This is a genomic window from Spongiibacter sp. (assembly GCF_984394615.1).
Genome location: NZ_CFHTQA010000005.1, coordinates 21,854 through 118,883, shown reverse-complemented (window position 1 = coordinate 118,883; position 97,030 = coordinate 21,854). Strand labels below are relative to the sequence as shown.

General features: G+C 56.2%; 90 protein-coding genes, 1 tRNA gene and 1 other RNA gene. 40 read left to right on the top strand and 52 right to left on the bottom strand.

What is annotated here, in order from left to right:
• The 3 genes from topA to AC5DB9_RS03830 all read right to left on the bottom strand — a co-directional run.
• On the bottom strand, positions 1-1,651 hold a 1,651-nt coding region (topA, locus tag AC5DB9_RS03840), incomplete at its 3' end, for a type I DNA topoisomerase (RefSeq protein WP_491732028.1).
• A gap of 102 nt (positions 1,652-1,753) precedes the next feature.
• Positions 1,754-2,008: a DUF1653 domain-containing protein gene (locus tag AC5DB9_RS03835; protein WP_022960092.1), complete on the bottom strand. Its 255-nt coding sequence runs from the start codon at positions 2,006-2,008 to the stop codon at positions 1,754-1,756.
• On the bottom strand, positions 1,998-2,474 hold the full coding sequence (locus AC5DB9_RS03830; RefSeq protein ID WP_272990165.1) for a hypothetical protein: 477 nt from the start codon (positions 2,472-2,474) through the stop codon (positions 1,998-2,000). The genes AC5DB9_RS03835 and AC5DB9_RS03830 overlap by 11 nt, the downstream gene beginning before the upstream one ends.
• Positions 2,475-2,566: 92 nt before the next feature.
• On the opposite strand from AC5DB9_RS03830, the gene AC5DB9_RS03825 reads away from it, so the two are divergent.
• On the top strand, positions 2,567-3,010 hold the full coding sequence (locus tag AC5DB9_RS03825; protein ID WP_022960090.1) for a universal stress protein: 444 nt from the start codon (positions 2,567-2,569) through the stop codon (positions 3,008-3,010).
• A 4-nt stretch (positions 3,011-3,014) separates the two neighbouring features.
• Here AC5DB9_RS03825 and AC5DB9_RS03820 read toward each other — a convergent pair whose 3' ends face one another.
• Positions 3,015-4,916 (bottom strand): ATP-binding cassette domain-containing protein, encoded by a 1,902-nt coding sequence (locus tag AC5DB9_RS03820; RefSeq protein WP_272990161.1) that lies wholly within the window; start codon positions 4,914-4,916, stop codon positions 3,015-3,017.
• A 75-nt stretch (positions 4,917-4,991) separates the two neighbouring features.
• Here AC5DB9_RS03820 and AC5DB9_RS03815 point away from each other — a divergent pair, with 75 nt between their 5' ends.
• Positions 4,992-6,935 carry a transglycosylase SLT domain-containing protein gene (locus AC5DB9_RS03815; RefSeq protein ID WP_272990158.1) on the top strand — a complete coding sequence of 648 codons (1,944 nt, stop codon included), beginning with the start codon at positions 4,992-4,994 and terminating at the stop codon, positions 6,933-6,935.
• A gap of 8 nt (positions 6,936-6,943) precedes the next feature.
• Here AC5DB9_RS03815 and AC5DB9_RS03810 read toward each other — a convergent pair whose 3' ends face one another.
• From AC5DB9_RS03810 to AC5DB9_RS03800, 3 genes are all read right to left on the bottom strand, one after another.
• Positions 6,944-7,735: an MOSC domain-containing protein gene (locus tag AC5DB9_RS03810; protein ID WP_272990157.1), complete on the bottom strand. Its 792-nt coding sequence runs from the start codon at positions 7,733-7,735 to the stop codon at positions 6,944-6,946.
• Positions 7,732-7,974, bottom strand: coding sequence for a glutaredoxin family protein (locus AC5DB9_RS03805; RefSeq protein WP_022960086.1), 243 nt, complete (start codon positions 7,972-7,974; stop codon positions 7,732-7,734). The genes AC5DB9_RS03810 and AC5DB9_RS03805 overlap by 4 nt, the downstream gene beginning before the upstream one ends.
• Positions 7,975-8,036: 62 nt before the next feature.
• Positions 8,037-9,338 carry an ammonium transporter gene (locus AC5DB9_RS03800; protein WP_272990156.1) on the bottom strand — a complete coding sequence of 434 codons (1,302 nt, stop codon included), beginning with the start codon at positions 9,336-9,338 and terminating at the stop codon, positions 8,037-8,039.
• 386 nt (positions 9,339-9,724) lie between these two features.
• Between AC5DB9_RS03800 and AC5DB9_RS03795 the strand changes: the two genes are divergently transcribed.
• Together AC5DB9_RS03795 and AC5DB9_RS03790 are read left to right on the top strand one after the other, a co-directional pair.
• Complete coding sequence (locus tag AC5DB9_RS03795; protein ID WP_157581358.1) at positions 9,725-10,639, top strand: helix-turn-helix domain-containing protein; 915 nt, start codon at positions 9,725-9,727, stop codon at positions 10,637-10,639.
• Positions 10,636-11,436: a TrmH family RNA methyltransferase gene (locus AC5DB9_RS03790; protein ID WP_272990155.1), complete on the top strand. Its 801-nt coding sequence runs from the start codon at positions 10,636-10,638 to the stop codon at positions 11,434-11,436. The genes AC5DB9_RS03795 and AC5DB9_RS03790 overlap by 4 nt, the downstream gene beginning before the upstream one ends.
• A gap of 4 nt (positions 11,437-11,440) precedes the next feature.
• Here AC5DB9_RS03790 and AC5DB9_RS03785 read toward each other — a convergent pair whose 3' ends face one another.
• From AC5DB9_RS03785 to gltX, 15 genes are all read right to left on the bottom strand, one after another.
• The gene (locus tag AC5DB9_RS03785; RefSeq protein ID WP_022960082.1) at positions 11,441-12,616 is read right to left on the bottom strand and encodes a vWA domain-containing protein; all 1,176 of its coding nucleotides are present in this window, start codon (positions 12,614-12,616) and stop codon (positions 11,441-11,443) included.
• Between the two features lie 3 nt (positions 12,617-12,619).
• Positions 12,620-13,465, bottom strand: coding sequence for an AAA family ATPase (locus AC5DB9_RS03780; protein ID WP_273009231.1), 846 nt, complete (start codon positions 13,463-13,465; stop codon positions 12,620-12,622).
• A 184-nt stretch (positions 13,466-13,649) separates the two neighbouring features.
• Positions 13,650-14,039: a hypothetical protein gene (locus tag AC5DB9_RS03775; protein ID WP_022960080.1), complete on the bottom strand. Its 390-nt coding sequence runs from the start codon at positions 14,037-14,039 to the stop codon at positions 13,650-13,652.
• An 8-nt stretch (positions 14,040-14,047) separates the two neighbouring features.
• Entirely contained in the window at positions 14,048-14,500 is a 453-nt protein-coding gene (locus tag AC5DB9_RS03770; protein WP_272993993.1) for a YcgN family cysteine cluster protein, read from the bottom strand.
• Positions 14,497-14,766 (bottom strand): YcgL domain-containing protein, encoded by a 270-nt coding sequence (locus AC5DB9_RS03765; protein ID WP_272993994.1) that lies wholly within the window; start codon positions 14,764-14,766, stop codon positions 14,497-14,499. Before AC5DB9_RS03765 ends, AC5DB9_RS03770 begins: the two co-directional genes overlap by 4 nt.
• Complete coding sequence (gene rnd, locus AC5DB9_RS03760; protein ID WP_272993995.1) at positions 14,766-15,872, bottom strand: ribonuclease D; 1,107 nt, start codon at positions 15,870-15,872, stop codon at positions 14,766-14,768. The genes AC5DB9_RS03765 and rnd overlap by 1 nt, the downstream gene beginning before the upstream one ends.
• Positions 15,865-16,467: a recombination mediator RecR gene (gene recR, locus AC5DB9_RS03755; RefSeq protein WP_272993996.1), complete on the bottom strand. Its 603-nt coding sequence runs from the start codon at positions 16,465-16,467 to the stop codon at positions 15,865-15,867. The genes rnd and recR overlap by 8 nt, the downstream gene beginning before the upstream one ends.
• Positions 16,467-16,790 (bottom strand): YbaB/EbfC family nucleoid-associated protein, encoded by a 324-nt coding sequence (locus AC5DB9_RS03750; RefSeq protein ID WP_022960075.1) that lies wholly within the window; start codon positions 16,788-16,790, stop codon positions 16,467-16,469. Before AC5DB9_RS03750 ends, recR begins: the two co-directional genes overlap by 1 nt.
• Positions 16,790-18,883, bottom strand: a complete 2,094-nt coding sequence (gene dnaX, locus AC5DB9_RS03745; RefSeq protein WP_272993997.1) for a DNA polymerase III subunit gamma/tau — start codon at positions 18,881-18,883, stop codon at positions 16,790-16,792. Before dnaX ends, AC5DB9_RS03750 begins: the two co-directional genes overlap by 1 nt.
• Before the next feature lie 116 nt (positions 18,884-18,999).
• An RNA gene (ffs, locus tag AC5DB9_RS03740) (signal recognition particle sRNA small type) lies at positions 19,000-19,096 on the bottom strand.
• Between the two features lie 91 nt (positions 19,097-19,187).
• Positions 19,188-19,802: a DUF4136 domain-containing protein gene (locus AC5DB9_RS03735; RefSeq protein WP_272993998.1), complete on the bottom strand. Its 615-nt coding sequence runs from the start codon at positions 19,800-19,802 to the stop codon at positions 19,188-19,190.
• A 45-nt stretch (positions 19,803-19,847) separates the two neighbouring features.
• Positions 19,848-21,206 (bottom strand): DegQ family serine endoprotease, encoded by a 1,359-nt coding sequence (locus AC5DB9_RS03730; protein ID WP_286855468.1) that lies wholly within the window; start codon positions 21,204-21,206, stop codon positions 19,848-19,850.
• A 126-nt stretch (positions 21,207-21,332) separates the two neighbouring features.
• Positions 21,333-21,611, bottom strand: a complete 279-nt coding sequence (locus AC5DB9_RS03725) for a polyhydroxyalkanoic acid system family protein (RefSeq protein ID WP_272994000.1) — start codon at positions 21,609-21,611, stop codon at positions 21,333-21,335.
• A 168-nt stretch (positions 21,612-21,779) separates the two neighbouring features.
• Positions 21,780-21,855: transfer RNA gene (locus AC5DB9_RS03720), tRNA-Ala, on the bottom strand.
• A gap of 117 nt (positions 21,856-21,972) precedes the next feature.
• Positions 21,973-23,469, bottom strand: coding sequence for a glutamate--tRNA ligase (gltX, locus tag AC5DB9_RS03715; RefSeq protein WP_272994001.1), 1,497 nt, complete (start codon positions 23,467-23,469; stop codon positions 21,973-21,975).
• Between the two features lie 262 nt (positions 23,470-23,731).
• Between gltX and dusA the strand changes: the two genes are divergently transcribed.
• The 3 genes from dusA to AC5DB9_RS03700 are packed head-to-tail and all read left to right on the top strand — an operon-like array spanning position 23,732 to position 26,206.
• Positions 23,732-24,808, top strand: coding sequence for a tRNA dihydrouridine(20/20a) synthase DusA (gene dusA / locus AC5DB9_RS03710; protein WP_272994002.1), 1,077 nt, complete (start codon positions 23,732-23,734; stop codon positions 24,806-24,808).
• Positions 24,793-25,749 (top strand): transaldolase, encoded by a 957-nt coding sequence (tal, locus tag AC5DB9_RS03705; protein ID WP_272994003.1) that lies wholly within the window; start codon positions 24,793-24,795, stop codon positions 25,747-25,749. Before dusA ends, tal begins: the two co-directional genes overlap by 16 nt.
• Positions 25,742-26,206: a tellurite resistance TerB family protein gene (locus AC5DB9_RS03700; protein WP_272994004.1), complete on the top strand. Its 465-nt coding sequence runs from the start codon at positions 25,742-25,744 to the stop codon at positions 26,204-26,206. Before tal ends, AC5DB9_RS03700 begins: the two co-directional genes overlap by 8 nt.
• 16 nt (positions 26,207-26,222) lie before the next feature.
• Here AC5DB9_RS03700 and AC5DB9_RS03695 read toward each other — a convergent pair whose 3' ends face one another.
• The 11 genes from AC5DB9_RS03695 to AC5DB9_RS03645 form a co-directional block, all read right to left on the bottom strand.
• Positions 26,223-26,711, bottom strand: coding sequence for an STAS domain-containing protein (locus tag AC5DB9_RS03695; RefSeq protein WP_022960066.1), 489 nt, complete (start codon positions 26,709-26,711; stop codon positions 26,223-26,225).
• 4 nt (positions 26,712-26,715) lie between these two features.
• A complete protein-coding gene (locus tag AC5DB9_RS03690) occupies positions 26,716-27,897 on the bottom strand; it encodes a PP2C family protein-serine/threonine phosphatase (RefSeq protein ID WP_022960065.1) in 1,182 nt (393 codons plus the stop codon).
• A 74-nt stretch (positions 27,898-27,971) separates the two neighbouring features.
• A complete protein-coding gene (locus AC5DB9_RS03685; RefSeq protein WP_037509746.1) occupies positions 27,972-28,694 on the bottom strand; it encodes an MlaA family lipoprotein in 723 nt (240 codons plus the stop codon).
• A gap of 94 nt (positions 28,695-28,788) precedes the next feature.
• Complete coding sequence (gene hrpA, locus AC5DB9_RS03680; RefSeq protein WP_272994005.1) at positions 28,789-32,685, bottom strand: ATP-dependent RNA helicase HrpA; 3,897 nt, start codon at positions 32,683-32,685, stop codon at positions 28,789-28,791.
• Between the two features lie 58 nt (positions 32,686-32,743).
• Positions 32,744-34,498, bottom strand: a complete 1,755-nt coding sequence (locus tag AC5DB9_RS03675) for an AMP-binding protein (RefSeq protein ID WP_286845613.1) — start codon at positions 34,496-34,498, stop codon at positions 32,744-32,746.
• A gap of 80 nt (positions 34,499-34,578) precedes the next feature.
• On the bottom strand, positions 34,579-35,043 hold the full coding sequence (locus tag AC5DB9_RS03670; protein ID WP_272994006.1) for a hypothetical protein: 465 nt from the start codon (positions 35,041-35,043) through the stop codon (positions 34,579-34,581).
• Between the two features lie 39 nt (positions 35,044-35,082).
• Positions 35,083-36,063: an oligopeptide/dipeptide ABC transporter ATP-binding protein gene (locus tag AC5DB9_RS03665; protein ID WP_272994007.1), complete on the bottom strand. Its 981-nt coding sequence runs from the start codon at positions 36,061-36,063 to the stop codon at positions 35,083-35,085.
• Positions 36,060-37,034, bottom strand: a complete 975-nt coding sequence (locus AC5DB9_RS03660; RefSeq protein ID WP_272994008.1) for an ABC transporter ATP-binding protein — start codon at positions 37,032-37,034, stop codon at positions 36,060-36,062. The genes AC5DB9_RS03665 and AC5DB9_RS03660 overlap by 4 nt, the downstream gene beginning before the upstream one ends.
• Positions 37,031-38,326, bottom strand: a complete 1,296-nt coding sequence (locus AC5DB9_RS03655) for an ABC transporter permease (protein WP_272994009.1) — start codon at positions 38,324-38,326, stop codon at positions 37,031-37,033. The genes AC5DB9_RS03660 and AC5DB9_RS03655 overlap by 4 nt, the downstream gene beginning before the upstream one ends.
• Complete coding sequence (locus AC5DB9_RS03650; protein WP_272994010.1) at positions 38,323-39,267, bottom strand: ABC transporter permease; 945 nt, start codon at positions 39,265-39,267, stop codon at positions 38,323-38,325. Before AC5DB9_RS03650 ends, AC5DB9_RS03655 begins: the two co-directional genes overlap by 4 nt.
• On the bottom strand, positions 39,267-40,880 hold the full coding sequence (locus AC5DB9_RS03645) for a peptide ABC transporter substrate-binding protein (protein ID WP_272994011.1): 1,614 nt from the start codon (positions 40,878-40,880) through the stop codon (positions 39,267-39,269). The genes AC5DB9_RS03650 and AC5DB9_RS03645 overlap by 1 nt, the downstream gene beginning before the upstream one ends.
• 50 nt (positions 40,881-40,930) lie before the next feature.
• Between AC5DB9_RS03645 and mnmC the strand changes: the two genes are divergently transcribed.
• The 4 genes from mnmC to AC5DB9_RS03625 all read left to right on the top strand — a co-directional run bounded on the left by mnmC (position 40,931) and on the right by AC5DB9_RS03625 (position 47,369).
• Positions 40,931-42,982 (top strand): bifunctional tRNA (5-methylaminomethyl-2-thiouridine)(34)-methyltransferase MnmC2/FAD-dependent 5-carboxymethylaminomethyl-2-thiouridine(34) oxidoreductase MnmC1, encoded by a 2,052-nt coding sequence (mnmC, locus tag AC5DB9_RS03640; protein ID WP_272994012.1) that lies wholly within the window; start codon positions 40,931-40,933, stop codon positions 42,980-42,982.
• A 46-nt stretch (positions 42,983-43,028) separates the two neighbouring features.
• A complete protein-coding gene (locus AC5DB9_RS03635; protein ID WP_272994013.1) occupies positions 43,029-43,535 on the top strand; it encodes a nuclear transport factor 2 family protein in 507 nt (168 codons plus the stop codon).
• 70 nt (positions 43,536-43,605) lie between these two features.
• Positions 43,606-44,418 carry a glutaminyl-peptide cyclotransferase gene (locus tag AC5DB9_RS03630; RefSeq protein WP_272994014.1) on the top strand — a complete coding sequence of 271 codons (813 nt, stop codon included), beginning with the start codon at positions 43,606-43,608 and terminating at the stop codon, positions 44,416-44,418.
• Positions 44,419-44,429: 11 nt separating this feature from the next.
• Positions 44,430-47,369 carry an insulinase family protein gene (locus tag AC5DB9_RS03625; RefSeq protein ID WP_273009847.1) on the top strand — a complete coding sequence of 980 codons (2,940 nt, stop codon included), beginning with the start codon at positions 44,430-44,432 and terminating at the stop codon, positions 47,367-47,369.
• A 37-nt stretch (positions 47,370-47,406) separates the two neighbouring features.
• On the opposite strand, the gene AC5DB9_RS03620 is transcribed toward AC5DB9_RS03625, so the two are convergent.
• Both AC5DB9_RS03620 and AC5DB9_RS03615 read right to left on the bottom strand, forming a co-directional pair.
• Positions 47,407-47,871 (bottom strand): Spy/CpxP family protein refolding chaperone, encoded by a 465-nt coding sequence (locus AC5DB9_RS03620; RefSeq protein WP_022960051.1) that lies wholly within the window; start codon positions 47,869-47,871, stop codon positions 47,407-47,409.
• A complete protein-coding gene (locus tag AC5DB9_RS03615; protein ID WP_022960050.1) occupies positions 47,868-48,305 on the bottom strand; it encodes a regulatory protein RecX in 438 nt (145 codons plus the stop codon). Before AC5DB9_RS03615 ends, AC5DB9_RS03620 begins: the two co-directional genes overlap by 4 nt.
• 175 nt (positions 48,306-48,480) lie before the next feature.
• On the opposite strand from AC5DB9_RS03615, the gene AC5DB9_RS03610 reads away from it, so the two are divergent.
• From AC5DB9_RS03610 to AC5DB9_RS03555, 12 genes are all read left to right on the top strand, one after another.
• Positions 48,481-48,669: a Flp family type IVb pilin gene (locus tag AC5DB9_RS03610; protein ID WP_286845625.1), complete on the top strand. Its 189-nt coding sequence runs from the start codon at positions 48,481-48,483 to the stop codon at positions 48,667-48,669.
• A gap of 25 nt (positions 48,670-48,694) precedes the next feature.
• Complete coding sequence (locus tag AC5DB9_RS03605; RefSeq protein ID WP_353744106.1) at positions 48,695-49,132, top strand: A24 family peptidase; 438 nt, start codon at positions 48,695-48,697, stop codon at positions 49,130-49,132.
• 50 nt (positions 49,133-49,182) lie between these two features.
• Entirely contained in the window at positions 49,183-49,629 is a 447-nt protein-coding gene (locus tag AC5DB9_RS03600) for a TadE/TadG family type IV pilus assembly protein (RefSeq protein WP_272994330.1), read from the top strand.
• 160 nt (positions 49,630-49,789) lie between these two features.
• Complete coding sequence (cpaB, locus tag AC5DB9_RS03595; RefSeq protein WP_272994328.1) at positions 49,790-50,662, top strand: Flp pilus assembly protein CpaB; 873 nt, start codon at positions 49,790-49,792, stop codon at positions 50,660-50,662.
• A gap of 35 nt (positions 50,663-50,697) precedes the next feature.
• Complete coding sequence (locus AC5DB9_RS03590; RefSeq protein ID WP_272994326.1) at positions 50,698-52,008, top strand: type II and III secretion system protein family protein; 1,311 nt, start codon at positions 50,698-50,700, stop codon at positions 52,006-52,008.
• A 17-nt stretch (positions 52,009-52,025) separates the two neighbouring features.
• Positions 52,026-53,285: a TadA family conjugal transfer-associated ATPase gene (locus AC5DB9_RS03585; protein ID WP_273034337.1), complete on the top strand. Its 1,260-nt coding sequence runs from the start codon at positions 52,026-52,028 to the stop codon at positions 53,283-53,285.
• Between the two features lie 11 nt (positions 53,286-53,296).
• Complete coding sequence (locus tag AC5DB9_RS03580; protein WP_022960043.1) at positions 53,297-54,163, top strand: type II secretion system F family protein; 867 nt, start codon at positions 53,297-53,299, stop codon at positions 54,161-54,163.
• 11 nt (positions 54,164-54,174) lie between these two features.
• Positions 54,175-55,047, top strand: a complete 873-nt coding sequence (locus tag AC5DB9_RS03575; RefSeq protein ID WP_022960042.1) for a type II secretion system F family protein — start codon at positions 54,175-54,177, stop codon at positions 55,045-55,047.
• Positions 55,048-55,052: 5 nt separating this feature from the next.
• Positions 55,053-55,751 (top strand): hypothetical protein, encoded by a 699-nt coding sequence (locus AC5DB9_RS03570; RefSeq protein WP_022960041.1) that lies wholly within the window; start codon positions 55,053-55,055, stop codon positions 55,749-55,751.
• A 10-nt stretch (positions 55,752-55,761) separates the two neighbouring features.
• Positions 55,762-56,025, top strand: coding sequence for a DUF3613 domain-containing protein (locus AC5DB9_RS03565; protein ID WP_022960040.1), 264 nt, complete (start codon positions 55,762-55,764; stop codon positions 56,023-56,025).
• Between the two features lie 5 nt (positions 56,026-56,030).
• Positions 56,031-58,121, top strand: coding sequence for a pilus assembly protein TadG-related protein (locus AC5DB9_RS03560; protein ID WP_272994322.1), 2,091 nt, complete (start codon positions 56,031-56,033; stop codon positions 58,119-58,121).
• Between the two features lie 125 nt (positions 58,122-58,246).
• Positions 58,247-59,407 (top strand): PilT/PilU family type 4a pilus ATPase, encoded by a 1,161-nt coding sequence (locus tag AC5DB9_RS03555; RefSeq protein WP_272994321.1) that lies wholly within the window; start codon positions 58,247-58,249, stop codon positions 59,405-59,407.
• Positions 59,408-59,482: 75 nt separating this feature from the next.
• Here the strand turns inward: AC5DB9_RS03555 and recA are convergent, their stop codons facing one another.
• On the bottom strand, positions 59,483-60,511 hold the full coding sequence (recA, locus tag AC5DB9_RS03550; RefSeq protein ID WP_272994320.1) for a recombinase RecA: 1,029 nt from the start codon (positions 60,509-60,511) through the stop codon (positions 59,483-59,485).
• A 199-nt stretch (positions 60,512-60,710) separates the two neighbouring features.
• Between recA and mutS the strand changes: the two genes are divergently transcribed.
• The 4 genes from mutS (at position 60,711) to AC5DB9_RS03530 (ending at position 66,075) form a co-directional block, all read left to right on the top strand.
• Positions 60,711-63,275: a DNA mismatch repair protein MutS gene (mutS, locus tag AC5DB9_RS03545; RefSeq protein ID WP_272994319.1), complete on the top strand. Its 2,565-nt coding sequence runs from the start codon at positions 60,711-60,713 to the stop codon at positions 63,273-63,275.
• Between the two features lie 138 nt (positions 63,276-63,413).
• Positions 63,414-63,737: a ferredoxin FdxA gene (fdxA, locus tag AC5DB9_RS03540; protein WP_022960035.1), complete on the top strand. Its 324-nt coding sequence runs from the start codon at positions 63,414-63,416 to the stop codon at positions 63,735-63,737.
• 278 nt (positions 63,738-64,015) lie between these two features.
• A complete protein-coding gene (locus AC5DB9_RS03535; RefSeq protein ID WP_022960034.1) occupies positions 64,016-64,234 on the top strand; it encodes a hypothetical protein in 219 nt (72 codons plus the stop codon).
• A 113-nt stretch (positions 64,235-64,347) separates the two neighbouring features.
• A complete protein-coding gene (locus AC5DB9_RS03530; protein WP_272994316.1) occupies positions 64,348-66,075 on the top strand; it encodes a potassium/proton antiporter in 1,728 nt (575 codons plus the stop codon).
• A gap of 36 nt (positions 66,076-66,111) precedes the next feature.
• Here AC5DB9_RS03530 and AC5DB9_RS03525 read toward each other — a convergent pair whose 3' ends face one another.
• Positions 66,112-66,903, bottom strand: coding sequence for an SDR family oxidoreductase (locus AC5DB9_RS03525; RefSeq protein ID WP_272994314.1), 792 nt, complete (start codon positions 66,901-66,903; stop codon positions 66,112-66,114).
• A 217-nt stretch (positions 66,904-67,120) separates the two neighbouring features.
• Between AC5DB9_RS03525 and AC5DB9_RS03520 the strand changes: the two genes are divergently transcribed.
• Positions 67,121-67,786, top strand: a complete 666-nt coding sequence (locus tag AC5DB9_RS03520) for a TetR/AcrR family transcriptional regulator (RefSeq protein WP_022960031.1) — start codon at positions 67,121-67,123, stop codon at positions 67,784-67,786.
• A gap of 20 nt (positions 67,787-67,806) precedes the next feature.
• On the opposite strand, the gene AC5DB9_RS03515 is transcribed toward AC5DB9_RS03520, so the two are convergent.
• Positions 67,807-70,290, bottom strand: a complete 2,484-nt coding sequence (locus AC5DB9_RS03515) for an ABC transporter permease (RefSeq protein ID WP_272994337.1) — start codon at positions 70,288-70,290, stop codon at positions 67,807-67,809.
• Complete coding sequence (locus AC5DB9_RS03510; RefSeq protein ID WP_272994312.1) at positions 70,290-70,964, bottom strand: ABC transporter ATP-binding protein; 675 nt, start codon at positions 70,962-70,964, stop codon at positions 70,290-70,292. The genes AC5DB9_RS03515 and AC5DB9_RS03510 overlap by 1 nt, the downstream gene beginning before the upstream one ends.
• On the opposite strand from AC5DB9_RS03510, the gene AC5DB9_RS03505 reads away from it, so the two are divergent.
• Positions 70,963-71,577, top strand: coding sequence for an arylesterase (locus tag AC5DB9_RS03505; protein WP_272994311.1), 615 nt, complete (start codon positions 70,963-70,965; stop codon positions 71,575-71,577). The genes AC5DB9_RS03510 and AC5DB9_RS03505 overlap by 2 nt on opposite strands.
• Positions 71,578-71,582: 5 nt before the next feature.
• Here the strand turns inward: AC5DB9_RS03505 and AC5DB9_RS03500 are convergent, their stop codons facing one another.
• Positions 71,583-72,965 carry a class II fumarate hydratase gene (locus tag AC5DB9_RS03500; RefSeq protein ID WP_272994310.1) on the bottom strand — a complete coding sequence of 461 codons (1,383 nt, stop codon included), beginning with the start codon at positions 72,963-72,965 and terminating at the stop codon, positions 71,583-71,585.
• Between the two features lie 134 nt (positions 72,966-73,099).
• Here AC5DB9_RS03500 and bioA point away from each other — a divergent pair, with 134 nt between their 5' ends.
• Together bioA and AC5DB9_RS03490 are read left to right on the top strand one after the other, a co-directional pair.
• Positions 73,100-74,407, top strand: coding sequence for an adenosylmethionine--8-amino-7-oxononanoate transaminase (gene bioA / locus AC5DB9_RS03495; protein ID WP_272994309.1), 1,308 nt, complete (start codon positions 73,100-73,102; stop codon positions 74,405-74,407).
• On the top strand, positions 74,404-75,222 hold the full coding sequence (locus AC5DB9_RS03490; protein WP_022960025.1) for an ion transporter: 819 nt from the start codon (positions 74,404-74,406) through the stop codon (positions 75,220-75,222). The genes bioA and AC5DB9_RS03490 overlap by 4 nt, the downstream gene beginning before the upstream one ends.
• Before the next feature lie 77 nt (positions 75,223-75,299).
• Here AC5DB9_RS03490 and AC5DB9_RS03485 read toward each other — a convergent pair whose 3' ends face one another.
• The gene (locus tag AC5DB9_RS03485) at positions 75,300-75,890 is read right to left on the bottom strand and encodes a porin family protein (protein WP_084495586.1); all 591 of its coding nucleotides are present in this window, start codon (positions 75,888-75,890) and stop codon (positions 75,300-75,302) included.
• A 273-nt stretch (positions 75,891-76,163) separates the two neighbouring features.
• Positions 76,164-78,377, bottom strand: a complete 2,214-nt coding sequence (locus AC5DB9_RS03480; RefSeq protein ID WP_272994308.1) for a TonB-dependent receptor — start codon at positions 78,375-78,377, stop codon at positions 76,164-76,166.
• Between the two features lie 376 nt (positions 78,378-78,753).
• Between AC5DB9_RS03480 and AC5DB9_RS03475 the strand changes: the two genes are divergently transcribed.
• Both AC5DB9_RS03475 and AC5DB9_RS03470 read left to right on the top strand, forming a co-directional pair.
• On the top strand, positions 78,754-79,695 hold the full coding sequence (locus AC5DB9_RS03475) for an oxygenase MpaB family protein (RefSeq protein ID WP_272994307.1): 942 nt from the start codon (positions 78,754-78,756) through the stop codon (positions 79,693-79,695).
• 158 nt (positions 79,696-79,853) lie between these two features.
• The gene (locus AC5DB9_RS03470) at positions 79,854-80,435 is read left to right on the top strand and encodes a YtfJ family protein (RefSeq protein ID WP_022960021.1); all 582 of its coding nucleotides are present in this window, start codon (positions 79,854-79,856) and stop codon (positions 80,433-80,435) included.
• Between the two features lie 48 nt (positions 80,436-80,483).
• Here AC5DB9_RS03470 and AC5DB9_RS03465 read toward each other — a convergent pair whose 3' ends face one another.
• On the bottom strand, positions 80,484-81,077 hold the full coding sequence (locus AC5DB9_RS03465) for an SRPBCC family protein (protein WP_022960020.1): 594 nt from the start codon (positions 81,075-81,077) through the stop codon (positions 80,484-80,486).
• Between AC5DB9_RS03465 and AC5DB9_RS03460 the strand changes: the two genes are divergently transcribed.
• Positions 81,076-81,897, top strand: a complete 822-nt coding sequence (locus AC5DB9_RS03460; protein WP_272994305.1) for a pseudouridine synthase — start codon at positions 81,076-81,078, stop codon at positions 81,895-81,897. The two genes, AC5DB9_RS03465 and AC5DB9_RS03460, sit on opposite strands and share 2 nt — an antisense overlap.
• A gap of 89 nt (positions 81,898-81,986) precedes the next feature.
• Positions 81,987-83,585 carry a GMC family oxidoreductase gene (locus tag AC5DB9_RS03455; RefSeq protein ID WP_272994304.1) on the top strand — a complete coding sequence of 533 codons (1,599 nt, stop codon included), beginning with the start codon at positions 81,987-81,989 and terminating at the stop codon, positions 83,583-83,585.
• Here AC5DB9_RS03455 and AC5DB9_RS03450 read toward each other — a convergent pair whose 3' ends face one another.
• On the bottom strand, positions 83,586-84,458 hold the full coding sequence (locus AC5DB9_RS03450) for a DUF2971 domain-containing protein (protein WP_272994303.1): 873 nt from the start codon (positions 84,456-84,458) through the stop codon (positions 83,586-83,588). It abuts the gene before it with no gap.
• Positions 84,451-85,245: an alpha/beta fold hydrolase gene (locus tag AC5DB9_RS03445; protein ID WP_272994302.1), complete on the bottom strand. Its 795-nt coding sequence runs from the start codon at positions 85,243-85,245 to the stop codon at positions 84,451-84,453. The genes AC5DB9_RS03450 and AC5DB9_RS03445 overlap by 8 nt, the downstream gene beginning before the upstream one ends.
• 52 nt (positions 85,246-85,297) lie before the next feature.
• On the opposite strand from AC5DB9_RS03445, the gene AC5DB9_RS03440 reads away from it, so the two are divergent.
• Entirely contained in the window at positions 85,298-86,095 is a 798-nt protein-coding gene (locus AC5DB9_RS03440; RefSeq protein WP_022960015.1) for a hypothetical protein, read from the top strand.
• Between the two features lie 12 nt (positions 86,096-86,107).
• Here the strand turns inward: AC5DB9_RS03440 and AC5DB9_RS03435 are convergent, their stop codons facing one another.
• The 3 genes from AC5DB9_RS03435 to AC5DB9_RS03425 are packed head-to-tail and all read right to left on the bottom strand — an operon-like array spanning position 86,108 to position 89,815.
• The gene (locus tag AC5DB9_RS03435) at positions 86,108-87,091 is read right to left on the bottom strand and encodes a HupE/UreJ family protein (protein ID WP_272994301.1); all 984 of its coding nucleotides are present in this window, start codon (positions 87,089-87,091) and stop codon (positions 86,108-86,110) included.
• On the bottom strand, positions 87,081-87,884 hold the full coding sequence (locus AC5DB9_RS03430; protein ID WP_272994299.1) for a peptidylprolyl isomerase: 804 nt from the start codon (positions 87,882-87,884) through the stop codon (positions 87,081-87,083). The genes AC5DB9_RS03435 and AC5DB9_RS03430 overlap by 11 nt, the downstream gene beginning before the upstream one ends.
• On the bottom strand, positions 87,881-89,815 hold the full coding sequence (locus AC5DB9_RS03425; RefSeq protein WP_286855466.1) for a DUF3604 domain-containing protein: 1,935 nt from the start codon (positions 89,813-89,815) through the stop codon (positions 87,881-87,883). Before AC5DB9_RS03425 ends, AC5DB9_RS03430 begins: the two co-directional genes overlap by 4 nt.
• Positions 89,816-90,070: 255 nt before the next feature.
• Between AC5DB9_RS03425 and AC5DB9_RS03420 the strand changes: the two genes are divergently transcribed.
• Positions 90,071-90,241: a hypothetical protein gene (locus tag AC5DB9_RS03420; RefSeq protein ID WP_272992546.1), complete on the top strand. Its 171-nt coding sequence runs from the start codon at positions 90,071-90,073 to the stop codon at positions 90,239-90,241.
• A gap of 38 nt (positions 90,242-90,279) precedes the next feature.
• Here the strand turns inward: AC5DB9_RS03420 and AC5DB9_RS03415 are convergent, their stop codons facing one another.
• Positions 90,280-90,909 (bottom strand): glutathione S-transferase family protein, encoded by a 630-nt coding sequence (locus AC5DB9_RS03415; RefSeq protein ID WP_022960010.1) that lies wholly within the window; start codon positions 90,907-90,909, stop codon positions 90,280-90,282.
• Between the two features lie 179 nt (positions 90,910-91,088).
• On the opposite strand from AC5DB9_RS03415, the gene AC5DB9_RS03410 reads away from it, so the two are divergent.
• The 3 genes from AC5DB9_RS03410 to AC5DB9_RS03400 are packed head-to-tail and all read left to right on the top strand — an operon-like array spanning position 91,089 to position 93,459.
• Positions 91,089-91,415 carry a PepSY domain-containing protein gene (locus tag AC5DB9_RS03410; RefSeq protein WP_286874143.1) on the top strand — a complete coding sequence of 109 codons (327 nt, stop codon included), beginning with the start codon at positions 91,089-91,091 and terminating at the stop codon, positions 91,413-91,415.
• Between the two features lie 9 nt (positions 91,416-91,424).
• Entirely contained in the window at positions 91,425-92,108 is a 684-nt protein-coding gene (locus AC5DB9_RS03405) for a response regulator transcription factor (protein WP_272992543.1), read from the top strand.
• A complete protein-coding gene (locus tag AC5DB9_RS03400; protein ID WP_286855465.1) occupies positions 92,101-93,459 on the top strand; it encodes an ATP-binding protein in 1,359 nt (452 codons plus the stop codon). The genes AC5DB9_RS03405 and AC5DB9_RS03400 overlap by 8 nt, the downstream gene beginning before the upstream one ends.
• A gap of 35 nt (positions 93,460-93,494) precedes the next feature.
• Here the strand turns inward: AC5DB9_RS03400 and AC5DB9_RS03395 are convergent, their stop codons facing one another.
• The 3 genes from AC5DB9_RS03395 to AC5DB9_RS03385 form a co-directional block, all read right to left on the bottom strand.
• On the bottom strand, positions 93,495-95,189 hold the full coding sequence (locus tag AC5DB9_RS03395) for a ShlB/FhaC/HecB family hemolysin secretion/activation protein (protein WP_272992538.1): 1,695 nt from the start codon (positions 95,187-95,189) through the stop codon (positions 93,495-93,497).
• Between the two features lie 23 nt (positions 95,190-95,212).
• A complete protein-coding gene (locus AC5DB9_RS03390) occupies positions 95,213-96,178 on the bottom strand; it encodes an OmpA family protein (RefSeq protein ID WP_272992536.1) in 966 nt (321 codons plus the stop codon).
• A gap of 130 nt (positions 96,179-96,308) precedes the next feature.
• The coding region (locus AC5DB9_RS03385; RefSeq protein ID WP_491732027.1) for a hypothetical protein at positions 96,309-97,030 on the bottom strand (722 nt) is incomplete at its 5' end.

Sequence of the window (97,030 nt, the reverse complement as noted above, 5' to 3'; positions counted from 1 at the left end):
GCAACAGGAAGTTCCGCGCAAAGCCGGGACGGACGGTGACGATATCGCCCATCTTCTCTGCATAGAAGCGACGGTTTTCCACCTTGACGTAACCGCGATCCTGAATCGTGGAAATAATCGCCGCATAGGTTGACGGACGACCTATACCGCGTTTTTCCAGCTCTTTGACAAGGGCCGCTTCGGTATAGCGCGGTGCCGGTTTGGTGAAGTGCTGGCTGGGGTCAACCTTGACCAACTGCAATGCGTCGCCCACCTTCACATCGGGCAACTCCTGATCTTCTTCCTTTTTACTGGCCGCGGGAGGCTGCACTTTCATAAAGCCGTCAAATCGAACGACGCGCCCGCGGGTACGCAATTCAAAGTCGCCCGCCTTAACGATAATCGACGTACTGGTGAATTCCGCAGGCGCCATCTGACAAGCCACAAACTGCCGCCAGATCAGGGTATACAAGCGCTCTGCGTCCCGCTCCATGCCCGAGAGCTGAGTGGGCTCGACGTTGACGTCTGAGGGACGAATCGCCTCGTGAGCTTCCTGAGCCCCCTCTTTACTGGAGTAGCGCTGCGGTTGGTCCGGCAGGTAACGATCGGAAAAATGCTCACTGATATAGTCCCGGCAAGCGGCAACGGCATCGTTGCTCAAATTTGTCGAGTCTGTACGCATGTAAGTGATGTAGCCAGCTTCGTAGAGCCGCTGCGCCAGCATCATGGTTTTCTTCACACCAAAGCCCAGGCGGGTACTGGCGGCCTGTTGCAAGGTGGAGGTAATGAAGGGAGCTCCCGGTTTGCTGCGCGTGGGTTTATCTTCGCGCCCGGTTACCGCGTAATCGGCTTTTTGCAAGGCCTCGACCGCCGCCATGGCACTTTGCTCATTGCCGGGACGGAAGGCATTATCGCCCTGCTTCTTCACCTCCAGGCGCAGACTGCCGGCCTCGGCGCTGTTTTCAGTGTGAATCTGCCAGTATTCCTCGGGAACAAAGGCTCGAATCTCTTTCTCGCGCTCAACAATCAGACGAACGGCCACTGATTGCACCCGTCCCGCGCTCAGCCCTCGAGCGATTTTTGCCCACAGCAGTGGCGAGACCATATACCCGACCACCCGGTCGAGGAAACGGCGCGCCTGCTGGGCGTTCACACGGTTGATATCGAGTTCGGTAGGCTGAGAAAAGGCGTCCTGAATCGCCTTTTTGGTAATTTCGTTAAACACCACTCGCTTGTAGCGAGCCTGATCGCCACCAATGGCTTCACGCAAATGCCAGGCAATGGCCTCTCCTTCGCGGTCAAGGTCCGTCGCGAGGTAGATGGTGTCGGCCTTTTCAGCCAATTTCTTCAGCTCGCTGACCACCTTTTCCTTGCCGGGCAGAATTTCATAGCGCGCCTCCCAGCCATGCTCGGGATCAACGCCCATTCGTGCAACCAGCTGTTCACGCGCCTTCTTCTTTTTATGCTGCGCTTTCTCTTCCGGTGACATTTTACGGGTCAAGGCAGCCGCTTTCGCGCGCTCCTTGGGATCAACCGAGCTGCTGCCGCTACCGCTGGTGGGCAGATCGCGGATATGGCCAACGCTGGATTTCACCACAAAATCCGATCCCAGATACTTATTGATCGTTTTGGCCTTGGCCGGTGACTCCACAATTACCAGTGATTTGCCCATGTTTCCCTTAATCTGCGAAATGCGAATGTGTGACGCGCCAGCGTGCGAGGCGACATATATAAGTGTTCAACCCCTATGGGTCAAGGCCGAGCCCGCTGCCAATCAAGAGATGTTGTGACCAATGTCCGCCGTTTCCGCTTCCAGCAACGCAAATCGAGGCTGCGTATTGCCGGCAATTTCCACGGCTTCCGTAAACATGGACAATGGGCGAACCCACAAGTCACCATCGCCATAAAGTGGGCGGTAAACAACCAACTGCTCTTCAGTTTCACTGTGACGGGCCACACCGTAAACCCGGTACTCCCCTCCTTTATAGTGGCGATAGCGGCCTGGCGCCAGCGTCGATTCACTGTTCATCGGCAAAATCCTCGTCGATCATTCGGTTCATCAAATCCGCCAATGCCTCAACGGTTGCCACCTCGGCATTGGCTTCGCGCCACCAGACCCGCAGCATTCGCCCTCCGGCTTCCACGACCCGGCAATCATTCGGCAGTTCACCAGCCACGCGCTGCATCGCAGCCGCTATGGCGGCAGTTGGTGTAAATTCCTCGCCCTCCCGAGCGGCTGCATCCAGCCAGAATCGCCAACGTTCTGCTGCACGCGCCTTGGGCAAAGCCATGCAGTAAGCCAAGCCCTGATATTCCTCTTCCTTTCTCACTCGCTGGCGCCGGGTTTGCGGGAATGTGGCGATTTGTACGGTAATGCCCAATTCCCGAGCACGCTCGCGCAAACGCATTTGTCGGCGCTGCCGAGGACTGGGCACAATCCAGAGAATTGGGGCCAGCATGAATGCCAAAACCAGCGAAGCGATGATCCAGAACATGGTTATCCTCAAAAAACTGCCTCACACTGGACAGCACGAACTGCATAGTTGTTAATAGCCTTTTTTCGACTGGCTAGATTTAAGGAGGCTGTATGGCCAATTACCAGCGTATTCTCACCGCCGTCGACATTTCCGACGAAGCCATTCCCGTCGTCAAGCGCGCGGCGGCAATGGCTCGGCAACACCAAGCCGAACTTCACCTGATTCACGTTGTAGAACCATTGAGCCTGGCCTATGGCGGCGATATTCCCATGGACTTTTCCGGCATTCAGGAAGAGCTTCAACAACAGGCCGAAGAGACGCTGAAAAAATACGCCGGGCAGTTTGACATCCCCGACGACAAGATTCACCTGCTTACCGGGCGTCCCGAGGCCCAGATTCACGACCTATGCAAAGAGCTGGACTGCGATCTGATTATTGTCGGCAGTCACGGCCGCAAAGGACTGGCACTTCTGCTGGGGTCCACCGCCAATGCGGTGCTACACGGCGCCAAATGCGACGTGCTCGCAGTGCGCGTCAGTAGCGAGCACGACTAGCGGCTTATTCAGAGAGCGCTAACCAGCGCTCCATGCTGCTGTCCAGCTCTTCCTGCAAAGCGGTCATCTTTGCCATGGTATCGGCAATGCTGTCGGCATCCTGCTGGTAAAACTCAGCACTTGCGCTGAGTTCTGCCAGCGACTCCAACTCCGCCTCCAGCGTCTCAATACGCTCTGGTAAGGCATCCAACTCCCGCTGATCTTTATAACTCAACTTCTTACGTGGCGCGGTCTTTACCGGCGCGTCTGCCCTGGGACCAGTACTGCTCTGCTCAGACACCGCGCTCTTTTCAGTGCCCAGTTGCTGTTTGGCCTGCCGGGCCTGATAAGCAGCGACTTCCCGGTAACCGCCGATGTGCTCACTGATCTGGCCATTGCCTTCAAACAACAAACAACTGCTCGCTACGCTGTCGACAAAGGCCCGGTCGTGGCTGACCAGCAAGACGGTGCCAGAAAACTCCACCAGCAGGCTTTCCAGCAGCTCCAGTGTTTCCATATCCAGATCGTTGGTCGGCTCATCCATCACCAGTACGTTAGCCGGCTGAGTAAACAGGCAGGCCAGCTGCACTCGGGCGCGTTCGCCGCCCGACAGCACACCGAAATGACTGCGGGCGCGTTCCGGTGAAAACAGGAAGTCGCCGAGATAAGACATAATGTGGCGATCCCGCCCATTGATCGTGACCGATTCGCGACCCTGGCCGACGATATCCACAACACGCGCATCCGGATCCAGCCGATCCCGCAGCTGATCAAAGTAAGCCACCTGGAGATTACTGCCCTGACGCACACTCCCCTCCTGAGGCGCCAGCTCACCGAGGATCAGCCGAAGCAGGGTCGTTTTTCCAGCGCCGTTAGGCCCAATCAATGCCAGCTTGTCGCCGCGACTAATCAGCAGGTTAAAGTTTTTAACCAGCGTTTTGTCTGCAACCCGATAACTGACATCCGTTAACTCGGCAACCATTTTTCCCGTCTGGTTGCCGACATTCACCGTCAGGCTCGCCTGTCCCTGCTGCTCCCGGCGTTGGGCGCGCTCGCGGCGCATCTGTTCCAGAGCGCGGACTCGACCCTCGTTGCGGGTGCGGCGGGCCTTGATACCCTGCCGAATCCAGGTTTCCTCCTGAGCCAAGCGCTTATCGAACAGCGCGTTTTGCTCAGCCTCCACCGCCAGGTCGTGCTCGCGCTGCTCCAGATAACGCTGATAACTGCCGGGATAGTTTTTCAGTGCTCCGCGATCCAGTTCAATAATACGATTCGCCAGCGATTCGATCAGCGCCCGGTCGTGCGTCACAAACAGAACACAACCGGCAAAACCCCTCACACATTGCTCCAGCCAGAGGATTCCCTCTACATCCAGATGGTTCGTGGGTTCGTCCAACAGCAGAATATCCGGCTCGCCAACCAGGGCACGTGCCAGCGATACTCGCCGCAACCAGCCTCCCGACAGCGAGGAAATGGCCAGTTCAGGCGCCAACTCCAAGCGGCTTAAGGTGGACTCAATACGCTGCTGAAAACGCCAGCCATCGAGCGTCTCAATTTGCTTTTGTAGACTCTCCAGCTCGCGAAGTGCAGCTTCATCCATTTCCTGAAGCGTGAGGTGGTGGTAGCGCTTCAGCAGGCCGCCAATTTCTGCGAGACCGTCCGCGACCACGTCGTAAACACTGTCATCCGCCGAGGCAAAATCCAGATTTTGCTCCATCCGCGCGATGCGAATGCCCGGCTGGCGCCAGAGTTCTCCCGAATCCGGCGCTAAACTGCCATCTATCATTCGCAGCAAGGTGGATTTACCGCTGCCGTTGCGTCCCAGCAGGCAGACCCGGTCACCGGCATCGAGTTGGATTTCTGCGTTGTCGAGCACAATCTGCTGCCCAATGCTGTGCTGCAATTGAGTGCCGCGGAGTAAAGGCATATAGTGAATTCCGTGGATATTAGTCTTGAAAATCGGATCAACCGAACGTTTTTGCACGCCTACAGGGTTAAAAGGATGATCATTCGCGCCTGCTTGTCGACAATCTTCAGCATTGCGCTGTGTTATGTCGCAGTGCCGCTGGCCCATGCCGACGCTGAAAGTCTGGCGAAGGAGCGGCAATTATACCGCGAAGCCATGGAGAATATCAGTCGCGGCCGCAGCGAGCAGGCAGAAGCCCTGCTCCCGGCATTGCACCAATATGCCCTCTACCCTTATCTGGAACTGGAACTGATCAAAGCACAGATCAGCGAGCTCTCCCACGGCACTATCGACGTTTACCTCCAGCAGTACCGCGACACGATTGTTGGTCAACGCATTCGTATTGCCTGGCTCTACCAGCTCCGCCGTCGCGGTGAGTGGGCACAGTTTGTCCGCTACTACCGACAGGATCCGCCGTCGTTTATGCGCTGCGATTACCTGCGCGCCCTTTACAAGCAAGGAGATACCCGCACCGCCAACGCCGAAACGGAAGCCCTCTGGCAAACCGGCCGCTCCCTCCCCGATGCCTGCGACCCCGCCCTAAAACAATGGCTGAGCAGCCTGTCCACCGCCGAATACCGGCGACAACACTGGCAGCGCGCACAGCTAGCCATTGAAGCCGGGCAGCACAGCCTCGCTGTTTACCTGTTGCGCAAGGTTCCCGGTAGCGACGCTGAAATCCAGCTATTAGAGAACCCGGCTCTGCTTTACCAACGCGGTTTTACTATGGCGCCGACGGATGACAACCGCCGCCTTGCGCTGCTGAGCCTGCGCCGCCTGGCCAAGAACAAGTTCGAAGAAGCCAATACGCTTTGGCACCAGCTTGATCGGGAACTGGGTTTTACTAACGAGCAAAACTACGCCCTTCGCGATGCGTTTGCCCGGCAGATTATTGCCGGCGACATGGACTACGCCCGTGACTGGATCAATGCAAATGACCCTGCATTTGAAGATCCCTACCTTACCGAATGGCGTATTCGTCTCGCCCTGAAAGACCGGGACTGGGAAGCGGCTCAACGCTTTATCGCCCTGCTGCCTGCCAAGCTGCGCGCTGAACCGGATTGGCAATACTGGTGGGCCAGAGCCGAAACGGAAAAACAGCAACGACTGACCGAAAATGCCAGCCAGATACTGCGAACCCTCGCTACGCAGCGAGGCTACTACAGCTTCATGGCGGCCGATTTGCTCAACCAGCAGTACCGGCTCGGGGAGCGCCGCAATCTGGATGTCGCTCTGCTGGATGAAGTCCGGCAGCACAGCGCTGTTATCCGCGCTCGAGAGCTGTTCTGGCAGGGTGAACTGAACACGGCAAGACTGGAATGGAACTACGCCATGCGCAGCCTTAATACCGCCGAAAAAATCGCCGCGGGGCAATTAGCCCTGGAATGGCAGTGGCCTCACCAGGCTATTGTCACGGCTATTCGCGCGGGGGAATGGGACGACCTGGAGCTGCGTTTCCCGATGGCCTATCGCGAGCAGTTCATGCAAACCGCAGCACGCGAAGAGATTGATCCTAAATGGATTTATGCAATTGCCAGACAGGAAAGTGCTTTTGCCGAGGATGCGCGATCTCCCGTTGGTGCGCGCGGCGTCATGCAAATTATGCCCGGCACCGCACGCACACTGGCCAGGCAGATGGGCCGACCGACGCCCTCGCGCAGCGAACTGCTCGATGCCGATACCAATATCGCGATGGGTGGCTTTTATCTTGGTCAACTACTCAAGCGCTTCAGCGGTAACCGAATATTGGCTACCGCAGCGTACAACGCCGGCCCTTCGAGGGTTGAAAGGGTGTTGATGCGCCAGAATGGCAACATGCCGGCAGACATCTGGATAGAAAACCTGCCCTATGGCGAAACCCGCGACTATATTAAGAATGTGCTGGCATTCAGTGTGGTGTACGGCGAAAAGCTGGAACTTTCCAAGCCCATTCTGGCTAATCACGAGCGTCGTATCAGTCCTGTTGACGAGTTCAACTGAGCCCGGGATTACGCCAGAACGCTAACTGGATCACCGCAGCGAATCTCGCCAAGGCTGCGGTGAATCAGGTTCTGACCAAAGACGATCTTGTCCTCGTGTTTACAATGGTCACGCAATAGCAGTGACACTGCCCGCTGCCGCTCACCGGTTCTCGGATCGAGACTGGGAATCACGCAGCGCGTGCAGGGTTTGACCACGTCGAAGTCCACATCACCAATACGCAAGCGGCGCCACGTCAACTCAGCAAACGGGGTTGTCCCGGCGACCACAATATTGGGCCTGAACCGCTGCATTGCCAGGACATCACCATAGGCGTCTTCCAACAGCCGCAAACTCGCTTCAGTGCACAGCAGAAACGGAAAACCATCGGCAAAACTGAACTGATCACCCGCTCGCGCATAGGTCAAATCAATCTGTCGCTCACTGTCGTCGGGCTGATAGCAGAGTCTCACCGGCTGCCCCAACCATGCCGACAGACATTGCGCGGCGGCCTCCCCCGCATCCAAGGCCTCACAGCTATCCTCCCATACCACCACTCGCACGGGCTTAGCTCCACAGGGCTTCTCAAGCCAGATGCTCTCACTGCGGTCGAGATGACGCAGCAACACGCCGCCTGCCTGCTCCTCGGCGTGAAGCCGACACATTGACGGCAATTGCCGTTGGGTCAGAAAATGCCCCCGTTCATCCATCAGCATCCAGCGACGATCGCCTGCCGGTCCCCGCCGATCCAGCGTCATCGACCGCTCACTGTTTCCAGTCAGCGATTTCACTGGGTAACGCCACAATGCGGACACGTTCACAACGCATCTCCGGCAAAGGCCAGCACGGCAGCCTCATCAAAGGGCCAGTCGAGCTCACGCTCTCCCTCAGCGAATATCGGAATTCGCGTTCCGTACTGCGCAATCCACTCGTCGCGATCAGCAATATCAATCAGTTCAATCTGCCAGTCTGGCTGCACAGCCAGCACATTGGCCAGCACCGCCTCCGCCAATTCACAGAGGTGGCAGGCGGAAGTGCCATACAGAATAAACGCTCGCATTCAGGGCTCCAGAAACAAAAAAGCCCGGCAAACGCCGGGCTCTCAACGATGCAGATGACGACTTAAAGATCGTACCCCACCTCGTTATGGCCTGTCAGGTCCAGACCTTCCGATTCTTCGTCAGCGCTGACACGCAAACCGATGACAACGTCCACCAGTTTAAACAAGATAAAGCTGATAATTGCCGTATAGGCCAGCGTGGCGCCAATACCAATCAACTGCACTTTCAACTGCTGAGCGATGCTGACGCCGTCTGCCAGACCCTGACCGCTGAATACGCCAAGCTCCGCGCTGGCAAAAATCCCCGCCAGGAAAGTACCGAGAATACCGCCAACACCGTGTACCGGAAAGACATCCAGCGAATCATCAATTTTCAGGACCTGCTTGAGCCAAAGGGTACAATAGAAGCAGACGATGCCCGCACTAAGACCGATCACGACCGCACCTGCTGGCCCCACATAGCCCGACGCGGGTGTGATGGTGCCAAGCCCCGCCACCATTCCGGTGACAGCGCCCAGTGCGCTGGGCTTGCCAAAGCGCAGCCATTCAATAAACGACCAGGTCAAACAGCCAGTGGCTGCCGAGAGGTGGGTAACCAGCATGGCCATGCCTGCATCCCCGTTGGCGGCCAGTGCACTGCCGGCATTGAAACCAAACCAGCCAACCCACAGCATGCCAGCCCCGGTGAAGGTCATGGTTAGATTGTGCGGTGGCAAGGCCATTTGGCCGAAGCCATTACGCGGCCCAAGCACCATAGCGGCAACCAGTGCCGCAACACCTGCGGTAATATGGACAACAGTGCCACCGGCAAAATCGAGCAAGCCCATCTGCCCCAGCCAACCGCCGCCCCAGACCCAGTGAGTAACCGGGGCGTAAACCGCCAGCAACCAAAGCGCCGAAAACATCATCACGGCGGAAAAGCGAATGCGTTCCGCAAAACCGCCGACGATCAGCGCCGGGGTAATAATCGCAAAGGTCATCTGGAACATGACAAACACCGTCTCGGGAATGTCGCCACTGAGAGTGTCCTCGCCGATGCCCGCCAACAGCGCTTTACTCAGCCCGCCAACAAAGCCATTGCCTTCACTGAAGGCCATACTATAGGCGACGGCAAACCAGAGCAGCGAGGCCACACAGGTAATACTGAAACATTGCATCAGCACGCTGAGAATATTCTTACTTCGAACCAGGCCACCGTAAAACAGCGCCAGCCCAGGCAGCGTCATAAACAATACCAGGGCCGTCGAGGTCAGAATCCATGCGGTATTCGCGCCACTCAGGCTATCGGCATGGCTCGGCCCTGCAGCCAGCGCACAAAAAAACGCTACAAAAGCGGGCGTAAATCGTGAAAGCGGTGTTCTCATCCGGTTCTCCTAAAACGCATGTGCAGTAAAATCGCACCTTTTTATTACCATGCACCACAATAAAGCATCCAAAGAATAAATGGCCCCTTGCCCAATTCCCCGGAGGCCCTGATAAGGCGCACTTAACGGGATAATTTTTTTCTTTATTTTCATGATGTTATAAATTCAACTCATGAAAGCAGGATGAGCATTGCGCAATAACAACGCACGCAACCCATCATTTCGCACCGAAACAAAGCAAATTACAGGCCAACACAAATGATTTATGCACCATTTTATTTCTCTGCAGAATGCAGCGCACCAAGATCAAACGAAAACTGCACGTGCCTCAGCCTGAATATTCCGTAAAATAGCGACAGATCCGTTAACCAAAAGGGCCCCTTCCCGTGTTTTCAAAACCCACTGCTCGTGTGCTGGCGATTATGGACTTGTTCATGAGCCACCCCAGTAAAGCCTTTGGCCTCACCGAGCTAACGCGGATACTGGGGCTGAACAAAGCCACATGTCACGCCATCCTCAGCACCATGGCCCGATACGGTTTTCTCGCCCAGGACCCCCGCAGCAAGGCCTACCGCCTCGGTCCAAGCATTGCGGCGGCAGGCATTGCCGCATTCGCACAGTTCCCGGTACTGGAATTCGCAAGACCTGAACTGGAAGCCCTCGGACGGGAACTGAAATTGGGCTGTGGCGTATTGGGGCGCAGTGGAGAACAACTGGTCTTGCTGGCCAACTACGGCATCCCTCAACCACTACACTTCCCTTACCAGCAAGGACTGAGGTTACCGGCCATTGCCCCCCTGGGCGCCTGCTTTATTGCTTGGTCATCCGCCGGCAAGCTCAACCAATGGCTGCATGCAGCACAGGCCCATCTCGGAGAGTGGGACGAGGAGCTGGATAAGCGACTGCGCATTTCCGTGATTGGCATTCGAGCGCGGGGCTTTGAGGTAACGCTGATTAGTGATGCGGAGCGGCGCTTTGAACAGGAACTGGCCAAGCCCAAGGAAAACTGGAGCCTTGAGGAAGTGGCAGATCATGCTCGCCGCTATCGGGAACAGCTCTGCGAAAGCAATTACCACTTGGACCGCATAGAAAAAGGTCGGCGGTACCACGTCGCCAATATCGCTGTCCCGGTATTTGGCGACGGCGAGGAGCCAGAGCTCGTTATTTCAGCGGGCAGCATTAGCAACCCCATTAGCGCCGAGGATATACTTGCCGTTGCGCAACGCCTGCAGCATGCCGCAGAGCGGATTACTGAGGCTGCCCGGGCAACACTGGGCTTTCCCGGCCACCACGCTGAATGAGCACCCCACAGGCAATGAGCGACGATCGCCAGCAATACCTTGAGAAAAAGCAGTTTTTCCAGCAACTTCTGACTATTTACGGACGTAAACCCGTCCTCGAGGCACTACAGAATCCGCGCCTCAGGGTGTACAAACTCCACTTGGCCGACAGCAACCGCAAAGACGGTATTGTTGCAGAAATTCTTGCACTGGCAGAAAAGAAAGGGGTTCAGCTCGCCTGGCACGACCGCAAGGCATTGTCGAGAATCTCCAAGAATGGCAAACAGGACCAGGGGGTTGCCGCCGATTTGGAGCTGGCAGACTACCATCCGACCACCGCAATCACCGCCGAAACCTTGCAGCAAGGGTCACCCTGCTACATCGCCTTAGATGGCGTGAGTAATCCGCAGAATCTCGGCATGATTATCCGCTCAGTGGCGGCCAGTGGCATCGACGGCCTGATTGTGCCCCGCAAGGGTGGCACCAGCCTGTCACCGCTGGTCATCAAGGCCAGCGCCGGTGCCGTATTTAACTGCCCGCTCTACCACTGCGACCGCCTGCTACCCGAACTCCGCCGCTTGCAAGAGGATGGCGCTGAAGTGCTGTGCCTGTCTTCCCACGCGCAACACTCACTGTTTGAGCTGTCACCGGGTAAGAGTCGGATCTTTGTTCTAGGGAATGAAACCGAGGGTGTCAGCAGGGAGACGCTGGAGATCAGCGACGCCCGACTGCAAATTCCGATGGCCAATGGCATCGAGTCGCTCAATGTCGCGGTGACAGCCGCACTGCTGGCATTCTCAGCCGCCGCACGCGGCTGAGGCCTCAGCGGGCCAGATAGGCCATTGCCTCTTCCAGACCCGCCAGTGTCATGGGGTACATATGCCCTTCCATCAGCTCTTCGGTAAGGCCAATGGAATGGGTCCAGCTCCAGTCTTCCGGGGGCACCGGATTGAGCCACACCACCTTGTCGTAGGTGTCTCGCAAGCGACGCATCCACACTTCGCCCGCTTCGTCGTTCCAATGCTCGACACTGCCGCCTGGCTGGAGAATTTCGTAGGGAGACATGGCAGCGTCGCCTACGAAGATGATTTTGTAATCGCTGCTGTATTTATGCAGTACATCCAGCAAGGGAATTCGCTCACTGTGGCGGCGAATATTATTGTTCCACACCGATTCGTACAGGAAGTTATGGAAGTAAAAATACTCCATATGCTTGAACTCGGTGCGTGCGGCGGAGAACAGTTCTTCACACACGCGAATATGCGGATCCATGGAACCGCCAACATCAAAGAACAGCAGCACTTTGACCGCATTGTGCCGCTCGGGCACCATTTTTAAATCCAGTAGCCCTGCGTTGCGCGCAGTGGACGAAATGGTGTCATCGATATCCAGCTCTTCAGCCGCGCCACTGCGGGCAAATTTGCGAAGGCGACGCAGGGCAATTTTGATATTCCGCGTGCCCAACTCGACCGAATCGTCCAGATCTTTGAAGTCGCGCTTTTCCCAAACCTTAACCGCCTTTTTGTTACGACTCTCGCCGCCGATACGGATGCCTTCGGGATTATAGCCACCGTGACCAAAGGGGGATGTTCCTCCGGTGCCAATCCACTTATTGCCGCCTTCGTGCCGTTCCTTCTGCTCTTCCAGCCGCTTTTTGAATTCCTCGATCAACTTATCGAGACCGCCCAGAGACTCGATCTTAGCTTTTTCCTCGTCGCTCAACTGCTTGAGAAACTCAGTGCGCAGCCAGTCGTCGGGAATCAGCGCCTCGATCACGTCGTCCAGCGTTGACAGCTCGTTAAAATAAGCCGCAAAGGCCTTGTCGAAGCGGTCGTAGTATTTCTCATCCTTGACCATGCACACGCGGGCAAGCTGGTAAAACTCATCGACATCCATAAACGCCAAACGCGCTTCCAGCCCGGCCATCAGGTCCAGCAGTTCTCGAATGCTGACCGGCACCCCCGCATTACGAAGGCCGTAGAAGAATTGCACCAACATGGCTTAGCGGTTCTCGCGGCGATGCATAAACGCCAGGCGCTCCAGCAGATGAACATCCTGCTCGTTTTTCAGCAGCGCACCATAGAGTGGCGGAATGGCCTTGCTGGCGTCGCGGTTTTTGAAAATTTCCGCGGGAATATCATCGGCCATCAACAGCTTCAACCAATCGATCAGCTCAGACGTGGACGGCTTTTTCTTCAGGCCCGGAATTTTGCGTACATCAAAGAACACTTCCAGCGCTTCCTGCACCAGATCACGGGAAATCGTTGGGTAATGCACGTCAACGATTTTCTCCATGGTTTCCCGGTCGGGGAAGTTAATGAAGTGGAAGAAACAGCGACGCAGGAATGCGTCAGGCAGTTCTTTCTCATTATTACTGGTGATGATAATGATGGGACGATGCTTGGCTTTTACCGTTTCGCCAGTTTCGTAGACAAAGAACTCCATACGGTCCAGCTCGACCAGCAGGTCGTTGGGGAATTCGATATCTGCCTTGTCGATTTCATCAATCAGCAGCACCACCTGCTCATCGGCATCGAAGGCTTCCCACAGTTTGCCGCGCTTAATGTAGTTGGCAATGTCGTGAACCCGGTCATCGCCGAGCTGCGAATCCCGCAGGCGTGATACCGCGTCGTATTCATACAAGCCCTGCTGGGCTTTCGTGGTGGATTTGATATGCCATTGAATCAGCCTCATTCCCAGTGCTGATGCCACCTGCTCGGCCAGCAGGGTTTTACCCGTGCCGGGCTCCCCCTTGATCAACAGTGGACGCTGCAAGGTCACGGCTGCATTAACAGCCATACTCAGGTCGTCGGTAGCGACGTAGGAATCCGTACCGGTAAATTTCATCAATGTATCCTGCTCGGCTGACCCGGTGCGTCCGGGTCGTCGTTCAACATGAGATTCGAAGGCGGGTACGCCCTGTTTCAAACCTCTTCACGTAAATCACATCACCGCGAAGCCTACTTGCCACGTGGGCTGACAGCAAGTGCAGCGGCAACACGGGAAGCAGCTCAGTGCAATAAATCAAACGCTAGAGCTGCGGCTCCACCCGTTCACTGCTCGCTGGCGTGGGCTTAGTCGGAGTTGACGGCGCTTTCTTTGCCGCAATCAGCGTCCAGGTAATCGCCAGAACCAGTGCGGCAATCTGCCCGGCACCGATAATAATCAAAGACGCCATCGCCGACTCGATACCGCCAGTCATCAGGCTCAGTAAGGCGCCAATGGTGGCCGGCATCCACAAGCCAGCCACATCAGGGTGATGACTCGGCAGCAATACCAGTGCCGCCACCGCCAGCAAGGCCCACAGTTTGAGCCCCGTCAGCCGGTAGGCGCGCAACAGCAGCAACCAAAGCAACAGAGCAATCACCCCGACACCGAGGTAGACCTGCCACGCTAGGGCATAGTCGTTTTGATCGATCATACGATTCCCTAATCAATCCAATGAATAATATGGTTTTCGAAGTCCGCTTCCGCGACCTCGCTCTCACTGATACAGCGGCCTCCCACCGCAATGCCCAACGCTCGCATGGCGCGCTCATCGCCGCTGCGCAGCGGGTGCCATTCAGCCAGCCCCCTACCCTCATGCATACGGCGGTAGGCGCAGCTACTCGGCAAGCTGTAGGCGACGTCGGCGAGCTCTTTGCGAAGATTGACACAACCCGGCACGCGCTGCTGCCGGTGGCTATAGTCGCCGCAACGGCCACTCTTGAGATCGAGCAAACGGCAGGCCACATTGGTAAATGCCAGCTCGCCACTATCCTCGTCCTCCAGCTTGTGCAAACAGCAGCGTCCACAGCCGTCACACAGCGCCTCCCACTCCTGATCGCTCAGTTCTGCGAGCGTTTTATACTCCCAGAAAGGCTGCTGTCGACGGGCAATCAACGGTCTTCCCGCGGGTTGAGTGCAGGTTCGTCAACCGGCGGTAGCTGAAGGTAAAATCCGTTATCGGCGATATCCTGCAACACCTTCGCCGCATCGGCCCGAGCCAGTTTTCGCCCTTCATCAATAAGCAGCGTCATAGCGTGCTCAGCCTGTCCAAACTTCGCCATCAAGGCTTCCGGCACCCGCTCCAAGCCCTCTGCCTTATCGACGTAGAGGTACATACCCTCACGCTTGGCACTGCGATATATGCTGCAGATTCGACGCATTATTCTTCCTCCAGTGCCGCCAGCAACGGCTCCGCCAGCAGCGACAGCCGCCACATTCCCATACTTTCCGGCACCTGCCCTTCGCGCACCAGCGCTTCCAGGTCGCGACGGCGACACAATAAGCCAGCAGGCATTGCCAGCTGCTCCGCGATATCGTCGCCACGCTGGCGCAGTCGCGCCAAATCCGCTTTCTGTGCTGATGTCAGCGGGCGATCGCCAGCGGCTGGAATAGCGTTTTCCGGTGCGTCGCGGACCTCGTCCAGCAAGGCTATCAGCGTGTCGCCGTAGCGGCGGATACTCCCCGGTGACAGGTCCTTGATTCGCGACAGCTCTCCCCGGCTCTCCGGCAGACGGCGCGCCAGCTCAAAACAGACCGGATCTTTGAAAATCCGTCCGCGAGGCATATCTCTCCGACGTGCCTCTTCCTCACGCCAGGCGCACACTACCTTAAGCGCCAGACGCTGACGGCCTTTGAGCTTCCACAAGGATTTATTACGGAGGTAGTATTCCTCTGGCAGCGCGGGAGCTTTAGCCTGGGCAATCATTCGCTCACAGTCTTCCTGCCACCAGTCCAAACGCCCCAACGAGGCCAAGCGGTCGCGCAGCATCGGGTAGATACGCTGAAGATATTCCACATCGAGCGCGGCGTAGTGGCATTGGCTCTGAGTCAAGGGACGCTGCAGCCAGTCGGAGCGAGTCTCCCCCTTGTCGACCTCAATATCCAGATAGTGCGCCACCAGCTTCTGATAGCTCAGCCCCTCACCGACTCCCGCCAGCCCGGCACCGATCTGAGTATCCAACAAGGGCGATGGGATAGCACCACAGAGACGATCAAAGACTTCCAGGTCTTCACTGCAGGAATGCAGAACTTTGACCACCGCGGGGTCTTCCAGCAGCGTTCTAAAATGCCCCCAATCGTCGATGCCCAGCGGGTCAATCAGGTAGACCTGTCCCTGCACACCTACCTGAATCAGACCGGCTATCGGGTAAAAGGTATCGCGACGGATAAATTCGGTGTCCATCACGACAAAGCTGCTGCGCCGCCACGCTTCACACGCGGCATTCAAATCTGCCTGTTTTTCGATATATACGGTTGAATCAGTCAAAGCGTTGACGCCCCTTCAGAGCGTGGGACAAGGTGCCGCTATCGACGTACTCAAGCTCACCACCCAGTGGCACACCGTGCGCGATGCGACTGACGGCAACACCCAGACGTCGCATTTCTTCGGCGATATAGAAAGCGGTCGCCTCGCCCTCGACGGTGGGATTGGTCGCCAAGATCAATTCCTTGACCGACAGTGCCTGTACACGTTCAACCAGGCGATCGATACCGATCTCCTCTGGGCCGATGCCGTCAATGGGCGACAACCTTCCCATCAGCACAAAATACAGTCCGCGATAGTCACCGCCCTGCTCAAAAGCCAGTACATCCGCGGGTGACTCGACCACACAGATTGTCTGCTGGTCACGGCGGGGATCACGGCAGATTCGGCACTCAGTATCTTCCGTCAATGTGCGACAACTGCGGCAGTGACCCACTTCGTCAACCGCTTTCTGCAGCGCCAGAGAAAGGCGTTGGGCGCCGCCACGATTGCGCTCAAGCAACTGAAAACTGATGCGCTGCGCAGACTTTGGCCCGACGCCGGGCAGACATCGCAGCGCCTCTATCAACTCATCTATCAGTGGGCTGAAATTGGCCATCAGAAAGGCATCTTGAATCCGCCGGGCATGCCCATGCCCGACAGCATATCGCCCAGCTCACTCTTGCTACTCTCCTCGACTTTGCGAACCGCATCATTAACGGCGGCCGCCAGCAGGTCTTCGAGAATTTCCTTGTCTTCGGTGAGCAAACTGGGATCAATTTCTACCCGGCGCACATCGTGACGCCCGGTCATTGTGACTTTCACCAAACCGGCGCCCGACTCACCGAGCACCTCACGGTTAGCCATCTCTTCTTGCGCCTTCTGCATCTTCTCCTGCATCTCGGCAGCTTTCTTCATCAAATCGTTCAAATCGGCTTTCATCACTCTCTCCCACGCTGGCCCGGCAGGCTGAGCGACTCGGGCTCCAGCTCCGCACCAAATTCTTCAATAATCTGCAGCACCAGTGGATCAGACTCGATGGCCACCCGCGCCGCAGCTAACTGCTCACTCAGCAACCTGGCGCGATACTGCGCAGGCGTCTCTTCCTGCGGCTCTCCCAGCTCTACCGTCACTTTCAGCGGCTGGCCGAAGTACTCGCTAAGTTGTTCCTGAAGACGTTCGACCTGTCGGTCGTTCAGCAAGGTGGCGTTTGCCTCCCCGATGATAAAGCTCAGCCGGGAGTCCAGACGCTCATGTATCTGGCAATGTGCAGCAATACTGCCCAGCATACCGGGCAGAGGGAATGCCTCAAAGCGCTCGCGCCAACAGCGGGCGTCCAGCTCGTCCAAGGAGATTTTCTCACCGCTATCAGTTGCGGCCGGGTGTTCAGAATCACGGGACTGTGCTGAGGGCGTTGCTACCGCGGAATCCTGCACTGGCTCCGGGACATACTGAGAGGCCAGCACATCCAGCGCGGCCTTCGCCGGGGACGCGGTGACAGGTGTCGGTTCAGACGATTGTGCGGGCTGCGGCTCCGGCACAATCCGCGAATCAGGCTGTGAATCCGGGGCTTGCTCGGCATAATTCGCCCAGTTGGCGTAATCATCCGGCAGGGGCGCCTCACCGCCCACATCCACCGAGTGCTGCGTCCCGCCATTCGCCATGGCGGTCGCCGGCGCGACCTCTGGCTCTGTATCAACGGTGGGCTCCGGAGCCGGTACTGCCTTCGGCGCCGAGGTGGGCGGCGTCGACACCGCTTCAGCGGGCTCTGACACGTCAGCTTGTAACCGGCTTGCACGCTCGCTGGCAGACAGATCTGCCACAGCCTCTGTTTCAGGCGGCGATTGCTCGCCACCTGAGTCAGCCGCTAATGGCTTTTTTTCAGGAGCCGTCTCGCCTCCCTCATAACTGGTAGACGCGGGCAGTCTGTGCACTGGCGGCGCCATTACACCTTCGGGCTTAAAGGCCAGCAGCCGCAACAGCAACATTTCCAGGCCACCCCGAAGCTCTGGCGCCAAACCCAGATCACGACGCCCCTGGAGGGCCATCTGGTAGTAAAACTGCACCTCTTCGGCACTGAGCGTTTGCGCCAGTTCAAGCAGTGCTTGGCGATCGCCCAGACTGTTGTCCAAGCCTTCCGGCACCGTCTGGGCAATCGCCAAACGATGGAGTACCACCAGCAGCTCGCTGGCCACACCGGCGAAATCAACACCCAATTCCGCCAGATCGGCAACAATGGCCAGCAATTGTGCGCCATCATGCTGGGAAAGCGCGCGAACAATTCGATGTACCGCCGCGTGGTCAATAGTGCCCAGCATCTGGCGAACATCGTCTTCGCCCAGCTTGCCTGAGCCAAAGGCAATCGCCTGATCTGTCAAGCTGAGAGCATCGCGCATACTGCCATCAGCAGCGCGTCCCAGCAGCCACAGCGCGGCGTCATCGTAGGCAATCATCTCTTTTTCGAGAATCTGCTTGAGATAGTCCACCACGCGCTCGGGACTGAGGTTTTTCAGGCTGAACTGCAGGCAACGAGAGAGAATTGTCGCCGGAATCTTTTGCGGGTCTGTCGTCGCCAACAGGAATTTGACATGCGGCGGCGGCTCTTCGAGCGTTTTCAGCAGCGCATTGAAACTGCTGGCACTGAGCATGTGAACCTCATCGATGAGATACACCTTGTAGCGACCCTGAGTCGGCGTGTACTGAACGTTATCCAGCAGCTCACGGGTATCTTCCACCTTGGTGCGCGAAGCCGCATCGACCTCGATCAAGTCGACAAAGCGCCCCTCATTGATCGCCACGCAGGCCTGACACTGGCCACAGGGTTCGGAGCTCACGCCGTGCTCACAATTCAGACAGCGGGCAAGAATACGTGCGATGGTGGTTTTACCGACACCGCGTGTGCCGGTAAACAGGTAGGCATGATGAAGACGGTCGTGATCCAGCGCATTGATAAGGGCTTTGAGCACATGACTCTGACCGGCCATTTCCCGGAAACTCTTGGGGCGCCATTTTCTAGCCAGAACCTGATAGCTCATTGGGGACTCTCTTCAAAGCAAGCGCCAAGGATACACCAGCCCCGCAGGGACATAAACATACGGCTCATGCAGAAAATCAGTGGGGAATCACGAAGATAGAGAAAGATGGGTGGCGACCCAACCAGCCACACCCCGGCACACGAGTCGATAACTACCGTTGCTCCCTTCCGGGCCTGGCGGGGTTTGCTATCTATCGTTGCGAGGGGACCGGAGGGGTCACCATAAAACAGCGATCAGCGCGGCCAATCGCGGGGCGCTATTGTGGTGGAAAGGCCTCGGTGTTGCAAGGGCTTTCCCACCTAAATCAAGGCGATACAGATCCTGGCGGAAATTTCGCCAGGATGGCATTCACCGTTTCAGTAACGTATAGATCTCGCTCCATCGGCGTCGCCATCGTTGGCTGGTTACGTGCCACACTCCCCCGCCAAATCAACCGCTTGCTGACCGGGTCCACCATATCAATAATGACTTCGTCCTCGGTATATTCCCGCACCCAAAGGTCATTGTCGTGGAAATGATGGTAGTTGAAGCCGGGGTAAAACCCGCAGTGATAGCAGGGGTAGTAACCAAAATGGCTGTACCACGAACCGAAGCTGTCCACTTTAATCTTGTCTTCAGAGCTGAGGTGATAGCTGATCAGCACACTGGCATTTTCAGGCTCCACCTGTTGCAGACCGCGCTGCCCCAGATTCTGAGCGATCGCCTCGACAAACCGGCGATGTGTCAGTTCGTCAAACGGTTTGCTGCTCAACTCCTCGCGCGGTGTTTTGGGGGGCAACCACGCAAAACTCGTCACCGCGCCGAAGTCATAGCTGGTATCGTAATCCTGGCTCACGGGCAGCCCGGCACAGGCCTGCAGCAACAACGCAGCGCAGATCAGCGACAGACTGCGAAAATAACGATGGTACACGCTCATCATACGAGCCTCCGATAGGCTGCCACGCGAACGCGGCAGTCATTGTGACTATTTCTTCAATACTACCCAACTGGCGAAGCGACCGCGAATCACTCGCAATAACATCCCGTCTGCATTCGTCCCGGCGGCAGCCTGCAATTCCGATACGCTGCGAACACGGCGCTGGTTGACAGATACGAGTAAATCGCCAGGCTGAAGCTTACCGACCGCCGGCGAATCGACCTTAACCTCGGTAACCACCACACCCTTGTTGTCGTCCGAGTTTTTCAAGCCAACACCTTCCAGCAGTGGATGCACCGCTCGCTGATCGGCCTCTACCTGCTTCTTCGCCGACTCCAGAGTCGCTTTGACGGTTTTTTCCTTACCATCGCGCAGCAATGTGAGCTTCACCTTGTCACCAACACGGCGCAGACCAATCGCATTGCGGAGTTGCGCGGAACTCAGCACGGCCTTGCCATCAACTTCCACAACAACATCCCCGGCTTTAATGCCGGCCTTATCCGCTGCGGAATCGTCCTGCACTTCAGCCACCACCGCTCCGCGCTGACCGGGTTTGATATCAAAGGCCTCGGCCAGCTCAGAGGTAAGATCCTGAATGATGACGCCGAGCTGACCGCGACGCACCTCACCGTGAGTGAGAATCTGCTCAATGCTGGCCATGGCCATATTGGCAGGAATCGCGAAGCCGATCCCCACATTACCGCCCGATGGCGCCAGAATGGCCGTATTCACACCGACCAGCTCACCCCGCAGGTTCACCAACGCGCCGCCAGAATTACCGGGGTTAATGGATGCATCTGTCTGAATAAAATTCTCGTAGCCTTCAATCCCAAGACCGGTTCGACCAAGGGCGCTCACAATACCGGTTGTCACGGTTTGCCCCAGACCGAAGGGATTGCCGATCGCCACCACAAAGTCGCCGACCTGTAACTTGTCAGAATCTGCCAGCTCGACTTCGCTGAGGTTCTTGGCCTCGATTTTCAGCACCGCAATATCGACATCGGGATCTGAGCCAATCAGCTCCGCTTTGAAACTACGGCCGTCTTCCAGCGCTACGGTGATCTCGTCCGCACCATCAATGACATGATGGTTAGTGAGTACAGTTCCTGCACCCGCATCGATAATAACTCCCGAACCCGCGCTCTGCGTACGGCGCTGGCGAGGGCGCATCTGCTGCTCGGGAACATTGAAGAAATGACGAAAGAAAGGGTCGTTAAGTAGCGGATTTTGCTGAACATTGCGAGTGGTATATGTCGAGATATTCACCACCGCCGGGTTCACGCTTTTCAGCATAGGGGCCAGACTGGGCAGGGGGTCGCCGTTGCCCATCGCCGCCGGTAACAGTGCGTGACTGGACGCACTGGCAAGCATGCCCGCTAAAAGCAGTAGCAGTGGATATAGGGACACGGCTCTGTAAAATCGCTTAACAAACGCCATTGGCTTTCCGATCTCCTCGAAACACATGGATGCTGCTTAGAGTACGAGATCTGAAAATATTTCCCGGGCTGTGATAAATGCGACGAATTGCCGCACTCAGGCCAGCTTTTCAGCCATTGCCCTGGACAGCTCATCGCGGATTTTCGACTTAAACGGGCTCATTAGCATACCCAGACGAAGATCCACTTTGACCTCTCCGCTCAGCATCGTTAAACGCCCTTCTATGCCGCTGCGCTTCAGCTCCAGCTCACGGTCACTGAGCCACTGCGCCGTGACGTCATACTCATGCTTGAGCTTTTCAGCCAGTGACTCAAGCATCTCGCGCACATCGTCTTCGCTTTTTGCGTGGCTCTGGCTGATGGAAATAGTCGACACGATCTCTGTACTCCGCTCTTATTGAATATCGCTTCGCGACATTCCAGTGCTGTTATATGGAGGCAGTTTAGCAGTGCCTCAAGGGCTTGAGCAGCAAAAAATCGCTTCCGTGCAGAAAGGATAAAACGCAGGCAAAAAAAAACCGCCTAGTAGGCGGTTTTTTTTGTTTGGTGGAGCTAGGCGGGATCGAACCGCCGACCTCTTGCATGCCATGCAAGCGCTCTCCCAGCTGAGCTATAGCCCCGAAAGAGGCTGCGCATATTAAGGTTCGCCCCTAACCTTGTCAACACGCCGCCGAGAAAAAAGCGCATTTTTTTAATCGCCGCGCCGCGAATGCCGAAAAACCTTTATGCACAGCAGCTTAGCTATGACTACTGAGCGCCGCCTGGTAGCGTTTTTCAAGTTTTTTCAGCCGCTTTTTGCCCACTCCACCCAGCACCTCAACAGCGTGCCGCAAGCGTGCACGACTGATATCCGGCCCCAGAATTTCCATCGAATCCACCACCGATACCGACGCAGTGGTGCCGGCAATCGCGATAAACAACGGTGGCATGAAGTCCTTCATCCGGATTTCCAGCCCCGTCGCCAGCGACTTTAGATCATTGAATAGCGCATCCCGCTGCCAGTTCTGCTCGGCTTCCAAGCGCCACAGACAGCATTGCAGCATCTCCGCCAATTCTTCCTCGCTGAGCGCACTGTCGGCGAAGCTGTCCTTGCTGATCGGCAGCATGCCCGACAGGAAGAAGGCCGCAAGCGGCGCAATATCCGTAAAGACCTCAATGCGCTGTTTCAGATGCGGCAGCAGCGTCATCAGCATGTGTTTGTTCAGCGCCCAGTCCTGCAAGCGCTGAACAAGCTGCTCATCGTCCAAATCTTCCCGCAGCCAGAGACCATTCAGCCAACGCAGCTTTTCCACATCGAAAATCGGTCCGCCGAGACTGACACGCTGAATATCGAAGTGCTCGATCATGGTCTGCAGACTGAATTTCTCGCGCTCATCGGGCATACTCCAACCCATACGCCCCAGATAATTCAGCAGCGCCTCCGGCAGGAACCCCATGCGTTGGTAGTAAAGAATGCTGGTTGGGTTTTTGCGCTTACTGAGCTTGCTCTTGTCCGGGTTGCGCAGCAGCGGCAAGTGGCAAAGCACCGGCATTTCCCAGCCGAAATATTCGTACAGCAGCTTGTGCTTGGGCGCCGAGTTAATCCATTCCTCGCCGCGCAATACATGGGTAATCCCCATCAGGTGATCGTCAACCACATTGGCCAGATGATATGTGGGCAGCCCGTCGGATTTCAGCAGAATTTGCGCATCAACCTGCCCCCAGTCCAGTTCGATGCTACCGCGCAGCATGTCTTCAACTTCACAGCGCCCCTCGCCTTCGGGCACGATCATACGGATAACATAGGGCGCCCCCGCCGCGTCACGGCGCTGCACTTCTTCGTCGCTCAGCTTCAGGTCGGACGGCTTTAGTGCGGTATGCAGCCCCGACTCGCGACGGCTCTCCCGCAGGGCATCCAACTCCTCTGGAGTGCGGTAGCATCGAAATGCCAGCCCCTTGGCAATAAGCTGCTCGCAGTGCTCACGATAAATGTCACTGCGCTCACTTTGACGGTATGGGCCGCAGCTGCCGCCCACATCAGGACCCTCGTCCCAATCCAGCCCAAGCCAACGCAGAGAGTCGAGAATGGCCTGCTCCGATGCTGCGGTAGAGCGCTGCTGGTCGGTATCTTCGATCCGCAGCAGGAACTGCCCGCCCTGACTCTTGGCAAAACAGTAGTTAAACAGGGCGATATACGCCGTACCTACGTGTGGATCACCGGTGGGAGATGGAGCAATGCGGGTGCGGACAGTCATGAAAAGCTTCTTACCTTGTCAGTTTAACGTCATGGCTGCAGACAACCGCAGCGCGAGGCGACATTATACGGGGGAGCACGGTAAAACATCATCTCCTCTTGGGTATTTGTCTTGAGATTGAGTACCTTTCTAAGCTGCCCGCCTTCCGCAAGGGTCTGAACGCCCTGTCCGGTTTCCTGATAAACTTGCCCCGGCAACTGCGCGCCACAACCGGAGCACAGTCCATAACAGCAAGCCTTAACGTTGAGAGCCACCGGACCCGATGAGCACCACCGACTTAGCCGCCTCCCCATCAAGCCACGCTGCGCTCGACAGGCGTTTCTGCGCTGCGCCAATGCTTGATTGGTCTGACCGACATTGTCGCGTGTTCTGGCGGCAACTGAGCCGACGCGCGGTACTCTATACCGAGATGGTCACCACCGGTGCCCTGCTCCACGGCGACGCCGAACGTCATCTCAACTTCGGCGACATCGAGCACCCTTTGGCCCTGCAGCTGGGTGGCAGTGATCCAGCGGCACTGGCCGCCTCAGTGAAGCTGGCTGAACGGTGGGGCTACGACGAAGTTAACCTCAACTGCGGCTGCCCTTCGGACCGCGTCCAGAACGGATTTTTTGGCGCCTGCCTGATGGCTCGCCCGGCACTGGTGGCCGACTGTGTCAAAGCCATGCAGGACGCCGTCTCCCTGCCGATTACCGTCAAACACCGCATCGGCATCGACGACCAGGAAGGCTACGGCCCGCTGCGCGATTTTGTTGGCAGCATTCATGACGCCGGCTGCAACACGGTGATTGTCCACGCCCGCAAGGCCTGGCTGCAGGGCCTCAGCCCCAAAGAAAACCGTGAAATTCCGCCGCTCGATTACAACATGGTGTATCGCCTGAAGCGCGATTTCCCGACACTGGAAGTCATTATCAATGGCGGCATAGAGAGCATTGACGACGCGCTATCGCAATTGTCACAGGTCGATGGCAGTATGTTGGGACGCAGTATTTACCACAGCCCCTATTCACTGCTGGAGGTGGATGCCCGCATTTATGGGGAATCACCCCGCCGCCTGTCACGCGTTGAGGTCGTAGAATCCCTCTACCCCTATATCGAACGGGAACTTGGGCGCGGAACCCGACTCCACCATATCAGTCGGCATATGCTGGGCCTGTTTAATGGGCAGCCGGGGGGTAAACAATTCCGCCGTCATATCAGTCAACAGGCACACCACAAAGAAGCAGGCATTGAAGTACTGCAAGAAGCGCTGGCCATCACTGAACTGGCGGCGCAACGGCTCGCCGAACGGCAGCTGGAACGAAAAGAACAGGACTCACAGGAATGCAAAGCAAGTTAGCACAGCTCCGCGCCATGACCGACGTCGTGGCCGACACCGGTGACATTGAAGCGATTCGCCGCTTCACTCCCCGCGACGCCACTACCAACCCCTCACTGATTCTGAAAGCCGCTCAACTGCCCCAGTATCGCGAACTGATCGACCAAGTGGTCGCTGAAGAATTGCGCAGTGAGCGCCATGCCATCGCCCTGAAACGCGCCTGTACCCGCCTAGCGGTAGCCATTGGCCGCGAAATTACCGAACTGGTGCCGGGCAAGGTATCCACCGAAGTGGACGCTCGCCTGTCGTTCGATACCCGCGCGACCATAGAAGAAGCCCACCAGATTGTAGCGCTGTATGAGCAGGCTGGCGTGTCCAGAGACAAGCTGCTGATCAAAATCGCCTCCACCTGGGAAGGTATTCAGGCCGCTGCTGAGCTGGAAAAAGCCGGCATTGAGTGCAATCTGACTTTGCTGTTCAGTCTTGCCCAGGCCGCCGCCTGTGCAGAGGCTGGCGCCACATTGATCTCACCTTTTGTCGGCCGAATTCTCGACTGGCATGTCGCACGCGGCCACAGTCCCGCCAACGCAGATGAGGATCCTGGCGTACGCTCAGTTTCGGCTATCTATGCCTATTACAAGCAGCACAGTTACAAGACCATTGTCATGGGTGCCAGCTTCCGGAATATCGGCGAAATTGAAGCACTGGCAGGCTGCGACCGGCTGACAATCAGTCCGGCACTGCTGGAAGAACTGGATGCAGATAGCGGTGAATTGCCACAGCGACTCTCCGCCGACGCGGATTTCCCAAGCCTCGACAAGCTGGATCTGAACGAATCCGCGTTTCGCTGGGCGATGAACGAAGATGCCATGGCAACAGAAAAGCTGGCTGAAGGCATCCGCGCCTTTGCCGCCGATCAGGGAAAACTGGAAACCCTGCTGAAGGAATGGGGCGATGTTTGAGTTTCTGAAAAACCTGCTGAGCGACGATGACCCGTCAAAGCAGGACGACAATATGTCACTGCAACTGGCGGCGGCCTCGCTGCTGCTTGAGGTCAGCAAATCTGATTACCAGCAGGATGACGCTGAGCTGGAGAAAATCCGTGAGCTGATGGTGAACCATTTCCACCTGGAAAGCGGCGAGATCGAAGCCTTCATGGCCCGTGCTCAGGAACAGGGCAAAGACACCACCTCACTGTACCCTTTCACGCGCTACATTAACGACAACTGCAGCAACGATGAGAAATTCAGTCTGGTCAAAGCCTTGTGGGAAGTCGCCGCAGAGGACGGCCGTATCGACAAATACGAAGAGCATGTGATTCGCAAAATCGCCGAACTGATCTATCTGCCCCACCGCGAATTCATCCGCGCCAAACTAATGGTGTGCGACGCCATGAATATCAGCGAAAACAACCAGTAAGACGGTCTGCAAACGCTCAGTAACACTGCCCTTCAAGAAGAGAAACCAGCTCGCGGAATTTAGCCCGGTTCCCCTCGTTCAGGCCCATCAGGATACGGTGGGCTTCGAGGACCCGCTTGCGCACGCCGTCTTCACTGTCTGGCAGGGCTGGCAGTTCTCCCAGGTCCTCATCATCGAGCAATGGCTCTTCACGGATCTGAAACACCCGGTCAAAGCCCATACTGTCGAGAACACGCGTGATGTCAGGGTTGGTGGAGAGGATGACAGGGACGTAAGCGAAACGCTGCTTGGCTTTTATCGCCAGCTTCGCCAACAGCCCCAGCGTGGTGCTGTCAATATTGCTGGCATCGGCAAGATCTACCACCACGCTGGCAAAGCCACAGCTGCCGAGCATTTCATCGAAGAACTCGTCCAGTGTTGTGCACAGCGTCAGGCGCACATCACCAATCAACTTGATGACGTAGGCGCCATCCTGTTCGGCCACCAGAATTTTTCCGGGCTGCATACGCCTATAACCTGCAAACCACTAAAATCGCAATATCATCGGGAGCTTCCTTCAACTCCGTCAGCCCAAAGGACTCTGCCAACTCGGTCGAGGAGCACTGTCCGCGACTGAGCAAGTCCAGCAAGGCCTGCTCTTTTTCCGCCAGGCTGTCTCGCTGCAACACCTCTAATATACCATCAGAGAACAGCGTGAGCACGGCACCCGGCGGGAAGCTGATCATGTGATCAGTGAAGCTCGCCTCTGCAAACAGCCCTACCGGCATGTCATGATCCGGCAGGAAGGTGGCGTGACCATCGACACTCAGCACCGGCGCCGGCAGATGGCCCGCTACCGAGTAACAAAGCTGGTTACATTTCAGGTCGACCACGCCGACACACAGGGTCACGTGCTTGCCGATACCCATTTCCAACAGCTCGCGATTGGCTATCGCCAGCATTTTTGCCGGCGACAGAATGGCCGTTGAGCCCCGGTGCAGAAAATCACTGCGCTTGCGCGCAAACAGGTTTTTCAGAAACACCGTCACAAACGCAGAACTGGCGCCGTGGCCGGACACATCAGCAACAAAAAAGGCCGCGTGATCCTCGCCGACCAGAAAATAATCCACAAAGTCGCCACTCAGGTAGAGTGACGGCAGGATAAAGTGGCAAAAGCGATAGTTTTCGATGTCTTTGGGGGTATCGGGCAGCAGTAACTGCTGAACATGCTTACCGGCCTGCTGGTCCTGCTGAAGGTGGGTAAGGCTTTCGAGCAACTCACGGTTCGCGTTTTCCAGCTTTTGCCGGTACGCGAGGTTCTCGCGTTTCAATTCACAGCGCTCTACCGCGCGCTCCATCGCATGCCGGATCACATCGTGGCTTTCGGGAGGCAACAAGAGGTAGTCAGTAGCGCCATGACGAACTGCCGCAAGAACATCTGCAAGACTGTTACGGCGGGACACGCCAATCAGTGGAAGCTCACGGGGGTCCGCCGCCATCTCGTCCAACAGGTCAATACCGCGGCCGCCGGGCAGATCGATATCAATCATCACGATATCGATATCTTCCTCGCGAAATGCTAACAGGGCCTGCCGGTTATCGGTGACACACAGCACTTCTACCTGCAGCGCCTCAAGGGCGCCCAGCAACTGCTGGTGAATATCATCGGCCTGTTGTATCAGTAACAGCCGATGGCGAAGTGGTCTGCTCATTTCGCTGTTTTACTCACCCTCGCACAGCGTGGCAAGCAACAAGCTTGTGTAGGATTCACAGCCGCCCTCTTGGCTTAGAAATCAAAAGACTCAAAGTCTTCATCACCAAAGCTGTCTTGCAGCTCGCCGTCGTTGATCAGGAACTCCCGCCGCTGCATATAGGCATCTTTCATGAAGGTGTATCGGTCACCGCTCATCAGGTCTTCACTCCCCAGGAGCTTGGCCCGGGTTTGCACCAGATCGAGCAACATCAGCCCCAGGTCAGCCGTAAAGGGCTCGACTTCACGCAAGGGGGATACATAGCCATCGGCCAGACGGGAGGGACCGTCGCGAACCGTGCTAGGGCCTAGAAAGGGCAATACCAGATACGGGCCAGAGTCGACCCCCCAGTGTGCCAGGGTCTGACCAAAATCCTCAGACTGTCGCTCAAGTCCGATTTTCCCAGCCACATCAAAAATTCCCAGCACGCCGACGGTGGTATTGATCAGAAAGCGGCTGAAATCAACCAGAGCATCACCCGGCTTACCCTGCAACAGGTCGTTGGCAAAGTTTTTAACCTCACCGACGTTGTTGAACACGTTTTCGATACCCTGATCGACCAGGTCTGGCGTCACTTTTTTGTAGGTGCGCGCAACCGGCGCAGCCACGTAGCGATCGGCAACGTCATTGAACTCAAAGACAGCGCGATTGAAACCTTCCCAGGGATCTCGGGGATCGTTGCCGTACTCTTCAGCGGCCTGTCCCAATAACGGTATGCAGCAGCACAGCAGAAGTACCAGCCTTTTAGGCAGTGACATGTTCACATGTTTTCCCATGACTCAGACCTCGCCACTATACCTAAAGCCCGGCGCAAACACACCACCTCATCGACACCTCCCATGCCACAAACGCTTAGCGCTGTGGCAGGCCCAACGCCTTAGTCACCGCCTGCCACTGTTGCTTTAAACGCTTCTCGGACACCGGCTGAGACGTCCCCAAACGCTGGGCAAACAGCGACACGCGAAATTCCTCAAGCATCCAGCGGTAGTCACGCAACAAGGCCGACTGGCGCCACAGCCCTGGCGAGGCGCTCAGTACGTCATTGAGCGCATCCTGCATGGGCGCAATCGTCAGGGTACATTGTCGATCGCGTTGATAATGCCCGTCGAGTTTGTCGATACGTTCCTGAATGGCCGCGAGGTAACGCGGGTAACTCGCCAGATTTTCCGGTGCCGCGCGGGTCATAAAGTCATCCGGGAACAAGCCATCGAGCTGTTGCTGAATATCCGTAATACTGTGAAACCAGCTCAGGCTGTTGAGTTTTTTCAGGCGCCGGCGAATATCCGCCTGGGCGGCCAAAATGTCGGACAGCATTGCCGAGGTCAGCTCCAGTTGAGGAACAAACCCGGCCCTTCCCGCCTGCCAACAGGCATCAAACTGCTCGGCAGTTCTCGGCAGCACGCTGTCCCCCGCCAGAAATACCTGTCGCGCTGTCAGCAATAAACCGGCTTCAATCCAGTCCCGGCGCTGGACACCGCAGGCCGCGAACTGCAACTGGGCCGTATTATCGCGAAACAGCGTAGCCCTCGCCGCCTTGCACTGCGACGGCAGGCGCAATAGCAGCAAGCGCAGTACTCCCCTCTCGCTTTGCAGCTCGGCCTCTTCCAGGGTTTCGGCAAGCCCCAGCTCGACCTCGTCACCCAAGTCGCGCAGGCACGGATACGCTGTCAACGTGGCACCGGCCTGCCGGAATTGATGCTCTACCGGCAGCTGATCAAACACCCACTCGCGATACCGCCGCGGTTCGAAGCCGCCCTGGCTCTCCTCTGCAATACTCTTCTGCACCTCGACAGCCAATTGCTCTCTCAATGCGCGAATATCACGTCCACCCGCCAAACGCCTGCCGGCGTCATCGAGCACAATAATATTCATGCAATAAAAGTCATCGACCGGTGCCATTGCCCAACTCGCCACATCGATACGCGCCTCACTGATCTGCTCGAGTCGTGCCGCCAGCGCCGGTAACAGAGCGTCGTCACTGGGCGCCAACCGTATGAGTGCGCGATCCACATAGTCTGGCACCGGGACCAACTGCTTGCGCTGTGCCTTGGGCAGCGCCTTGACCAGAGCAATACATTTATCCCGCAACAACCCAGGAACCAGCCAGTCAAACCGTCCCTCGGGCACTTTCGCCAGCAGGCCCAGCGGCACCGAGACCGAGACACCGTCATCGGCGTGACCGGGCGCAAAGTGGTAGCTCAGCTTCAATTGATAATCGCCGCAGGAAATTTGATCGGGGAACTGCGCTCCATCGACACCCGCATCGCTGCGCATCATCTGGGCCATCGACATTCTCAGCGAGGTATCCGCGGCGGATTTTTTCAGCCAAGACTCCAGCTGCTTCCCCGTCGTGATGCCTTCAGGAAGCCGCTCATCATAGAAAGCATAAAACTCCTCGTCGGAAATCAGCATGTCTCGCCGACGAGCCTTGTCCTCCATATCGAGAATGTCGCGGCGCAGCGCCTGATTGTATTTGAAAAATTCAGCACTGCCCCGATAGCGCCCTTCTACCAACCCCTGGCGAATCAGAATTTCCCGGCTGATTACCGGGTCAATGGGCCCATAGTGCACCCGGTGACGTTCACGCAGTGCCAAGCCGTACAGCAGCGTACGTTCATACGCCATCACCCGGCCGCCGCGACTATGCCAGTGAGGCTCTGAATACTGGCGTTTGAGCAGGCTGTCGTTAATGCCAAACACCCACTCTGGCTCGATTTTCCCAACACAGCGGGCGAACAGCTGGGAGGTTTCCGCCAACTCGGCGGCCACTATCCACTTGGGAGATTTTTTCGCCTGTGATGAGCCGGGAAAAATCCGCAATTTACGATTGCGCGCTCCAAGGTATTCGCGGTTTTCGGTTTTGAAGGCAATTTGCCCAAGAAACCCGGTCAGCAAGGCCCGGTGCAGGCTTTCGTAGTCGGCCGCGTCTTTGTTCATCGTCAATGTGAGCTGTCGACACATCAACACCAGCTGGTAGTGCACCTCGCGCCACTCGCGCATACGCGACCAGCTCAAAAACTCCTTCTGACACAGGCGCCGCCATTGATTGGCGGTTAAGTTCTGGCGCTGTTCTTCGGCGTAATCCCACAGTGCCAGATACGCGAGAAAGTCAGACCCGTCCTGCCAGAATCGGCGATGTTTTTCGTCCGCTGCTTGTTGTTTATCCGCCGGCCGATCGCGGGGGTCTTGAATACTCAGCGCGCTGGCGATAATCAACATTTCGCGCAAGCAGTGACGCTCAGCAGCCGCCATAATCAGGCGGGCAATACGCGGATCGACAGGGAAACGAGCCAGCGCACGCCCCAGCGTCGTCATGCGCTCACCATCGACCGCGCCCAGTTCTGCCAGCGATGCAAAACCATCGCGAATCAGCCGCCCATCGGGTGCATCCACGAAGGGAAACCGGCGAATATCGCCCAAACCCAGCTGCAGCATCTGCAAAATCACCGCCGCGAGGTTTGTCCGCTGAATCTCTGGCTCGGTAAACAACGGCCGCCGCTCAAAGTCCTCTTCGCTATACAGCCGATAGGCAATCCCCTCGGCAACCCGCCCACAGCGCCCGGCCCGCTGGTTCGCACTGGCCTGGGAAATCGGCTCAATCGGAAGGCGCTGCACCTTGCTGCGAACACTGTAACGACTGATGCGCGCCGTCCCGGCATCAATGACATAGCGGATGCCCGGCACTGTCAGCGAGGTTTCCGCAACATTCGTAGCCAACACCACACGCCAGCCGCGGCGACCATTGAGATCGAAGATGCGCTGCTGCTCAGCATTGCTGAGTCGCGCATACAAGGGCAGCACTTCAGCCCCGGGAAGTTGCGCGTGGCGCAAATGTTTGGCGACCTCGCGAATATCGCGCTCACCGCTCAAAAACACCAGCGTATCGCCGCTGCGCTGCGCACCCTCCGCCATCAATTCCCTGAGCACCAACTCGACAGCAATACCCAAGTCCTGATCCGGCGTCAGCTCTTCCAGCGGCCGGTAGCGGTATTCCACAGGAAAGCTGCGCCCAGATACTTCAATCACTGGCGCATTATCGAAATGCGCCGAAAAGCGCTCCACGTCGATCGTGGCAGACGTAATGATGACTTTGAGATCAGGACGCTTGGGCAGCAGGGTTTTCAAATAGCCCAGGAGAAAGTCGATGTTCAGGCTGCGCTCGTGGGCCTCGTCGATAATGACCGTGTCGTAATTATTGAGGAAACGGTCCTTGGCAATCTCTGCCAGCAAAATCCCATCGGTCATCAATTTGATATAGCTGTTCGCCGAGCTTTGGTCCTGGAAGCGCACCTGATAACCCACGGCCTCACCCAGCGGTGTTTGCAACTCATCGGCGATACGCTGTGCCACAGTACGTGCCGCCAGGCGGCGCGGCTGAGTATGCGCAATCATGCCATTCACGCCTCTACCCATTTCCAGACACAGCTTGGGCAGCTGCGTGGTTTTCCCAGAACCGGTTTCTCCGGCAATCACCACCACTTGATGACTGGCAATAGCCTCACGGATATCATCCAGCCGCTGGCTGACCGGCAAATCGGGATAGCTGACAGACGGCAATCGCGCCCGACGCTCGCTGAGGCGCTGTACAGAGGCCTCAATGCGCTCACACAGCGCTTTGAGGGGAGCCTCAATATGTTCATCTTTTCGGCGCTGTAACTGCGCCAACTTGCGCTTCAGGGCAAACTGGTCCGGGCGATAGCACGCTTGGGCTATGCGCGTGTTCAGTGCTTTCCAATCAATGACAGACATAACTTCCTGAAACGAAAAAGGGCGCCACCTGGGCGCCCTTACAATGCATTGTGCTGCGTTATTTGGCAGCGCGCTTGGCCAGTTCCTCGTCGCGAAGTGTACGGCGCAGCACTTTACCCACATTGGTCTTGGGCAGCTCGTCGCGCACTTCGATATAGCGCGGCATTTTATAGCCCGTCAGACGATCACGCAAAAACGCTTTCAGTTCGCTTTCATCAATGCTGCCTTCCTTGGGCGCCACAAAGATTTTAACGACTTCGCCAGATTTCTCGTCGGGCACACCAATCGCTGCACACTCGGCAATATTCGGGTGCTCGCTGAGCACGTCTTCGATTTCGTTGGGATAAACGTTGAAGCCCGACACCAAAATCATGTCCTTCTTACGATCGACGATTTTCAGGAAACCATCTTCCTGCACAACCGCTACATCACCCGTGTGGAGCCAGCCGTCGATAATGGTCTTGTCGGTCTCGTCAGGACGCTGCCAGTAGCCCATCATGACCTGTGGACCCCGCACGCAGAGTTCACCGCGACCACCCACGCCCACATCATTGCCGTCGTCATCAACCAGACGAATATCTGTGCCGGGCAAGGGAATACCAATCGTACCAACCTGATTGCCCTTGCCGGGGTTTACAGAAACCACCGGGGACGTCTCGGTCAGACCATAGCCCTCGTAGATTTCCGCACCGGTCATTTTCTTCCACTCGTGGGCAGCCCCGTGGGTCAGCGCCATACCGCCCGACAGTGTCACCTTCAGCGCAGAGAAGTCCAGACTGGCAAATTCAGGATGCTTACAAAGCTGAACAAACAGCGTATTGATGCCACTCATGCCGCTCCACTTCCAGCGTTTCATTTCCTTGATAACGCTGTTCAAGTCACGAGGATTGGGAATCAATACCGAGTGGTTACCCTCAAGCATGACCAGGAACGCCAGCATGAAAGAGTAAATGTGATACAGCGGCAGCGGTGCAATAAAGGTTTCTTTGCCGATGCCGAGGTTGTAGCTGGTGAAATTCGCCTGACTTTGCAGCACATTGGCCATCAAATTCAGGTGACTGATCATGGCCCCTTTCGACACACCAGTCGTGCCGCCGGTGTACTGCAGCAGCGCCAGATCTTCTGCCTTGGGCTGGGCTTTTTGGTAATTGCCAGATTTGCCCTGCGCCAGCGCTTTACGCAGCGGGATAGACTTGCGGAAGCTGACAGCAGGAACTTCTTTACGCACGTGACGCAAGACACCATTAATCAGTGTGCGCTTCAGTGGCGGATGCAGATCAGCCACCTCCGTCACAATGACGGTTTCCACGCCAGTATCCGGCACCACCGCCTCAGCGGTTTTTGCGATATTGGCCAGCACGACAACCGCCTTCGCGCCGGAGTCGTTCAATTGGTGCTTGAGCTCGCGCTCGCTGTATAGCGGGTTGGTGTTAACCACGATCATCCCAGCGCGCAATGCACCGAACAGCACTACCGGATACTGGAGGATATTGGGCATCTGAATGGCAATGCGATCGCCGGGCTGCAGGCCACTATGCTGCTGCAGATAGCTGGCAAATTGCGCCGACAGACGGTCCAGATCGCCGTAGCTGAGGGTGTACCCCAGACAGCTCACGGCAGGGTTATTCGTATAGCTGCTTACGCAGTAGTCAAACATATCCACCAGACTGGAAAACTGCTGGAGGTCGACATCCGTCGCCAGGTCCAGCCGTTTTCTCGCGGCGTTGATTGTTTCGGCAATTTGCTGTTGCTGCTCAGACAAGGTGGCCCCCTCGTTAGCGTTCTTGTTATTCACATACCAGTACGTGCGCATTACATCCCGACATGCGCACTGCGAGTTATAGCGATAAACCCGGCAAGCTATCGGTATTTGTGTTCACTGTCAACACGCGACTAGCTGGCCTTTTCCATAAACTGTGCAGCATCTACAAACATCAACTTCAGGCGCAGATTTGCGGGGCGACTTTGGTCAAACCCCATTACCAGAGCGTTACGCTGACCGCGAATCTCGCTGACTGCGGGCAAAACGATCACATGCTGCACACCGCTGTCGTCGCTCAACACCTTGGGTTCCTGTCCGGCTTTCAAATATCGGCTGTAGGTGTCGATCAGCATCGTCAGTTGATCTCGAAACGCGCTGTAATTCAGCTGGCCACAAAACTCCGACGCATTCATCTCCAGACTGACTCGCAGCACCGAGTCGTCCTCCATCGACAGGTCACTCAGCAGTACGGGGTTGCCCGCCTCAAGTTCCCTGAAATAGCGTTTTGACTCGACCCGCTGCGCGTCGAGAATGCAACGCTTGAGTAGCGATCTGGCCATTACCATCAAGGCCGGGATTTCTATACTGATATTCATTCGTCGGCATTCCTTACATGTCGTGGTGCTTTATCCATGCTAATCGAAGCCCCCGGAAGCTGCCACTGCTTCAATCTCAGTCAGGCGATGACAGGCGGCAAAATGCCCGGCGTCCTTCTCAATACTGACAGGTGGCGTCAAACGGCATGCGTCGTCGACATAGGGACAGCGATTGGCAAAACGACAGCCACGATCGCGACTCAGCGGCAGAGGCAGCTCCGAGGCGCCGGTTCTGACCGGCAATGCCAACGGCGCATCCAGGTTCGGTTCGGGATGCGCGGCCAGCAACTGTCGGGTGTAAGGGTGCATAGGCGCGTTAATCAGTGCCGCGGTCGTCCCCAACTCCAACAACTCACCGAGATACATCACGGCAATGCGATCAGCCAAACTGGGAAGTACGGCCAGATCGTGGGTAATAAACAGCATGGCTGTTCCACTATCCCGCTGGATATCGCGCAACAGGGACAAAACCTGTGCTTGAACCGATACATCCAGTGCCGACACCGCCTCATCGCAAATCACCAGTTTCGGCTCGGCAATAAATGCCCGTGCAATGCCGACGCGCTGCCGCTGCCCTCCGGACAATTCGTGGGGAAAGCGGTCCGCAAATCGTGCCCCCAGTCCAACGCGATCCAACCAGCTATCGATCCGCTTTCTCAGTGCATCGGACGGAAGCCGAACATCGCGCAAGGGCTCCGCCAAACTGTCGACAATGCGCATACGTGGATCCAGGCTTGCGTAACTATCCTGAAATACCATTTGAATGGCACCACGCTGATGCTTGAGTCCACGCAGCCCGGCCAGAGACTGACCTTGAAACCGCATTTCGCCGAACGATGGCTCCTCGAGGCCAGCAATCAAACGGCCCAGCGTGGATTTACCGGAACCACTCTCCCCGACCAGCGCCAGAACCTCTCCGGCAAATATGTCGAGACTGACATCATCCACGGCCGCCAGGTAATCACGGCCCTGCCGAAAATGACAACTCAGTTTTCGCAAAGAAAGCAGTGGCGCGGTCATGACTGTAGCCGCCAGTTGTCTGGGTGATCGGAATGCCAACGCCAACAACGCGTCACGCTGCCCTGCGGGGTGCGAATAAAGGTCGGGGACTCCTCACAAATTGCCATTCGGTGTGGGCAGCGTGGCGCAAAAGCACAACCCTTTACAGCTTGACGTAAATCCGGCGGGCTGCCGGGTATCGCCTGCATTGCCTGGCTGCTGTGCAACTGGGGAACCGCGGCTCGCAGCGCTGTGGTATAGGGGTGCGCAGGTTCGGTAAAAAGCGCTTTGAGGCTGGCAGACTCCACCGTTTCTCCGGCATACATCACGCTCACCGAATCGGCGATATTGGCCACTACGCCCAGATCGTGACTGATAAACAACAGGCTGGTCCCCAGCTCACGCTGCATTTCCCTGAGCAGTGCCAACACTTCTGCCTGCACCGTCACATCCAGCGCCGTCGTCGGCTCGTCGGCAATCAATAACTGAGGCTGACAGGCGACCGCCAGCGCAATCATCACTCGCTGCAGCATGCCACCGGAAAATTCGAAGGGATATCTGGAAAGACGGGCTTCAGCACGGGGAATCGCAAGACGTTCCAGCAAGGCTATCGACGCCTGCTTCGCCTGTTTCCGGGTCATCCCCCGGTGCAGGCAAAAGACTTCGCCAAGCTGAGCGCCAATAGTGCGGGTTGGGTTCAACGCCGTCATTGGGTTCTGAAAAATCATCGCCACACGCCGCCCTCGCCAGGATTGCCACTGCCGGCTACCCTGCGCAGGCAACATATCTTCCGCCAGCCGCAGCTGTCTGGCGGAGAGCTCCGACCCACGCGGCGCAAGCCCCAGCAGGCAGAGGGCCGTCAGCGACTTGCCGCTACCTGATTCGCCTACCAATGCTCGGCACTCGCCTTCTCGAAGAGAAAACGACACGTCTCGCAGCGCGGCATTGTCGCCAATACGCAGAGACAGCTGGTCAACATATAACAAGCTCACAGGCGTCCCCCTCCGCTACGCCGGTCAGTGGCATCACGCAGTGCGTCTCCCAGCGTATTGAAGGCCAATACCGCAATACTGATCATCATGGCGGGCAGCAATAGCTGCCTGGGATTGGACAACAGCGTTTTTATACCGTCATTGCACATGGCGCCCCAGGAGGTGCTGGGAGGCGAAACGCCCATACCGATAAACGACAAGAACGCCTCGGTAAAAATGGCCGAGGGAATGGCAAAGCTAAACGCCACCAGAATTACCGGCAACACATTGGGTAATATATGGCGATAAAGAATAAATGGCGCCGATCGCCCCGACAGCCTCGCGGAGTCGATAAACGCCTGGCTTCGCAATGCCAGCACCTGCCCTCGTACCAATCTCGCGCTTCCCGGCCAGCTCAACAGCAACATCGCCAGGATAAGAGGTAAAATACCGTTTTCACCGGGGCCAATCCCGAACGAGATCCGCAGCAGAATCATGAAAAGCAAGAACGGCAAGGCGACGACAAAGTCAGCAAGACGCATGGCAAATTGGTCCAGACGCCCGCCTAAATACCCAGCCAAGCCGCCAAACACGCAACCAAAGCCGATGTAGAGCAACGGCGCCACAATCCCAACGAACAACGAGCTGCGACCACCGGCCATCATCCTGGCCAGCAAATCCCGACCCAGCGCATCGGTGCCCAGTGGATGCGCCGGTAACAACACCCGCTCCGGCAAGCCACGGGCATCCTCCGGAATCAACCCCTGTAAAGCCGCTTCAAATGCTGAAATGGCAAACTCTGGTCGTGTTTCCAGCGAAAATAGCAGCAGCCCGGTATCGGCATCGGCGAGGGTATAGCGATAAACGCGATAGCTGAGTTGCAGTCGGTCAATGTAATGCCGATCACTGCCCTCCCACAGCGGCAGTCCCGGACCAATCTGCTCTGCGCCAGCCCGGTAAAGGCGATAACGCTGGACCCCAGACACCTGCGGCCATTGCAGTGCGACACGTTCGGTAGTGCTTTCCGCAATTTGCAGGCGCTGCGGCGCCGTCGACAGCCGGGGTGGTCGAGTATCGTCCACCACCAGCGCCGACATCGCCGGCGTCGGCCCCTGAGAAATATGTGACAACCATTGCTGGGCGGGGTCGTATTGCCACACCCATGGCCCAGCCCAAACGAACAGCAGCAGCGCCACAACGATCGACGTCGACAACAGAACCGCGGGCGTGAACGCCACTTGCGAAGTCGGCTGAGACAGTTCGGTCGCAGGCACCGGCGGCTGCCAGGGCGCAAAGCGGAACACCGGGATCATCCGCGCCCCCCCACCAAGCGTATGCGAGGGTCAATCAAGCCATAACTGATATCCACTAACACCACGACCAACACCAGAAAGGCACCGTAGAACACCGTGGTACCCATAATCACCGTGTAATCGAGCTGCTGCACCGCCTGCACGAAATAGCGGCCCAGCCCCGGTATGGCAAAAACCAGCTCCACCACAAAACCACCGGTAGTGATCGCCGCCACCGCTGGCCCCAGCTCGGTCACCACTGGCAGCAAGACATTGCGCAGCTGGTGTCGCCAGAACAGTCCGGCGCCGGCAACGCCTCGCGCCCTGGCGGCGAGGATATAGTCGCTGCTGAGCACGTCCAGCATGGCCGCGCGACTGAGCCGACTGAGGTATGCCAGCGTACCCAGCCCCAGCACCAGCGCAGGCACCCAGACATGTCCGATGCCTCCCCAGCCGGCAACGGGAATCACCGTCGTGCCCGCCATTTGGTTTAACCGCACAATGAGCAGTTGTGCGAGCGCTGCGATCACAAAACCGGGGACCGATATGGCCCCCACCACCAGCAACATCACGGCACGATCGGGCCAGCGCTGCCGAAAATGCGCCGCCACACTGCCGGCGGCCACCCCTCCGACCAGGGCGATCAGGATCGCTGCGAGCCCCAATGTCGCCGAGACGGGAAAGTGTTCGCGGATGATATCGTTTACCCGGCGATTTTCCTGCGTAAAGGAAATGCCGAAATCACCGTGAAGCATATTGCTCATGAATTGCAGATACTGCTGAGGCAGGGGCTTATCCAAGCCGTAACGCGCCTCTAGCTGCGCCCTTACCGCAGGCGACATGGCTTTATCCTGAGTCAGTGGATCTCCAGGCACCGCGTGCATCGCAAAGAAGGTGGCCGTAGCGATAAACCAGATGGTGATCGCTCCCGACAGCAGGCGTCGCAGAATAAACCGCAGCATCAGGGCGCAATCCAGGCGTCACGAAAACTCGGATCGCCACCAAACACCGCACGCCTGACGCCATGCAATTGCGGGTGCTGCACGTACAGTGAGGCATTCTCGTAGGTAGGCAAAATAGGCACATCATCGACAATCAACGCTTGCAGGCGCCCCATAATGTCGAAGCGGCGCTTGGCATCGCTGCTGCGCTGTGCGGCACGCACTAATCTATCGTACTCGGGGTTGTGATAGCGCCCACGGTTGTTGTCATTCCAGGAAGCAAACAAATCGGCAAAGGTCATGATGTCGTCAAAATCAGGCCCCCACGCCGCCACAACAATATCAAAGTCCCCACGCCGCATTTTCTCCAAGCGCTGCTTGAACACCTGCTGGTCGATATGCAACTCCAGGCCAAGCCCTCGCCTGAAAAGATACTGGTAGTACTCTGCCTCCTGAAGGGCACGCGGACTATCTCCCGACAGCAGCATCAGCGGCGGCCATTCTGCCAGCCCCAGCTCAGCCTTGGCTTTCGCCAGATGTCGACGTGCCAGCGCCAGATCCGGCTCAACTTTCAACACAGGGTATTCCTCGCGAAAGGGCTTCTCCAAGCCTTTAACCGTCATTGGGAATAGAGAGTAAGCAGGAAGCACACCAGGCAAGCCGATAATCTTGTTAACCAGTAACTCGGGATTCAGTAGATGTTGTACTGCCTTGCGGAAGTGCCGGTTCGCACTGATACGCCCTTCGCGAAAGTTGAACTCCAGAAAATACAGCGCGCCCGTCTGAAAGTGATGAATATCAAAGCCGCGTTCAATCGCTTCGTCCAGCAGGCCGGTATCGAGGTTTGCCAATGCAATCTGCCCATCCCGAAACAGGTTGAACTGCGCACTCGGGTCAGCGGTGATATAGGGCAAATCAATGTGGCGTATCTGCACATTCTCGTTATCCCAGTAGCGAGCATTGGCAGCCAGCCGCAACTCGGCGCCGTGCACCCACTTCTCCAGCACATAGGGCCCGTTGACCATCAGCTTGTCAGCATCGGCGGCATAGCGACGTCCCCAGTGATTCACCACATCCTCACGCAGGGGCATGTAGGTCATGAACGCCGTAAGGCTGAGAAAATACGGACACGGCCCGTCAAACTCTACGACCAGTTCGCGATCTGACACTGCGCGTACGCCGAGTGCGCTGGCGGGCATATCGCCGCGATTGACCGCTTCGGCGTTTTTAATGGGATAAAAAATAAACGCGTATTGCGAGGCCGTTTCCGGGCGCAGGGCATATTGCCAGGCAAAGGCAAAGTCCTGCGCCCTCACCGGCTTGCCGTCTGCCCAGCGAGCATCCTCCCGCAACCAGAATCGCGCACCCGACTCGTTGAGCTGCCAGCGCTCCGCCACGCCGCCGATCAGTTCACCATCGGGGCCATACCGCAACAGGCCTTCCATCAGGTGAGACAGCACAAAATTGGCTATGGTATCGGTGGCGCGGGCAGAGTGCAGCGTCGGCGGCTCAGTCGCCAGCGCGAGCTGGATACGGCTTTGCTGTGGGTCGACGGCCGCCGCCTGCACCCAGGCAGAGAAACCGAGTACAGCCAGGGCCAGCCAACGGGCTAAACGTACAGACTCACACCCCATCACTGCTACAATGCACCCCGCTTTTCCATTGCTATTGGCAGGCTTCCACCTTGGCTCACCGCAACCATCCTTATTTTATCGTCCCCGCAGAACTCGACTGGCAAGACGGCGTTCCCAGTGCCATCGACTACGGCGATGTCTATTTTTCCCGCGATGACGGCTTGGCCGAGAGTCGCTATGTGTTTCTGGAACACAACCGTCTGCAAGAGCGATGGCAACAACTGGATGACGCGAGACCCGGCCGATTTACCGTGTGCGAAACCGGCTTCGGCACGGGATTGAATTTCCTGTTGACCTGCGAGCTGTGGCTGCGTACGGCGCCGCCGAACTGGACCCTGCACTACATCTCCTGCGAAAAACATCCGCTGAGGCCCGAAGACCTCAAACGGGCCCTTGGCGCGTGGCCAAGCCTTCACGAGCTGTCAACGATTCTACAAGACAATTATCCGCCGCTGATACCGGGTCAGCACCGCAGATACCTGCACAAGTCACAAATTTGTCTGGATGTTCTCTTTGGCGACATTCTCGACACCTTGCCACAATTGATCGACGGGGTAATCGACAGCGTGAGCCCCGACGTCTCCATGGGCCCGGTAGACGCCTGGTTTCTCGACGGATTTGCGCCCGCCGCGAATCCCGACATGTGGCAAACAGCACTGTTCGACAGCATGGCGCGGCTCAGCCACCGCGGCAGCAGCTTTGCCACGTTTACCTCTGCCGGAGTGGTTAAGCGCGGTCTGAAGCAGGTGGGATTCAATGTTAAGAAGGTCAAAGGCTACGGCCGCAAACGAGAAATGCTCTGTGGTGAGTTTAACGCCTATGCCCAAGCGGTCGACCGCGAGGTAGCGGCGCAACGACTTCCACTCACCCCAGTGCCTTGGCACCAGCCCGGCAAAGGTGCTGCGCCGCAATCCGCACTCGTTATTGGCGGTGGGCTGGCCGGATGCAGCACCGCCAGAGCCCTGGCCGAACGCGGCATTGCCGTGACACTGATCGAGCGTCACTCGACACTGGCCCGCGAAGCCTCCGGTAATCCGCAGGGCGTTTTATACACCAAGCTCTCACCCGAGCCCGGCGCGCTGAACTGGTTTACCCTGAGCAGCTTCCTCTATGCCCTGTCGCACTATCGACAGGCGTATTTTGGGGCATCGGGAACGGGTGATTTCTGCGGTGTGCTGCAACTACCGGGCAATGACCGCGAGGCAGAGTTATTCAGTCGCTTGAAAGAGATGCTCGGTGACAAGCGTTGGCTGGCGTTTCTCAGTGCAGAGCAGGCCTCTGCGATCAGCGGCCTCGCCCTTAATCGGGACGGCATTTTCTATCCGCAGGCAGGCTGGTTGTCGCCACCAGCCATCTGTGCCGCCTATGTGGATCATCCGTTGATTGAGCGAGTTCATGACCGGGAAGTCGCATCGCTTTCCGACGATGGCGAACAATGGCAGGCCTCGGACACCAAAGGTGAACTCATCGCAACAGGCAACGCAGCAGTTATTGCAGGCAGTCATGAAGCTCGCCAACTGGCACAGAGCGCAACCCTCCCCCTGCGCCGTATTCGCGGGCAAATCAGTTACTTCAACCAGGAGGACATCAACACAAGCCCGCGCTGTGTCGTCTGCCACGACGGCTACTTCGCGCCGCCGACGGATGGCCGCTTTTGCCTTGGCGCCAGCTTCGACCTGAAAAATACCGATACCGCTCTGAGCGACCACGATCACCAGTTCAATATTGACACCCTGCGCAAACTCAGCCCAGACCTGCTGAAAGCGGGTGCACAGGCCGTCGGTGGACGCGCGGCACTGCGTTGCGCCAGCCCGGACTATCTGCCCATCGTGGGTGCCGCCCCAGACGTTGCCGCCTTTGACGAGGATTACGCAGCGCTGCGCAAGGACGCAAAGCGGGCAATTCCCCGTGCCGGGCGCTATTATCGCCAGCTGTACCTCAATGTCGCCCACGGTTCGCGCGGGCTGACATCAACGCCCATGAGTGCCGAGCTGCTTGCCAGCTATCTCTGCGGCGAATCCCGGCCAATTTCCCGCCAATTGGCTGAAAATTTAGCCCCGGCCCGCTTTTTGATTCGCGACCTGATGCGCAACCGCCGATAACTTGGCAAGATGCCCGGCTGATTCGACACGCTCACAAGGACCCGCCATGACGGATATTCAGGCCCTCGCCCAGCGCCTTCAGGCAATAGAAGATATCAATGCCATTACGGCGCTGAAGTATCGCTACCTCAATGCCTGCGATGCCAAGCAGCCGGAGGACGTGCTCGCCTGCTTCGCGCCGGGCAAGATCCATATCGACTTCGGCCATATCGGGCAGTTCGACAGCCGCGAGGCCTTTGTCGCGGTCTTTGAAGAACTGGGCTGCCACGACCACATCGTCGATATGCACCACGCCCAGAACCCGCTGGTCACCCTGACCGGCAACGACAGCGCCACGGCGCATATCGGCCTTCGGTTCCTGAGCATCAATACCCGAGACAAGCTGCGCGTTCAGCTGGGCGGCCACTACGACGATGAATACCAGCGCATTGACGGCCAATGGCTGATGACCCGCAGTTGCTTTACCGTCTGCGCGGTGGAAATGATCGACTTTTCAGGTGACACCGCCGTCGTCAGCTACACCGGCAATCACATGCCAGCCATGCAGGCGTAAGCGGGGTGCAGACGCGGAGATAAGCTGGCATAGTGAGCGCCATACGTTCTGGCTCACTTGTGGATTGCGCTTGAAACGCCTGCTTTTACTCACACTTTTTACGCTGTTCGGCTACCCGCTGAGCGGCGTGTCCGCGCCAGCCAGCCCACTGCCGTACGAACTGCTCGCACAGTACCCGCACGACACAAGGCTGTTCACCCAAGGGCTGGAACTCTATCAGGGCCAGCTCTATGAAAGCAGCGGACTCTTCGGTCACTCAAAACTCATTTCCCGCCCCTTCCCGCCCAAGGAAAACAGTCCACCGACGCTACGCGGCGTTTCGCTGGACAAGCGGCTGTTCGCCGAGGGACTGAGCTTTTACCGGGGACGCCTGTTTGTCTTGACCTGGCGAGCCGGGCTCGCGCTGGAGCTTGACCCACAGCACTTTGGCTTACTGAAACAACATCGCTATCAGGGCCAGGGCTGGGGGCTTTGCTATCACTCAGGGCGAGAAATGTTCGCCATGTCTGACGGCAGTGATACGCTACAGTGGCGGCGCCCCGGTGATTTCGCCCTGGTAAGCCGCCAGAAGCTTTGGGGACATGACCACATCGACAAGTTGAACGAGCTCGAATGCCATGGTGACTACATCCTGGCAAATCGCTGGTACAGCAATGAGGTGCTGGTCATCGATGCCCGAAATACGAAAGTGCTGGCAACGCTGGACCTGAGTGCGCTGCAGCCCGAGGGACTCAGTCCCGAAGCGGTGCTTAACGGCATTGCCTTTGACGAAAGCGATCAAACATGGCTTGTTACCGGTAAACTCTGGCCTTATATCTACCGTATCGCTTTCACACTACCTTCTATCAATACGGCCATGCCATCCACCGCAGGCCACCAATAAAACGGACGACTATGAGCTTTATCGCGAACACCGATGCCCATCCCGCCTTTGACATCATCCAGAGTGAAGAAATCGACGCGCTGAATGTCACACTCACCGAGTACCGCCACCGTAAAACCGGCGCCAGCCACTACCATATAGCCGCCGATAACCCCGAAAATGTGTTTTTGGTCGCGCTTCGCACCGTTCCCCACGACTCTACCGGCGTGGCGCATATTCTGGAGCACACCGCGCTGTGTGGCAGCGAGAAATACCCGGTGCGCGACCCCTTTTTCATGATGATCCGTCGCTCGCTGAACAGCTTCATGAACGCCTTCACCAGCTCAGACTGGACCGCTTATCCCTTTGCCAGCAGCAACCGCAAGGATTTCGACAACCTGCTACAGGTATACATGGATGCGGTGTTCTTCTCTCGCCTCCACCCGCTGGACTTCGCTCAGGAAGGCCATCGCCTTGATTTCGCCGAACCCGGCAACCCGAACTCGGAGCTGGTCTTCAAAGGCGTGGTATTCAACGAAATGAAAGGCGCCATGAGCTCCATCCCGAGCCGCCTGTGGCACACGCTCTGCAAATACCTGTTTCCGACAGTCACGTATCACTACAACAGCGGCGGCGACCCTGAAGCGATTCCCGACTTGAGTTATGAACAACTCAAGGCCTTCTACGAGAGTCATTACCATCCCAGCAACGCCATCTTCATGAGCTTTGGCGACACACCTGCCGTGGAATTGCAGTCTCGCTTTGAAGAGCTGGCGCTGTCTCGCTTTGAGGCGCTGAACGACGATATCTCCGTACCGAGGGAAAAGCGCTATCACGCGCCAATTCGCGCTCAGGAAGCCTATCCCCTGCCCGCCGATGAGGACCCTCAAGGCAAAACCCATATCGTGATGGCCTGGCTGCTGGGCCAGAGCAACGACCTGGACACCGCACTGGAAGCCCAGTTGCTGGCGGGCATTTTGCTCGACAACAGCGCCAGCCCATTGCTGCACGCGCTGGAAACCAGCTCGCTCGGCAGTTCGCCGTCTCCCATGTGCGGACTGGAAGACTCCATGCGTGAGATGGTGTTTGCCTGCGGTCTTGAGGGCAGTGATCCCGAGCAGATGACCGCCGTTGAGGACTTGATCCTCAGCACGCTGCAGCGGCTCATTGACGAAGGTGTGGACGCCGGACAAGTGGAGTCGGTGCTCCACCAGATTGAGCTACAGCAGCGGGAAATCAGTGGTGACAGCTACCCCTACGGCCTGCAGTTGATTCTGAATGCCCTCGGCTCGGCAACCCACCGCGGCGACCCTGTGTCAGCGCTGAATCTCGATCCCGCGCTGGCGCGTCTGCGTCAGAAAATCGCTCAGCCGAGCTATATCACTGGACTGCTGCAACAACTTATCGACAACCCTCACCGGGTAACACTGATATTCAGCCCCGACGCCCAATACCAGCAGCGCGCAGAGCAGGCGGAAAAGCAGCGCCTTGCCGATATCAAGGCCGGTCTCAGCGACGAGCAAAAACAGGCCATTATCGAGCAGGCTGCGGCACTGGAAACACGCCAAACCCAACAGGAAGATGAAAGCATTCTGCCCAAAGTCGGCCTCGAAGATGTGGCGCCAGACATGCCCGTACTGGACTACCGCGACGACCGTTTCGGCAATCTGCCTTACACCTTCTATCCCAGCGGCACCAATGGATTGATCTACCAGCAACTGCTCATCGAGCTTCCCCTGCTTGACGAAGCAGAGTTGAGCCTGCTGCCAATCTACACCCAGACCCTGACAGAGCTTGGCCTTGGCAATGAGAGTTACCTGCAGGTGCAAGCTCGTCAGGCCGCTGTATGCGGGGGCATTTCTGCTTACACCAGCATGCGGGGCGATATCGGCGATGAACAGCAGATGAAGGCCTTCCTGGTCCTGTCATCGAAAGCCTTACTGCGCAACAGCAGTGAACAGGCACAACTGATGCGCGACACACTGGAAAAACTGCGTTTCGACGAAGTGGAGCGCATCACTGACATTGTGGCGCACATTCGGGCTCGCCGGGAGTCATCCATCACCGGCAACGGGCACGGGCTCGCAATGGCTGCCGCCTGCGGCGGCATGAGCCCGATTGCCGAACTCAACCAGAAACTCGCCGGCCTCCAAGGAATCCGCGCACTAAAGGCAATCGACGACTCCCTGAAAAGCGAAGAGGGCAAACAAGGCGTAAGCCAGCAACTCACCGCATTGCACCAAAAACTGCTCGCCGCGCAGCGACGCCTGTTGATAGTTGCCGAACAACACGGCTTCGATGAACACAGTCCCGGGCTTGCCGCGATCTGGGCAGACTTCCAAGCCTCCTCGCAGGCGCCGCTGCAGCTGGCGACCGTTCGCGGCCAACGCCGAGAGTTCTGGTGCGCCAACTCGCAAGTCAATTTCTGTGCCAGCGCCTACCCCACAGTGCCGTCCGATCACCCTGACGCGCCGGCCCTCAGCGTGCTGGCAGTCTATCTGCGCAACGGTATACTGCATCGCTGCATCCGCGAACAGGGTGGCGCCTATGGCGGCGGCGCATCGCAAGACTCCAACATCGCGGCATTCCGTTTCTACTCTTACCGCGACCCTCGCCTGCAGGAAACCCTCGACGACTTCCGCTCAGCAATCAACTGGATGCTGGAGACCCCGGTTTCAGAGGACGCGCTTGAGCAATCCATTCTGGGGGTTGTCGGCAGCATCGACCGCCCGGGGTCACCGGCCGGTGAGGCCAAACAGGACTATCACAACCGTATTTTCGGCCGCAATCTGGAGGATCGCCGTCGATTCCGTCAACGCGTGCTGGCGGTCTCCGGCGATGATCTGAAACGTGTGACCAAACAGTATCTGGAAGGTGTCGAGCCAAGTATTGCGGTATTGAGCAACGCCAGCCGCGCGGAGCAGCTGGAAGAGTGGCTCCGCGACGGGGGCTTCAGCATACAGAAACTTTGACGAATCGCCCCCTGGCCAGTGTTTTACAGGCGGGGGGCTATTTGTTGCTCTTAGCCTTCCCCTGCTTGCGCAACTCAGCATATTCCGCCTTTTGAGACGCATTGAGCACTTTGTAAAACTCTAATTGGGTCTGAAGCACAGCACCGGTGTGTCTTGCTGCCACGGACCCAGCGCGCTGACTAAGCTGTTTGATAGTATCCCGACTAAGCTCAGTCAAAGGGAGAGCCTGCATCTGTTGGCGCAGTGCCACACTTTCCTTCTGCAGGGCTGCCGCCTGCTCTGCGTAACGCAAAATGAGCACATTCACCTTTTCACGCTGCGCCTCATTCAGCGACAACTGGTCCGCCAATGCCTGAATACCATCGCTATTGAGTCCCTCGCTTGCCTGAGCCTGAACAACACCGCAGGAAAGTAACAGGGCAATGATTAACTTCTTCATATAAACGCAGTCCTTTAAAACAAATGGAGCCCTTTTCGCCATGTTGACCATGACAGTGCTCATCCGTCCACGACCTGACGGATCAACTCCGGGCTAAAGCCACGATAATGCAAAAACCGCTGGCGCTTTGCCAGTTCACGGCGCTCATTCACCGGATCATTGCCAAATTTTTTCTCATAAACCTCACAGGCCCGCAGCAGCCAATCTTCACCGCTGTGTTCAACAACCCGACTTATCAGACCGTCTTCTATCCCCCTGTCACGCAACTCCATGCGTATTCGCTGAGGCCCGAACCCTGCCCCAACCCTAAGGCGAAGATAGCTTTCAGCAAATCGCTCATCAGACTGCAAGCCCTCGTCAGCCAGGCGCTGAATGGCCTCCTCCAGCAGGCCCTCAAGGCCTTCATCGGGATATCGAACACGCAGTTTGCGATACAGCTCATAAAAACTGTGCTCACGACGGGCTAAAAGATCCATCGCCTTCTTGCGTATCAACACCTTTTGTTCTTTTATAGAAGAGTCAGAGTGCACAGACGCTACCCATTATTGGCAATTTTAGTCTCACTACGGCAAATACCTATTTCCTTTAATCTGTGCAAGTACGACATTACACACATGGTCGACAGGATGTCCTCTATGCATCGGCCTGCCTAATTTTATCAATGGAGAGCCCATGATGTTGAAACAAATTAAAGATCGTGTAGTACAGCTGGCAAGTGACGAGCGCGGAGCCAGTGCTATTGAGTATGCCGTAATGGCTGCCGTACTCGTCGGCGCGATATACGCCGCCGTAGTGGCATTGGATCTTACTGGCGTCTTCACCGCAATCAGCAGCAACGTGCAAAACCCAAGCGGAGCATAAAGCCGCCTGCCAATACAACCAGGCCATGACCGCCATCCTTATTCCCATTCTGGCAATGGTGGCGTGGTCTGATTGGCAGTACAGACGGATTCCCAACTGCATTAACGTCGCCATTGCGGCGTTATCTATAGCCCTATGTGTCTTTACTGACGTAAAGCTTGGGCAGCTATTGTTGAATATTGCCGTCGCGCTATGCATATGTTTACCGGGATACATGAAAGGCGTCCTCGGGGGAGGCGATGTAAAACTACTTTTAGCGCTCGCTCCAGCATGGAGCACAATGCAAATGTTGTTTGCCTTTTCGACGGGGGTTATTTCACTCGTACTCATTCAAAAACTAAAAGTGCAAACAATAGGCAGAAGCAATAAGAGAGGTGGGAAAGCCGACCTTGGCGTGCCAATTGGAACGGCCATCTTCTTAGGCGCAGTGTACTACGAGACGCTCCAGTTCCTCCAACTTTGATCGAGAGTAGCGAAGCGGGAAGCTCTCAACGCTCGAATAGGGATTTAGAAATGCTGAACACTCTAGCCAAAATAGCACCACAGCAACAAAAAGGAGTGGTAGCCATTGAGTTCGCCCTTATCTTCCCTGCATTTTTCGCCATTATCTACGGCATCATTTGTTACGGAACGGCATTTTTGATGATGCAAAGCTTCACCTACGCAGCAGAAGATGCACTCCGTGCTGCATTAGCTGCTGAGTGCGCAGCATCAACATGTACAGAAGCAGAACTAAAGCCCGTTGTAACTGCGCAAGTGCAGCAATCACTAGACTGGCTCTCTGCATCCGTCGTCAGTGAAGCCATTTCGGCTGACGACTTTTTCTCTTGTAATGTAGAGATGTTGTGTAAGGTTAGGCTCGGTGCCGCGCCTTTGCTAAACGGCATCAATTTACCTCTCATAGGCGAAATCCCAGACCTACCGGAAAGGCTGGTTGGCATTGCCAGCTTACGCATGTGACACAGAGCACGTTTACAGGGAAGTATACGTACGACCCCCTATATCGACACAAGGTCACACAATCTAGCATCAGGGACAAATAGTGTGACATAAGCTGGCACTGCGCAGCTTGAACAACCCAAAAATCACTTTGATATCAAATGCTTTAAGGGATATACCCATGCAAGCAAGGACTCTGAAAATCATCGCGGCACTGCTTATCATCAGCGCAGTTGTTATGGGCGTTATTGGCTATCGCATCAGTCAGGAGGATGCCCAGCGGCAAGTGCAACGTCAGTCAGCGGCAACGGCTGCCGATTCATACACTTACGCCCAAAAGCTAATGATCGCGACTCGGGACATCCGCAAAGGTGAGCAGCTCACCGAAGAAGATCTGATGCAGGTGCCCTACGCCATCACCGTCGAAGGCAGTTTCAACACCCCTGCCGAACTCATCAATCGACGCAGCGAGCGCGATATTTTCAAAGGCGCAGTCATACGCACGACAGACTTCGAGGACGATAGTGAACTCGCCACGCAAATTCGTCCGGGGCATCGCGCCATCGCAGTGAAAGTCGACGAAGTGATTGGTACCGGTGGCTTCCTCAAGCCCGGTGACTACGTTGATGTCATTTTCAACAGTCGGGCGAGCAAGGAAACCAACGACAAAAGTATGGCTCGGCGCGTTCTGCGTAATATCCGCCTGATTGCCTACGGTGCAGAGATTGAAGGCGAAAGCCAGATGAGCACCGAAGGCGATAACAAAGCGGCTAACAAGGATACCGGCAAGCGCAGTCGATCAGCGGTACTCGAAGTGGCTATCGACGATATCAATATTCTCGTGTTGGCCGAGCACAATGGTGACCTTCGCCTGTCGGCAATCGGTGAAGCCGACGTATTAGCGCTAGAAGAAGGCGAGCAACTTCCTGAGGACGCTGCCGAAGACAAAGCAACTCTCATGCGCGCGGTTACCGGCTTCAAGCCTGCACCACCACCGAAATCTGTTTATGTATATAACGGCGACAAAGTTGAAACCATTCGGGTGAGCCAATAATGCGTCGAATCGACTATCGATATGGAGTATCTGTCATGAAACAGGGAGCGATCATTGCCCTACTGTTTAGCCTGATATCGGCGGCTAGTGCGGCCCCGTTCAAAACATTGCGACTGGAAGCTGGCGAGCAGCAGATGCTCACAACAAAGTACAGTGTAAAGCGCAGCGCCATTGGTCGGCCGGAAATCGCGACACTGAAAGTTCTCAACTCCAGAGAATTCTTAATCACCGCAAAACAAGCCGGCTCTACGTCGTTATTACTATGGCAAGGCGGACGTGAGCCGACCGAATTCAAGATCGATGTCATTCCATCCCTGCCCGCTAATGCCCGCAATGGGGTTGCCGTAGACGCCAGCGGCGGATTTGTCAGTCTGGAAGGTCAAACCCAGTCTCTTGAGCAGCATGACCGCCTGCTGACTGCTGGCGGCCCTACCTCGCTGGACAACACCTATCAAACTGGTGCCATCCAAGTCCAGACCGATATTCGAATTGTTGAATTCAGCCGTTCGGAATTGAAACAAATTGGTACTGCGCTCTCATATGTAGGCGGCGATACATCAGCAGCCGGTGGTTCAAGCAGCTTGCTATCGATTCTCGACCCCACTCCTCTTGGTCAACTGATCGGGTACACCACAAATAGCGGCACTTCTTCCTCGATCTTGGTTGGCCATGATACCGGTAATTTCAAAGCCGCGATCAACGCCTTGTCGCGCAATGGCTATGCTTACACACTGGCGCAACCCTCACTGGTCAGCCTTTCCGGGCAAACGGCAACATTCCTGGCGGGTGGTGAATTTCCGTATCCGGTATCAAACCGAGATGGACGAGTTCAGATTGAGTACAAACAATTCGGCGTTCGGCTTCAACTCACTCCCACTGTATTGAGCGAAGACAGCATCATGCTGAAAGTTGCTCCTGAAGTCAGCGACTTGGATTTCACCAGCGGCGTCCAGGCCAGTGGCGTATCCGTTCCATCACTTAATGTTCGTCGAACCGACACCTCTATCCAGCTCGCACCGGGCGAAAGCTTCATCATCAGTGGTTTGATCAGCCGGAGTACCTTTGCAAACGCTGATCGCTTGCCCGGACTGGGAGATATCCCCATTCTCGGCGCCCTCTTCCGCTCAACACGCTTCGAGCAGGAAGACAAAGAGCTGTTGATGATCGTTACCCCACACTTGGTCAAGCCAATTGCTAAAGATGCAGAGCTCCCTGAATTACCCGGGGAAACCTACAGCAACTACGCTCCGTCGTTCACGGATATGCTGTTCCGCGATATGGATAAAGAGGCGGTAAATCGTGCATCAAGTAAAACCAGAAAATCAGACGTCGGTTTTGCCAACTAAGGCACGGGAGCCCGTAGATGCGAATGAAAGAGCGCAGACAAGCCGTTAACCAAACGCCATCACCGAACGATGACTACGAGAGCCTCAAGGCCTCTCTTCACCGCTTCGTGATCGACCGTATCGAAGATGACAATATCATCTACGACGACGACTCGAAAAAACTCGAAGAGGCTATCGCGGCCTATATACGCCAGTATTGCCGTATATATGAAGTGATCATCGACCGCACTCGCTTTGAGAATCTCGAGAAAGAGCTGCTCGACGAAATTATCGGTTACGGCCCACTGCAAGTATTGCTCGAGGATCCGGAAATCAACGATATTCTGATTAATGGTCCGCGCAGAGTGTTTGTCGAACGCCGGGGTGTGCTGGAGCAGTCTTCGATCCGCTTTCTGGACGACAGACACGTGCTGCGTGTTATTCGCCGGATGATCTCTCCATTAGGGCGGCGCATTGATGAATCCAGCCCGATCGTGGACGGCCGCTTGGCGGACGGCAGCCGTATTAACGCCATTGTTCCTCCTTTGGCATTGGACGGTCCCTGCCTTTCGATTCGAAAATTCAGAAAAGATCCGCTGACAGCCGAAGAGCTGCTGGCTGGCGGCTCAATTACCCAAGAAGCACTGGATTTTTTAACGAAGTCCGTAGGCAATCGTAAGAACCTGCTGATCAGTGGTGCAACCGGCTCAGGTAAGACCACCCTGCTCAATATTCTCAGCCAGTACATTCCCGCGGGTGAGCGAATCGTCACGATTGAGGATGCCGCAGAGCTTCAGCTGCGAAACACTCACGTGGTCAGACTCGAAACCCGCCCGGCCAACAACGAGGGAGTCGGACTCGTCAGTCCGGGAGAACTGGTTAAAAACGCGCTGCGGATGCGTCCGGACCGGATTATCGTTGGCGAAAGTCGTGGTGCTGAAGTCGTCGATATGCTGCAAGCCATGAATACCGGACACGCAGGCTCTATGAGTACCGTCCATGCGAACTCCGCCCAGGACGCCGTGACCCGCCTTGAAATGATGGTCGGCATGTCGGGTTTCAAAGGCTCGAGTGAGCTGATCTTGAAGATGATCGGCAGCGCACTGGACATGATCGTGCATATCGGCAGGCTCGCCAATGGTCACCGCTGCGTTCTGCAAATATGCGAACTCAACGGAACAAAAGACGGCGTGGCCTTAAAGGAGATTTTTGCGCTGAATCCGACCAATGGCAAATTGGAACGATGTCCTGACAGCACTGAAATCCCCCTGCTTGATGATGTAGTAAAAACGGTATAGGGGCGGCACCTATGTTCTGGTTTTGGATCGCGCTTGTAGGTCTTGTAGTTGGGCTGGCCTTCGTATTGCTACTGCTCGTTAACGTTGAAGAACCGGCGAAAACGACGGATGTCGGTATCAATACCAAGCGAGATGGCGTGCCAACTTTTGTCGTCGATTACCTGGCAGGGAATGGCGTTGAGCTACCGCCAATGGCGATCTACGGTGCGCTGGCGTGTGCGGTCGCGGCTTCACTCCTCGGCTTCGCACTTTTTCCGATGCAAATCGCGTTGCTGATATTTGTATCAACAATCGCCGTACTGTTCCTCGCAATAAAAGTTCTGGGAAACAAACGTCGAGCAAAAATGCTCGAGCAGCTGCCATCATTTATCAATCAGGTAACTCGGCGGCTCTCCGCAGGTATCTCGGTTGAAAATGCGTTTGCCGACTCCGTTGAAACGCTTGAGCGCCCCCTTGGTACCGTAATGCGCCGGGTAGTTCGTCGTGTACACATGGGCTACGAGCTCCATCAGGCATTCGAGCGAGAAGCACAAAACACCAAACTGCACGAGTTCAACGTTCTTGCTACAGCGATACGTATTAACGAGCAGTACGGCGGGAGCATCCGCACTATTCTCGACGATATCGTGGGAATACTGCGCTTGGAAGAAAGCGGTAAGCGTGAATTGAGCGCAATGACTGGCGAAACGCGTTTCACCGCCGTGGTATTGGCCGTTCTACCTATTTTGATCGGCGGCTATATGTTCTATACCAACCCAGAAATGATGCTGGATGTCTGGGAGCAGAGCTCCGGCAGAAAAATGCTCTATTTCGCAGGCTTTATGGAGTTGACAGGTATTTTTGTTCTCTGGCGAATGATTAATTCCATAGATTCATAAGGAAGCACCCAATGGAAGCCCAGCACTACTTTTTTATCATTGGCGCGCTCATTCTCTGCACAGCACCGGTGCTGTTGCTTGCTACGGCGTATGCAGGTAGCAACGATGAGCCAAGCGACCGCCTTGAATTTGGAAAACACGACACGTGGCGATTGCTGCGTGAAGAAAACACCCATATTGCGTCGCTGTCACAGCTGCTACGACGCGCTGGCCTGTTCACCAGTACACAACAATTGCGCGCCCTTGGAGGGACGTCTGCCACGATAGTACTGGCCGCACTCGCAGGGGGCACTTACGCGCTCTACAAAGGTATGGATATCGGCCAGATATTAGCTGCCGTATTTGGGTCCCTGCTGGCAGGAGCCGTCTTCGCATACCTTATCCTTAAAAAAGTCGCAGAGGATCGCCAGAACGCACTCGATAAAGAAACGATGATGCTGATTCAAACGACACGCATGCTTTGGCGCGTTGGTTTGTCGCTGCCCAAAACAATGGGGGTGATATGCGAACAGCTCCATGAGCTAGCGCCAAATTGCGCAAAGGAACTCGCCCTGGGCGTCAACAAAATCGAAGCCGGCCAAAGCCAAGAGGAAGCCTTGTACGAGCTGATCAATAGCAGCAGCGCCGAGGGCTTTAAAGAGTATTTGATTGTGATACGACAGCAATCAATCACCGGTGGAAGTATCGACAAATCTCTCGATGAGCTTTACACCCTGCTGCAAAATCGCCGGAAGTTGGGACTGCAGGAATACGTCAATAAATTATCGGGAAAAATGTCGCTGGTAATGATGGTATTCCTGTTTCCTGCGCTACTGATATTCACTGCAGGCCCAGGACTCCTCTCTATGGTGAAGAGCCTTTCAACGCTCGGAAACGGAGGGTAAGAGAAATGCGCAGATACCAATCATTTACCCGCTCCGCTCTGGTCATCATAACGGTAATGGCTATCTCTGCTTGCGCGAGCGTAAAAGAGACTAACTACCAAACATCGGCAGACTGCGGGACAAAACTGAGCCAGCCTCAAACCATTAAACTCGATTTGGTTGCCCAACTTATTGACGAAGGCAGCTACTACTCTGCCCTTGCTCACTTGGAAAATGACAACTCTGGCAGCCCACGCGCCCTCTGGCTGATGGCAGAAGCACAGAGGAAAACAGGAATGCTCTCTGAAGCTTATGACGTTTACCGAGAGCTCAGCTTGACCTGCATGACGGCCTATGGCCACGCCGGTATGGCAAAAATCTTAGCAACGCGTGGCGACCTAGAAATATCTCACCAGCACATGCTTAAAGCACGCCGCCTAGCGCCCACGAATGCCGACATACGTAATGACTACGGCTTCATCTTACTCGCCATGCAGGACTTCAAGGCGGCTCAGCGCGAATTCATGACCTCGCTTCAGCTTCAGCCGGGCCACCCTGTAGCGCTGAGAAATATGATCATGAGCCTCATACTCGACGGCGATAGCAGGACGGCAATGCGCATGGCCGAGAATAACGATATTCAAGAAGCAGAGTTCAAAAGCTTGATTGAAAAAGCAAACCATTTTGCCGAGCCCGCTGTCGCCAAGCGAGCGGTTATTAATTAGGAGAATCCGTATGCAACCGAGAAAAATACTGTTTGCAATCGCTGTGTTAACCAGTACTGGAGTTTTTGCCAGCGATCAAAGCACGAAAGATTTCGGCACAGAAAGCGCTGTGGCTAAAGCGATGGCTGCCCAACGATCAGGCGATATCGCCTCAGATAAAGAACAGCACTTAAGTGGTAAAGCACGTGTGGGTACGTATAAGCGCTATGTAGAAAGTTTCGCCCAACCGATACCACAATCCTTTGTGGACACCAGCTTTAGCGACAAGAAGTAAACGCCATGAGACCCGTTCGTCGATCTGAAACTATCCGGCTGCCGCGTGAGCAACGGGGCGTTATTGCTATTGCGTCAGCGGTGATGATGATTGCACTGCTGGCGTTTCTGGCCATTACCATCGACACGGGTCGCTTGTTCCTGGAAAAACGTACACTTCAAAGCCAAGCTGACTTAGCGGCCTTGGAAACTGCGCGACTGTATTGTCGTGACCAAAGCATGACTGAAGCAGACCGCTTAGCCGCGGCACAAGCTACCCTATCAGCCGATCGAAATAACTTTTTGGGTGACACCGGTAGCGTACAAGTTGAACTCGGGCTGATCAGCGGGCCTGCCGACGAAAACGGAGCATTCAAGGCATTTACCGCGGACGAAACGGGTAAAGCGGTACGCGTCACTCTCAGTAGAACCGTTCAGTCATCGATCTTTTCAATTCTGACTGCAGGCCCGACAACCCTAACTCTGCGAACTCAGGGGGTTGCCGAAGCCTGCCAACCACTGGCCTCACTGCACATTAGAAGTACCCTCCTGACAGTAGACAGCAGCCAATCAGCTTTACTTAACTCGGTGCTGGGTGGTCTGCTGGGAACAACACTGAACCTCGGCGTCGGCCAGTGGGACGGCTTGATCAATACCGACTTGAATCTCCTCAACTACTCGGATGCCTTGGCGTTGAACTTGGGACTGGACGTTGGCGACTACGACAGCGTGCTGAATACCCAATTGAGTATTAACGACTTTCTGGTGGTTGCTGCTGACGTCCTTCAGGCCGGGGGTAATGCGAGCACATTAACGCTCACCGCGCTGCAAGACCTTCAGCTCGCAATACCGCCTGCAACCCCCCTGCTCTCGTTGGGCGAACTGCTCCAGGTACAGACCGCCAGTCCTGATACGGCCTTGGACGTGGGCTTGCAGCTCATGCAACTGGTGCAAGGCAGTATTCAATTAGCCAATTCCAAATCAGCCATCGCGGCAGATATCCCCGTCAGTTTGCTCGGACTGGTCAATGCCACCATCAAGCTACAAGTGGTCGATCCACCGAACCTGACTGCCGTGGGCGACCCGAAGCTTGCCAGTGAGGCGCCCTACAGCAGTGACGGGATTTATGTAAGATCGGCCCAAGTCAGAACCTTTGTCTCACTGGATCTTCCCATTGTCGGAGCCACACTGAACACACTCACAGACTTGCTGACCAGCCCACTATTAACCGGGGTTAGTGGCGTACTGACCAGCTTGCTGTCTCTGGACATTGTTGGCGTACTGCAAGGCCTGAGCTGTGTTGTTTACTGCGACATTCAAAAAGACCTGCTTGATATCAAAGTTCTCAGCTCTCCTCGTTTAGACATACTACTTGAGGCAGGGGGCGGTGATGGCCGCGTGACCCAATACGACTGCGATGAAGGTGACAAGACCCTGGAGACTCTTGCCAGCACCGCAGCAGCGAGTATCAAAGTCGGCAGAATGGGTGACACCATGGCTGACGCCGCCACAAATGCATTTGCCGAAGAAGAGCCCTCTGTCACCCCTGTGCCCATACTTGATCTGGGTACGAAACGGATTCGCTATCAATGCACGATCCTATTGATTTGCTGGACTGAATACTGGGATGGCGACAGCTGGACCAACAACCCCGCCGATGCCGCACGCGAAGCGTTTACCGGCGGAGGGCTCGGCCTCCGGCTGGATACCGACCTGCTAAGCGGCTCACAGACACTGAACTTTGTTAACTCTCCCAGCGACGAATTCCTGCCCGAGTTCGGTGTTCAGCCCGGCGAAAATGCCTATCAGGGCCTAAACTCTGACAGCCTGGTCTCCGGTTTAGAAAATAATTTGCTCGGCTTAGAGCTGGAGTTTTACGAGCCAAACAACACTGGCGACGGCATCGGCGTCAACCTGCTTGGCGGCCTTCTCTTCCTGGTAGGCAGTGCTGCCAACGCATTAACGGACGCGATTTCTGCGCTCCTGACTTCGGTCTTGTCCCCGATTCTGATGGCGATCGTCGACCAACTCCTCGATGTGTTGGGAATCGGCTTGGCAGAAACAGAAATTGGCGCGACCATGAGCTGCGAGAGCGACCGTGTGCAACTGGTGATGTAAGTAACACCGCGTTCCTGCTCACGGCCTGAGGTTCACATTTTACGAATAGAATACACCGCCCCCCTACCTGGGGGGCGACACTTTCCGTACAGTCAACACTTCCCAAAAGAACAATAAGGCCCGCAATGACGTTCAATGACTACCTGACCATATTGGCTAAAAATGGCGGTTCTGACCTTTTCTTAAGTACTGGGGCCCCTCCTTGTGCCAAATTCCATGGCAAGCTCAAACCCCTTGATAAAGAGTCATTCAGTCCCGGTGAAATCAGCAAAATTGCCTACGAGATCATGGATGGCGAGCAACAGAAGGAGTTTGACCAAGAGCTGGAAATGAACCTTGCCTATACCATTCCGGGTATCGGACGGTTCCGGGTCAATATTTTCAAACAGCGCAATGAGATTTCAATCGTTGCGCGGAATATCGTGACAGAAATCCCCAATGTGGATGCGCTGGGACTCCCCCCCATCCTCAAAGATGTGATCATGACCAAGCGCGGCCTGGTGCTTTTTGTCGGCGCCACAGGCTCTGGCAAGTCGACCTCGCTGGCGGCGCTGATTGACCACCGCAATACCAACAGCAGTGGGCATATCATTACTATCGAAGACCCCATTGAGTTTATTCACCGACATAAACGCAGCATCGTCAATCAGCGGGAAATCGGTGTGGATACTCGCAGTTTCCATCAGGCACTGAAAAATACCCTGCGCCAGGCTCCCGATGTCATTCTCATTGGTGAGATTCGCGATCGCGAAACGATGGAACACGCCATTGCTTTTGCCGAAACCGGACACTTGTGTATCTCTACCCTGCATGCGAACAACGCCAATCAGGCACTGGACCGGATTATTAACTTTTTCCCGGAAGAACGCAGAAATCAGCTACTTCTTGACTTGTCACTGAATCTGAAATGCTTTGTTTCTCAGCGACTGGTACCCACTGTTGATGGCAAACGCTGTGCGGCAATCGAAATCCTCTTGGGTACTCCGACCGTCGCCCAGGCCATTCATAAAGGTGAGGTAGAGAGCATTAAGGAGATCATGCAGAAGTCGGAAAATTTAGGGATGCAAACCTTCGATGCCGCCCTGTTCAGGCTCTACGAAGATGGGAAAATCAGTTTTGAAGAAGCCCTGAAAAACGCCGATTCGGCAAACAACCTTCGACTTCGTATAAAGCTGGAGAGCACGCGCGGATTGCCCGCAGATGCGGTCGAAGCGTCACCAGAGCCGACCAGCAGCTCCGCGTTTAGCCTGCAAATTGAAGATACGCCAGAGGAACCTGAGAACTAGAATAGCTGCGGACTATCGCTATGCCCTAAGTCCATTGAACCAGCGGCGGGGACTCCCGCCGCTATCACTATCCTTTTACTGCTCTTCTTCGACAATCTCAGCCTTTTTTGTCGACGGCTTTGGCAACAGCTGCTCACGAATAGCGCCTTCAATCTCAGCGGCAATCTCGGGATTTTCGCTAAGGAACTTGGCAGCATTCGCCTTACCCTGCCCGATTTTATCGCCTTTATAAGCGTACCAGGCACCCGACTTGTCAACGAGCCCGAGTTTTACACCAAGATCGATGACTTCGCCCATGCGGTAGATGCCACGGCCGTACATAATCTGGAACTCGGCTTGTTTGAATGGCGGCGACACCTTGTTTTTCACCACCTTGACCCGAGTTTCGTTGCCGACCACTTCGTCGCCTTCTTTTACAGCGCCGGTGCGACGGATATCCATGCGCACAGACGCGTAGAATTTCAGCGCATTACCCCCAGAGGTCGTCTCGGGATTACCGAACATCACACCGATCTTCATACGAATCTGGTTGATAAAGATCACCAGGGTATTGGTCTGCTTGATGCTGCCGGTCAGTTTACGCAGCGCCTGAGACATCAAGCGCGCTTGAAGACCAACGTGGGAGTCGCCCATATCCCCTTCTATCTCTGCTTTGGGCACCAGCGCGGCAACGGAGTCGATAACAATCACGTCAACGGAGCCAGAACGTACCAGCATGTCAGTGATTTCCAGCGCCTGCTCGCCGGTATCCGGCTGCGACACCAGCAGATCCTCCAGATTAACGCCCAGCTTTTCCGCATACTGGGGGTCCAGAGCATGTTCGGCATCCACAATGGCCACGGTTTTACCCAGCTTCTGAGCTTCTGCCATCACCTGCAGACACAGCGTGGTTTTACCGGAAGACTCAGGACCGTAGATTTCAACGATGCGCCCGAAAGGCAGTCCGCCGATGCCCAGGGCAATATCCAAACCCAATGAACCGGTAGAGACAGAAGGCATGACTTCCCGCGAACTGTCGCCCATTTTCATGATAGAGCCTTTACCGAATTGACGTTCGATCTGGCTCAGCGCGGATTCGAGTGCCTTCTGCTTATTGGGGTCCATAGTTTTTCTGCCCTTAAGGTTGTACGAATAAGATGCGAAATCGCGGTCACAAAATTACTGTATATATACTCAGTATCATCAGTGTGATTGTCAATCCCCAAGCGTAAAAAAGTGTCGGGCCGAGTGCTGGTCAGCACCTCGCGCATTCCGTACACTTTTGCGTTTCACTTTGTCCCAGCCCCGAACGCGGAGAACACCTATGAATGCAGGCATCGACCTGGCTCAGCACACGCCAATGATGCAGCAATACCTGAAGATCAAAGCACAGCATCCTCAGGAGCTGCTGTTTTATCGCATGGGTGACTTCTACGAGCTGTTTTTTGACGATGCCAAACGCGCCGCTGATTTGTTGGACATCACCCTGACCGCACGCGGTAAATCCGGCGGCCAGCCGATTCCCATGTGCGGAGTGCCCTATCATTCAGCTGAAGGCTACCTAGCCCGCTTGGTTAAACGAGGCGTATCGGTAGCCATCTGTGAACAGATAGGCGACCCCGCTACCAGCAAGGGACCGGTAGAGCGTAAAGTCGTCCGCATAGTGACCCCCGGCACCCTCAGTGACGAAGCATTACTGGACGAGCGCCGTGACAACCTGCTGGTCGCCTGTTGCGAAATGGACGGCAGACAAGGGCTGGCCGTGCTGGATATGAGCAGCGGCCGATTCAGCGTCTCGGAACCCGGGAGCAGCGCGACGCTGCTCAGCGAGCTGCAGCGGCTTCGCCCTGCCGAACTGTTGATTCCTGAAGACTTCGGCGGCGAATGGCTGCCCGACATGCCGGGACGACGCCCCCTGCCGCCGTGGGAATTTGAGCCCGACACCGCCCACCGGCAACTGTGCAGCCATTTCGCGGTGCAGGACCTCGCGGGCTTCGGCTGTGACGGTTTGACCGCCGGTATCGCGGCAGCGGGCTGCCTGCTGCAGTATGTGAAAGATACCCAGCGCTGTGAGCTTCCTCATATTCGCCGCCTCCAACACGATGCCAACGAGCGTGCCGTGGCGATGGACGCGGCCACTCGTCGCAATCTCGAACTGGATATCAACCTCAGCGGCGGCACCGACAACACCCTTGCTTCGGTAATGGACCGCTGCCAAACAGCAATGGGTAGTCGCCTGCTGAAACGCTGGCTGCACCGTCCGCTGCGCGACCGCGAGGTACTCGAAGCCCGACGCGGCAGCATCGCCGCGTTGATCGACAACTATGATTTCGAGGCCTTGCGCGAGCCACTGAAGCAAATCGGTGACCTGGAACGGATTCTGGCCCGCGTTGCGTTGCGCTCGGCACGGCCCCGAGACCTTTCCCGCCTGCAGCAGTCGCTGGCAGTCCTGCCCGGTTTGCAGCAACTATTGAGTACTCAGGAACTGCCACACCTTCGCGAACTGGCCACCGAGATCAGTCAGTTCCCCTCACTCGCTGAATTGCTGCAACGGGCCATTATCGACAACCCGCCGATGGTAATTCGCGATGGCGGTGTCATCGCCACCGGCTACGATGCCGAGCTGGACGAGCTGCGCAGTCTCAGCAGTGATGCCGGTGATTTTCTGCTGGACATGGAAAAGCGCGAGCGCGAGCGAACAGGCCTGAGCAGCCTGAAAGTGGGCTACAACCGGGTTCACGGTTACTACATCGAAATTAGCCGTGGACAGGCTGGCGAGGCACCGGTTGAGTATATCCGCCGCCAGACATTGAAGAATGCCGAGCGCTTCATTACCCCCGAGCTGAAAGAATTCGAAGATAAGGCCCTGAGCAGTAAAAGCCGGGCACTGGCGCGGGAAAAAGCACTGTATGACGAGCTATTAGATATCCTGAATCGCGACCTCGGTGCCCTGCAGCTCAGTGCCCACTCACTCTGTGAGTTGGATGTAGTGTGTAACCTGGCCGAACGCGCCGTTCAGCTTGATCTGTGTGAACCGCAATTTAACGACGACGGCACCATGCATATTGAGCAGGGACGCCACCCGGTGGTAGAGAGCGTGTTGGACGAACCCTTCATTGCCAACGACCTCCACCTCGATCCACAGCGCCGCACACTGATTATTACCGGCCCCAATATGGGGGGTAAATCGACCTATATGCGGCAAACTGCGCTGATTACGCTGCTCGCCCATATCGGCAGCTTCGTCCCCGCCAAAGCGGCCAACCTGAGCATTGTCGATCAGATATTCACGCGTATCGGTTCCTCGGATGACCTGGCCGGCGGGCGCTCGACCTTTATGGTCGAAATGACAGAAACCGCCAATATCTTGCATAACGCCACCGAAAACAGCTTGGTATTGATGGATGAAATCGGGCGCGGCACCAGTACCTTCGACGGCCTGTCGCTGGCCTGGGCCAGTGCCATTGAACTGGCGGACAAGCTGCGCGCCTTTACCCTGTTTGCCACCCACTACTTCGAACTGACCGTTCTGCCGGAAAACTACCCCTGCGCAGCAAATGTTCACCTCGGCGTAAAGGAATATCAGGATCACGTGGTGTTTCTCCACCGGCTTGAAGAAGGCCCTGCCAATCGCAGCTACGGTTTACAAGTTGCCAAACTCGCCGGTATTCCAGAGCCCGTCATCCACGCGGCGAGAAAGAAACTGAACGCGCTGGAAAAACAATCCATTGGGCCGGTAGCCCAGACCAGTGGCCCGCAGCCAGACCTCTTCGCCGGTACGGGTCCCTCTGTCGTCGAAGAAACGCTGGATACCATCGATCCCGATGAGCTGACACCAAGGCAAGCACTCGAACAGCTTTACGCGCTAAAAGCGCTGATCAAGAAGTGATCTGACCGGCAAATCATTCACAAAACCGATAAGCCACACCTAAATTATTGTTAAGGCTTTGTGCTATACCGATAATTTTCACTGGTGTTACAATGCGCGCTTGCCGATTCACAGTCAGAGAGTAAGGGGCTGACAAAAATGACTTTTGTTGTAGGTGAAAATTGCATCAAGTGTAAGCACACGGATTGCGTTGAAGTTTGTCCTGTCGACTGTTTCTATGAAGGCCCGAACTTTCTGGTTATTCATCCGGACGAGTGCATTGACTGCGCATTGTGCGAACCGGAATGCCCCGTAGAGGCGATTTTCTCCGAAGATGAACTGCCTGATGATCAGCAGGTCTTCCTCGAGCTCAATGCTGAGCTGGCCGAAGTATGGCCGAATATCACCGAGATGAAAGAGGCACCGGCGGATGCTGAGGAATGGGCAGGCAAGCCCGACAAACTGCAGTATCTTGAGCGCTGAGCTCTCTCCGAATACCAAAAACCCGCTTCAAGCGGGTTTTTTTATGCCCAAACGTTTTGTGAACCAATAGCTTAAAGACAGAAGTTCATCACACTTCTCCCATTATCTGGGGAACACTGACGCGCTAAACCAGTCACAAGCCCCAGACAGGATGGATCTGTATCGCATTCACGACAAACATCGCTGTCTGTATTAAACGCGCGGGGTACAAGCATTCTGTGCCCGGCCTCTGCGGCAATTCTGCCGCCTGTCAAAGGCAAAAAAGGAGCGTTTACGCCATGAAAAAACTGATGAATTCGCAGGCTGTTGCCAGAGTCATGTTGATGCTGCTCGTAGGGATCGGCGGCACCTCGCTGCTGACGGCCTGTGACCGCAACGAAGGACCGATGGAAGAAATGGGCGAAAGCATGGACCAGGGCATTGAGAATGCCAAGGACAGCTACAACGAAGGCGTTGAAGAAGTAAAAGACGAAATCGACGATCACAGCAGCAACTAATATTTTAAGGTTTACCCTCCAGCTGGCCGGCTCTCGCCGGCCTTTTTTATTTCTGCCCACCGCAAATGGTATTATTGCCAAGTCTGTATCACCCGCCCATGTAAGGACCACGCTTGGACACAGCCAGTATCAACACTCTGTTTCTCGTCGGCGCGAGCCTGGTCGCCGCGAGCATTCTGGTCAGCTCGGTCTCCTCTCGGCTGGGTATTCCCATTCTGTTGATCTTTCTGGGTGTTGGCATGCTGGCCGGAGAAGACGGCCCCGGCGGCATTCGCTTCGACAATTTCCCGGCCGCCTATTTAATCAGCAACCTGGCTTTGGCCGTTATTCTGCTCGATGGCGGGATGCGAACCCGCATGGCCAGTTTCCGCGTGGCGCTCTGGCCTGCCCTGTCGCTGGCAACCGTCGGCGTCGTTGGAACGGCCGCCCTCACCGGACTCGCAGCCAGCTATCTGTTTGATTTGAGCTGGATGGAGGGTCTTCTGGTTGGCGCCATTGTTGGCTCCACTGATGCCGCTGCCGTATTTTCTCTGCTGGGGGGACGCGGCCTGAACGAGCGGGTTGGCGCGACACTGGAAATCGAGTCCGGCAGTAACGATCCGATGGCGATGTTCCTGACCGTTACGCTTATCGAATTACTGCTGAGTGGCCAACCGATAGGCCTTGGTTTGCTGTTCACCCTACTCTGGCAGTTCGGCGTGGGTATCGTAATCGGCCTCGGTGGCGGCTATCTGCTTTGGCGGCTGATTAACCGCATGGAACTGGCCAACGGCCTGTACCCCCTGCTCGCGGTCAGCGGTGGCATGATTATCTATGCACTGACCATCGCCTCGGGCGGGTCCGGCATTCTCGCCATCTATCTCTGTGGCCTGTTGTTGGGCAACCGTCCGGTGCGAAACCGCCACGGCATTTTACATATGTTTGATGGCCTGGCCTGGTTAAGCCAAATCGCCATGTTCCTGGTGCTCGGCCTGCTGATTGACCCCAGTGGTCTCGTGGCAATTGCCCTGCCCGGACTGGTACTCGCCCTGTGGATGATTCTCGTTGCACGCCCTTCGGCAGTCATGCTTAGTCTGCTGCCCTTTCGGAGTTTTCAGCTCCGCGAGCGCGCCTTTGTCGCCTGGGTGGGCCTGCGGGGGGCCGTACCGATTATTCTGGCCATTTTCCCTATGATGGCGGGACTGGAGCACGCGCAGCTGTATTTCAACGTCGCGTTCTTCATCGTGCTGATCTCGCTGCTTCTCCAGGGTAGCAGCCTTGGCTGGGCGGCCCAGCGAGCTAAGGTCCTCATTCCGGCATCGCCATCCCCCGTATCTCGCGTGGGCTTAGAAGTCCACGTCGCCAGCCAGTGGGAGCTGTTCATCTACACCTTGGCGGCAGAAAAATGGTATATCGGCAAACCACTGCGTCAACTCCATATGCCGGACAGCACACGTATTGCGGCGCTTTTCCGCAACAAACAGCTACTGCACCCGAGCGGCAGTACACTGCTGTTGGCTGGCGATATTCTCTGTGTCATCGGCAAAGACAGTGACCTCCCTGCCCTCGGCAAGCTGTTCAGCGAGGCACCGAAGCAAGGTCTGGATATGCGCTTTTTCGGCGACTTTATTCTTCAGGCCGATGCACGACTCGGCGACCTCGCCATGCTCTATAACCTCAATGTCGGCCCTGAAGAAGCCGACCTCCAGTTGGCTCAGTTCCTGTCTCAACGCCTGTCTGCCCGCCCGGTACTGGGCGATCATATTCACTGGCAGGGGATGATTTGGACCGTCGCCGAGATGGATGGCAAGCGCATCAGCAAAATTGGTCTGCGCAGTGTTTCTGCCTTGCAGAGCGAGTAGACCTTCCTCCCTCGCCCTGACCGCCAAGGCATGTCGCTAGAACAGGGATTTCATCGTGCCGCCATCTACAACTAGCGATGCGCCGGTAATATAGCTGGCAGCGGGCGACAACAGGAATGCACCGGCTTTGCCAAACTCCTCCGGGTCTCCATAGCGCCCCAGCGGGATCAGCGATTCGTTGCTGGCTCGCTGCTCGCTGACATCTACGCCATTTGTCTCCGCCAGTTTGGCGTCCAGCGCCTTTATGCGATCGGTGTAGATCTGGCCCGGTATCAGATTATTGACACGAATACCCTCGGCGGCCAGCGAGCGGCTCAGGCTCTTGGCGAGGCTGCTCACACCGGATCGCATCACATTGGATAGCAGCAATATATCGATGGGTTCCTTCACGGATGAGGACGTCAACATCAAGATCGACGCCGCATCCGAGCGACGCAATGCCGGTAAGGCCTCTCGCACCAGCCTCACGGCACTCATTAAGGTCAGCTCAAAAGCGGCCTGCCACGCCGCGTCGTCAAAATCATCGAAACCGCCGGGCGGCGGACCGCCAGCATTAACCAGTACACCGTCAATTCGTCCGAAGCGCTCCTCGGCCTCGGCCACCCAACGCTGGATACTCTGTGCATCACTCATATCCAGCGAGGCCCCAATTACCACACTGCCACACTCTTCACACAGGCGCCGGGCCGCCGCCTCAACATCCTCAATATTGCGGCTGCCGAGCACGACGCGCGCTCCCGCCAGAGCCAGCTGTCGTCCGATGGCATAACCCAAGCCCCGGCTTCCGGCCGCGACCAGGTAAACTCTGTCTCTTAGCTGTAAATCCATGCAATTACCTCGTTCGGTGTACTCTCAACAGTATGCCAGAAGGAGTATATTGCACCGCGAAATCAAACGTCACTCGCCGGAAACCTGCTTGAAATTTGAGGCAAACGTCGGGATTAATCACGGTTCTCACGCAATTCCGCCGACATCATGAAAAATAGATGACAAGGCTGCGGATCGCTGTCAACATTGCCCACTGCACTGGTACAGAAGTAAACACATGGCTACACAAACCTCATCGAGTTATCACCACGGCAACCTTCGTCAAGAACTGATGGAGCTGGCGGAAAAGCACCTGGTGGATAATGGCGTCAGCGATTTAAGTTTGCGTGCACTGGCACGAGAAATTGGCGTATCGCAAACGGCACCTTACCGTCACTTTCGCGACAAAAACGCCCTGCTCGCCGCGCTCGCCACCGAGGGGTTTAAACGCTTCTTCGAAATGAGCAAGCCCAGTCAAGATGAGCCCCGTGCCGACAAAAGCCTGCTCTACTTCGGCCTGGCCTATGTCAAATTCGCCCGCGAGCACACCGAGCTGTTCCACCTGATGTTCGGACCTGCGCTCCAGCCGCGTAACCAGTACCCCGAGCTGTTTGCCGCAGGACGGGAGGCGATCTACAAAGTCAGAGCGGGCGTTGAACGCGGCCTCAATAATGGCGAACTGCGAGCATTAGACAATGTCGCGTCTATTGCCCATACGGTGTGGGCTGCCGTTCACGGTGTTACCACCTTGATGCTAGACCACGCGGACACCTACGGCTATCACCGCGACCTGCACCTGCAGGCGGAAAAGTCGATGCGCATGATGATAGCCGGACTGTGTACCGATCCAAGCTTCATCGCGAATCTCCCCAGCGAAGCAACACCCTACCCGCCCGAGCAGTGAGCAAAGGCGCCTCCCTGCAGTCACTCACTGCGAAGTAACTGCAGCGGCGAACTGATCAGCAGCTGCCGACTGGTCAACCACACCAGCCCCGCCAACAGCAGCCCCCCGGTAAGCGCGGCAATCGGCAGCATCTGCCAGTACCACACTGGCGACATCGAGAGCGCCCAGTACTGTACAGCCGCCACACATATGTTGGCGCCAACCGCGGACAACGTTCCCGCCAGGGCGCCCAGCAGAGCGAACTCGCCCAGCAGTACTCGCCGCAGAAAGCGGTTACTGGCGCCAAGACTCCGCAGCAGCGCATTTTCCTTCTTGCGCAGGGCAAAGCTGAGCTGCACATTGGCCACCGTGATTAGCAAGGCGCAGACCAGCACCAACCAGAGCACCACAGCAATGGCTGAGGTAAGTTGGCCGACCACGCCCTGAATCTGCTCCAGCAGGGCCCCGACTTCAATCAGCGTCATCGTCGGAAATCGCGCCAGCAGATCCACCAGGAGCTGACGCTGTTCCTCTGGCAGATAAAAACTGCTGATATAGCTACCGGCAAAGTTTTCCAGACTGTTTGGCGGAAACACGAAATAGAAATTAGGCCGCATACTTGCCCAATTAAGGCTGCGAATACTGCTGACTTCCGCCTCCAGCAACTGGCCGCCAATATTAAATTGTAACGGCGTGCCCAGCGTCAGACGCAGCCCACTGGCCAGCTCTTCCTCGACAGAAACCGGCAGGCGCGAGCGGCTCTGCCACGCCCCTAACTGAGGCCACCACAGCCCTTCGAGCAGCGTATTGTCTCTACCAAGCTCCTCCGCCCAGCTCAAATTAAGCTCGCGATCCAGGCTTTCATGGCGCCGGCGATCTTCGTCCAACTCAGCCATAGGCTGGCCATCAATCGCCATCAGCCGCCCACGAACCATCGGGTAAACGCCCTCGCTACGCACGCCCTGCTCATCAAAAAACTCTCGCAGCGGCGTCACTTCCTGAGCAGCGACATTCACCAGGAAATAATTAGGCGTATCCTCGGCTAACTGCTGTTGCCAGTCTTTCAACAGCACCTGCCGCAACATCGCCAGACTCAACAAGACCATGAGCGCCAAACCAATCCCGCCAGCCTGAAAGGCATTGCTATAGCGCCGCCGATACATGCCGGACACTGCCAAACGCTGGCCGCTGCCGGGCAGGCGCTGACTGACACGACGTATCAATGCCAACATCAGAACAACCACCACGACGGATAGAAGCAGCAACAGGGCCGCGCCCAGCATCACCGCCGCAGTCAACAGTACATCGCGGCTGTACCAGAACATCAGTATCGCAATGCAAGCGAAACCGAGTAGCAGCGACGATATGACACTGCCCGCAGCAGCGTCCTGACGTCGCCGCAGAACATGCAGCGGCGACACACGGCTGAGTTCAATAATTGGCGGCATGGCGAAGCTCAGCAGGCAAAACAACGCACTCAGCAGCGCCGTGACAAAGGGGCGGAACGTAGACGGTGGCAAATCGGCATCCACCAACTCGGCCAGGCTGCCGAGCAGCAGATTCTGGACCAGCTCCCCCAGCAGCCCGCCAACCATCGCCGCCAGTAAGAAAACCAGCAGTAACTGGCAGAGGTAGTGCCAAAAGATTCGGGCTCGGCTCGCGCCCAGCGTTTTCATGAGTGCGACGGCATCAAGATTGCGCTGACCGTAGCGCTGAGCGGTCAGCGCAATTGCTGCCCCTGACAGTGCCAGTGCCAAACTGGCCGCCAGCAGGAGGTAGCTGCGCGCCCGCTTAAGCGTATCGGCCATAGCCGGTTGGTTCTCTTCTACCGACAGCCATTTCTGTCCTACCCCCAGCGGAAACGCGGCAACATACTGCTGCAAGTCTGCCGAGCCCCCGGCGAACAGATAGCGGTAGTTCACGACACTGCCCGTTTGCACCACCTCGGTACTGGCAAGATCCTGCAGATTCATCAGCGCTCTCGGCCCATAGATGTTCAGAGCACTGTTTCTATCCGGTTCCTCAACCAGTACACGGCTGGCACGCAACTGCCGTTCACCGACGTCAACGCTGGCCCCCGGCGAGATTCCAAGCTGGGCAAAAGCACGGGAATCCAGCCAGACTTCACCCGGTGCAGGCCCATTCGACACCGCCTCCCCGTCCGTGAAGACGTTCGCAGCGGCTTTTAATTCGCCGCGCAGAGGATAATTGTCGGAGGCTGCACGCAAGGCCACGAGCAGCATTTTCTCTTCGGCAAAGACCATACTGCGGAAGCTGACAATACGCGCCACGTCCAAGCCTTCCGACGTTGCGGCGTCGAGTTGTACTGCGTCGATGGGTCGGCTGCTCCTGAGCACCTGATCCGCCGCCAGAAAATCACGGCTGCGGTCCTGCATCGCCCCCTCTAAACGCTCGGCAAAGCCGGCAACCCCACTGACGCTGGCAACGGCAAGCACCAGCGCAACCCAGAGCAGCGAAAACTCACCGCCCCGCCACCCGCGGAAAAATTGCTTAACAACCAGCATCACGCGCAGACCACCTGCTCTCGCAACTCACCGTCGCTCATTTCGAAACGCCGCTGACAGTGATCCGCCAGCGCCTGCTCGTGGGTGACCAGCACCAGGGTCGTTCCACGCTCGCGGTTAAGCGTAAACAGTAACTCGGTGATATGCGCCCCGGTCGTGGCGTCGAGATTTCCCGTCGGCTCATCGGCAAACAAGATCGCGGGTTCGGTAGAAAAGGCACGGGCGATCGCTACCCGCTGTTGCTCTCCTCCAGACAACTGCATCGGATAGTGGCGCTCGCGATGGGCCAGCTCGACCTGCGCAAGCAGCGCTCTCGCTCGCTCACGCGGTGACGTCACGCCTGCCAATTCCAGCGGCAGCATGACGTTTTCCAGTGCCGTCAGCGATGGCAGCAGCTGAAAGGATTGAAACACAAAGCCCACTTTCTGCGCCCGCAGCGCGGCGCGTTGGTCTTCGTTCATACCAACCAGTGATTGGCCATCGAGCCTCACATCGCCACTGGTCGGGATATCGAGCCCTGCCAGCAGCCCGAGCAGAGTTGATTTACCGGAGCCAGACGGTCCCAGAATAGCGGCGCTCTCTCCCGTGTTGATTTCCAGATCAATCCCTTTCAGTATGCATAGCTCGCTGTCACCGCTGGGAACCGTTTTGAAAAGCCGTTCTACTTCAATCATGTCTATCCTGATACGTCGATTTCTTGTTGTCGTCTTGTTCCTGGCGGCTGCGGCCAGCGAGGCTGCCACCGCCCATCGGGTGTTAGTACTCGGCGACAGCCTGAGCGCCGCCTACGGCATGGACTCCCAACAGGGCTGGGTAGCCCTGCTCGATCAGCAGTTTGGCGATGAGGTGCAGCTCATCAACGCCAGTGTGAGTGGAGAAACCGCCACCGGTGGCAAACAACGCCTGCCAGCATTGCTCGACAGCCATCGCCCGGATATTGTCATCCTTGAGCTGGGCGGCAACGATGGCCTGCGAGGCTATCCATTGGACAGCATACGCAAGACCCTGGCAGAACTGATCAAACTGAGTCAGCAATCAGAGGCTCGCGTTCTGCTTCTCGGCATGAAAATTCCGCCCAACTATGGACAGCGTTACAGCAGCGGCTTTGCCGCACTGTACGCGTCACTCGCTGATGAGATGAATGTTGCTCTGCTACCGTTCTTCCTCGAAGGTATTGCCGGGCATCCAGAGCTAATGCAGGACGATCAAATCCACCCCAACGCCGACGCCCAACCCGCAATGGCCGCCGCCGTTAAACAAGCTCTGCAACCACTGCTCGCGCCCTGACTCGCTCAAGCCTCGCTGACACCGCCCTCCGTGAGCTTCAGGGGATCGAGATACTCTGACAGCGCTTCCCGGCTGTAGTCCGTCATTTCCTCAGCCACATCTAAAATATCCCGACCCTCGGAGTAAGCGCGCTTGGCAATTTCTGCCGCCTTCAGGTAGCCAATCAGGGGATTCAGCGCCGTCACCAGTACCGGGTTTCTGGCCACCGCTTCGCGCAGCGCGTCAGGCTGATAGGCAAAATCGCGAACACATTCAGCCAAGGCTTCGCAGGCATTGCTCATCAGAGAAATACTCTGCAGCAGGTTATAGGCAACCACCGGCAGCATGACATTCAGCTGAAAATTGCCGGATTGTCCCGCTACGGTAATACAGCCATCATTGCCGATCACCTGCGCTGCCGCCATGGCAACGGCCTCGGGAATTACCGGGTTTACCTTGCCCGGCATAATACTGCTGCCCGGCTGCAGGGCTTTCAGCTGGATTTCCCCCAGTCCAGACAACGGACCGCTATTCATCCAGCGAAGATCATTGCTGATCTTCATCAATGCGACCGCCAGCGTGCGCAACTGCCCCGATGCGGCAACGGCGGTATCCTGGCAGGCCAGTCCTTCAAAGAAACTGCGATTAGGCCGAAAGCTCTGTCCGGTGGCTGCGCTGAGCACCTCACAAAACCGGGGAGCAAACCCGGTGGGCGCATTGATACCGCTCCCCACTGCCGTGCCCCCTTGCGAGAGTTCACAGAGCTGCATCTGCACATCGGCAATACGCTCGCGACTCTTTTCAATCTGACAGGCCCAGGCCATCAACTCCTGATCCGGGCGAATCGGCATGGCATCCATCAGGTGCGTGCGTCCGGTCTTCACCAGTCCCGCACTGGCCTCGGCTTTGTCTTCAATAACTGCCTGCAAGGTTGCCAATGCAGGCAGCAAGCGTTCGCTGATTTCAATGGCCGCACTGCTGTGAATCGCGGTGGGAATCACGTCGTTGCTGCTCTGACTCATATTGACGTGATCGTTGGCACTGACCGCCAGCCCGCTGCGCGATGCCGCCAATGTGGCCAGTACCTCATTCACATTCATATTGGTGCTGGTACCCGACCCCGTCTGAAAGACATCTACCGGAAACTGATCCCGATGCTCCCCCTCCAGCAACTGATCAGCGGCGGCGCAGATCGCCTCACACCGCGCGTCGTCCAGCAAACCAAGCTCAGCATTGACCCGCGCCGCCGCCTGCTTGATACGCAATACCGCATCGATGAAAACGGCTGGCAGCGTCAACTCGCTGAGTTGAAAGTTGTCCACCGCACGCTGAGTCTGCGCACCATAGAGAGCCGATACCGGCACCGACACCTCGCCCATGCTATCCCGCTCGATTCGACGATCGGACATCAAACACTCCTCTCTTCCCGTAACGATGAGGCACGCTGCCTAGATACATCTATCCAGCCAGTATCACCGCAGCCATGTAAAGATGCAAAAGCCTTCGGCAACTTCTAAAATGGCCCCTTGCTACGGAGAACCGCATGCCTGATTACCGCAATACCGACACGGCCACCTGGCTGAAATGGGACCAACAGCACATCTGGCACCCTTACTCATCGGCCCTTCACCCCAGCCCTGTTTTCCCCGTCTCCTCCGCCAGCGGCGTGAGATTAACCCTTGCCGATGGCCGTCGCCTGATCGACGGAATGTCTTCCTGGTGGTCCACCATTCACGGCTACAACCACCCGGCACTCAATGCCGCCGCCACGAACCAGTTGCAAGATATGTCGCATGTCATGTTTGGCGGCCTGACTCATGCTCCTGCAGCAACGCTGGGCAAGCGCCTCGTTGACTTAACCCCCGAGCCACTGACCCGCGTGTTTATTTCCGACTCTGGCTCCGTTGCTGTCGAAGTCGCGATCAAGATGGCCGTCCAATACTGGATTGCTCAGGGTAAGCCCCAGAAAAACCGACTGCTGGCACTGCATCACGCCTATCACGGCGATACGTTTGCCACCATGGCCGCCTGCGACCCAGTGAATGGTATGCACCATCTTTTTAACGGCGTATTGCCCCAGCATTTCTTCTGTGACGCGCCCGCCACCCCCTTCGGCAGCGAGGCCAGTGCCGAGGATATGGCATCCATGCGCGCGCAGCTGGAACAGCACCATCAGGACATTGCGGCCGTCATTCTCGAACCGATCGTTCAGGGTGCGGGGGGCATGCGGTTTTATTCAGCCGATTATCTGCGCAAGGCCCGCGCACTGTGCGACGAATTTGATGTATTGCTGATTCACGATGAAATTGCCACGGGCTTTGGCCGCAGCGGCGAGTTATTCGCCTGCGACCACGCAGGCATCAGTCCCGATATCATGTGCGTCGGCAAAGCCCTGACCGGCGGCTATATGAGCCTTGCCGCAACACTGTGCACCGAAGCGGTCGCGCAAGGTATCTGCCAAGGCGAAGCCGGTGTGTTCATGCACGGCCCAACTTTTATGGGCAACCCGCTGGCCTGTTCAATTGCCAATGCCAGTATTGACCTACTACTCAGCGACGATTGGCAGACAAATATCCAACGTATTGAAAAAGGCCTGAATCAGGGACTGGCAGCCGCAAGCGAGCTTGACGACGTTGCCGATGTCCGCTGCCTGGGCGCGATTGGCGTTATTGAGATGAAAGAGCCCGTCGAGATGAGCAGTATCCAACCGCGCTTTGTTGAACACGGCATCTGGATTCGGCCTTTCGGTAAGCTGGTGTACACCATGCCACCTTATGTCATCAGTGATGACGACCTTCAGACGCTGTGTGAACGCATGGTCGCCGTACTCCGGGAGGAAGCGCAGTCATGAGCCAAACCGACCTCCGGGAGCGGATGAGGCAGGTCATTTTCGGCACCGAACCGGGCGCAGGACGCAATTTCGACATCGCACTGATTGTCGTCATCATCGCCAGCATCTTCGCCTTGTTCCTCGACTCGGTATCCTCTCTGCATGAGCGCTATGGCAACCTGCTTTACGCGGCAGAAATAGGCTTTACCATTCTGTTCAGTATCGAATACGTTGCCCGCGTTTACTGCTCTGAAAACCGCCGGGAGTATGTGCTCAGCTTCTACGGTATCGTCGACCTGCTCGCGGCCTTGCCCACCTACTTCGCGCTATTCATCCCTGGAGCCCAGCACCTACTGGTGATCCGGGTGTTCCGGGTGCTGCGAATCTTTCGGGTATTCAAGCTGTTCAAATACATGTCGGAAGCCAATGTGCTGATTCGTTCAGTCAAAGCCTCGCGACACAAAATCACCGTCTTCTTCATCACGGTCGTAACCCTGGTGATTGTCTTCGGCTCGCTGATGTATTTGATTGAGGGCCCACACAACGGTTTCACCAGCCTCCCGCAGAGCATTTACTGGGCGATTGTCACCGTCACCACCGTCGGCTATGGCGATATTGTTCCCCAAACAACCATTGGTAGAGCCGTTGCGGCACTGGCGATGGTCACCAGTTACGCCATCATCGCTATACCAACAGGGATATTAAGTGCAGAGCTCATACAGGAAACCCAGCGCATGCGCAGTGCAGTCATGTGTCACGCCTGCCGACGCCGTGGTCATGAACGCGATGCCATGTACTGCCGGCACTGCGGCGCCAAGCTACCTCCCCACGATTAGAAAAAAGCCAGCCGCCGTGCGTTAGGGGGACTCCGCTGTGCGGCTGGCGAAGGGACACCAGATATGGGACGGGTGCCCTAGAAAAGTAATCTCGCCCCGATTTTCATCGTATCCATATCGCCATCCCAGTCCTGACTGCCTGTTCCCGGGAACTGGTTGTCTTCAATATCGATACGGTACCGGTCGTACTCAAGGGCCACGACGAGGTTGTCCGTGATCGCGAAGTCGGCGCCCACGCCAACGAAGGGATCATCGCCATCTGCGCTGTCCTTGAATCCGGCTACGCGGATATCCGCATCCCAAAACAATTGGCCGCCTTTAGCGTATATGGAAAAGCTCTCTGTCAACGGAAGACGGGCAACCAAAGCCAGGTCATAGCCGTCAATATCGCTGCTGCCCAAGGCTCCGCTGAATTCGCCGAAATCGAGGTAGCTCGCCTCCAGCCCCAGTACCGGGTTGAATTGCGCCCCGACGAAGATCTCTTTGAAATTGTCGTCTTCGTCAAAGTCACCGTTGCGGTCTTTATACAGTCCGTAACTACCGCCGATGTACAAGTGAGAATCTCCAGCCGCCAATGCGGGAACACTGGCTGTACCCGCGAGCAAACCGGCTGCAATCACCCCTAGACCGACTTTTAATCCTGGAGTCGTTTTGACGTTATGTGTCATGCCTTCCTCCTAATTAACGTAATCATCGTCAGCGGAGTGCTCTCGCTGGTAGCAAGCGCATTCCGCTGTCACTAGTACGATGAAGTTGGGAGGTAAAAAGTTCCTCAGGCGCTCAAAAGGCAGCAATAGACGGCGAGAAGTGATTGGATGAGCAGGCAGAAAAAGAGAGGAAGGTTCTTTGCCGCTTTCGTTGACCTTCACCGCTGCCCATTCAATGGGAAAGTGCTTACGAGTCGGGGCTAGACCCGCCATGCACGCCAGCCCCCGATGTGATTAAAACCGCACACCGCCCTCCAGATAAACCGAACGCGGTGGCTCCGCGGAGGCGCGATAGCCGCCGACATCCAGGCCCGTTCCGCCACCGAAGCCCATGACCAGCTCATCTGTCAGGTTTTTACCCACGAGAGACAACCACCAGGTTTCTGCGACGTCAAACACGCGAACCCGTGCATTGTATTTGGTCACCGCCTCTTCCAGCCCTCTGGGATCAAGGTCACCGGAAATATAATGCTCGTCGCGGTAATTCACGTCAGCGGCAGCCTCAAGCATCAACGCGTCGCTGATCGGCCAGGTAAAGATCGCCGACAAACTGCTCGTCCACGACGGTGTCTGTTGGTTTACCTTGCCTTCGAAATTACAGGTGCCGGTATTGGGGTCCTCGTCTGGAGACCCCGGATAACAGGGCCCCTGCTCGTACTTGAGCCACTCAAAGTCAAGATAGGCCACCGACCCGGTCAGCATCATCCAGTCCGTCAGCAACCAGCGGCCATCAAGTTCGAAGCCCTGGGTCAGCGATTGGCCGGCATTCGTCACACTGAATCCGGCAACACCGTCAAATACACTGACCTGCATATCATCGTATTCCACACGATACACCGCCAAATTCAAGTCAGCCGCGCCATTCAGCAGGCGCATTTTCGCCCCGATTTCCCAAGCGTTCGCGATTTCATCATCAAACTCAAAATTGGTGGCTCCGCCGCTCGGGCCGTCATCACCGTTGTTGCCCTGCGCATCATAGCCACCCGATTTCGCACCGCGCGTGTAGGACACGTAGAGCATAACGTCGTCATGGATATCCCATTGGGTATTCACCAAAGGCAGTAACACATCGCTATCGCGCTCTCCCTGCAATTCATGAGCCCCCACATTCAGCTGGCTCAGCAGCAACGCGGTCACCGGGTTAACGGGAATTTCCGTGTTGCGCTCATACAGGTTAAACACCCGCTCACCTTCCTTCTTCTCAGAGACATATCTCAGACCGAGCGTACTGCGCCAGCTTTCGCTGAAATTGAAGGTAAATTGCGTAAACGCCGACCATGCCTCGGCGTCCATATCAAATTGGCGATCAAGGTCTGCAGCGACCAGCTGTGCTGTGTTCAGCAGACAAACTCCGGTATCTTCAATGGCACCGGTACGAACATTCAATGGCGCTTTAACATCGGAACTCACCTCGTTCTTCTGGTAAAAGACCCCACCGATATAGTCGATAAATTCACCGCCGGGTGACGCAAACCGGAACTCTTGACTGACTTGGCTGAATTCCTCGACACCATCGAATACTGAGGTATTAAAACTACTCGAATCGGGGTCAAATACCTCATCATTCTCAAAGCCGGTATAACCGGTCACCGAGGTAAACGTCCCGCTATCGGTATGAACGTCGACGTTCAAGGTGCCGTTATAGTTGTCGAGCTTAACCCGCTCATCCGTGTCACTCGCGCGAACATAATCGCGACGTGTGTTCTCGCCGGAACACCCCGTTAACGCACTTGGGTGCGTGACCTGCAAGGTTCGACCTATCTGCTCCAGCTCTGTCTTCTCAAGCTTCAGACTGGCATCGACACTGTCTGTCGGCGTCCAGCGCAAAATGAGCCTGCCCGAGACTTCCTCCGAGCCCCCATCGTCGCGATCGAGCTCCGTGTTGTAGATGTAGCCCTCATCCTCGCGGTAACGCAGAGCCAGGCGGGCACCGAACGTTTCGGTAAGAGGACCTGACAACACCGTATTGACCTCACGGTTATCCAGTTCAAGACCATAAATACCGGAAACCATGCCCTCAAATTCGTCGCCGGGTTGTGCAGAAATCAGATTTATCGCCCCCGCGATAGCGTTCTTGCCAAACAAGATTGACTGCGGCCCTCGCAGCACCTCGACCCGCTGCACGTCCATAAACGCCGCGCGCGTTTGCTGGGCGCGCCCCAGATGAATGCCGTCGGAAAAGAAGCCCACTGACATTTCAAAACCCAGGTTTGAACCTGAACCGATACCTCGCATATAAACATTCGGGGCCAGGCCACCTTTCACCATTTTGAAATTGGGCGTGTATTCCGAAAGGTCAGAGAGGTTCTCAATGCCCGCTTGGTTGAGCTTTTCAGATGACACGGCCGTAACCGAAACAGGCACATCACTGAGAGACTCCGCCCGCTTCTGCGCGGTCACCACCACTTCCTCCAACTGACGACGGGGCTCCTCTTGAGCACCTGCCATACCAGACAAAAAAACTAACGGTAAAACGGCTCTAGGTGACAAGGCCATAATTCTTCCCCAACTCTTCTTCTTATCAACGGGTTTGGCTCGTATTAAACCGCCCGGACACTGTCGTTAATGCCGCCCTCCCTCCTAGCATCTGGGGGAACAGCCTGCGTTCGGTGAAGACTGTAGTCAGTGTGCTAATGCGAGGGCAAGACAGCAGGCATCGGCGCTGGCACCCAATAACCTTTTTCGTCCGCCCGAAACAAAATGCCGCTAAAATTTACCGTAATCTAGCGTTCACAAGGGCCTTCGAAGCAGCGGCTGATACTGGCGCCCGTTCAAAAAAATGACATCACACAAACAGCAGCTTCTGAAAAATATGGATAAGACTATGGCGGAACGCAGCACGTACATGGGGTGGAAACTGGACTACACCCAACCACCCGGTGAGCCCGCGTATATCGGGCCTGACTCCGTGACGTGGCGAATCTACAAAAACCCGATCAGCCGGGTCATTGGTGGGGTCTGTGCGGTACTTCTTGAGTTTGCCGACCCGCGCATACGCAGCGGCGTATGGGATCACTCTACCTATCGTCGGGATCCAGTCGGCCGCTCCGAGCGCACTGGGCACGCAGCCATGATCGGTGCATACGGCCCCGCCAGCGCCGCCCGAAAAATTATCGGAGGGGTCAACAGGATGCATGCGCGGGTCGAGGGCGTCACCCCCGATGGGCAGCACTACAAAGCGCTTGATCAGGAACTATTGGATTGGGTAGCTGCGACCGCAGGCTATGGTTTTTTGGTCGCCTATCATCGCTTTGTATCACCACTGAGCGACCAGGAAATTAGACAGTTTTTTAGCGAGAGCACCGAGATCGCAAAACTGTATGGCGTGAAAACAAAACCGGCGTCGCTGGAAGATTTTCATCAAATGATGGCAAAGCTGGAACCCGGCTTCGAAGCGCACCCTATCAACGAGGAATTCCTGCAAGTGCTCCAGAATTCCGCCAAGGAGAGGAAGATACCGGGTTTCCTGCTGCACGCCATCGTCTGTGCGGCGGTCGATATCGTACCGAAATCCGTCAGTGAGCGGCTGGGATTGAACGACAAGTACAAGCTAAGCCGGTCTGGACGACTATTGGTAAAGGTCGTCGCACGTCTTTCCGAGCGCATTCCCAAACCCGACAGCCCCGCAGGTCAAAGCTGCGAGCGACTGGGCCTGCCGCGGACGTTCCTCTGGATGAGTAAGCGGAAGCAAGCAGCCCTGCTGGAAGAATTACAGGCCAGCGGACGCCTGAAGAGCTGGGAGTCATACAGCAACGACGCGTCCTGATAGCAGCCCGCCAGTGGCGGCTTTTAAGGGGATATGGCCGGTTCAGCACGGATTAATATACAGCCCGGCACAATGTGAACTAAGCGTCATCTTTGCGGACAAATGACTGTGCTATTCTGCCGCGAGTCGCTGTTTTGATAACGAACAAGGAATCTTACATGCTGCGTTTATGGAAATCATTGGTTGCTGCCGGTTTGCTGTGTGTCAGCGCCGCGAGTACTGCCCTGGAACTGGGCGGAGAACTGCCCGCGCTGGATGTGCCCAGCCGAGGTGAGCTGGAAATCAACGGCGACAGTGTTCGCTTCGTTCCCTGGTCGACAGAACAGATCACTGCAGACACCCCTGCGCTGATTTTCCACATGGCGGCACGCATGTCTTCTGACTCGATTATTGCGCCTCTGCGCGACCGTCTGGACAAAGGGGACTATGCGCCCGGCAGCTTCCAATCCATATCGGTCGTCAACCTTGATGACGCTCTCTGGGGAACACAGGGCCTGGTAACCAGCGAACTGGCCAAGAACAAGCGTGCTCACCCACAGGCCGTACTGGTCGCAGACGATGAGGGCCGTGGCCTGAAGGCTTGGTCTCTGGAGCCCAAGGGAGTCGCCGTGATCTTGCTGAATACTGACGGTAATATCCGCCTGCTCAAGGAAGGGAAGCTGTCAGAAGAGGATGTAAACGACATCATCAGCGCGCTTGATGATGAAATTGCCAAGTCTGAGCAACTGGCAAAGAATTAAGCACTAACCCAAGCCAGAGCCATCGCTCTGGCTTTTTTTTCGCCCTTTTCAGGCAGCCCGCTTCTCAAGCAGTTTTCGTAAGTTGCGCAACATAAGTTTGACGCCCATATTCATAAACGGGCTGAATACCGGCAAGAAATAACGGCTAAACCCCTTGGGCTTCATCGCCATTGTCCAGCGCACACAACAGCAATTGGGGCCGGACTCTTCTACCTGATAACGTTCGGCAAAACTGACAATATTGTCTTTGCTGGAATGCGTGAAACAGAAAGCCATTTCACGGCCCCGCTCCCAAGCGATAAACTCCTCATACCCCGTCAAACCGCCCATCATATACACGGTACGCGTGGTACCAATACCGAAAGGCTGCGGCGAGGTCCATTCCACACGCTGAATCGGAGCCGCCCACACGGGCCAGTCCTCTGCATTTTCAAAGGACTGAAATACAGTGTCTGCACTCACGTTGATGACTTCTTCTGCCGTGTAGATAAATGGCGCAGATTCAAAAAAGGTCATATCAACCGATGTGCATGGAAATTTGTCTGCCACTGTCTTCTCCGCATAGTATTTCAGCGCAATATTTCCGCGCAGAACCGAATCTAACCCGCAGCCGTCATATCGACAAGAAAACGACACCAACATGACAAACTCTTCATCAAACAGCTCCGAAATCAGCACGAACGTCGTACAAGCCGATGAAACATTGCCGATTCTCTTCCAGGATGAATACGTGGTTGCCATTCACAAGCCGGCCGGTCTGTTGGTTCATCGAAGCCCCATCGACCGCCACGAAACCCGTTACGCGCTGCAGATACTCAGAAGACAGCTTGACCAGAAAATCTACCCCGTCCATCGCCTGGACAAACCGACGTCGGGCGTCATGCTGTTTGCGCTCAGCCGAGAAGCTGCTGGCCAACTGGGCAAGCAATTCAGCGAAAACACGATTCAAAAGGCCTACCTGGCGGTTGTTCGGGGTTACTCACCAGAGTCAGGGTGGATTGATCACGCACTGCGAGCGGATCCCGATCCCTACGCTGGACGGCCAGAATTTGGCGAAGCCAAGCCAGCCCGGACGTATTATCAGCGATTGGCGAGCCATGAAATCGACGTCGAGATCGAGCGCTATCCTCAATCACGCTACTCTCTGGTTCTGGCTGAGCCACTCACTGGACGCCCCCACCAGATTCGGCGTCACATGAAGCACATCTCTCACCCGATTATCGGTGATGCCAAGCACGGCAGAGGCCGACACAACCGCTACTTTGCACAGTCTCTGAACTGCCCTCGACTGCTGCTTCACACCACGCAGCTGCGATTTACACACCCCAAAACCGCGGAGCGCATTGTGCTCAACTGTCCGGTGGACGGTGTCTACGAGCAACTTTTGGAACGCTTCGGCTGGCTGGAAAGTGCCACAAAATTCGCAATACCCGAACGCCGGAAAAACGTTACAGACATATAACTTCACAAGTCAGACAAAGGCACTTAGTCTAGTTACACACTTAGTACCAACAGTGATACTTCAAGAAAAATAAATGAGGCAAGTACTCCGTGACCAAGCTCTATGACTACATTATTGTCGGCGCCGGCTCCGCAGGCTGCGCACTGGCAAACCGGCTCAGCGAAGATGGCCAACGCAATGTGCTCTTGCTGGAAGCCGGTGGCAAAGACCGCAACCCCCTGATCCACATCCCGCTCGGCTTTGCCTTTACCATGAAGCACCCAACACTCAGTTGGGGCTACGTCAGTGATCCGGAGCCGCATATGAATGGCCGCCGCATTGACCAACCCCGGGGCAAGGTGCTCGGCGGCTCCAGCTCAATTAATGGCATGGTATATATCCGTGGCCAGCGAGAGGACTATGATCACTGGGCGGAGCTCGGGAATACGGAGTGGAGCTACGAAAAGCTGTTACCGATCTTCAAGCGCTGCGAGGGTTATGTTGGACAATCCGGCGATGACTACCATGGCCGCGACGGCCAGCTCTGGGTTGACGACGTTCAAAATCGCTACGACATGGCTGAGCTATATGTCAAAGCCGCACAGGAAGCCGGTATTCCCTTCAACCCCGATTTCAACGGGGAGCGACAAGAAGGTGTTGGCTTCTATCAGGTGAATATTCGCCGGGGACGACGCCAAAGTACAGCCAAAACCTATCTACGCAACGCCGCAAAACGCGCCAACCTTCACATTCAAACCCATGCCATCGCCACCCAGATCCTGTTCGAAGGCCACCGCAGTTGTGGGCTGCGCTATTTGCAGAATGGCAAGGAAGTCACCGTGCGCTGCCGCGGCGAGATCATTCTCTGCGGCGGTACGATTAACTCGCCGCAGTTACTGGAGCTGAGCGGCATCGGCAATGCCGAGATGCTGTCTCAAAAAGGGATCAAGCCGCTTAAGAACCTGCCTGGCGTTGGTGAGAACATGCAGGACCACCTGACGGTGAATACCCAGCGCTCATTTGAGGGCGTCAGAACGTATTATGAAGACTCTCGCCCGCTGGCAATGCTCAACACGCTGATGAAGCTGATCTTCAAGGGCAGCGGAATGCTCTCGCACCCGGCTGCCCAAGTGGGGGTATTTTTCCGCACATCGGACGATGTAGCGCGCCCCGACGCCCAGATCCATTTCACTCCTGCCGCAGGTGATCAGGATGAAAATGGCCGTATGCTCACCGTGCCCGGCACGACCGCAACGGTATGTTACTTACGCCCCAAGAGCCGCGGTCACGTCCACATTCGCAGCGCTGATCCGCGTGAGGCCCCTGCATTTGTACATAACTACCTGGCAGAAGAGGAAGACCGTCGCGCGATCATTGCGGCAGTGCGCAAGACGCGGGCAATCTTTGAGGCCCCTGTTTTGGAGCCCTGGCGCCGCGAAGAGCTGATTCCCGGCGCCGATGTTCAGAGCGACGAAGACATTCTGGAATTTGTCCGCAACACCGGCGAGTCCGTCTACCATCCTGTGGGCACCTGTAAAATGGGTGACGATGAGATGGCCGTCGTCGACCAGCACCTGAAAGTCCACGGCCTCGAGGGGCTGCGGGTTGCTGATGCGTCGGTGATGCCGACCATTATTTCCGGCAACACCAATGCAACGGCCGTATTAATTGGTGAGCGCTGTGCAGACTTTATCTTGTCGGGAAAATGATCAACGCTGTCGATAGGGTATCTGACAATAGTCGATGCCCTGCGTCGGTTGAATGCCGTGCTTGCTGAGGCACATTTTTAAAGAGTTCATCGACAAGCTGATATTGGGTGTCGGCCCAAGGTATACGTGATCCAACAGCATGGATTCGCCCTGCTCCGCCAATGAAAACTTCATAAAGGGGACCAGCATGCTCCTCCCCTCACGAAAATACACCTTGGCCCCCAGGTAGTCGGAAATCACCGGCGATACCAGCCGCCACTCCTGCTCTTCCTCAAATGAGGGATGTTTGAGAATCGCTGCGATGCGCAGCAGATCCGTTTCCAGGTGTTGAAAGCGCTGAAACCATTGCTCCCGCTGATCACTGGCACTGCCTTCCGGTTGCGGCTCTGCCAACAACTCCACTGCGTCGATAATCTGCGCAATCAGCCGCTGCTGCTCCACCGCCTCATACACACAACGGCCCAACTTAAAGTGTTGCGCCGCAGCGCAGCTCTTGATGGCCTCGGCATTAAACCCAAGGCTGGCTCCCTTCCCCACTGAACTGTAGCCCCGCCACTGACTGAGCAAGTTGCCGTGAGAACGGAAGGAGGCGCCAAAGAGAATATGGCCGTTAGTAATTCGGTGCTGCACCCAGTCGAGAAAGGCATTCAGCAACCCAGGGTGAGGGTGCCCGGCCGCAATGCGCTGTTCGACATCGCGCTTTACCAAATCTGCCGTATGCCTCAGTTCTGCCGAGTCATTCATATAGCGGATATCACTGGCCCACAACACACCACTGCCGACAATACCCAGCACGCCCCCCAGCGAGGTGTAATGGTAGAGCGTCTCTGTGGGCTGCTGCGCGTAGAGACTGGCGGTAATCGCGTCAATCATTGCCGCTCGCCAGAAAGCCAGCCACCAGAGCGTTGAACTCCGCCGGTCTCTCTACATGAAGCCAGTGCCCAGTACCAGCGATGGTTTCCAAGCGACTATCCGGGAACTGACGTTGAATTCCCACCCGATTTTCGTCTTTGATATAGCGAGATAATTCCCCGCGAATGAACAGCGCTGGCGCCTTGTATACCCCTGTATCGGGTGCTGCCCGCAGCAGGTCATAGCAATCGGCAATCACTGGCAGATTCATCCGCCATGCCCAATGGTCACCATCGCGCATCAGGTTCTTGAGCAAAAACTGACGAATGCCTAACTCCGGCACAGCATCCTGCAAAAGTTGGTCGGCCTGTTCGCGGTTGCGCAAGGCACGCAAATCCATCGCCAGCAGCGCCGTAATAATAGCGTCGTGGCCTCGGCCGTAACTCACCGGGGCGATATCCGCGACAATCAGCTTACTGACATGGTCGGCCTGCGTTGCTGCCAGCTCCATTGCGACCTTTCCGCCCAAGGAGTGGCCCAGAACCGAGGCCGACGCGATGCCAAGCTCATCCATGGTCAACGCCACGTCTTTGGCCATCGACGGGATATCCATGTAGTCGCAGTGGGGAGATTTTCCATGGTTGCGCAAGTCCATACGCACTACCTGATAGTGCGCTTCCAGACTGCGTCCCAATGAGAGCAGATTGCTGGCTGAGCCAAACAGTCCGTGCAGTAATACTACCGGCTCACCACTACCTCTCGTCTCACTGTTCAGGCATACCGCGCCTGCTCCCAGTTCACTTCTCATGTTCTACCCCGGTTGTTAGAATGCCTGCGCATCCGAATAAATAGGTACCGCTGTGAAAAAAACGCTTCTGATTGTTACCGCACTGATGGCCGTCATCACCAGCGCCTGTAGCTCGGTGAGTTACAACCCAACGGTATATGACTACTTCATCGCCAAAGAGTCTCTGGCCAAAAAGCCTATCAAGAAAATCATCATAGCCAGCGTTAATGTCAGCGGTGAGCCAACGCGCTCCATGTTAAGGGACAGCGAGGGGAAAATCGACGGCATGGTTCAGGATTATCTGACCGCCAATGGCTACCAGATTGTGCCGCAGCATATCTTCAATAACGCTTGGCAGCAGGCATTGCTGAACTTCGGCGATTTCTACGACCCGACTACCGGCAAGGTTGATCAAGTGGGCTGGCAAAATGTGATGGGCGCTACGTTCAAAAGCCTGCAGGAACACAAAGAGATCGACGCCGTGCTGTTTACTGACCTTATGGTGCACGATATTCAGCACAGCGCAGGGATGAAACATTACGCCCGTTGGTACGGCGTCACCCGAGAGCCGGCCACCGAGGGCGCCACCGCCAGTGTGCCCTCTGATTTCAACTGGACGCAGATTATCAAAGGGGCCAGCCTCGCAGTCACGATCTACAGCAGCGAAGGGCAACCTCTGTTCTCCAGCCGCGGAGGCCTGGACACCCTGCATGCAATCAATTCTCGGAAATCCCAGCGCAGCTTCGTGCGCAGGACAAAAATACTGAGCAACAGCCGCAATATCGAAGAAGGTATCGAGCTGGGCTTTCACCCGCTGATTCCGATGAAGCGCTATCCCGCACCGCCGAAGCAAACAGCCGAGAACCAGTAAGCGTACTCTTCGCTACCACAGGCTAGTGGCTGCACGGGAGACCATCCAATACATCGCGCAGCCGCCCATCGTGTAAATCGACAGCAGGCGCGCCGCAAACAGCGGCGTCTCGCCACCGTTGACCGGAATCCGAGCGATCAGACCAAACACCAGCGCCAACATGGCGATAAACAGCAACTGCCCCACTTCCACGCCAAGATTAAACAGCAGCAGAGCGGTCAGCTGTTGTCCCAGCGGCAAGCCCAGCTCCCCTAATACAGACGCGAAACCGAGGCCATGCAGCAGGCCAAACCCCAACACCAATAAAGCAAATCCAGAACGCGTCACATCGGTGGGCCTGGTGTTGATACCCAGTGCGAGTACCAGTATCGAAGCGGCGATCGCGACTTCCACCAGACCCGTGTCGAACGATACCAGCCCCGTGCTGGCGGCTATCAATGTCAGGCTATGTCCAAGGGTAAACGCGGTGACCCAAAGCAATCGCTGCCGCCAGTGCTCGGAGATCAGAAACAGCCCCAATACGAAAAGCAGATGATCAAAACCGATGAGAATGTGGCTAATCCCCCACTGCAGGTATTGGACAACGCCATGAGGCTTCTGATCTTTGTTCTCGAGTACATATCCCGGTTCATCGCTATTTAACAGCAGCTGCTGCTCATCGCCCTCCTCCGGCCACCACCTCAGCAATACCGCACTTTGTGAGGGGCTGAGGTCCTCCACTCGCACTTCTGGTTGGCTGCCACACTGGACATGAAACTGCCATTCCAATGCAGTGCCCTGACGCGTTGGCGGCCCTTCGCCCAAACGTCGGCAGTCCGCCGAGAAGCTCAGCGCCAGCGCTGCACTGCCATCCGCAGGCAAGCGCCAATTGACCACAATAGTGCCCGAGGGCAGGCTCCTCAGCTCCAACAGGGCTGGCGCCAGCTTATGGGCATGTGCCGGGGTACAAAGCAGACCGAGTAGCAACAGAAGCGACAACACGGAACTACGTGGCATGACAGAGGTTCCGGTATTTATCCCGCAATCGCGTCAGGGCTGATGCCGACATTTCCGATGGTGGCGATGGCACCTTGATCAGCTCCTTACGGCGATCGACCACCCGCAACACATGCCAACCATAGGGCGACTGAACCGGCCCAAACCACTGCCTCAAAGGTAGAGATGGCAGAGTCATATCGGTACGGTCTCCAAACAGGGCATCTACCCTGGCTTGATCCAGTCCCATCAGCGCGCCACCGTGGAGGAAGGGTATGGCTTCACTGTACTCGCCGTTGGCGAGCGCCTGCTCGGCGGTCGACCTTTCCCGGAACAAATACTGCTGAAAATCGACCCGCCAAGCCTCATTTTGAATCGCAGCAGACGAAACCTCAGGCGCTGTCGCCGTCATCATGGCCTCCATGCGTTGCAGTAAGCGCCGGCGAATGACCACATCACCCAGAATAAGCGCCTCAAGCAATGGGCTATCCTTTTCCAGCCCCTGGCCCTCCAGCTTCAGGAAGCTCATGTCCCGATTGAGGCGTTGCTGAATCACCACGTCCTCCCGGTGAATACCTAGCAGCAACGCTTCTTTCAGCAACATGTCCTCGTCCATCAGGCTTTGCTGCACGCCGTAAAGGTCCACCGGCTGCGACGGATACAGGGCTCGCCACTGACGAGAGCGCTCCGCCACACTGGCCGACGACGGGCAGTCCAGCACACGATATTGGTAGGTTTCCCAGCGAGTCACGCTCGCCGCCAGCAATATCGCCAAACCAGAAAAAATCGCCAGCCGCCAAAGCCCCCGCCTCACTCAGCCTCCTCTTTTGCCTGATGCACCCAAATCGGAGAGCTCCATGCCCGCTCTTGAATAATCGGTCGGTGATCCGCGCGACAGCAGTCCTCATAGCCCGCCTGGATTGTCTCAGGCTTACTGCAATCCACCCCCTGCGCCACGCAGATCTGCTGGCTCCAGCGACAACGAGGTACCTCCAAGACACGGGCATAATAGTAGCTGCGGCTTTGCGGATCGTAGTCGGGATCACGCCACACCTGGCAGAGCTGCGCAGCGCCGCTACCCACAAGCTGGCAGCTGAGCGGATCGACAGATGCCGCAATACCAGAATCGACGATATCCACAACGGATTCCTTGCGCTGCCCGTCCGCGCCAAGCTGCCCTTTAATCAACTGCACTTTTTGCAGTGGCAGCCCTGGCGAATTCGCGGTCCCGACATCCATCGCAGCAAGTATCGCAAAAACCGGAGCCCCGTCCTTTTCCAACGTTAATTCACTGCCCATCGGTACGCCGTGCTGATCAGCCTGCTGCGCAAATTCGTCTGACTCACACAGGTTCTGTGGCATGTCGGCTCCCGCAAAAACCCGCAATCCAATACGAGGCCCGCTGGTGGCGTAGACCTCGCGCCGCTCAAGCGCAGCGAAAATCGACTCCCTGCTGTTTTCCTCCGCCCAGACTGCCGCCAAGCCGCCAGGATTAAACTCCAGGTCGTCGGGCAATCCGGGGGGTAATTCCTGACCTGCCGGTTGGCCAGCGCCGCCATGCCCCGGAAAATTATCCTCGCTCACGGCGCCGGGCGCGGAGATGTGTGTATCGGTACTTGCGATAACACCGAGGGTGTAGGGGTTTATATTTTCCTTGTCTTGTTGTGCATAGGCCAGGCCATCGCTCAGCACGTCTCGCAGGAATCCCGCATCGCTCTGCGCGGGTTCACTCAATCGGCTGGAAATTTTGCCGACAAACTTGCTACGAAAGCTGCCGTAAGGCAATTGCTCAAAGGCGCACAGCTCATCCTGCGTATTGAGCGGATCAAAAAAACATTCTGAGGCGCCTTTGTGCTGCATGATTTCAACAAGACGCTCTAGCCGTGAGCGTTGCTCCGCCCGACGAGTGCCCAACTCAGTATTGACCTCATCCAGCACGAACATATAGCCATCACTGAGGTTGCTGTTATGAGGAATAACCAGTGCCTGGCAGGCGGGTAAATCCGTGCCGGGACCGCAGCGCGCATCAAGCCCGTCCCACAAGGCCGGTGCAGAAGGCGCATCGATAAAGGAAAAAGGCAAGCGCGGCACCTGCGCGTTACGGAAGATGATGTTGCGATGCAGGTTAGCGAGGTTTTCAGCCGCCCCAGTCCACTCGTAAGCGACAAAGCTGGTGAATGCACAACGGTCATTCGCGGCTTCAGCTGATAATTGGATATCTTGCCAGGGACGCATCGCGGCCTGACGACAATACTCCCCGTCCTCGCCGCAAAAACCCATGCGAACGGCTCTGGCCGCTTGCGTATTGAACAGGAAAAAAGCCCCTCTGGGCCAGTGACGATACAACTTGCACTGCCAGCTTCCATAGCCCTCGTCATCCGGGCTGTTGCAGATTTCACGTTCTCCCAGCAGCTCTGCATGATCGGTCACGGCCGCAAAATCCAGCGGCCGCTCAAGTTTCAGCTGACGCAGCGCCTCGCCATTCTCCAGCCAGGGCTGCAGAGGAATGCTCTCTCCACGAGCAAAGCGATACGCATCAGCCGGCCCCGTTCGCGTTCCCTGTGTACTAGCATCGAGTGAATACTTTGTGTGTACATGTAAATCGCCAAAAAAGAGTTGGCGCTCATCGGTCCATTCGGGGCAAGTATCGTCACTGGCAAGCAGCGGCGGCGAAAACAAGCACCCAACCGCACATGCAAAGAGTAACGCGCCAGTGGCCCTCACCTGGGCTCCTATCACCGACATATCCTGCTCCTTATCATTATTATATTAGCGAAGATTCTAAAGAGGCAGCGAGCGGGTAACATCACCCATATGGCAGATTCAGCCTGGGTTAACGCTATCGGCGGTATACTGAGCTCGAAATGCTAACAGGAGGGAATCCCATGTTTGCAAGAATCATGACCGGCTTGCTGATCCTAGGACTGCCTGCTCTGGCATTGGCTGACCCCAGACCTGTACCACAAAGCTACCAAATGCGTCACAGCACACACTCGTATCATGGCTATCACGACCGACACGCCTCGTCGTGGGCGTATCGACAAGGCTATCGCGATGGCCTGCGCGACCAGCGGTATCGCAGCAATTATCACCGCGATTATCGCCACCGCCTGCAAGCAGGAACGCGTTACCACCAACACGGACCGCGATGTGGCCACCGCCCATCGTTGAACACTAGAGTGAATGTGTACTGGCTGCGCTAGGTCCTGTCACTCACCGAAGCGCTTTTTCATGTCGGCAAACCATTGAACCAGCGCTTCGCAATCTTCCGGAATACTACGTTTTACCCAGCCGCAGAAACCCAGCACGACATAGAGGTCAATATCTGCCTGACTCAGTTGCTCTCCGACGACGAATTCCCGTCCGGAAACAACCTCGTTCATCGATTGATAGAACGCATCCAAACGCAGGTGCCCTCGGTCAACCAGCTCAGGGATTTGAGGCACATTCAGCGCGCCGGGTAACGCGCGATCTTTGAATACCGGATTCCCGTTACGCAGGACTTCAGCCACGGCAGCCAAGCCGTCCACATACAGCCGCTGACAGAAGGCAATGACTTTTGCACATTCCAATGCATCCTTGCCAAAAACCGACTTTTCGGGATACAGGGAATCGAGGTAATAGCAAATAGCGATCACGTCGCTCAGCACCTCGCCGTTATCCAGCTGCAACGCGGGCACCGTCCACTGCGGATTAATTGCTGAGAACTCCGCGCTCATTTGCTGACCTTTCGTAAGGTCCACCTGCTCTGCGTCTAATTCAACGCCTTTGTATTTAAGTAGCAGCGCGACACGGCGCGGATTGGGTGCAGGATCATAGGTGTAAAGCTTCACCGTCATCTTCCTTTTTATGCTGTGACTTGAATCTGGGTTCAGCGAAAGTTAAGCCGAAGCTATCCAAACTGCAAGTACGGTCAGATCACTGTGAAATACAGGCAGGAGCTGAAATTCGCTACGTTACTGGGTTAAGCTTGGCACAGGACACATAGCCTACCGACCTCAAACGCCCAACCAGCAAAGTGTGGAATATGGCCCGTTATTTTTTATTCGCCGCATTGATATTTGGCATCGGCACAGCGCCGGCCACGAGCTTTGCCGCAGGTTTGCTCGACCGCGGCGGCATCAACCTGCCCAGAGGCAATGGTGCTCTGGGCTCGCCCTCTCTAAACGGCCAGCTGGAACATCAGCGCCTGCAGCCTCAGTTGACAGCCCGGGACGCCATCGCCATTGCCGAACGCCGCTATGGCGGCCGTGCTGTGGGCGCGAAGAAGATCGGTAATGCCTACAAAGTGCGTATTCTCCAAGACGATGGAAAAATAAAAAACGTCATTATTGACGGCAAATAGGTAGCAAGCATGCGTGTACTCATCGTGGAAGACGAACCACTCCTGCAGGCGCAACTCTTGAAGTATTTCACCGAAGCTGGGTTTGCCTGTGACGCCAGTTCAGACGGAGAGGAAGCCGCCTACCTCGGGGAAGAAACGCCCTATGACCTTGCGGTTGTCGATATCGGCCTACCCAAGCGGGACGGCATTAGCGTGATCAGTCAGTGGCGCCAACAAGGTATCAAATTCCCGGTACTGGTCCTCACCGCTCGCGACAGCTGGCAGGATAAAGTCAAAGGCTTGGAATCCGGCGCTGACGATTACGTAGCGAAACCCTTTCAAATCGAAGAAGTCCTTGCCCGCGCCAATGCCTTGATCAGGCGCTCAGCGGGATTCGCCAGCCCTCAGCTGGCGTTCGGCCCCGTCGTTATCGACACCGCCGCGAAATCTGTCAGCGTCGACCAGCGAGCACTGGAATTAACCACATTTGAATACAATGCGCTTGAATACCTCGTCATGCGGAGTGGTCAGGTAGTATCGAAGTCGGACCTTACCGAGCACCTGTACGATCAGGACTTCGATCGAGACAGCAATGTTATCGAGGTCTTTATTGCCCGTTTGCGCAAAAAACTCGACCCCGATGGCAGCCTCAAGCCGATCACAACCCTGCGCGGCCGCGGCTACCGTTTTGAGCTGAAGGAAACCCATGCCTGAATGCCCCACGCGGCGCAGCTCTATCAGCCGCCGGCTCCTGCTGGCCATGAGTTTGAGCATGCCGGTACTTCTCGGCCTGACGGGGCTAGCTATCGACCGCGCCTATCACAGCAGTCTGATCAAGGCGGAAGAAAACCGGCTAAAAACACAGTTCTTTTCCCTGCTTGGCGCGGTTGAATGGAATGGTGACCGCTTCGATACCAGCGACCGCTTGAAAGAGCCGAGATTCTGGCAATTCCGGTCGGGACTGTATGCTGATATTCAGGGCTTGGATGGCGCACTTTACTGGCAATCCCTGAGCGCAGACACCCTTCAACTGCCGGGTATTCCCTCAACAGAAAAAGGACAACGCTTCGGACAAGACTTGTTCGGCGAGTTCATCATTGATCAGCGCGCCTTCCTCTACTACCGCTATTACGCCCTGTGGGAAACCGATAATGGCCGCGATATTCCCATCCGGTTTTCGATTTACGCCAGTAAGCAAGGCATGTTGAATGAACTGAGGCAGTTCCGCCGACAACTCGCACTGTGGCTGAGCATGGTTGCGCTGCTGTCTCTTGCGCTGGTAACCGGGCTGCAATTCTGGGGCTTAAAACCCCTTCGGAAACTGGCCAGAGAACTGCGACATCTGGAAAAAGGCGATACTCATCAACTCAGCGACGACTACCCTGAAGAACTTAGCGGGATTACGCAGAACCTTAACCAGTTACTCGAAAAAGAACGGCGACAACGGGAGCGGTATCGCAATACCCTGGGCGACCTCGCTCACAGCCTGAAAACGCCACTGGCCGTGCTTCAGAACAATCAGTTGGATGACGAAAGTCGACGGGAGCAATTGAGCCGCATGGACGATATTATTCGGCACCAACTGCGTCGAGCAGTCAGTGGAAGCGCGGGAAAACTGGGGCCTCAAACACCCCTGCTGCCGGCGCTTGAGCGTCTCCGTAATACACTAATGAAGGTCTATCACAGCAAAAACCTTGAGATTCACCTGCATATCGACGGCAACCCCAGCGTTGCCGTCGACGAAGACGACTTGCTCGAGCTACTTGGCAACCTGTTAGATAACGCCTGCAAAGCTTGTCAAAAACGCGTCACGCTCTCGACATCATCAGCACCAGGCACAGAAGCACTGCAACTATGTATTGATGATGATGGCGCAGGATTGCAGCCCAGTGAAGTGGAAGCTCTGTTGGATCGCGGACGACGGGGAGATCAATATGGTCAAGGCCAGGGGCTGGGATTAGCTATTGTCCGCGATATCGCGGATAGCTGCGATATCGGGCTTGAACTCGTCAGCCGTGAACAGGCGCCCGGCGGCCGGGTGCGACTTACCTTTCCACGCCGCTGACATTCCCCACAAATCGCGAGCCAGCTTTGCCCCAGTTAGAAGTTAACCCTCAATCGCCAGAAGAAATCGGCCTCAGCAGCCTCACGCACTTCCTCATCAATATTCTGATCCGATAGCGGTCGCGCAATTACCAATTCCGTCTCCATCAGCTCTTGATAGCTGAACCGAAAAGACACGCCGATATCGCTGAGCATTCGCGTATCGCCGTCGGCTCCGCTGGCATTCTCAAACCAGGCTTCTCCGCGCTCAACATAAAACGCTGGTGTGAAACGCAGACCTGCAATAGGTAATTCGACAGCCGCCAACGTGGCCTTGGCGTAGTGTCCGGAGTCACCCACCAGCACACCAGGCATATAGGCACTCAAGCCATTATTACCGCCGAGAAAATACTGCTGCTGAAGGGGAAGCTGGGTATTGTCAGAGTACTGGCCGCTGTAACTGAGCGTGAGTTCGACGCGCTCTGTCAGTGACGTCTGGAACGACAAGCGGGGCTTAAAGATCGTGAATTCACTGCTGCGCCGGCCCAAGTTGACCGCGCCCTCAGTATCGTCCGTACCCAAGGTACCGGAATCGGACTTAAAGCCCAGATCAACGAACCCCTGCACCGCCAGTTTACTCGGCAGGCCCCACAAGCGCATGAGCTGATTGTATTTCAGTCCCAACTCGAGACTCTGCTGCGGCTCATCAAGCAAGTTTTGCCCACGCTTTACATCAATACGGGAATCAACATCTTCGAGTCGCTGCGTAAATGTCAGGCGATAAAACGCATCACTGAGAAGCACCTGCTCGCCCGTTAGCGCAAGTACCGTCGTCTCTGCCTCAAGAGCCAGCCGTCGATCCTCAATGCTCGTTCCGCCGCCAACAACAATCAGGCCGTCATCAATCCCGAGAATCGAACACAATGCCTGCAGCGCGCAGGCATCCAGTGTAAACAGCGGATCGTCTGGGCTCTGAACACGGGCATCGACAAAACGGGCATAATCCACGCGCCGCGCCTCAAACCCATACAGCCCCCATGGGCTGGGGCTATTCAGGCGAAACGTATACCCATCGTAAAAATCACCACCATTGACCTCACCAAACTCTGTCAACGCGCGATCGTAGGAAAACTGCACCTCCAAACCATTACGAAAATTATGTGTCACGGAGCCACCGGCAAAATAACGCCCTAAAAACCGGTTACCGTAGTTATTCGCCGCAAAACTGAACTCGGTCGGATCATAATCCTGCTGCGATTGCTCGTTGAGCACCAGCGTCAGCGCGCTCGGGTCTTTACCCACCTGATAACTCACGCTGTAGTCCATACCCGCTCTATCGCTTTTCAAATTCGCCAATACTCTCTGAGCATCGAATTCGCGGCGACGCAGGTCGTCATCGCCGATCAAGCCGCTAAAATATCCCCGAATCGAATCAGGCGCTTTTACATCCGCCAAGCGGCCATGTACGACATGGGCATAAATCACATCGCCACGCTGCGCAAAATAAACCGTAGTCAGCAGGTGCCCCAACTGATAGTAAGCCTGATTAATGGCATTTATCGCCTGTGCCGGGGTCTTCGCATTACGCATCAGCAGGTCGAGCTGGTCAGCACTCAAATGGCGATTACCAGTGATATGAAGGGAGTAGCCACCTACCTCGTACATCGCCACAGGGAGCTTGGCTGCGGCGTGCTCTACACGCTCAGCAGTCCATGCCTGAGGAGGGATCACTGGTGGTAAATCAATAGCCATAGTTATTCTGCCTGTGAACCTTGTTATTTCCCGCCTGCGGGAATCGCGCGCAGTTCTACGCGCCTATTTTTTGCTCTTGCCGCATCTAACGCGGCGCCACTGAGTCCAGAAAGGGACTCCTTCGGTCGGCTTTCACCGTAACCAACCGCATGTAAACGCTCTGCAGCCACACCCTCAGCAATCAGGAAATCAATGACGGCAAGGGCACGCTCAACAGAGAGCCGCATATTACTCTCTTCATCGCCCCGATCATCGGTATAACCGGCGACTTCGATACTCAAAGGAACATTGGCGGCAGATTTGAGAATTCTGGCCGCCTGACGCAAAACCGCGCCAGAGGCGGTATCCAGCAAGGCGGTACCCGTCGCAAAGCTGACGCCTCTTAACTCCAGCGCCTGACGACCATCAAAATGGCAGCCACTGGGCAACACTACCGCGCCCTTGGGCGATTGCAGACAGCTATCTACGTCATCACAAACACTGTCACCATCAGCATCCTCGCACTGTCGGGCGGTACTCGCTTGCATTTGAGCAGACTCGCGCTGCCCCTGTTCCCCGAGCCGATCCGACGACGCGTCCGCTGACAGTCCACTCTCATCTTCGCCGGAAAGGTCGATAGTGAGGATTTCTGGCGTGATATCTTCTCCGCCCGCCGTCTCCTGTAGGAACTCGATAACCGGACTATCGCCGCCGATATTGTTGAGCAACGGCGCCAGTGCGCTGTCAGAGCCCGGCGCATTTCCCAAGGGTTCAGCAGGAGCCCCCAGCAACAGGATGTCCTGCCCCGAGAGGCCGCTGCCAAAAATACTATCGTCGTTCAGGGCATCCAGTGACAGCGCCGACAAATCATCATCACCGCCGGTGGCCGCACCTGGGATATTGGTATCGACGCCAACCCCCAGCACATCGACAGAGATCAGCTGCGCATGCGCCCTGACGGATGCCACCATCAGGACCAACAGCAGATATGTCAGTAGCCGGTTATTCAAGGGTTAACGCCTGTTAAAAGAAAACTCTCGCTAATGGCGAGTATTGTTATACAGCGTGTCACAACATGAAAGTAAAAAAGCCAGCCCCTGGGGGCTGGCTTTTGAGCGCTTACTCTTACAGCAAACTCACTCAGGGAGTGGGTACGCTGAACTCCGGCTGTTGGCCGTCAAAGCTGTACGAGACCGAAAATGCGTCAGACTCGAAAGAGAACGCAAAGGAGAACGGTGCGGCCGGGGTATCACCAGCATCACCACCCTCTCCCGCTCCAGTCAGCATATCCAGTACCGGTTGCAGAGGGTTGTCACCTTCCATATCGCCTGAACCGGCATTCTGGAACTGATCAATCAACGGTTGCAGTGGGTTGTCACCACCGGCACCTTGCAGTTGGTCCAACAGCGGCTGAAGCGGGTTATCGCCACCGGCACCACCGCCCGCCATGTCACCCAAGCCAGTCAGCTGATCCAGCAGAGGTTGCAGCGGATTGTCACCCCCAGAGGCAGGAGCAAAGCCCATCAGATTGTCTTGCAGACGACCCAAGGCGTACTGCAGTGATGCGGGAATGACTGTGACACTGGCCTGTATGCCAGCGGGGTCGGTAACCAGCGTATCAACGACATCGGTAACCGCATCGACAGTACCATCTTCACCCGCCACATCAGCAAGCAGGTCATCAACCGTTTTTGTCAGCTGGAGAACGTAAGGAGCGAGGGGGTTTTCACCACCACCGCCAGCGCCGCCACTCAGGCCAGCCAGTTGATCCAGCAGCGGTTGCAGCGGGTTGTCGCCACCACCGGCACCTTGCAGTTGGTCAAGCAGAGGCTGCAGTGGGTTATCACCACCGCCAGCGCCGC

Coding starts and splice junctions, on each gene's coding strand:
- AC5DB9_RS03575 (WP_022960042.1), top strand. CDS start 54,175: ATGGAAGCCCAGCACTACTTTTTTATCATTGGCGCGCTCATTCTCTGC.
- AC5DB9_RS03505 (WP_272994311.1), top strand. CDS start 70,963: ATGTCTATCCTGATACGTCGATTTCTTGTTGTCGTCTTGTTCCTGGCG.
- AC5DB9_RS03650 (WP_272994010.1), bottom strand. CDS start 39,267: ATGCTGCGGTTTATTCTGCGACGCCTGCTGTCGGGAGCGATCACCATC.
- AC5DB9_RS03400 (WP_286855465.1), top strand. CDS start 92,101: ATGCCTGAATGCCCCACGCGGCGCAGCTCTATCAGCCGCCGGCTCCTG.
- AC5DB9_RS03570 (WP_022960041.1), top strand. CDS start 55,053: ATGCGCAGATACCAATCATTTACCCGCTCCGCTCTGGTCATCATAACG.
- AC5DB9_RS03800 (WP_272990156.1), bottom strand. CDS start 9,338: ATGAGAACACCGCTTTCACGATTTACGCCCGCTTTTGTAGCGTTTTTT.
- AC5DB9_RS03690 (WP_022960065.1), bottom strand. CDS start 27,897: ATGAGCAGACCACTTCGCCATCGGCTGTTACTGATACAACAGGCCGAT.
- AC5DB9_RS03465 (WP_022960020.1), bottom strand. CDS start 81,077: ATGTTGGTGTCGTTTTCTTGTCGATATGACGGCTGCGGGTTAGATTCG.
- dusA (WP_272994002.1), top strand. CDS start 23,732: ATGAGCACCACCGACTTAGCCGCCTCCCCATCAAGCCACGCTGCGCTC.
- AC5DB9_RS03620 (WP_022960051.1), bottom strand. CDS start 47,871: ATGAGCACTGTCATGGTCAACATGGCGAAAAGGGCTCCATTTGTTTTA.
- AC5DB9_RS03780 (WP_273009231.1), bottom strand. CDS start 13,465: ATGAAATTTACCGGTACGGATTCCTACGTCGCTACCGACGACCTGAGT.
- AC5DB9_RS03460 (WP_272994305.1), top strand. CDS start 81,076: ATGACAAACTCTTCATCAAACAGCTCCGAAATCAGCACGAACGTCGTA.
- AC5DB9_RS03480 (WP_272994308.1), bottom strand. CDS start 78,377: ATGGCAGGTGCTCAAGAGGAGCCCCGTCGTCAGTTGGAGGAAGTGGTG.
- AC5DB9_RS03490 (WP_022960025.1), top strand. CDS start 74,404: ATGAGCCAAACCGACCTCCGGGAGCGGATGAGGCAGGTCATTTTCGGC.
- AC5DB9_RS03805 (WP_022960086.1), bottom strand. CDS start 7,974: ATGCGAGCGTTTATTCTGTATGGCACTTCCGCCTGCCACCTCTGTGAA.
- AC5DB9_RS03585 (WP_273034337.1), top strand. CDS start 52,026: ATGCGAATGAAAGAGCGCAGACAAGCCGTTAACCAAACGCCATCACCG.
- AC5DB9_RS03790 (WP_272990155.1), top strand. CDS start 10,636: ATGAGCACCCCACAGGCAATGAGCGACGATCGCCAGCAATACCTTGAG.
- AC5DB9_RS03520 (WP_022960031.1), top strand. CDS start 67,121: ATGGCTACACAAACCTCATCGAGTTATCACCACGGCAACCTTCGTCAA.
- AC5DB9_RS03590 (WP_272994326.1), top strand. CDS start 50,698: ATGAAACAGGGAGCGATCATTGCCCTACTGTTTAGCCTGATATCGGCG.
- AC5DB9_RS03675 (WP_286845613.1), bottom strand. CDS start 34,498: ATGCGCACGTACTGGTATGTGAATAACAAGAACGCTAACGAGGGGGCC.
- AC5DB9_RS03450 (WP_272994303.1), bottom strand. CDS start 84,458: ATGATTGACGCGATTACCGCCAGTCTCTACGCGCAGCAGCCCACAGAG.
- AC5DB9_RS03700 (WP_272994004.1), top strand. CDS start 25,742: ATGTTTGAGTTTCTGAAAAACCTGCTGAGCGACGATGACCCGTCAAAG.
- AC5DB9_RS03665 (WP_272994007.1), bottom strand. CDS start 36,063: ATGACCGCGCCACTGCTTTCTTTGCGAAAACTGAGTTGTCATTTTCGG.
- AC5DB9_RS03405 (WP_272992543.1), top strand. CDS start 91,425: ATGCGTGTACTCATCGTGGAAGACGAACCACTCCTGCAGGCGCAACTC.
- tal (WP_272994003.1), top strand. CDS start 24,793: ATGCAAAGCAAGTTAGCACAGCTCCGCGCCATGACCGACGTCGTGGCC.
- AC5DB9_RS03775 (WP_022960080.1), bottom strand. CDS start 14,039: ATGATCGATCAAAACGACTATGCCCTAGCGTGGCAGGTCTACCTCGGT.
- AC5DB9_RS03420 (WP_272992546.1), top strand. CDS start 90,071: ATGGCTATCACGACCGACACGCCTCGTCGTGGGCGTATCGACAAGGCT.
- AC5DB9_RS03655 (WP_272994009.1), bottom strand. CDS start 38,326: ATGATCCCGGTGTTCCGCTTTGCGCCCTGGCAGCCGCCGGTGCCTGCG.
- bioA (WP_272994309.1), top strand. CDS start 73,100: ATGCCTGATTACCGCAATACCGACACGGCCACCTGGCTGAAATGGGAC.
- fdxA (WP_022960035.1), top strand. CDS start 63,414: ATGACTTTTGTTGTAGGTGAAAATTGCATCAAGTGTAAGCACACGGAT.
- AC5DB9_RS03820 (WP_272990161.1), bottom strand. CDS start 4,916: ATGCCTTTACTCCGCGGCACTCAATTGCAGCACAGCATTGGGCAGCAG.
- AC5DB9_RS03735 (WP_272993998.1), bottom strand. CDS start 19,802: ATGATGAGCGTGTACCATCGTTATTTTCGCAGTCTGTCGCTGATCTGC.
- AC5DB9_RS03830 (WP_272990165.1), bottom strand. CDS start 2,474: ATGTTCTGGATCATCGCTTCGCTGGTTTTGGCATTCATGCTGGCCCCA.
- recR (WP_272993996.1), bottom strand. CDS start 16,467: ATGGCCAATTTCAGCCCACTGATAGATGAGTTGATAGAGGCGCTGCGA.
- AC5DB9_RS03565 (WP_022960040.1), top strand. CDS start 55,762: ATGCAACCGAGAAAAATACTGTTTGCAATCGCTGTGTTAACCAGTACT.
- AC5DB9_RS03580 (WP_022960043.1), top strand. CDS start 53,297: ATGTTCTGGTTTTGGATCGCGCTTGTAGGTCTTGTAGTTGGGCTGGCC.
- AC5DB9_RS03515 (WP_272994337.1), bottom strand. CDS start 70,290: ATGCTGGTTGTTAAGCAATTTTTCCGCGGGTGGCGGGGCGGTGAGTTT.
- AC5DB9_RS03815 (WP_272990158.1), top strand. CDS start 4,992: ATGATCATTCGCGCCTGCTTGTCGACAATCTTCAGCATTGCGCTGTGT.
- hrpA (WP_272994005.1), bottom strand. CDS start 32,685: ATGTCTGTCATTGATTGGAAAGCACTGAACACGCGCATAGCCCAAGCG.
- cpaB (WP_272994328.1), top strand. CDS start 49,790: ATGCAAGCAAGGACTCTGAAAATCATCGCGGCACTGCTTATCATCAGC.
- AC5DB9_RS03750 (WP_022960075.1), bottom strand. CDS start 16,790: ATGAAAGCCGATTTGAACGATTTGATGAAGAAAGCTGCCGAGATGCAG.
- AC5DB9_RS03645 (WP_272994011.1), bottom strand. CDS start 40,880: ATGGGGTGTGAGTCTGTACGTTTAGCCCGTTGGCTGGCCCTGGCTGTA.
- dnaX (WP_272993997.1), bottom strand. CDS start 18,883: ATGAGCTATCAGGTTCTGGCTAGAAAATGGCGCCCCAAGAGTTTCCGG.
- AC5DB9_RS03765 (WP_272993994.1), bottom strand. CDS start 14,766: ATGCGTCGAATCTGCAGCATATATCGCAGTGCCAAGCGTGAGGGTATG.
- AC5DB9_RS03695 (WP_022960066.1), bottom strand. CDS start 26,711: ATGCAGCCCGGAAAAATTCTGGTGGCCGAACAGGATGGCGCCTACGTC.
- AC5DB9_RS03835 (WP_022960092.1), bottom strand. CDS start 2,008: ATGAACAGTGAATCGACGCTGGCGCCAGGCCGCTATCGCCACTATAAA.
- AC5DB9_RS03475 (WP_272994307.1), top strand. CDS start 78,754: ATGGCGGAACGCAGCACGTACATGGGGTGGAAACTGGACTACACCCAA.
- gltX (WP_272994001.1), bottom strand. CDS start 23,469: ATGACTGTCCGCACCCGCATTGCTCCATCTCCCACCGGTGATCCACAC.
- AC5DB9_RS03500 (WP_272994310.1), bottom strand. CDS start 72,965: ATGTCCGATCGTCGAATCGAGCGGGATAGCATGGGCGAGGTGTCGGTG.
- AC5DB9_RS03560 (WP_272994322.1), top strand. CDS start 56,031: ATGAGACCCGTTCGTCGATCTGAAACTATCCGGCTGCCGCGTGAGCAA.
- AC5DB9_RS03670 (WP_272994006.1), bottom strand. CDS start 35,043: ATGAATATCAGTATAGAAATCCCGGCCTTGATGGTAATGGCCAGATCG.
- AC5DB9_RS03685 (WP_037509746.1), bottom strand. CDS start 28,694: ATGTCACTGCCTAAAAGGCTGGTACTTCTGCTGTGCTGCTGCATACCG.
- AC5DB9_RS03625 (WP_273009847.1), top strand. CDS start 44,430: ATGAGCTTTATCGCGAACACCGATGCCCATCCCGCCTTTGACATCATC.
- AC5DB9_RS03435 (WP_272994301.1), bottom strand. CDS start 87,091: ATGCCACGTAGTTCCGTGTTGTCGCTTCTGTTGCTACTCGGTCTGCTT.
- AC5DB9_RS03610 (WP_286845625.1), top strand. CDS start 48,481: ATGATGTTGAAACAAATTAAAGATCGTGTAGTACAGCTGGCAAGTGAC.
- mutS (WP_272994319.1), top strand. CDS start 60,711: ATGAATGCAGGCATCGACCTGGCTCAGCACACGCCAATGATGCAGCAA.
- AC5DB9_RS03510 (WP_272994312.1), bottom strand. CDS start 70,964: ATGATTGAAGTAGAACGGCTTTTCAAAACGGTTCCCAGCGGTGACAGC.
- AC5DB9_RS03470 (WP_022960021.1), top strand. CDS start 79,854: ATGCTGCGTTTATGGAAATCATTGGTTGCTGCCGGTTTGCTGTGTGTC.
- AC5DB9_RS03635 (WP_272994013.1), top strand. CDS start 43,029: ATGACGGATATTCAGGCCCTCGCCCAGCGCCTTCAGGCAATAGAAGAT.
- AC5DB9_RS03605 (WP_353744106.1), top strand. CDS start 48,695: ATGACCGCCATCCTTATTCCCATTCTGGCAATGGTGGCGTGGTCTGAT.
- AC5DB9_RS03785 (WP_022960082.1), bottom strand. CDS start 12,616: ATGTTGGTGCAATTCTTCTACGGCCTTCGTAATGCGGGGGTGCCGGTC.
- AC5DB9_RS03445 (WP_272994302.1), bottom strand. CDS start 85,245: ATGAGAAGTGAACTGGGAGCAGGCGCGGTATGCCTGAACAGTGAGACG.
- AC5DB9_RS03535 (WP_022960034.1), top strand. CDS start 64,016: ATGAAAAAACTGATGAATTCGCAGGCTGTTGCCAGAGTCATGTTGATG.
- AC5DB9_RS03415 (WP_022960010.1), bottom strand. CDS start 90,909: ATGACGGTGAAGCTTTACACCTATGATCCTGCACCCAATCCGCGCCGT.
- AC5DB9_RS03600 (WP_272994330.1), top strand. CDS start 49,183: ATGCTGAACACTCTAGCCAAAATAGCACCACAGCAACAAAAAGGAGTG.
- AC5DB9_RS03395 (WP_272992538.1), bottom strand. CDS start 95,189: ATGGCTATTGATTTACCACCAGTGATCCCTCCTCAGGCATGGACTGCT.
- AC5DB9_RS03485 (WP_084495586.1), bottom strand. CDS start 75,890: ATGACACATAACGTCAAAACGACTCCAGGATTAAAAGTCGGTCTAGGG.
- AC5DB9_RS03555 (WP_272994321.1), top strand. CDS start 58,247: ATGACGTTCAATGACTACCTGACCATATTGGCTAAAAATGGCGGTTCT.
- recA (WP_272994320.1), bottom strand. CDS start 60,511: ATGGACCCCAATAAGCAGAAGGCACTCGAATCCGCGCTGAGCCAGATC.
- AC5DB9_RS03525 (WP_272994314.1), bottom strand. CDS start 66,903: ATGGATTTACAGCTAAGAGACAGAGTTTACCTGGTCGCGGCCGGAAGC.
- AC5DB9_RS03425 (WP_286855466.1), bottom strand. CDS start 89,815: ATGTCGGTGATAGGAGCCCAGGTGAGGGCCACTGGCGCGTTACTCTTT.
- AC5DB9_RS03825 (WP_022960090.1), top strand. CDS start 2,567: ATGGCCAATTACCAGCGTATTCTCACCGCCGTCGACATTTCCGACGAA.